At 40.7% G+C, this 96865-nt stretch carries 76 protein-coding genes and 2 tRNA genes; 30 read left to right on the plus strand and 48 right to left on the minus strand.

Annotated features, from left to right (window positions below):
- Positions 1-580: 580 nt before the first annotated feature.
- Together D0T87_RS11290 and gyrA are read right to left on the minus strand one after the other, a co-directional pair.
- Positions 581-1798 (minus strand): M48 family metallopeptidase, encoded by a 1218-nt coding sequence (locus tag D0T87_RS11290; RefSeq protein WP_163175237.1) that lies wholly within the window; start codon positions 1796-1798, stop codon positions 581-583.
- Between the two features lie 30 nt (positions 1799-1828).
- The gene (gene gyrA, locus D0T87_RS11295; protein ID WP_163175238.1) at positions 1829-4351 is read right to left on the minus strand and encodes a DNA gyrase subunit A; all 2523 of its coding nucleotides are present in this window, start codon (positions 4349-4351) and stop codon (positions 1829-1831) included.
- 291 nt (positions 4352-4642) lie between these two features.
- On the opposite strand from gyrA, the gene D0T87_RS11300 reads away from it, so the two are divergent.
- The 5 genes from D0T87_RS11300 to D0T87_RS11320 all read left to right on the plus strand — a co-directional run bounded on the left by D0T87_RS11300 (position 4643) and on the right by D0T87_RS11320 (position 12026).
- The gene (locus tag D0T87_RS11300; RefSeq protein ID WP_163175239.1) at positions 4643-7168 is read left to right on the plus strand and encodes an ATP-dependent Clp protease ATP-binding subunit; all 2526 of its coding nucleotides are present in this window, start codon (positions 4643-4645) and stop codon (positions 7166-7168) included.
- 107 nt (positions 7169-7275) lie between these two features.
- A complete protein-coding gene (gene htpG / locus D0T87_RS11305; RefSeq protein ID WP_163175240.1) occupies positions 7276-9321 on the plus strand; it encodes a molecular chaperone HtpG in 2046 nt (681 codons plus the stop codon).
- 165 nt (positions 9322-9486) lie between these two features.
- Positions 9487-11793: a patatin-like phospholipase family protein gene (locus D0T87_RS11310; protein WP_163175241.1), complete on the plus strand. Its 2307-nt coding sequence runs from the start codon at positions 9487-9489 to the stop codon at positions 11791-11793.
- 74 nt (positions 11794-11867) lie between these two features.
- Positions 11868-11941, plus strand: a tRNA-Arg gene (locus D0T87_RS11315).
- 11 nt (positions 11942-11952) lie between these two features.
- Positions 11953-12026, plus strand: a tRNA-Arg gene (locus D0T87_RS11320).
- A 306-nt stretch (positions 12027-12332) separates the two neighbouring features.
- Here the strand turns inward: D0T87_RS11320 and D0T87_RS11325 are convergent.
- From D0T87_RS11325 to ligA, 3 genes are all read right to left on the minus strand, one after another.
- Positions 12333-13097, minus strand: a complete 765-nt coding sequence (locus D0T87_RS11325; protein WP_163175242.1) for a lipopolysaccharide kinase InaA family protein — start codon at positions 13095-13097, stop codon at positions 12333-12335.
- A gap of 4 nt (positions 13098-13101) precedes the next feature.
- On the minus strand, positions 13102-13998 hold the full coding sequence (dapA, locus tag D0T87_RS11330) for a 4-hydroxy-tetrahydrodipicolinate synthase (protein WP_163175243.1): 897 nt from the start codon (positions 13996-13998) through the stop codon (positions 13102-13104).
- A 68-nt stretch (positions 13999-14066) separates the two neighbouring features.
- Positions 14067-16067 carry an NAD-dependent DNA ligase LigA gene (ligA, locus tag D0T87_RS11335; RefSeq protein WP_163175244.1) on the minus strand — a complete coding sequence of 667 codons (2001 nt, stop codon included), beginning with the start codon at positions 16065-16067 and terminating at the stop codon, positions 14067-14069.
- 75 nt (positions 16068-16142) lie between these two features.
- Here ligA and trmD point away from each other — a divergent pair, with 75 nt between their 5' ends.
- The gene (trmD, locus tag D0T87_RS11340) at positions 16143-16820 is read left to right on the plus strand and encodes a tRNA (guanosine(37)-N1)-methyltransferase TrmD (protein ID WP_163175245.1); all 678 of its coding nucleotides are present in this window, start codon (positions 16143-16145) and stop codon (positions 16818-16820) included.
- A gap of 221 nt (positions 16821-17041) precedes the next feature.
- On the opposite strand, the gene D0T87_RS11345 is transcribed toward trmD, so the two are convergent.
- From D0T87_RS11345 to D0T87_RS11365, 5 genes are all read right to left on the minus strand, one after another.
- A complete protein-coding gene (locus D0T87_RS11345; RefSeq protein ID WP_163175246.1) occupies positions 17042-17953 on the minus strand; it encodes a dihydroorotate dehydrogenase in 912 nt (303 codons plus the stop codon).
- Entirely contained in the window at positions 17941-18717 is a 777-nt protein-coding gene (locus tag D0T87_RS11350; RefSeq protein WP_163175247.1) for a dihydroorotate dehydrogenase electron transfer subunit, read from the minus strand. The genes D0T87_RS11345 and D0T87_RS11350 overlap by 13 nt, the downstream gene beginning before the upstream one ends.
- 74 nt (positions 18718-18791) lie before the next feature.
- A complete protein-coding gene (locus D0T87_RS11355; protein ID WP_163175248.1) occupies positions 18792-19289 on the minus strand; it encodes a helix-turn-helix transcriptional regulator in 498 nt (165 codons plus the stop codon).
- Between the two features lie 1230 nt (positions 19290-20519).
- The gene (gene holA, locus D0T87_RS11360) at positions 20520-21539 is read right to left on the minus strand and encodes a DNA polymerase III subunit delta (RefSeq protein ID WP_163175249.1); all 1020 of its coding nucleotides are present in this window, start codon (positions 21537-21539) and stop codon (positions 20520-20522) included.
- 15 nt (positions 21540-21554) lie between these two features.
- Positions 21555-22331: an AMP nucleosidase gene (locus D0T87_RS11365; protein ID WP_163175250.1), complete on the minus strand. Its 777-nt coding sequence runs from the start codon at positions 22329-22331 to the stop codon at positions 21555-21557.
- Positions 22332-22396: 65 nt separating this feature from the next.
- On the opposite strand from D0T87_RS11365, the gene D0T87_RS11370 reads away from it, so the two are divergent.
- Positions 22397-22849: a type I restriction enzyme HsdR N-terminal domain-containing protein gene (locus D0T87_RS11370; protein WP_163175251.1), complete on the plus strand. Its 453-nt coding sequence runs from the start codon at positions 22397-22399 to the stop codon at positions 22847-22849.
- A 91-nt stretch (positions 22850-22940) separates the two neighbouring features.
- Here D0T87_RS11370 and D0T87_RS11375 read toward each other — a convergent pair whose 3' ends face one another.
- Genes D0T87_RS11375 through D0T87_RS11395 form a run of 5 tightly spaced genes read right to left on the minus strand, consistent with a single transcriptional unit; the run spans position 22941 to position 26627 of the window.
- On the minus strand, positions 22941-23759 hold the full coding sequence (locus D0T87_RS11375; protein WP_163175252.1) for a zinc ribbon domain-containing protein: 819 nt from the start codon (positions 23757-23759) through the stop codon (positions 22941-22943).
- Positions 23760-23764: 5 nt separating this feature from the next.
- Positions 23765-24859: a Nif3-like dinuclear metal center hexameric protein gene (locus D0T87_RS11380; RefSeq protein WP_163175253.1), complete on the minus strand. Its 1095-nt coding sequence runs from the start codon at positions 24857-24859 to the stop codon at positions 23765-23767.
- Between the two features lie 57 nt (positions 24860-24916).
- The gene (locus D0T87_RS11385) at positions 24917-25198 is read right to left on the minus strand and encodes a hypothetical protein (RefSeq protein ID WP_163175254.1); all 282 of its coding nucleotides are present in this window, start codon (positions 25196-25198) and stop codon (positions 24917-24919) included.
- On the minus strand, positions 25195-25995 hold the full coding sequence (locus tag D0T87_RS11390; RefSeq protein WP_163175255.1) for an ABC transporter permease: 801 nt from the start codon (positions 25993-25995) through the stop codon (positions 25195-25197). Before D0T87_RS11390 ends, D0T87_RS11385 begins: the two co-directional genes overlap by 4 nt.
- An 11-nt stretch (positions 25996-26006) precedes the next feature.
- A complete protein-coding gene (locus tag D0T87_RS11395; RefSeq protein WP_163175256.1) occupies positions 26007-26627 on the minus strand; it encodes an ATP-binding cassette domain-containing protein in 621 nt (206 codons plus the stop codon).
- A 200-nt stretch (positions 26628-26827) separates the two neighbouring features.
- Here D0T87_RS11395 and D0T87_RS11400 point away from each other — a divergent pair, with 200 nt between their 5' ends.
- From D0T87_RS11400 to D0T87_RS11410, 3 genes are all read left to right on the plus strand, one after another.
- Complete coding sequence (locus tag D0T87_RS11400; RefSeq protein WP_163175257.1) at positions 26828-27370, plus strand: ferredoxin domain-containing protein; 543 nt, start codon at positions 26828-26830, stop codon at positions 27368-27370.
- Complete coding sequence (locus D0T87_RS11405) at positions 27370-28410, plus strand: agmatine deiminase family protein (RefSeq protein ID WP_163175258.1); 1041 nt, start codon at positions 27370-27372, stop codon at positions 28408-28410. Before D0T87_RS11400 ends, D0T87_RS11405 begins: the two co-directional genes overlap by 1 nt.
- 70 nt (positions 28411-28480) lie before the next feature.
- Positions 28481-29365 carry a carbon-nitrogen hydrolase gene (locus tag D0T87_RS11410; protein WP_163175259.1) on the plus strand — a complete coding sequence of 295 codons (885 nt, stop codon included), beginning with the start codon at positions 28481-28483 and terminating at the stop codon, positions 29363-29365.
- A 342-nt stretch (positions 29366-29707) separates the two neighbouring features.
- On the opposite strand, the gene D0T87_RS11415 is transcribed toward D0T87_RS11410, so the two are convergent.
- From D0T87_RS11415 to D0T87_RS11485, 15 genes are all read right to left on the minus strand, one after another.
- On the minus strand, positions 29708-30634 hold the full coding sequence (locus tag D0T87_RS11415; protein ID WP_163175260.1) for a DMT family transporter: 927 nt from the start codon (positions 30632-30634) through the stop codon (positions 29708-29710).
- A gap of 37 nt (positions 30635-30671) precedes the next feature.
- Positions 30672-31034 carry an MmcQ/YjbR family DNA-binding protein gene (locus D0T87_RS11420; RefSeq protein WP_163175261.1) on the minus strand — a complete coding sequence of 121 codons (363 nt, stop codon included), beginning with the start codon at positions 31032-31034 and terminating at the stop codon, positions 30672-30674.
- A 21-nt stretch (positions 31035-31055) separates the two neighbouring features.
- On the minus strand, positions 31056-31355 hold the full coding sequence (locus D0T87_RS11425) for a transcriptional regulator (RefSeq protein ID WP_163175262.1): 300 nt from the start codon (positions 31353-31355) through the stop codon (positions 31056-31058).
- On the minus strand, positions 31348-31938 hold the full coding sequence (locus D0T87_RS11430) for a hypothetical protein (protein WP_163175263.1): 591 nt from the start codon (positions 31936-31938) through the stop codon (positions 31348-31350). The genes D0T87_RS11425 and D0T87_RS11430 overlap by 8 nt, the downstream gene beginning before the upstream one ends.
- 128 nt (positions 31939-32066) lie before the next feature.
- Entirely contained in the window at positions 32067-32720 is a 654-nt protein-coding gene (locus tag D0T87_RS11435) for a hypothetical protein (protein WP_163175264.1), read from the minus strand.
- A gap of 30 nt (positions 32721-32750) precedes the next feature.
- Positions 32751-34895, minus strand: a complete 2145-nt coding sequence (locus tag D0T87_RS11440; protein WP_163175265.1) for a TonB-dependent receptor — start codon at positions 34893-34895, stop codon at positions 32751-32753.
- A 196-nt stretch (positions 34896-35091) separates the two neighbouring features.
- The gene (locus D0T87_RS11445; protein ID WP_163175266.1) at positions 35092-36261 is read right to left on the minus strand and encodes a sugar MFS transporter; all 1170 of its coding nucleotides are present in this window, start codon (positions 36259-36261) and stop codon (positions 35092-35094) included.
- A 64-nt stretch (positions 36262-36325) separates the two neighbouring features.
- Positions 36326-38707 (minus strand): GH92 family glycosyl hydrolase, encoded by a 2382-nt coding sequence (locus D0T87_RS11450; RefSeq protein ID WP_163175311.1) that lies wholly within the window; start codon positions 38705-38707, stop codon positions 36326-36328.
- A 13-nt stretch (positions 38708-38720) separates the two neighbouring features.
- On the minus strand, positions 38721-39896 hold the full coding sequence (locus D0T87_RS11455; protein ID WP_163175267.1) for a glycoside hydrolase family 76 protein: 1176 nt from the start codon (positions 39894-39896) through the stop codon (positions 38721-38723).
- A gap of 10 nt (positions 39897-39906) precedes the next feature.
- Positions 39907-41115 carry a glycoside hydrolase family 76 protein gene (locus D0T87_RS11460; protein ID WP_163175268.1) on the minus strand — a complete coding sequence of 403 codons (1209 nt, stop codon included), beginning with the start codon at positions 41113-41115 and terminating at the stop codon, positions 39907-39909.
- A gap of 5 nt (positions 41116-41120) precedes the next feature.
- Positions 41121-42239 carry a SusE domain-containing protein gene (locus D0T87_RS11465; RefSeq protein WP_163175269.1) on the minus strand — a complete coding sequence of 373 codons (1119 nt, stop codon included), beginning with the start codon at positions 42237-42239 and terminating at the stop codon, positions 41121-41123.
- Positions 42240-42259: 20 nt separating this feature from the next.
- Positions 42260-43789 (minus strand): RagB/SusD family nutrient uptake outer membrane protein, encoded by a 1530-nt coding sequence (locus tag D0T87_RS11470; protein WP_163175270.1) that lies wholly within the window; start codon positions 43787-43789, stop codon positions 42260-42262.
- A gap of 6 nt (positions 43790-43795) precedes the next feature.
- Positions 43796-46786 carry a TonB-dependent receptor gene (locus D0T87_RS11475; RefSeq protein ID WP_163175271.1) on the minus strand — a complete coding sequence of 997 codons (2991 nt, stop codon included), beginning with the start codon at positions 46784-46786 and terminating at the stop codon, positions 43796-43798.
- A gap of 89 nt (positions 46787-46875) precedes the next feature.
- On the minus strand, positions 46876-47973 hold the full coding sequence (locus tag D0T87_RS11480; RefSeq protein WP_163175272.1) for an ROK family protein: 1098 nt from the start codon (positions 47971-47973) through the stop codon (positions 46876-46878).
- A gap of 15 nt (positions 47974-47988) precedes the next feature.
- On the minus strand, positions 47989-49719 hold the full coding sequence (locus D0T87_RS11485) for a class I mannose-6-phosphate isomerase (protein WP_163175273.1): 1731 nt from the start codon (positions 49717-49719) through the stop codon (positions 47989-47991).
- 132 nt (positions 49720-49851) lie between these two features.
- Here D0T87_RS11485 and D0T87_RS11490 point away from each other — a divergent pair, with 132 nt between their 5' ends.
- Complete coding sequence (locus D0T87_RS11490) at positions 49852-50577, plus strand: GntR family transcriptional regulator (protein WP_163175274.1); 726 nt, start codon at positions 49852-49854, stop codon at positions 50575-50577.
- 1066 nt (positions 50578-51643) lie between these two features.
- On the opposite strand, the gene D0T87_RS11495 is transcribed toward D0T87_RS11490, so the two are convergent.
- Complete coding sequence (locus tag D0T87_RS11495) at positions 51644-53725, minus strand: outer membrane beta-barrel protein (RefSeq protein WP_163175275.1); 2082 nt, start codon at positions 53723-53725, stop codon at positions 51644-51646.
- Between the two features lie 182 nt (positions 53726-53907).
- Here D0T87_RS11495 and D0T87_RS11500 point away from each other — a divergent pair, with 182 nt between their 5' ends.
- On the plus strand, positions 53908-55401 hold the full coding sequence (locus D0T87_RS11500; RefSeq protein ID WP_163175276.1) for a sensor histidine kinase KdpD: 1494 nt from the start codon (positions 53908-53910) through the stop codon (positions 55399-55401).
- 46 nt (positions 55402-55447) lie between these two features.
- Positions 55448-56152 (plus strand): response regulator transcription factor, encoded by a 705-nt coding sequence (locus tag D0T87_RS11505; protein ID WP_163175277.1) that lies wholly within the window; start codon positions 55448-55450, stop codon positions 56150-56152.
- On the opposite strand, the gene lipB is transcribed toward D0T87_RS11505, so the two are convergent.
- The 3 genes from lipB to D0T87_RS11520 form a co-directional block, all read right to left on the minus strand.
- On the minus strand, positions 56149-56826 hold the full coding sequence (gene lipB, locus D0T87_RS11510) for a lipoyl(octanoyl) transferase LipB (RefSeq protein WP_163175278.1): 678 nt from the start codon (positions 56824-56826) through the stop codon (positions 56149-56151). The two genes, D0T87_RS11505 and lipB, sit on opposite strands and share 4 nt — an antisense overlap.
- 35 nt (positions 56827-56861) lie before the next feature.
- Positions 56862-57164 carry a heavy-metal-associated domain-containing protein gene (locus D0T87_RS11515; protein WP_163175279.1) on the minus strand — a complete coding sequence of 101 codons (303 nt, stop codon included), beginning with the start codon at positions 57162-57164 and terminating at the stop codon, positions 56862-56864.
- Positions 57165-57341: 177 nt separating this feature from the next.
- A complete protein-coding gene (locus D0T87_RS11520; RefSeq protein WP_163175280.1) occupies positions 57342-59549 on the minus strand; it encodes a TonB-dependent receptor in 2208 nt (735 codons plus the stop codon).
- A gap of 153 nt (positions 59550-59702) precedes the next feature.
- On the opposite strand from D0T87_RS11520, the gene D0T87_RS11525 reads away from it, so the two are divergent.
- The 4 genes from D0T87_RS11525 to gcvP all read left to right on the plus strand — a co-directional run bounded on the left by D0T87_RS11525 (position 59703) and on the right by gcvP (position 64806).
- A complete protein-coding gene (locus D0T87_RS11525; RefSeq protein ID WP_163175281.1) occupies positions 59703-60548 on the plus strand; it encodes a DUF3298 and DUF4163 domain-containing protein in 846 nt (281 codons plus the stop codon).
- Positions 60545-61177 (plus strand): 16S rRNA (guanine(527)-N(7))-methyltransferase RsmG, encoded by a 633-nt coding sequence (gene rsmG / locus D0T87_RS11530; RefSeq protein ID WP_163175282.1) that lies wholly within the window; start codon positions 60545-60547, stop codon positions 61175-61177. The genes D0T87_RS11525 and rsmG overlap by 4 nt, the downstream gene beginning before the upstream one ends.
- 123 nt (positions 61178-61300) lie before the next feature.
- Positions 61301-61939 (plus strand): MBL fold metallo-hydrolase, encoded by a 639-nt coding sequence (locus D0T87_RS11535; protein ID WP_163175283.1) that lies wholly within the window; start codon positions 61301-61303, stop codon positions 61937-61939.
- A 17-nt stretch (positions 61940-61956) separates the two neighbouring features.
- The gene (gcvP, locus tag D0T87_RS11540) at positions 61957-64806 is read left to right on the plus strand and encodes an aminomethyl-transferring glycine dehydrogenase (protein WP_163175284.1); all 2850 of its coding nucleotides are present in this window, start codon (positions 61957-61959) and stop codon (positions 64804-64806) included.
- 100 nt (positions 64807-64906) lie between these two features.
- Here the strand turns inward: gcvP and D0T87_RS11545 are convergent, their stop codons facing one another.
- Together D0T87_RS11545 and D0T87_RS11550 are read right to left on the minus strand one after the other, a co-directional pair.
- On the minus strand, positions 64907-65716 hold the full coding sequence (locus D0T87_RS11545; RefSeq protein WP_163175285.1) for a patatin-like phospholipase family protein: 810 nt from the start codon (positions 65714-65716) through the stop codon (positions 64907-64909).
- 16 nt (positions 65717-65732) lie between these two features.
- Complete coding sequence (locus D0T87_RS11550) at positions 65733-66428, minus strand: tRNA1(Val) (adenine(37)-N6)-methyltransferase (RefSeq protein WP_163175286.1); 696 nt, start codon at positions 66426-66428, stop codon at positions 65733-65735.
- 189 nt (positions 66429-66617) lie between these two features.
- Between D0T87_RS11550 and lon the strand changes: the two genes are divergently transcribed.
- The 3 genes from lon to D0T87_RS11565 are packed head-to-tail and all read left to right on the plus strand — an operon-like array spanning position 66618 to position 71334.
- On the plus strand, positions 66618-69107 hold the full coding sequence (gene lon / locus D0T87_RS11555) for an endopeptidase La (RefSeq protein WP_163175287.1): 2490 nt from the start codon (positions 66618-66620) through the stop codon (positions 69105-69107).
- Positions 69104-70234, plus strand: coding sequence for a tRNA guanosine(34) transglycosylase Tgt (tgt, locus tag D0T87_RS11560; RefSeq protein WP_163175288.1), 1131 nt, complete (start codon positions 69104-69106; stop codon positions 70232-70234). Before lon ends, tgt begins: the two co-directional genes overlap by 4 nt.
- An 8-nt stretch (positions 70235-70242) precedes the next feature.
- Positions 70243-71334, plus strand: a complete 1092-nt coding sequence (locus D0T87_RS11565; protein ID WP_163175289.1) for an LptF/LptG family permease — start codon at positions 70243-70245, stop codon at positions 71332-71334.
- Between the two features lie 434 nt (positions 71335-71768).
- Here the strand turns inward: D0T87_RS11565 and D0T87_RS11570 are convergent, their stop codons facing one another.
- Complete coding sequence (locus tag D0T87_RS11570) at positions 71769-72266, minus strand: thioredoxin-like domain-containing protein (RefSeq protein ID WP_163175290.1); 498 nt, start codon at positions 72264-72266, stop codon at positions 71769-71771.
- Between the two features lie 337 nt (positions 72267-72603).
- Between D0T87_RS11570 and serB the strand changes: the two genes are divergently transcribed.
- On the plus strand, positions 72604-73842 hold the full coding sequence (gene serB, locus D0T87_RS11575) for a phosphoserine phosphatase SerB (protein ID WP_163175291.1): 1239 nt from the start codon (positions 72604-72606) through the stop codon (positions 73840-73842).
- A gap of 177 nt (positions 73843-74019) precedes the next feature.
- Complete coding sequence (locus tag D0T87_RS11580; protein WP_163175292.1) at positions 74020-75273, plus strand: DEAD/DEAH box helicase; 1254 nt, start codon at positions 74020-74022, stop codon at positions 75271-75273.
- Here the strand turns inward: D0T87_RS11580 and D0T87_RS11585 are convergent.
- The 6 genes from D0T87_RS11585 to D0T87_RS11610 all read right to left on the minus strand — a co-directional run bounded on the left by D0T87_RS11585 (position 75263) and on the right by D0T87_RS11610 (position 79683).
- A complete protein-coding gene (locus D0T87_RS11585) occupies positions 75263-75859 on the minus strand; it encodes a phosphoglycerate mutase family protein (RefSeq protein WP_163175293.1) in 597 nt (198 codons plus the stop codon). The genes D0T87_RS11580 and D0T87_RS11585 overlap by 11 nt on opposite strands.
- Before the next feature lie 201 nt (positions 75860-76060).
- Positions 76061-76510 (minus strand): DUF4293 domain-containing protein, encoded by a 450-nt coding sequence (locus D0T87_RS11590; protein WP_163175294.1) that lies wholly within the window; start codon positions 76508-76510, stop codon positions 76061-76063.
- Position 76511: 1 nt separating this feature from the next.
- Positions 76512-76847 carry a DNA-directed RNA polymerase subunit omega gene (locus D0T87_RS11595; RefSeq protein ID WP_163175295.1) on the minus strand — a complete coding sequence of 112 codons (336 nt, stop codon included), beginning with the start codon at positions 76845-76847 and terminating at the stop codon, positions 76512-76514.
- Positions 76848-76862: 15 nt separating this feature from the next.
- Positions 76863-77675, minus strand: coding sequence for an outer membrane protein assembly factor BamD (locus D0T87_RS11600; protein WP_163175296.1), 813 nt, complete (start codon positions 77673-77675; stop codon positions 76863-76865).
- Positions 77676-77865: 190 nt separating this feature from the next.
- On the minus strand, positions 77866-78291 hold the full coding sequence (locus D0T87_RS11605) for an amino acid-binding protein (RefSeq protein WP_163175297.1): 426 nt from the start codon (positions 78289-78291) through the stop codon (positions 77866-77868).
- 93 nt (positions 78292-78384) lie between these two features.
- Positions 78385-79683, minus strand: coding sequence for a phenylacetate--CoA ligase family protein (locus D0T87_RS11610; RefSeq protein ID WP_163175298.1), 1299 nt, complete (start codon positions 79681-79683; stop codon positions 78385-78387).
- 153 nt (positions 79684-79836) lie between these two features.
- On the opposite strand from D0T87_RS11610, the gene uvrB reads away from it, so the two are divergent.
- Positions 79837-81864, plus strand: coding sequence for an excinuclease ABC subunit UvrB (gene uvrB, locus D0T87_RS11615; RefSeq protein WP_163175299.1), 2028 nt, complete (start codon positions 79837-79839; stop codon positions 81862-81864).
- Between the two features lie 601 nt (positions 81865-82465).
- Here the strand turns inward: uvrB and D0T87_RS11620 are convergent.
- The 3 genes from D0T87_RS11620 to D0T87_RS11630 all read right to left on the minus strand — a co-directional run bounded on the left by D0T87_RS11620 (position 82466) and on the right by D0T87_RS11630 (position 85130).
- On the minus strand, positions 82466-82867 hold the full coding sequence (locus tag D0T87_RS11620) for a DUF5856 family protein (protein WP_163175300.1): 402 nt from the start codon (positions 82865-82867) through the stop codon (positions 82466-82468).
- Positions 82868-82932: 65 nt separating this feature from the next.
- On the minus strand, positions 82933-83619 hold the full coding sequence (locus D0T87_RS11625; RefSeq protein ID WP_163175301.1) for a response regulator transcription factor: 687 nt from the start codon (positions 83617-83619) through the stop codon (positions 82933-82935).
- The gene (locus tag D0T87_RS11630; RefSeq protein ID WP_163175302.1) at positions 83616-85130 is read right to left on the minus strand and encodes a sensor histidine kinase KdpD; all 1515 of its coding nucleotides are present in this window, start codon (positions 85128-85130) and stop codon (positions 83616-83618) included. The genes D0T87_RS11625 and D0T87_RS11630 overlap by 4 nt, the downstream gene beginning before the upstream one ends.
- A 155-nt stretch (positions 85131-85285) precedes the next feature.
- Between D0T87_RS11630 and D0T87_RS11635 the strand changes: the two genes are divergently transcribed.
- Together D0T87_RS11635 and D0T87_RS11640 are read left to right on the plus strand one after the other, a co-directional pair.
- Positions 85286-86158, plus strand: coding sequence for a GLPGLI family protein (locus tag D0T87_RS11635; protein WP_163175303.1), 873 nt, complete (start codon positions 85286-85288; stop codon positions 86156-86158).
- Positions 86159-86254: 96 nt separating this feature from the next.
- Complete coding sequence (locus D0T87_RS11640) at positions 86255-88726, plus strand: carboxypeptidase-like regulatory domain-containing protein (protein ID WP_239063629.1); 2472 nt, start codon at positions 86255-86257, stop codon at positions 88724-88726.
- A gap of 54 nt (positions 88727-88780) precedes the next feature.
- Here the strand turns inward: D0T87_RS11640 and D0T87_RS11645 are convergent, their stop codons facing one another.
- Positions 88781-90838: an LruC domain-containing protein gene (locus D0T87_RS11645; RefSeq protein ID WP_163175305.1), complete on the minus strand. Its 2058-nt coding sequence runs from the start codon at positions 90836-90838 to the stop codon at positions 88781-88783.
- A gap of 437 nt (positions 90839-91275) precedes the next feature.
- On the opposite strand from D0T87_RS11645, the gene D0T87_RS11650 reads away from it, so the two are divergent.
- From D0T87_RS11650 to D0T87_RS11665, 4 genes are all read left to right on the plus strand, one after another.
- The gene (locus D0T87_RS11650; protein WP_163175306.1) at positions 91276-91707 is read left to right on the plus strand and encodes a Fur family transcriptional regulator; all 432 of its coding nucleotides are present in this window, start codon (positions 91276-91278) and stop codon (positions 91705-91707) included.
- 33 nt (positions 91708-91740) lie between these two features.
- Positions 91741-93684, plus strand: a complete 1944-nt coding sequence (locus D0T87_RS11655) for a heavy metal translocating P-type ATPase (protein ID WP_203558676.1) — start codon at positions 91741-91743, stop codon at positions 93682-93684.
- Between the two features lie 121 nt (positions 93685-93805).
- On the plus strand, positions 93806-94060 hold the full coding sequence (locus tag D0T87_RS11660; protein WP_163175307.1) for a hypothetical protein: 255 nt from the start codon (positions 93806-93808) through the stop codon (positions 94058-94060).
- A 186-nt stretch (positions 94061-94246) separates the two neighbouring features.
- A complete protein-coding gene (locus D0T87_RS11665; RefSeq protein ID WP_163175308.1) occupies positions 94247-95065 on the plus strand; it encodes an SDR family NAD(P)-dependent oxidoreductase in 819 nt (272 codons plus the stop codon).
- Here D0T87_RS11665 and D0T87_RS11670 read toward each other — a convergent pair.
- On the minus strand, positions 95062-95922 hold the full coding sequence (locus D0T87_RS11670; RefSeq protein WP_163175309.1) for an ATP-binding protein: 861 nt from the start codon (positions 95920-95922) through the stop codon (positions 95062-95064). The two genes, D0T87_RS11665 and D0T87_RS11670, sit on opposite strands and share 4 nt — an antisense overlap.
- A gap of 117 nt (positions 95923-96039) precedes the next feature.
- Here D0T87_RS11670 and D0T87_RS11675 point away from each other — a divergent pair, with 117 nt between their 5' ends.
- Positions 96040-96714: a Crp/Fnr family transcriptional regulator gene (locus D0T87_RS11675; protein WP_163175310.1), complete on the plus strand. Its 675-nt coding sequence runs from the start codon at positions 96040-96042 to the stop codon at positions 96712-96714.
- The last annotated feature ends 151 nt before the right edge of the window (positions 96715-96865 follow it).

Genomic DNA, 96865 nt, shown 5'->3' on the forward strand with positions numbered 1-96865 from the left:
TGGCAAAAATCACGAACACGTAAACCGCTGGATTGGAAGCGAGAATAAATCTCTTGGAATTTGAGTAGGGTTAACATAATGCTTTTTGATGCCAAAAGTAGAACAAAAAAGAAAACACTAAAAGGCGGGGATTACCGAAGGCTTACAGTGAAAATAGGGGCTCTCAACAGGGCTTCTATATTTAACCGAAAAATCTATTAAACATAATACTGATTAGTTCTTTATTTAATAATTTTATTATTCTTGTTAAACACGTCAACTCTCTACATTAACGCGGTTACCTGTCGTGTTAAACACCAACACCTGCGGCGTTAAACCCCGAAGTTGACGTGTTTAATGTAGACAGTGATGTGTTTAACAAGAAAATAAACAGGAAACGTTGTAGTAACCTGATTTTGGTTGACTGTTTTTTCTCTTAACCCTATAGTGAGTTGACCAGGTTTAACATTTAAAACTATATTAGGTTGACCATTTTTTATTTTATCCCTAAAATAGGTTTCCCCCTTTTATAAAAAAGAGTGCTCCAAAATTTGAATTTCAAATTTTGGAGCACTCTTACTCATAAATTAATTGTAAGATCCTAGAATCCCATTAATTTCTCAATTTCTTCAAATTCAGTTCCCATATTCAAATTATAGTAAACTCTATAAAGTCCTTGAATCCAAAGATCTTGTTGATCTGGTTTAAGTTCTCTAGCTCTCTCATAATATGGTTTAGCTTCTTCGTAGAACTTTTTAATAGCTTCTTGTTCTTGAGCGTATTTAGGACTATTCATATCTGCGGTAGCATTATCTGCAAAATCTTGTGCTTTTTGAACATAAACCAATCCAAGATTAGAATAAGCTTCAGCATAATTAGGATCTACTGCTATTGTTTTTTTGTAGTATTCAATAGAGTTATCATAATCTTTCATATTATGATAAAGATATCCTTTCACATATAGGTAGAAAGTATTATTGGGCTCTTTTGCAAGCATATCATCAGCAAATTTCATTGCTTCATCATACTTGTTTGTATTGCTATAATAATCGATCAAATGTCCAAAGAAGAAAGAATGATCCGGATATTTCTGAATACCATCTTTCAAAGATGCAATCCATTTTACTGTATCACCTTCAGCTTTATATGCAGTAGAAACAAATTCCATAGCATATTTACCGAATTCTTTATCGTTTTCAGCATAAGGAGCATACTTCATTACCGATGGATAATCTTCCATTTTAGCAGAAGCCAAAGTTGCATAATAAGCAACTTGAGACAATAATGTGTCTGTTGCTAAAAGATTTTCCTTTTCAAACATCGGACTGGAAGAAGCATCTATATACATAGCAAAATATGACAAAGCTTCTTTATTCTTGTCCTGATTAAAATAATGAATACCACCATTAATCAAATTAGGACGTTCAACTAACAAAGTTGCCGCATTTGCCTTTCTAAAGCGATTTTTAATTTTACCCTTTTCATCAGGTTTTTGCGCTAATTCATCGCACTTCAGATAATACTGGTACATGTTCAAAACGCTACTATATACCTTTGTTGTATCATAAGGTTTTCTCAGATAAGCGTTTTCCATTTGTTTCTCATTTATTCTTTTCTGAATAAATCCAGCCACATCCCATGTCGCTGCATCATCTTTTGTTTCAGCATTTTGCAAAGCACCATTGATTAATTGCTCTGCTTTGCCGAAATCAGGGTTAGTCTCGCCAGCAATACTTTTGGCCTCTTTTACAGCTTTCACCTGAGCGAAAGATAGAGTTGCAGCCATCAGCAAAACCATTGAAAATAATACTCTTTTCATGATTGTTGTAATTAATAATTAATACTATGTCTATTCTTCATTATTTTCTATCAAATCTGTATCCGGATTCTCGGGTAAATCACTTCCCTCCTCTTCTACAGCTTCATCTTCCGAGGAAACTTTACATACAGAACCGATCTGATCATTTCGTTTTTCCAGGTTTATCAGACGAACGCCTTGGGTAGCACGCCCCATTACACGAACCGCTTCCACTTTCAAACGAATGGTTATACCTGACTTATTTATTATCATTAAGTCATTTTCATCAGTAACCGATTTAATTGCAACCAGTTTTCCTGTTTTCTCGGTTATATTCATGGTCTTCACCCCCTTACCACCGCGATTTGTCTTGCGATAATCTTCCAGTTCAGAGCGTTTACCATAACCTTGTTCAGAAACAACCATAATTGATTCTGTTTCAGGATCTTTGATACATATCATTCCCACAACTTCATCCTGGCCATCTTCATCAAGCGTAATACCACGTACTCCGGTTGCCGTACGTCCCATGACACGAACAACACTTTCGTGGAAACGAATCGCACGTCCGTTACGATTAGCTATGATTATTTCATTATTTCCATTCGTCATACGAACTTCTATCACTCTATCATCTTCACGAATTGTAATCGCATTTACACCATTCTGACGAGGACGGGAGTATTGTTCTAACAATGTCTTCTTAATTACTCCATTTTTCGTACAGAATAATACATAATGGCTATTAATAAATTCGGTATCGCCAAGGTTCTTAACACGAAGATATGCAGTAACCGTATCATCAGAATCTATATTCAATAAGTTCTGTATAGCACGTCCCTTCGAGTTTTTAGTTCCTTCAGGTATTTCATATACCTTCAACCAATAACACTTACCCTTCTGTGTAAAGAACAACAAAGTATTGTGCATTGTTGCAGGATATATATGCTCAACGAAGTCTTCGTCTCTTGTTTCCGTCCCTTTCGAACCTACACCACCACGATTTTGTGAGCGGAATTCAACAAGCGGAGTACGCTTAATATATCCCATATGCGAGATCGTAATAATCATTTCGTCGTCTGCATAGAAGTCTTCCGGATTGAATTCCTCTGAAGAATAAACAATTTCAGAGCGACGTTTGTCGCCGTATTTAGCTTTTACTTCGATTAATTCATCTTTTATAACTTGACGACAACGCTCATCATTTGATAGGATTTCTTCATAATTAGCTATCAGTTTCATTACATCATCGTACTCTGCATGAAGCTGATCCTGCATCAGTCCAGTTAACTGGCGTAAACGCATTTCAACAATGGCTCTTGCTTGAATTTCAGTTAATTCAAAGCGTTCCATTAAGTTTGCAATGGCTTCATTTGGGGTTTTAGCTGCACGAATAATTTTGATTACTTCATCAATGTTATCAGAAGCAATAATCAAACCTTCTAAAATGTGTGCACGCTCTTTTGCTTTGCGCAGATCATATTGAGTACGACGTATAACTACATCATGTCTATGCTCTACGAAATACGAAATCAAGTCACGCAGATTAAGTATCTTAGGGCGACCATTAACCAATGCTACATTATTTACTCCAAATGAAGTTTGTAAAGCAGTCATTTTATATAGTTTATTCAACACCACGCTTGCGTTTGCATCACGTTTGATGTCGATTACTATACGCATACCTTCCCTGTCGGATTCATCATTAGCATTAGAGATACCTTCGATCTTTTTATCATTGACAAGATCTGCAATATTCTTGATCAATTCTGCCTTATTGACATTATATGGAATCTCAGTTACTACTATTTTGTCATGGTTCTGTCCGGCTTCAATCTCTGCACGGGCGCGCATAATAACACGTCCACGTCCTGTAAGATAAGACTCACGAACACCACTAATACCATATATATAGCCTCCGGTAGGAAAATCAGGAGCTTTTACGAACTCCATCAACTCTTCTACTGTAATATCCTGATTATCAAGATAAGCAATACATGCCTCAATAACCTCTTCCAGATTATGGGGAGGCATATTTGTAGCCATACCCACAGCAATACCCGAACCACCATTGATCAATAGATTAGGAATACGGGTTGGCATTACCTTAGGTTCTGATAACGTATTGTCAAAGTTGGGTTCAAAATCAACAGTTTCTTTATAAAGATCCTGCATCATTTCTTCGCCAAGCTTATTCAGACGAGCTTCTGTATAACGCATAGCAGCCGGACTATCACCATCTACAGAACCAAAGTTTCCTTGCCCATCAACTAACGGATAACGCATTGCCCACTCCTGTGCCATACGTACCATAGCAAGATATACAGATGAGTCGCCATGTGGATGGTATTTACCTAATACCTCACCTACAATTCTGGCCGATTTTTTATAAGGTTTATCTGAAGTATTTCCGAGTTCCATCATTCCATAAAGAATTCTACGATGAACCGGTTTAAATCCGTCTCTAACATCTGGGAGGGCACGAGAAACAATCACCGACATCGAATAATCAATATACGATGACTTCATTTCCTCCTCAATGTTAATCTTTATAATTCTGTCTTGTTCAAGCATTTAAAAAGATTATTAATTATACATTATGGCTTACGAAAAACCACGCTAAAGTACTACTTTTTCACGAGATACAAAAAGTTTCTCAGAAAAACTTTCTACAGGGAATTTGCGATTAAAAAGAAGCATCTAAAATATAAGATATTATAAAATAACACACTTTGTATAACATACATTAATCAATTGTGGCATGATATTTGTTTCTATAGTAGAAGATGAAAAATATTTTAGTAAATACAGTCAGAAATGGCTATATTTGCATAGTACTAACCCTTTATTAAAAGGAGATATTATATGAATAACCAATTCTCACAGCGAGTATCCGATATCATCGTATATAGCAAAGAAGAGGCCAATCGCCTGAAGAATAGCTATATCGGACCTGAGCATTTATTGCTTGGTTTGATTCGTGATGGTGAGGGAAGAGCTATAGAAGTACTTTCACGACTTAACATAAACCTTACCACCATTAAACAAAGTATAGAATCTATCTTGAAGAAATATCAGGATGAGATGTTATTACCCAATGCAGAAATTCCATTATCTAATGAATCGGCCAAAATATTGAAAATGTGTATTCTTGAAGCCCGCTTATTGAAAAAAGAAGTTGCTGATACGGAACACATTCTTCTAGCCATATTAAAAGATAGGAATAATGTAGCTGCATCCGTATTAGAACAAAACAATGTTGACTATAAAAAAGTATTTGAACAACTATCTTTGCAACCCGATATTAGTTCAGGGTTAGGTTTCACTGAAGACGATGATGACGATGATGAAGAAATGAGTGGTCCACGCTCTGAAAATAAGCAACACATCGCTACATCGAAGAAACCGGCTAATGATACTCCTGTGCTTGACAATTTTGGTACTGATATGACCAAAGCTGCCGAAGAAGGCAGATTAGACCCTGTCGTTGGACGTGAACGTGAAATTGAACGTTTGGCACAAATATTAAGTCGCAGAAAGAAAAATAATCCGGTTCTTATTGGAGAACCGGGTGTTGGTAAGTCAGCAATAGTCGAAGGGTTAGCGCTCCGGATCGTTCAAAAGAAAGTTTCCCGCATTTTGTTCGACAAGCGTGTGGTGGCTTTGGATATGACTTCTGTTGTAGCTGGAACAAAATACCGGGGACAATTTGAAGAACGCATTCGTTCCATCCTGAACGAACTGCAAAAGAACCCCAATGTTATCTTATTTATAGATGAGCTTCACACAATAGTTGGTGCAGGTTCTGCCGCAGGTTCTATGGATGCAGCTAATATGTTGAAACCGGCATTAGCTCGTGGTGAAATTCAATGCATTGGTGCAACCACACTTGATGAATACAGAAAGAACATCGAAAAAGATGGTGCTTTGGAACGTCGTTTCCAAAAAATAATGGTTGAACCCACAACCTCGGAAGAGACATTGCAAATCTTGCGGAATATAAAAGATAAGTATGAAGATCATCATAACGTCAATTATACAGATGCAGCCTTAGAGGCTTGCGTCAAATTGACAGATAGATATATTACTGATCGTAACTTCCCGGATAAAGCGATTGACGCTCTTGACGAAGCAGGTTCGCGTGTACACCTCACCAATGTAAGCGTTCCAAAAGAAATCGAAGAGCAAGAGAAATTCATTGAAGAAGCTAAAACTAAAAAGAATGAAGCTGTAAAATTGCAGAATTATGAACTAGCTGCCAGCTTCCGTGATAAGGAGAAAGAGCTGTCCAACCAACTGGAAACCATGAAACAAGAATGGGAAGCTAGTTTAAAGGCTCATCGCCAAACTGTTGATGAAGAGGATATTGCCAATGTTGTTTCAATGATGACAGGTATTCCTGTACAGCGTATGGCCCAAGCCGAAGGTATAAAACTGACAGGCATGAAAGACAAATTGCAATCCAAGGTCATTGCCCAGGACGCTGCGATTGAAAAACTGACTAAAGCTATTCTTCGTAGCCGCGTAGGAATCAAAGATCCTAATAAACCGATAGGCACATTCATGTTCTTAGGACCTACAGGGGTTGGTAAAACCCACCTTGCAAAAGAATTAGCTAAATTTATGTTTGGTTCTTCCGATGCATTAATACGCATCGACATGAGTGAATACATGGAGAAATTTACAGTTTCTCGTCTTGTCGGGGCACCTCCGGGATATGTAGGTTACGAAGAAGGTGGTCAGTTGACCGAAAAAGTACGCCGTAGGCCCTACTCTATTGTGTTATTAGATGAGATAGAAAAAGCCCATCCTGACGTATTCAATATACTACTTCAGGTTATGGACGAAGGTCGCTTAACAGATAGCCTTGGACGAGTGATTGATTTTAAGAACACAGTGATTATTATGACTTCCAACATTGGAACACGTCAATTGAAAGACTTTGGCAGAGGCGTTGGATTTGCAACTCAAAACCGTGTTGACGACAAGGAGTATTCAAGAAGTGTAATCCAAAAAGCACTGAATAAATCTTTTGCTCCTGAGTTTATCAATCGTGTTGATGAAATCATCACATTTGACCAGCTTTCTTTAGAAGCTATAAAGAAAATTATAGATATCGAATTGGCCGGATTACTGGAAAGAATGGATTCCATCGGTTATAAGATCGTAATTGATGACAAGGCAAAAGAATATATTGCCACTAAAGGCTATGATGTACAGTATGGAGCACGCCCATTAAAACGCGCCATTCAAACCTATCTGGAAGATGGCCTGGCCGAATTGATTGTTGGTTCACAAATCAATGAAGGTGATTTAGTTCATGTATCTTTAGATGAAGAAAAAAATGAATTAAACATGAAAATCGAATCAAAGGAAGTAACTCCAAACTAATGTATTAATCAATACGTCAAAATGTCAGACCTTATGGTCTGGCATTTTTTTTGTAACTAAGTGAGAAAAGACATTATATAGTTTAACTAAAAATATTATAACTAATTATGCAGAAAGGACATATTGGGGTTACGACAGACAACATTTTCCCCGTAATTAAAAAATTCTTGTATAGTGATCATGAAATTTTCCTTCGTGAGATAGTATCTAATGCTGTTGATGCTACACAGAAGTTAAAAACTCTGGCATCTAAAGGTGATTTTAAAGGTGAATTAGGAGATCTCACGATACATATTTCATTAGGAAAAGATACAATTACTATTTCCGATCGCGGTATAGGTTTAACCGAAGAGGAAATAGATAAATATATCAATCAAATTGCATTTTCCGGTGCGAACGATTTCCTTGAAAAATATAAAAATGATGCCAATGCCATTATCGGACATTTCGGATTAGGTTTTTATTCCGCGTTTATGGTATCCAAAAAGGTTGAAATCATCACCAAATCATATCAGGAAGGTAGTAAGGCCGTTAAATGGAGCTGCGATGGTAGCCCGGAGTTTACTATTGAAGATGCAAAAAAGGAAGACAGAGGAACAGATATCATTCTTTATATTGATGATGAATCAAAAGAGTTCCTGGAAGAATCACGCGTGTCTTCACTGCTCAATAAGTATTGCAAATATCTTCCTGTACCTATTTCTTTCGGGAAAAAGAAAGAATGGAAAGATGGCAAACAAGTAGATACTAACGAGGATAATATCATCAATGACACCACTCCTTTATGGACACGCAAACCAAGTGATTTGACCGATGAGGATTATAAAAAATTCTATCGTGAGTTATATCCTATGTCCGATGAGCCTTTATTCTGGATTCATCTGAATGTGGATTATCCATTCCATTTAACCGGTATTCTTTACTTCCCTAAAATAAAAAGTAATATTGATTTAAGTAAGAATAAAATTCAATTATACAGCAATCAGGTATATGTAACCGACTCGGTCGAAGGCATCGTTCCTGACTTCCTTACGTTACTTCACGGTGTTATTGACTCGCCGGATATTCCATTGAACGTTTCACGTTCTTATTTGCAAAGCGACTCAAACGTCAAGAAAATATCTACTCATATCACTAAAAAAGTATCTGACCGCCTACAATCAATCTTTAAAAACGACAGAAAGCAGTTTGAAGAGAAATGGAATGACTTAAAAATCTTCATTAACTACGGAATGTTGACTCAGGAAGATTTTTATGAGAAAGCACAAAAGTTCTTCCTATTCACCGATGCCGATAATAAGCATTACACTTTTGAGGAATATCAAACACTCATCAAAGATAACCAAACAGACAAAGAGGGTAATTTGATTTATTTGTACACCAGCAATAAAGATGAGCAATTTAGCTATATCGAAGCTGCAACCAGCAAAGGATATAATGTTCTGTTAATGGATGGTCAGTTAGATGTTGCCTTGGTGAGCATGCTTGAGCAAAAACTTGAAAAGTCCCGGTTCACCCGCGTAGATAGTGACGTGGTAGATAACCTCATTGTGAAAGAAGATAAAAAGGCTGACATCTTGGCAGCAGAGAAGCAGGAAGCATTATCTGTAACTTTCAAGAGCCAAATGCCCAGCATGGATAAAGTTGAATTCCATGTAATGACACAAGCTCTCGGAGAAAGCAGTAGTCCAATCATGATCACTCAAAGCGAATATATGCGCCGTATGAAAGAAATGGCAAATATACAGGCTGGAATGAGTTTTTATGGAGAAATGCCGGACATGTATAACCTTGTACTTAATTCCGACCATAAGTTAATAAAAAACATACTTTCGGCCGAAGAAAAAGAGTGCAGCAGTGCAATAGCACCAATTCAATTGGAAATAGATGAAACCTCCAAACGTCGTAATAACCTCAAAGACAGTCAAAAAGATAAAAAAGAGGAGGAAATACCAACTGCTGAGAAAGATGAATTGAATACGCTGGACAGCAAACTTGATTCTCTTAAAACTCAAAAAGAAACAGTTTATTCAGACTATGCTAAGAACAATAAAGTTGTTCGTCAACTTATTGATTTGGCATTATTACAAAATAATATGCTAAAAGGCGAAGCACTGAATAATTTCGTAAAAAGGAGTATTGAACTGATTTAATTATCCAATTCAAACTCTGAAAAATGTGGAGCGTTATAACCAGATTCAGTTATAACGCTCTTTTTATCAATATCCCGCCCAAGTTTTGACTATATTTGAGAACAATTTTCTATATTTGAAAATCAAATAAACACAGAGCATTCAATTTGTCTCTAAACCCAATTTATGAAAAGGATCTTTTATCTTGCACTCATTTGCTTATTCATATTCCCTCAGGTTCATTCTCAGAAAGTTGGACTTGTTTTAAGCGGTGGTGGCGCTAAAGGATTAACGCATGTCGGCATTATTCGGGCACTGGAAGAGAATAACATTCCAATCGACTATATCACAGGTACATCTATGGGAGCTATAGTAGGTTCTTTATATGCTATGGGATATTCGCCTGATGATATGGAGGAACTTTTCCGATCCGAAGACTTTAAGCTTTGGTACTCGGGTAATGTTGAAGAGAATTATATGTATTATTTCAAGAAAAATAAAGCTACACCTGAATTTTTCAATATACGTCTTTCTCTGAAAGATTCATTAAGCAATAGTTTCATGCCCCAGTTCCTCCCAACAAGCGTTGTTAATCCAATACAGATGAACTTGGTTTTTATCCAGTTATTTGCTTCAGCAACAGCTGCTTGTGAAAGCAATTTTGATAATTTATTTGTTCCATTCCGGTGCGTGGCGGCCGATGTATACAACAAAAAGCAATTGATTTTAAAAGATGGAGATCTTGGAGATGCAGTACGTGCATCCATGAGCTTTCCATTTGTATTTAAACCTATAAAAATAGATAGCATCCTGGCTTATGATGGAGGAATATACAACAACTTCCCCACAGATGTGATGTGTGAGGACTTTAATCCGGATATTATCATTGGTAGCGTAGTTGCTAAAAATCCTGGTCGCCCCGAGATACACGATCTAATGAGTCAGATTGACAATATGGTTATGCAAAAGACCGATTATACAATGCCCGATTCGCTTGGTATTTTATTAAGGTTCAGATATAATGATGTAACTTTACTCGACTTCCACCGATTGGATGACCTGCAAAAAATCGGCTATGACTATACCATGAGCATGATGGATTCTATAAAAAGCAGAATATCCAGAAGAGTAAATGCTGAAAATATTCGCCTCCGGAGAATGGTATATCGCAGCAATTATCCGGAATTACGTTTCAAGAATTTATATATCGAGGGAGCTACCCCACAGCAACAAGCATACATACAAAAGGAGTTTCATCAATCTGATGATGAAATCTTTGGTTATGAAGATGTGAAACAAGCCTATTTTCGTTTACTTTCCGGTAATGTTATTTCCGAAATTATTCCACATGCAGTTTATAGACCTGACGAAGATCTTTTTGATTTGTACCTGAAAGTTAAAATGGAGGATAAGCTCTCTATCCGTATTGGTGGTAACTTGTCTACAACCAATGCAAATCAGATGTATTTCGGGATTAGTTATCAAGATTTGAATTATTATTCTAAAGAGTTTACATTTGATGGACATTTAGGAAAGGTGTACAATAACGCACAATTTATGGCTAAAGTGGACTTTGCAACTTATATTCCAACCTCTTATCGATTCATAGCATCCATTAGCAGTTTTGACTATTTTAAGAGTGACCGATTGTTCTCTTCAAATAACAAACCGGCTTTTAATAAGAAAGACGAGCGGTTTCTAAAAATGAAAGTAGCTTTTCCTTTTCTCTTCAGCAAAAGAGCCGAATTTGGTGTAGGTATAGGGCAATTGGATGACCGATATTACCAAAACAGCCTGATAAACTTTGATAAAGATAAATATGACAAAAGCGAATATAAACTATTCGGAGGCTCAATCAGTATCAATGGAAGCACGTTAAATAGCCGTCAATACCCAACCCTGGGTTACCGGGAAGATTTAACTGCACAAATCTTCACTGGAAAGGAGAGATTCCGGGCTGGTCAAGCTAGCGAAAAAGGTAAAGATGGATATTTTGAACGACAATCATGGCTACAAATCTCATATGTACGGGAAGACTATCATAAAATTAACTCCAAATTTACTTTAGGAAGTTATGGCGAAGCACTCTATGCATCCAGAAACTTCTCCGAAAATTATACAGCTACCATGCTACAAGCTGGCGAATTTGCTCCTACTGCCCATGGCAAGGTTACGTATAATGAAGCATTCCGTGCCAATCAGTATTTTGCGGCCGGCGCCATACCTATATATCATATTAATAATCTTTTTCATCTTCGGGGAGAGTTTTATGGATTTCTTCCAATATATCCTATTGAAAGAAATTCAATCAATAAAGCATATTACGGTAAGGCCTTTTCTAAATTCGAGTATTTAGGCGAAGTTTCTGTTGTTTGCCAATTACCATTCGGCGCGATCTCTGCATTCGTAAATCATTATAGCTCACCACATAAAGAGTGGAATCTTGGAATATCACTGGGATGGCAACTCTTTAATTACCGTTTCATCGAATAAATATCTTTAAAAAAGTAAGAGAAAGGTTTGCATTTTTACGAAAAGACCTGTATCTTTGCACCCGTTAAAACAATGGCCGCGTAGCTCAACTGAATAGAGTAGCTGACTACGGATCAGCCGGTTACAGGTTTGAATCCTGTCGCGGTCACATTATTTAACGGTCGCGTAGCTCAACTGAATAGAGTAGCTGACTACGGATCAGCCGGTTACAGGTTTGAATCCTGTCGCGATCACAAAGCGGTAATTGATTTTCAATTACCGCTTTTTTTTAGGTATGACGGGCATGTCATACATCTGTGGTGAGATTCTTCTTAGGTGGACTAGTAAATTATCTCTTTATTTTATTTCTAAAAAAGGTCGGTGCCATCCTAGTGAGATACCCTAGGCAAACCATTGGAATGCCTAGGGCATGACAGTGTTATGCCTTAGGCATGATAACATGATCTTGCAAAGTCATGTAATCCCAGTATTAATCTTTCTCAGATTGATTACTGATTTATGGCACAGAAAAAGAATAAGAAGAAGAATGAAATGACTATTTATTTATTTTTGTGTTGAATACCAAATATTTTCTTGAAGACAGTCTTCATTTTATCACGACGACGGCGATTTCTACGATTCTCAAATAAAACGATCAAACACTTTATAACATCCAGGTTACGTATTTCTGCATATTTCTGCACAAACTCTACAGCAGAACCAATTTCGTTACTTTCAGTACATAACTGATTGACAGCCTGCATCCACAACATTAGATTATCCTTACCAAAATCCATCCTGTTGATATCAACAAGCGCAAAATGATATACTTCACCTACCTTGTGATAAAAGATATTATTGGGGTTATAATCTTTATGAATAATTTTTTTCTCGTGTAAACGGGCCGTAAACTCAACAAATTGCCTATCAAGTAACTCTCTTTCTTCTTTTTCCAATTCTTTTGATTGAGGTAAAACCGGATATGGCAGATATTCGGATACAAAATATCCGATATTAAAGAAAAGTCCTTTTTTCTCTTCAATATATGCTACAGGAGGTGCGGTTTCTATACCATAGGTCAACAACCTATCGGCATACTCGAAAGATCTTCTGGCTTTGCTTTTACGAATCCATGTATATACAATGCGATTCAAAAAAGTAGGCACCTTATACTTCTTTATTACAAACATCCGTCCGTCTACCTCTACCTTTGTAACCGTATTTCTCTTGTTACAATATATTTCCTTAACAGTATACTTTTCTTCGGGTATACTCTTAATAAACTGTTCGTAGCCAATAAATTCAGGATGAATACGTATTTTCATCTCTTTAGCACTTAATATTCAATCCGTTTAATACTCTTCGAATGGCTTCAAAAGTTGTAATCCGGGTTGGAACAAGAGGCAACCTAAGTTTATTCTCAATCATTCCCATTACACTTAATATCGATTTTACGCCAGCAGGATTACCATCAACAAAGAGTAGATCAAATAATTCCGTAAATTTATGATGAATAGTTAATGCGTTTGTAAAATCCCCTTTGAGAGCAAGCCTTGTCATACGACTAAATTCTTTGGGAAACGCATTACCGATAACAGAGATTACACCGATAGCTCCTAAGGTTATCAATGGAAATGTTATACCATCATCTCCGGATATAACGTCAAAGTTATCCGGTTTATTTTTGATGATATCATCCATTTGGGTAATATTGCCCGATGCTTCTTTAATTGCAATCACATTCTTGAAATCCCGTGCAATTCTTAATGTTGTTTCAGCAGTCATATTAACTCCTGTACGTCCGGGAACATTATATAGTACAATAGGAAGTTCTGTAGCTTCGGATATGGCTTTATAGTGTTGGTATATTCCTTCCTGAGACGGCTTATTGTAATAAGGAACTACAGAAAGAATAGCATCTACACCGGTATAATCATCATTTTTCAGTGAATCAACGATAGCTCGTGTATTATTTCCTCCTACTCCTAACAGAATAGGAACTCTGCCGTTAACACGTTCAATTACAACCTCCTTTATTTTCTTCTTCTCATCTTCACTCAATGTAGGGGTTTCGGCAGTAGTGCCTAACACGCAAAGATAATCCGCATTATTTTGAATCAGATAGTCGACCATACGCATCAGCGCATCAAAATCTATACTTTCATCTTCTTTAAAAGGGGTAATTAACGCCACCCCCATTCCTTTTAATCTAGTTGATTGTATCATGAGTATTTTGTAATCTCTATGTGGACCAAATTCAATAGCCGCAAAAGTACGAATATTTTTCTTTAAAGTTATGATATAATAGCTAAAAACTCGTCCTCGGTCATAATCTTAACCCCGAGTTTTGCCGCTTTTTCCAGTTTGGCAGGCCCCATATTCTCTCCCGCAAGAATAAAACTTGTCTTGGAAGAAATGCTGCCTACATTTTTTCCACCATTCTTCTCAATCATTTCTTTATATTCATCCCTTGAATGATGAGCAAATACTCCACTAATTACAATGGACTGTCCGGCCAGTTTATCTGAATATTTTTCAGCATCTTCTTCGGTACGATATAATTGCAAACCTACGCCTTTTAAACGCTCCACCAACTCACGATTTGAGGTGTTTGAAAAGAAATTAATTATGCTTTGAGCTATTTTTTCGCCGATTTCATCGATGTTTTTTAGTTTTTCAACATCCGCCTGTACAAGTTCATCAACATTCGCAAATGAACGTGCAATCTTCTTTGCAACCGTTTCTCCAACAAACCGAATGCCCAAAGCAAATACCACTCTTTCAAATGGTACTTCTTTACTTCGAATTATTCCCTTAACAATATTTTCTGCCGATTTTACCCCCATACGATCAAGTCCTTTTATATCATCTACAGTTAATTGATACAAATCGGCTGTATTTTTAATCAGTCCTAATCTATAGAACATATCAACGGTTTCCGGACCTAATCCATCAATATTCATAGCCTTACGGCTTATAAAGTGCTCTATCTTACCTTTAATTTGAGGTGGGCATGCTGTTTCATTCGGACAATAATGCGCTGCTTCCCCCTCATAACGCACCAATTTGCTTCCACATTCGGGACAATGGGTGATAAATCTCACTTTTTCTCCCAGCATAAATCCCCGGGCATCAACATCCACACCCGTTATTTTAGGAATTATCTCGCCACCCTTCTCTACATAGACCATATCGCCAATATGAAGATCCAACCCTTCAATGATATCCGCATTGTGTAAAGAAGCACGTTTAACAGTCGTTCCCGATAACTGCACAGGCTCAAGGTTGGCCACAGGAGTTACAGCGCCAGTTCTCCCCACCTGATAAGTGACCTTCTCCAGTCGCGTCAGAGCACGTTCAGCCTGAAATTTATAAGCAATCGCCCACCGGGGAGATTTAGCAGTAAAACCCAAGTTCTTCTGCTGCAATAAGTTATTAACTTTCAGCACAATGCCATCTGTAGCTACAGGTAGGTTTTTACGTTCAATATCCCAATATCTAACAAATTGGAACACTTCTTCCAGGGAACTACATTTACGGGTTGCCTTTGATATCTTAAATCCCCATTTCTCCGCCTCCAACAGATTCTCATAATGCCCATTATAAGGTAAATTATCCCCCAGCAAATAATATAAATAGGCGTCCAGTTTACGCGAAGCAACAATAGATGAGTTTTGCTGCTTCAATGTTCCGGATGCCGCATTTCTAGGATTAGCAAATAACGGTTCCTCTCTTGCTTCTCTATCCTTGTTCAGCTCTTCAAACACAGTCCAGGGCATTAAAATTTCACCACGTATTTCAAATAAAGAAGGGTATGTATCTCCGCTGAGGACTAAAGGAATGGTTCTTATGGTTTTTACGTTATTTGTAACATCATCGCCTTTTTCTCCGTCACCACGTGTTACTGCACGCACCAGTTTCCCATTTTCATAGGTCAGAGAAATAGATGTACCATCATATTTTAATTCACAACAAATCTCAAATTCTTCATTCAAAGCCTTATATACTCTATTATAAAAGTCAGTAATTTCTTCTTCAGAATATGTATTTGACAATGATAGCATCGGATATTTATGAGGCACCTGAACAAAATCTTTATTCAAATCGCTCCCTACACGCATGGATGGCGAATTTTCATCATAAAACTCAGGGTATTCTTCCTCTAACCTTTGAAGCTCATGCATTAGCATATCAAATTCCTTATCCGAAATTTCAGGAGCATTCAATACATAATAATTATAGTTATGCCGATGAAGTGTGGCACGCAATTCTTCAATTTTATCTTTTACTATCATAAATACCGGATTGTTTCAGGCAAAAATACATGTTTATCTTCGAATATTTGTACTTTTGCCGAAAATTAAAAACTTATGCGTATTGACATTATCACTGTATTACCAGAGATGATTGAAGGCTTTTTCAATTGCTCTATTATGAAACGTGCTCAAACCAAAGGACTTGCCGAAATTCACATTCACAATCTCCGTGATTATACAACAGATAAATACCGGAGAGTGGACGATTATCCTTTCGGAGGATTTGCCGGCATGGTGATGAAGATAGAACCTATTGAAAAGTGCATTAATGCGCTAAAAGCAGAAAGAACATACGATGAAGTCATATTTACCACCCCTGATGGAGAGCAATTTGATCAGAAAATGGCCAATACATTGTCTTTATCTGGCAATCTGATCATTTTATGCGGCCATTTTAAAGGTATTGACTACCGAATCCGGGAACATTTGATCACAAAAGAAATTAGCATCGGCGATTATGTATTAACAGGCGGGGAGCTCGCCGCCGCAGTCATCGCTGATGCTATTGTGCGAATTATACCTGGAGTCATTTCCGATGAACAATCGGCATTATCCGACTCTTTTCAGGATAATCTATTAGCTGCTCCTGTATATACACGCCCAGCCGATTACAATGGGTGGAAGGTACCTGATATACTTTTATCCGGGCATGAAGCTAAAATTAAAGAATGGGAGTTGCAACAGTCCATAGAACGTACAAAACAATTACGCCCCGACTTACTTGAAGAATAAGATGTAAATATTCATAAATACATTAATTTCAAATATCTCTCTAAAAACAACAAAAAACAAATATTAATCTACTCAAATATTCAAATACTGATTTGTAAAAAAGAAAGCATCCTTAAAATAAGGATGCTTTCTTTTTATATTAAATACGCTGAAACAAGATGAGTCATTAATTTATCAGTTTACCATTCAATATCGCGCGAATGGCATACATTCGTCAGCCGTCACACCTCAAGCGCACCAATTAATTCTGAAATTGAATTAATTTTATACTTTTCAAGGTAATCGTTTATACCATCTGCAACTTTAACAGTAACAGTAGGATCAATGAAATTTGCAGTACCAATTTGGATAGCCGAAGCGCCTGCAAGGATAAACTCAACAGCATCTCTCCAGTTCATTATCCCCCCCAATCCAATGACCGGTATTTTTATCGAATTATAAACCTGCCATACCATACGTAAAGCAACAGGTTTCACCGCAGGACCAGATAAACCACCCGTCACAGTCGAGAGTATAGGACGTCTGGTATCTGCATTTATAGCCATTCCTAGCATTGTATTGATTAATGACACGCTATCAGCACCACTTTCCTCTACCGCGCGGGCTATTTCTGTCACATCCGTTACATTAGGAGAGAGTTTTACGATAAGTGTCTTTTTGTAAGCAGAACGCACAGCTTTAACAACTTCTGCTGCTCCCTTAGCTGTCACTCCAAATGCCATTCCGCCTTGCTTAACATTAGGGCAAGAGATATTCAGTTCTATAGCAGGAATCTTGTCAAGTTCATTAATGACCTCTGCCGTTTTTACGTAATCCTCAATCGCAGATCCAGACACATTCACAATCATATTAGTATTTATGTCCTTAATACGTGGATATATCGTATTTGCAAAGTATTCTACACCTTTATTTTGCAGCCCAACCGCGTTCAGCATACCTGAAGGGGTCTCTGCCATTCGTGGATACAAATTCCCTTCACGCTTGTGAAGGGTAGTGCCTTTCACAATAATACCACCTATTCGCGCAATATCAATAAAATCAGAGAACTCCTCTCCGTATCCAAAAGTCCCGGAAGCTGTCATTACCGGGTTCTTCATTTTTAATTCGCCAATATTTACACTTAAATCTGCCATAGTAGTTTATTCATATTAAAAACAGGACCTTCTGTACATACACAAATGTGACCTTCTGTAGTATTTTCAACACAACAAAGACATGCCCCAATACCGCAAGCCATTGTATTCTCCAAAGATACTTCACACCAAATATCATTCGATTTTGCATATTTGGCCACTGCCACCATCATAGGTTTGGGTCCACAAGTGTAAATCCGATCAAAATGAATCTTATTTAATATGGAATGCTGAGTTACATATCCTTTTTCACCATAAGAACCATCTTCAGTGGTTGTATATACTTCACCATAAGCCGCAAATACATCCAATTGCAATAAATCCTTTTGGCTTCTTGCACCCAATAAAAAAGTAGGTTTAAAACCCTTCTTTGCTAATTGTTCACCCCAAAATAACATTGGAGCTGTACCCACACCTCCACCAATAAGAAGAGGTTTTTCCGAAGTAAATTCAGGGAAAGTAAAGCTATTACCCAAAGGCATCATAACATTTATTATATCGCCTGTATTAGCATTAGCCAGCTGCCTTGTACCATCACCAACAGTCTGTACCAGAAACCAAACTTCATTCAGTTCCTTATCTACATAATTAATAGAAATAGGGCGGCGTAAGAAAGTAGTAGGAGAACCATCTATTCTAATCTCAGCAAATTGTCCAGGAAGCATATCCGGAAGCGCATTTTGAGAAGTCAACTTGAGTAATACATTGGTATCGTTCAATTTGATATTCTCTTTGACCGTTAGGTCCAAAATAAATTTTTTCATGAATAGAGAAATGAGTGTGATTTGTATTCAGTCTGCAAAGATACAGGATTTTATCTACATAATGGTGTGCCACCTTATTTTTCACCTCTAAAGGTTTCATAAGTATTATCATCAAAGAAAATTCTTATTTCAGTGATTTTTCTGTGAGGTCTTTCTATGTACTTAATTTCCTGTATTACAGCAGGTTTAGTATCTAAAACTGGTGTTTCTAATGCAATTTCCTTGCGATTTTTAGAATTTTCCGGCTCTACGCCCGCATTTTCCGGATTCTGATCAAATAAAGATGGGAAACTATGATCAGAATATGACGGATTTATCGAAGCAGAAGGAGATAGTACTTCAGAAGCGGAAGAATTCTCATTTATCATATCTCCAATTCCATATAAAAGCCATTCAAGCTTGATATAGTTATAGCGTTGATGAATTTTCATAACTACATCTAAACTGGGGCGATTCCTACCATTTATAACATGGGATAGAGTTGATTGTTGCACTCCTATACTATCTGCAAAAGTACCAGCAATCATATTCTCTTTTTCCATTATTAACCTAATTCTATCCTTTATATCCATAATATCTATTTTACAAATGTATTAAAGCATAATAATTCACAAGAGTAACGCTTATCATTCTAGGGTTTACAAAAGTATAAAAAAGTTTTCACTTTTGCAAATTCACAATTACATAATTAAATTCCACAATTGTGGTTTAGTTTTAAGATTGGCAAAATAGCAATGTTGTACAATGAAATAGTTCATAAAAAACGATTAATGGATAAGATTAACAACTTAAGATAAATCCACTGATATATAGCGCTTTAATAAAATATAAATAAGTATTTAATGGGATTATCACAAATATACTTTAACTGTGAGAGCTAATCTAGATGTAACATTTAAAATATAGGCGCAAAAAGCTGAAATATAACAAATTAATAATAGATAAGAGTATAGTTAATTACATTTATATCGAGAAAATAGATTCTGCTTTTATGTGATATTGCTGGCCGTTACATTTGTACCCCACCCATATAAATAACAAATGTATACTATTTCGTTTTGTGAATTATTTATAAAAAACAAGCATAATTACAATTGTGAATTCAGCTAGTTGCAAACGCAACAAATTATTTATACTACACAAAAATCAGTCTTCGTTTTCTTGTTGAAACCAAAAGGTAAATATAAAAAAGAATAAAATTATTTAGCACAAAATTAATAATCCTTTCTTATAACCCCATTCTTTTCCAAAAAACATGAGCATCTGGACGAACAATGAGAAAGAATGAATTCTGAGAGCCTTAAAAACACAACAACTATTTGGTTCACAGTACATTAAGGTACTTTTATTGATTTCTTAAGATGCGTAAAGTAGCGTTTTTATATTGAATTTTTAGACTTAATGGAGAATTTGACATAATGTCAGTTGAAGAGGAAGTATAAGAGCTATTAATTCCTTTCACTTTTTATAAAAAATACTCAATTCTCTATTTTGTAGAATCTGAATTCCCTCAATACTATATCCATAATTTTCATATTATCCGAAAAGAAGATTCCCCTCTTTTTCTCTTTAATAATCTAAATTAGAAAAAATAAATTCAATGCGATCTCTATAAAATAATATAATGTGTTCAACTAATTATAGCAGTAATTTGCAGTATAAAATATGTAAAAATATTCCAGTCGGAATCCATCATATTTTATCTTGTAACATCATTATAATATTTGATGTATAAGCTTATAAATATGGCTATAAAAAAAGCCCTTTGAAACCAAAGGACTTTAATCATAACAAGAGAATTATTAATGAAGAATTTTAAACACAAGTTCACGTAAAATTTCACCATCGGTTAACGATGAGTTATCAACTCCTTTAGATTTTGCATCTGCATATCTGATCTCTCCAATAATCTGCATCGTCTTCACCCCATTGTATTTATACATAGCAGCAACATAATCCCTGGCCTGCCATGTATTCCTTAATCCCAGCATATTCGCTATTCCCTGTTCATTCTTTTCCGGTGCATAATATGCCAGCATCAGATTTGAGAAAAAACTAAATAATAATGAAAGTGTCATTTGAATTGGATTCGTTTTAGGATTTTCCTCAAAGTATTTTATTATTTGATTTGCTTTTAGAATATCTTTTGCAATAAGTGCACTTCGCAATTCAAAGTTATTATAGTCTTTACTTATCCCAATGTTTTTTTCAATCTGATCGGGAGTTATGCGGGTTTGACTTTTAGGCAGGGTGATTATTAATTTATCCAGTTCCCCAGTTAGGCGGCTAAGATCTGAACCAACAAAATCGGCAAGCATAGCAACTGCCTTAGGCTCAATATCAACACTTCTTTGTTTTAAATACAAAGATATAAAAGAAGGCAGTTGTGCATCTTTTATTTTTTTTGATTCAAATAATATACCACATTTTTCAATCTCGACCGCTAGCTTTTTCCTCCGGTCAAGCGTTCCATGTTTATGGCATATTACCAGAATTGTTGATTCCAAAGGTTTTTGGAGATAAAAAGCCAATTCTTCCATGTTTCGTATGGACTGAGCTTCCTTCACTACAACTACCTGGCGTTCAGACATCATCGGATATCGTTTTGCCGCATTAATTACGGTACCTATATCCGTATCCATTCCATATACGACAGTGAGATTGAACTCTTTTTCAGTCTCTGTCAGTATATTATCGGTGATATAATCTGAGATCTGATCTATGAAATACGGCTCTTCGCCCATTAAATAATATACAGGACGGAATTTTCCGGATTTTAATTCCTTCAGGATTTCGTCGCTAGTCCATTCTTGTTTCGCCATAAAATAAGGAAGTGTTTACCAATCGAATTTTAAGTGTTTCACGGTTTTCTTTTCATCAATGATCATACGCAGCGAAGCTATACCAATCTTAACGTGCTCTTTCACAAATGTTTCCGTAACATGACTATCACTTTTATCTGTCTTTACTCCTTCCGGAATCATGGGTTGATCGGATACAAGAAGCAGTGCACCGGTTGGAATATGATTGGCAAAACCAACACTGAAGAGTGTTGCAGTTTCCATATCGACTGCCATTGCACGGGTACTACTCAAATATTCTTTAAAGCGTTCATCATGTTCCCATATCCGGCGGTTTGTAGTGTATACCGTACCTGTCCAGTAGTCTCTTCCGTAGTCACGAATGGCTGATGAAACAGCACGTTGCAACATAAATGCAGGTAAAGAAGGTACTTCAGGTGGAAAATAATCATTTGAAGTTCCTTCACCACGGATAGCAGCAATTGGCAAAATCAGATCTCCTAACTTATTTTTTTTATCAATCCCACCACATTTTCCCAGAAACAAACAGGCTACAGGATGAATAGCACTTAACAAATCCATAATGATAGCCGCATTCGGACTACCCATACCAAAATTTATAATCGTAATATTATTGGCCGTTGCAGATATCATATTGGCATCCTTTCCCAGAATTGGTACATCAAATTCTTCAGCAAATATTTCGACATATTTACCAAAATTAGTCAACAAGATATATTCTCCAAAATCTTCCAGGGGGCGTTTTGTGTAGCGAGGAAGCCAATTTGCTACAATTTCTTGCTTTGTTTTCATAATTATACGCTAAATTTGTGTCCCTTGAAGTACAGGAACTATTATTTAACTTACAAAAATAACAAATGTTATCGTTAAACCTACCAGCATTTGAAACTAAAATAACTACGCGGGAAGGAAAAAATGTCATTTTCGATGTTATTCGCAAACGTTATGTTGCATTAACACCAGAAGAATGGGTACGGCAGCATTTCGTGAATTTTCTGGTTACCTATAAAGGATTCCCACAAGCGCTAATGGCCAATGAAGTCAACCTGAATTTGAATGGAACTAAAAAACGTTGTGATACAGTATTATATAGACGGGATTTATCGGCAAGAATGATCATTGAATATAAAGCTCCGCATATTGAGATTACGCAACAAGTCTTTGACCAGATCACACGTTACAATATGGTATTAAAAGTTGATTATCTGATAGTTAGCAATGGACTACAGCACTATTGTTGTTTGATTGATTATACCAATCAGAGTTATACATTTCTAAAAGACATTCCGGATTACTTGTCTTTACTGTAATATAAAATTCACAAAAAGAAAAGTCACACAAAACCTCTGTACTCTAAAGGTAATGTGTGACTTTTATAATTTTCCGGAATCTTATTCCGGATTATTTCTTTTCTTTCTTTCCTTTTGTTTTTGTTTCCGGCTCGACTTTTGGTTCCAGATTTATACCTGCCAATTCCGGGTCAATCATGATACGACCGCAATATTCGCATACGATAATCTTTTTACGTGAACGAATATCCAATTGTCTCTGAGGTGGTATTTTGTTAAAACATCCACCACATGCATCACGTTGTACATATACAATTCCCAAACCGTTTCTTGAATTTTTTCTGATTCTCTTGAATGACTGCAATAAACGTGGTTCAATAGTAGTTTCCAAGTTTTTTGCTTTTTCTCTCAGTTTTTCTTCTTCCTGTCTGGTTTCAGCAGTGATTTCATCAAGTTCGCTTCTCTTTTGCTCCAGGTCTTTTTGTCTTTCTTCGAGAGCAGTCGTACTTGAAAGAATTTCCTCTGATTTTATTTTTTCTTCAGCAGTAAATTCTTTGATTCTTTTTTCACAAAGTTCAACCTCTAATGTTTGAAATTCAATTTCTTTACTTAAGAAATCATACTCACGATTATTACGAACATTTTCCTGTTGAGACTGATATTTTTCAATTGCAGCTTTTGCTGTTTCTATCTCGATTTTCTTTGAGGCAATAGCAGACTTCAACTCTTCAACGTCTGTTTTGATCTTATCAATACGTGTACTCAAGCCTGCAACTTCATCTTCCAAATCTTGTACTTCAAGTGGCAACTCCCCCCTTAATGTCTTAATTTTATCAATATCAGACAACATGGTTTGTAATTGGAATAAAGCTTTCAGCTTTTGTTCGACCGTCAATTCTTTCGGTTCAATGTTTTTTGGTTCTTTAGCCATTTTTCTTATAAATATTTAATAGGATTCGTATTCACTTTACTAATATATACATCTATATTGGGGAATTGTTTCTCAATGATAGAGTAAAATATTTCTTTTGTGTATTGTTCACTTTCGTAATGTCCGATCTCAGCAATTAATATACCGGATTCATGTCCAAAGTATTCATGATATTTCATTTCCCCTGTGATAAATACATCTGCATCTGCTGCTATGGCGTTGGGTAAAAGGAATGCCCCTGACCCACCACAAAGTGCGACTTTTTGTATCAACCGCCCGGATAATTTATTATGTTTCAGACAACCGACTTCAAATGTCTTCTTTATGCGTTTCAGGAAGTCGAGTTCGGTTTCTGCTACCTCCAACTCTCCTACTATCCCGGAACCTGCTTGTGCCCAACTGTTTTTAAGCGGGTAAATATCAAAAGCAGGTTCTTCATATGGATGAGCATTCATCAACGCTTTTACTGCTGCAGATTTTTTAAAGGAGGGTAGAATAGTTTCTATCCGCAGTTCAGTTTCCTGGTGCAGCTCTCCCACTTTTCCACAATACGGATTGGTACCTTCGCCAGCTCTGAATGTTCCCTCGCCTTTTACAGAATAACTACATGAATCATAGTTACCTATATGTCCGCACCCTGCATTAAACAATGCTTCCCGTACAACTTCGACATGCGATTCTGGAACAAACGTAACAAGTTTCAACAACATATCTTCTTTTTCCGAGAGAAAACGAAGATTTTTCAGACCGATCTTTTCCGCAATTTTATAGTTCACCCCTCCTTGTGCATTGTCAAGATTGGTATGAGCAGAATAAATCACCATATCATTCTTTATGGCTTTCATGATACATCTCTCGACATAATCTTTACCTGTGAATGATTTATATCCTTTAAAAATAAGCGGGTGATGCGATATAATGAGGTTACATCCTAACGCGATAGCTTCATCTACAACAGCTTCAGTTACGTCAAGACACAACAAAGCCCCTGTTGTTTCCGCATCTGTCAGTCCGATTTGCAGGCCGGCATTATCAAATCCGTCTTGCAATGGCAGAGGCGCGAACCGTTCAAGGGCGCTTACTATTTCCTTAATTTTCATTATGGATAGAAAATTTGGATGCAAATATACTCAAAAAAGAGGATATCCGGTAATATTTCACTCTCTTTTTGGCTTATTTACTTTATTTACAGTGTTCTTCATCGCATATTTCTCATCTACAACCTGGTTTGTCGGGAAGAATGTCAGTGTCATTCTCCACCCATTTTCCTGATATGTAAATTTTCGGCTCTTTACTCCCTGATGGATTCTCTCTAACTTTTCAAAGATAAAAGTTTCAAGTCCTGTAGGAAATGTATTGGCTTCTTTAGTGAATTCAACAGTTACAAAGAATCCTGGCAAAGGAAGGTTTCCAACTCTATTTAAGACTGCATCAATCATTTTCTTTCTTTTTTCTCCTTTGTAATATGTAATAGTTTGCCATAAGGATCGAAAGATTTACGCGAAGCTATCGAAATGGTAATCATTAGCGACAACATTGAAGCTGTAAAGGTGATGACAATAATCATCATTTGATACTTAATAGCTACGTGGGGACTACTTCCTCCTAATATTTGTCCAATCATAGTCCCAGGTAAAGCAACCAGTCCCATAACTGCAATATTTGCAATTAACGGACTAAATGCTTTTATAATTGCCTGGCGGATAAATGGTGCCTGAGCTTCCTGCCGGGTTGCCCCATTTCCTAACAGATAGTAATAAAGTTGTTGTTCGCGCTGCAATCCACTATAAAATGTATTTAAGGCTATGACATTTGAGGAAAGCATATTTCCCATCAGGATTCCGAAAATAGGAATGAAGTATTGGGCGCTAAAAGGGTTTTCCAGTTGTAATACTGCAACAAGAAAATACATGCCAATCAGAACAACAGAGACTAAAAATCCAACAGATATTGGAATAAATAATATTTTACTTTTAATCTGTGTACGCGATAGAGAAGTTTGTGAAGCAACCATGATCATAATGATTACCCAAAGGAAGTTCACAAACGGATTATCCCATAAAAACAGGTATCTTAAATATATACCAATAAAGAAGAGTTGTATAATCATTCGAAAGATTCCGATTACAGTAGCCTTCACTAATCCGGTCTTAAATTTCCACAAATAATAAACCGGAAGAATGAGCAATAGTAATCCGATTAATAAACTTGAGTATGAAATATCTATAGTTCCCATTGTGTTTGATTTTATAATTTAATCCGGTGATCGCAGCCTGATGCAAAGTTCTCATCATGAGAAACGGAGAGAATAGCAGTTCCTTTTTCAGTACAACGTCGAAAAAAAGCTAATACTTTATCCATTGAATCTCCGTCAAGTGCGGATGTTGGTTCGTCTATAATAATCAGCGGTTTATCCAGTAAAACGGCTACGGCCAACATTACACGTTGTCTTTGTCCACCCGATATTTCAACCACACGTTTATGATAAATATCTTCTTCCAGTCCAAGCTCATGAAAGCAGGAAAACAGTTTTTCTTTAGAAAAGTTCTTTTTCCGGTTTATTTTGAGTTCAAAAGGAAGGTGTACCATTTCACTTACCCATTCGGATGGAAGAGCCAGTTCCTGAGGTACCCATGCTATATGATAACGTATGGAATCTATTGTATGCTTATTTAACAAAATATTATTGACCGTAATACTGCCTTCACGTAGTGGAACAAACCCCATGATTGCATTCAGGAGTGAGGTTTTTCCACGACCGGACTGACCCGAAATGCAGGACATCTCTCCCCTCTTCAAGTGCATATTAAAGTTAGAAAACAAGACATCTTCACCGAAAGCGACACAAGCATTATTTATCTGAAGCATATTTACAGAAGGTTTCAAACAAGTATAATAAAAGACAAAGATAAGCTTATTACTATTTTGAACCGCGACAAAATCACTATATTTAACGAATATAGGATGCATCTTGGGCAAGTATTCGCTGAAACCTTTCGTTTCGCTTTCCTTGCCGCTCAACTTTCACTATATTTGCCCCCGGTTACTAATAACAAATCTGACTATTTATGATTATAAATGAACGCAACTGCCGTCATGAGCATGTCATCAATATAGCTAAACAGATGATGACAGCGGCACGTACTGCACCCAAAGGAAAAGGTATAGATATCATTGAAACGGCCATTGTTACAGGTGAGGATATAAAAATTTTGTCCGACAAAATGATTGCAATGGTAGAAGAACATGGCATGAAATTCTTCCTGAGAGATGCGGATAATATTTTAAGTGCCGAGTGTTTGATTTTAATTGGTACATACGAAAAGGCACAGGGATTAAACTGTGGGCATTGCGGTTTCCCAACATGCGTTTCGCGCACACCGGGAATACCTTGTTCACTGAATTCGATTGATCTGGGAATCGCTATTGGCTCTGCATGTGCCACAGCATCTGACTTACGAGTTGACACACGTGTTATGTTTTCTGCCGGACTCGCCGCCCAACGATTGGATTGGCTGAATGGCTGCAAAATGGTTATGACCATTCCTATCAGTGCATCATCAAAGAATCCGTTCTTTGATCGTAAACCTAAAACTGAAGAGAAAAAATAATGGAAATTATCGCCGAACAGACTTCATTTCTACCTGCCGAATGGCATCCACAAAGTGGCGTACAGCTCACCTGGCCGCATGCCGGTACAGACTGGGCATACATATTGCCCGATGTCGAAGCTTGCTTTTTACAGATTGCCCGGGAGATTGCAGCAAGAGAATTGTTACTTATTGTAACTCCAGAACCGGAAGAAGTCAGTAAATTCATCACTGCCGAAGTCAATATGAAAAATGTACGGTTTCTGGAATGTGAAACGAATGATACCTGGGCACGTGATCATGGTGCCATTACCCGTATAGATGAGGACTCGCTTACCCTACTCGATTTTATGTTCAACGGCTGGGGATTAAAGTTTACCGCTGATAAAGATAATTTAATTACCCGCCAAGCCGTGGAAGCACATGTTTTAAACGGGCGATACGAGAACCAATTAGGCTTCGTACTGGAAGGCGGCTCTTTCGAAAGTGATGGAATGGGTACGCTACTAACTACTTCAGAGTGTTTACTGTCTCCCAACCGCAATGGTGCAATGAACAAGGCGGAAATAGAAGAGTTTCTGAAAGCGACTTTCCATTTGCAGCAAGTACTCTGGCTCGATCATGGCTATTTGGCGGGCGATGACACCGATAGCCACATTGATACATTGGCACGTTTTTGTTCTCCGGACACGATTGCTTACGTAAAATGCGATGACAAAAAAGACGAACATTACGAAGCATTAAAGAAGATGGAAGAACAGTTGCAATCTTTCCGTACACTATCTGGCGAGCCTTATCGGTTATTGGCATTGCCTATGGCTGACAAGATTGTAGTAGATGGCGAAAGGCTTCCTGCAACATATGCTAACTTCCTGATTATTAATGGTGCTATCTTGTATCCTACGTATAATCAGCCGGTGAACGACCAGAAAGCAAAAGATATTCTTCAAGAAGCTTTTCCTGATGATGAAATCATCGGAATTGATTGCCAATCGTTAATCAGACAACATGGTTCGCTGCATTGTGTAACCATGCAATATCCGCGAGATGTAATTAAATAGTGAACACCCAAACAAGGTTGGGCAGTTTACAAATCGCCCCTACACCCAATAGTAAAAAAGAGAAAAGAGTATGAAAAAAATAAAAGTCGGCCTGATACAACAGGCAAATGGTGACGATATCCGTGATAATCTGAAAGCATTAGCTAAGAATATTGAGGTATGTGCCGAAAAAGGGGCTCAACTGATTGTACTTCAGGAGTTGCATAACACCCGTTATTTCTGCCAAACGGAAAACACAAACCTATTTGATCTGGCAGAGGCTATCCCCGGTCCTTCCACTTCGTTTTATTCGGAACTTGCAGCCAAATATAATATCGTACTGGTTACTTCTCTTTTTGAGAAACGTGCTCCGGGACTTTACCACAATACAGCCGTGGTGTTTGATACAGACGGAAGTGTGGCTGGTAAATACCGCAAGATGCATATTCCTGACGATCCGGCTTATTATGAAAAATTTTACTTCACCCCGGGCGACATTGGCTTCGAACCGATTCAAACTTCCATCGGCAAATTAGGAGTGTTGGTATGCTGGGATCAATGGTATCCGGAAGCTGCCCGGCTCATGGCTCTCAAAGGAGCTGAAATGCTGATTTACCCTACCGCTATTGGCTGGGAAAGCTCGGACACGGAGGATGAAAAATCGCGTCAACTTAATGCCTGGATTATTTCTCAACGCGCTCATGCTGTTGCCAATGGACTTCCGGTAATATCAGTGAACCGCATAGGCCATGAACCCGATCCATCGGGGCAGACTAACGGTATACAGTTTTGGGGAAATAGCTTCGTAGCCGGTCCACAAGGTGAATTCTTGGCACAGGCGGGGAATGAAATGGCAGAGAATATGATAGTCGAAGTCGATTTGGAGCGCTCCGAAAACGTACGCCGTTGGTGGCCATTCTTAAGAGACAGACGTATCGACGAATACGGAGACATCACCAAACGCTTTATAGACTAACACAGAGGTTATATAAAAGAGCTATTATACACTTCTTTCACCACAACTTACCTATTCTTAGATAAGATTTAGGTCAATTTTCTTATTCACTTAGTTCGTCCCGCAGATGCGGGACGAATAGCCCACAACTGTAAACCGAATAGCCCACATATGTGGGACGAATAGCCCGCATCTGCGGGACGAACTAATTGAATAAGAAAACAATCATAAAACAACAGTATAATCACCTAAAGTTCAACTGTATATACGAATAAATCAACTGGCAAAAACGAACTAAGCCTCTTGATATCTGCTATAATTTCATTCCTACTCGAAGAGAATACAGGTTTTGGTGTTTATATATCACTTTCTTATCGGCAGCCTGGGGAATAATTTCCTAAAGCGAACAAGGTATGTTTTGATGTTACCGCCCGCAACGATGAACGAAACAGCCAGAATGATAAGCATGATCCCCGAAATGATTCGCAGAGTAAGCGATTCGCCAAAAACAGTAACTCCAAAGAACACCGCTGTAACGGGTTCCAGTGCACCGAGTATGGCTGTAGGCGTAGAACCGATATATTGTATAGCACTGGTGGTACATAAAAATGATATAGTAGTCGGAAAAACAGCAAGGGCAATAAGGTTCAGCCACAGATACCATTTATCGGGCACGATAAGGCTTGTCCCGAAATCGGCACGTACCAGGAATAGGGATACTCCGAACAACAATATATAAAAAGTAATTTTGAGTGTAGCAACATTTCTCAACATCGGCCGGTTCACTGCTACAATATAAATAGCATAAGAGAGCGCAGAAGCCAGGACAAGCAGGGTGCCCGTAAGACTCAATGTGGAACCATCGCCTCCTTTATAAAGCAGAGCTATACCTCCCAATGCCATAAATATACACAACACCGTTGGAAGAGTTACTTTCTCCCGGAAGAAAACAGCCATAATCAAGGCTACCATGATAGGATAAACGAACAGCAAGGTGGATGCTATTCCTGCATCCATAAAATTATAACTTTGAAAAAGGAAAAGCGAAGACATGGCAACCAGAATCCCCATAACAATAAGTGGAAGGATTTCTTTCCGTTTTACCTTAAAATCCCGTCCACGCACCTTGATCATGACTCCTAAAATAGGAATTGCAATAAGATAACGGAAAAACAATACAGAGTCCGGATTCATTCCCGCCTCATAAAGCGGAAGTGCGAACAGGGGATTCATTCCATAAGTAGCCGCAGCTATTGCTGCCAGTATATACCCTTTAACCTTTGTATTCATACGTAGAAAATGAGCCGCAAAGATAAGGGTTTTCCAATTATCGATTGTATTCCGCCTGCTTCTTTTTAGGCAATTTCTTAATCACTTCCCGGGCAGAATGGTTGATTAATTCTACAATTAATTTATCAGGAACATCGCTATCAAGTACAATCCGATGCCACATCAAGGCCGTTTTGATATGTGGAGGGCCAATTTCCTGATGTTTTTCCCGAAGTTCAATGGTATATTCCGGATTACATTTAAGATCAGCCCAATAAACACCATCTTTCGGTTCAAGAGACATCATACAGAACATCTTACCCATAACCTTGAATACAAGCACATTACGGTCAATAAAGGGAGTACTTTCGGTAGCTCCCTTAACTGCTAAACAATATTCTCTGAAGGTTTCGATATCCATAGTTTGTATTTACAACCGGCATCATTTAGCGATGCCGGATTTTTTTATGTAATCTTCCAATGCTTTCACATATTCTTCAAACGCGGTAATGCCCTTCTTAGTGACCTTACACACGGTTTTCGGTCTTTTACCATCAATAAACTTTCGTACTTTAATGTATCCGCTTTCGCTGAGTTTTTCTATACTGACACTCAGATTGCCGGAAGTAGCGCCAGTCTTCTCTTTGAGAAAGACAAAATCGGCTTCTTCTACGGAAATCAGCAAAGACATGATGGCCAGTCTGAGCTGCGAATGTAATAACGGATCCAGATCCTTAAACATTTTTCTTCGCTTTATAATTAATAATATGCCCCGGTATCAGGTTGCCGCAAATAAGCATGGTACCCATAAGGAGCGGATATGCACTATAAGGAACAAAACGGTAAAGTATAACACAAACCGCGCAAATAGCAGCAGAGATATACATCCACTTCATACGGAAAGCCCCTGCGGAAAGGAAAGTGGCATACGCATAAACCAGTGAAATGGCAGGGTAAATATACATACCGTTCTTACCGGCAAGCAAAAAAGCAACCAGAAAAGCCGTACAACCAAATCCAGTCCAGATCCGGCTGATCATACTGCTGACGTAGGTTTTTACCACTTCCTTCTTCCTGTCGTTCCAGATAAAAAAGAAGGTAACGATGACACCAATAATCGGAAGGATAGTCCAGATATAGTTGGATAAAGTATATCCAAAATCAAGAATGGTATAAGAAATATAATGGGCAAAACAAGCTATGGTAATGATATACCCCCATAATACCAGGTATTTTCCATCGCCTTCTTTTAAATTATCTTTGGCTTGTTCAATCATCTCACGGATGACCAACATGCTATCTGTTTCGTTAAATTTTGATTCCATATTATGGTTTTTTAATTATTTTGAAACACAGATTTACGCGGATTTACGCAGACTTAAAAATGCAATTTATATATTTTTCAGTGCTAATCTATGTTCCAAAATGGTTATAATAGTACTTTATTATTTTCTCAATTCTCTATTTTTATGTAATTCACAAATGATTCGCCCCAGTAGGGTTTATCAATCCCTTTTTCTTGTTTGGCAAAAAGGGTTTTAGCCTTTTCTACTTCTACGGAAGCATCAATTTTCAGTTTCACCATCGGGGGCAGGAACTGATTGAAAAACGTCCGTAGAATCACCGCCCGCGGGTTTTCAGGATTTATCCCCAATGCTCTTTCGTAGGCTCCGATTACCTGTCCGAAAATAGTTTGTGCGTTACCGGGATTGAGCATAATTTGCGCATTGTAATAATATCCCCATAAGGTACTCACCTCAGATTTATCGGCATCGGAAATACAATCCAGTTTCTCCAATTCTTTTTGCGCATTGCTTAAACGTACGCTGTTGTGCTCGGAGGCTTTGTCATAATATACCATTTGGATATCACAATAAGCGGTGTAATAAACCGGTTGCCATTTATCGCCGAACTTCTGGGCTATACGCTCAAAAAGATTGCGGCAATCCATTAAATCGGCTATGTTTTTAACCTCATCGAGTTTGGTTAACGCTTTTTCCATAGACGATTGGTACAAGCCTCCTTCCTGTGCACTTACCCGGTGGGTAAAATTACAGAAAATGAAGGAAACCAAGACTAAAACTGCATAATTTTTCATTGTTTTCATAAGATTCATATATTAATGGGTTATTTAATTTTAGAAATAAGATGGTTTATATGCTCTACCTTTGCCGAAATTGATAAACACACCTACATAAAAGGTACGGCCTTGATAGGAAGTGGTAGGAACGGAAGCAAAATGTCCATTCGCATCGGGGTGGCCGGAAAAACTGTATCCATATACATTCTTCCGGTTGAATGCGTTCGACAGACTGGCGTATATTATCATTCCGGGACGTGGAAGAACGGTCAACCCCAAACCCAATGTATGGTACAAGGGTGTTTTGGCATTCATAAAACCTGCCTTATTGGGATCGTGATAAGTCCGCCCACTTGCCAAACTGTTGGTGAGACTAAAATAAGTCCGCAATTTCGTCCAGAAGTATTTGACCATCAGAGATGTATTATGGTGGGTCACAAAGTTGGGAGTTGCTTTCACCGGATAATCCAGATATTTTCTTTTCGAATTGTTATAGGAATAAGACAAGGTGTATTCCACGTATTTAAGTAATCTACTGTCATCAAAGTAAAGGTCAACTCCCCTACTATACCCATCTCCACCGGATGTATATACGCCATTGGCAAGTAAAGGCAGGTCATTATATTTTTTATTGTAAAATTCTGCCCGGTAGGTACGCCTGTTTTTATTGTAATACATGCCAAACATAGTCATCCAGTTGGTTTCCATAGCAAGTTTCTCGTTGCGGATCAGGTAGTTGGGATCAGTTGCCTGTTGATATTTACCGACAACGGCCGAAAGGATCAGCCCATCCATCTGATAGTTCAAAGCGGCTCGCGGCAGAATGGCGTATTTATCCGTGAGGGAAGAATACTCCATTCGCCCCGATAGGTTAAAGAAAAACCGGTTGGTAAAGTTAAAATCGTTAGAGATAAAGATGCCGCTGATATTATGATCGTATTTGCGATGTACCGAATTCTGATCTGCATATTCCATATCGTAAGACCGCAGGTAGGATTCTGCACCGAATTCTACTTTATATAGGTTGGTGAATCTTTTGGATGCTTTGGTTTTCAAATGGGTTTCATTTTCTTTGACTGTGTAACGGTCACCCGGAAGCAGGCTGCTGTTTCTCTCCTGGTTGTTCCAGGAATAGGCCACACCCACAAAATATCGAATATCATTAGCCAGCTTGGTGTGGAAAGTAGTATTCAGGTACAGGTTGTCTTCATTGTAATTCATGTTACGCAGATTGTCGGCAAAGGGGTCCTCCCACCAACGGCGATACCGGGTTTTATCATATGCATAATAGGTTTTCAGGGTGGAGTTCGGAGTAAAATTAAATCGCAATTGATTACGGATGGAGAGCTCACGGTATGGGATATCCCACTTATCATTCTCGCCCGGATGAAACATAGCATTGTAGAAGGTCAGGTCGGTATAGTTTACCGTCAACGATGCAGAGCCTTTATCCCATGCCTGGGTGCCTCCAGCTTCTATATTTACATTCATCAATCCGACGCCGTAAGCTGATTCCGTATTTTTATCTTTTGTATCTAACGGCAAAACACTCGACAGACTTTGCGAGTATTCGGACCCATACCCTCCGGTAGAGAAATTAATACCTTCAAAATGAAAAGGAGAATATTTGAGGCGGGAACTGCTGTTGGGTGAGTTGGCTGTATAGGGAGAAAGTACATGCATGCCATCTATATAAGTCTGCGACTCCCGACTATTACCGCCACGCACTTGTAAACGTCCGTCCACGCCAGGGGCTTGTGAACCCGGAAGCATGGTCAGGGCTTTGTTAAGGTCGCCATCGGAACCGGCATTGGTAACAAGATTAACTGCATTCTGACTTTCCAGTGTAGATGATTTCAAGGAGTAATTTCCGGCAACGATTACTACATCGACCAGATTCTCCACAGCGGGTTTAAGGTAGATGCGCAAATTATTCAAGCCTTTCACATCTTTGGTTAGAACGTAAGTTTGATAACCTACAAAAGATGCTTTGAGGGTAACACTCCCCTTCTCTTCTGTTTTTATCACAAACTGACCTAGATCGTTTGTACTTGTTCCATCTAATGTTCCGTCAATATATACGTTAACAAAACTGATTGGCTGTTTATTCTCATCGAATATAGTGCCGGAAACATCTGTTGTCTGCGCTCTTAGAGAGGCAAACGAAACAATTGTAAATAAGGTTATTAACGTTCTATTCATAGCTTTATTTGTTCTTACTGGTTGCAAATGTAACTTAGTTTACTTTATAAACCAAATTATATCGCAAATAAATTTAGCAACAAGAACAAATAAGATTCTGAGCAAGTAAAATAGTTGATATAAGATGGGTCCAAAAGATCAATGATGTAACGTCATTGACCTTTTGGCCCCTTTATCGCTTATTTAAACCAGGTCTTTATTTTCCAACAGGCTTTATCCCGAAAGCGCAATACGTTAGATAAAGCACACAAATCAGAGTCACAAAAATGCCACCGATTATACCTATTCCTCCGATAGCGAATCCGATTACAGGAGGAACTACTCCTCCACCGGCAACGGCAGTAATCATCAATCCCGATATCTCGTTGGCCTTTTGCGGACGAGCCTGTAATGCCATAGAATAGATAATGGAAAATACCGAAGAAGCAAAAAATCCAACAGCTCCGATACAAACCAGATTCACAATTTCATTCTCTACAAATGCCATTACCAAAAGTGAAGCCACACAAGCCAGTATATTCAGGCGGAAATACCTGATCTCTGCAATCCGTGTCAACAGGAATGCTCCCAGCAAAGCGCCTACCGTGCGACTGAAGAAATAAACCTGTGGTGCAAATTTCACTTGTTCCACAGTCCAGTCGAAACGGGCAGCCATTAATTTGGAACTGATATAATTGGTGGAAACGTCAGTACCCACAATGAAAAAGATACCTAGGAAAAGCAATAAAATGGTTTTTTCTTTTAACAAGGCAAAAGTATCACGAGTCGAGGTGAGTCCGGAAGTTTCGGACTCCCTTTCTCTTGCAATGGGCGTTGCCATAAGCCAAAGCGCAGAGAGCAAAGTAATAACCCCAAGAATGGGGAAACAATAATACCACTTATCATCGCCAAACCAGGCTACTGCCAGAAGAACGATTTCCGGACCAACTAATGAGGATATAGCCTTGATTACCTGACCGGCAGTGAGACTACTGGTCAGTAATTTCCCACTGGTGATTACATTGTTCAGCAATGGATTGAGCGACACCTGCAATATGGCATTACCTATACCCAGAAGTGCAAAAGCGAGTAAACAGGTTATGCTGTTGTAACTGATAAGGGGTATAACCATTCCCACCACAGTAATGACCATACTGAGGAGTACAGTATTCTTCCTCCCCCATTTATTCATCCGGATACCTACCGGAATACCGAGGAAAAGGAACCAGATAAATACCATAGAGGGTACAAACCCAGTCATCTGGGGCGACCAGTCGAAGCTCCTTTGGACATAGTCGGAGGTGATGCCGACGATATCACAAAAGCCCATAACGAAGAAGCCGAAGAGTACGGGCAAGGCTTTTATTACTGTATTTTGTTGTTTCATACTAGTGTGTATAATTATATAATATTGTATACTCTGGAATGAATAAACATATAGCCATTGATGTTTACTGTGGCACCGGGGGAGCTACCTTAACTCCCCAATCCATATTCGGACTAGCGCCCATTCGCAGTTTCAACGTACCGCCTTTATAGAGTTCATCCCTATACATCCAGCAATTATCAAGTGAGTTTCCGTTGAAAGAAGCGGATTGGACATAGTAATTCTCCGGACCGTTGTTTTCTACCTCAATAGTGAATGTTTTCCCTGTTGCATTAACGGAGCTTAGCTTGATTTCAATTTTATCGAATTCCGGACTTCCCAATTGGAATGTGGGTCGCTCGGGGGTTCCGCCCTGAACATCAAACAATCCCATGCCGGCAAGTACATACCATGCACCTAGTTGCCCCTGATCTTCGTCCTGACCATAGCCATAACCATGCTCACCATCGGTTCCGTAGAATTCATCGCAGATAAGGCGCGTCCACTTCTGAGTAAGCCAGGGTTTGCCGGAGAAGTTAAAGAACCAGGATATATGAAGGCTCGGCTGGTTACCATGATTGTACGGACTTTCCACACCCGAGAAGGCATACGTGATCTTACCACCGCCAAACATGGATTTGCGGGCTTCGGTGAAGATGGAATCCAACCGGTTGTTGAAGGTGTCAAGACCGACTTTGCCGATCAGCCCTGCGGGATCTTGAGGAACATAGAACGTATATTGAAGTGAGTTACCTTCCTGAAATCCCCTCCATGACTCAAGCGGGTTGAAGTTATCGAGGAACTTTCCGTCCACACCTTTGGGGTGAATCAGTTTCAATTCATCATTGAACAAGTTATGCCAGCCGCGCGAGTAGTCCATCAGCTTGTTGTAATCATTGGTTTTGCCGAGTGCTTTAGCCCATTGAGCCACTGCGTAGGCACTAAAGCTGTACTCCATTGTATGAGAGGCGGAAAAAGTAGAACCTTCGGGGTGGGTGCCGTAGTACAAAGAGTTCTCATAAGGCACATAGCCACGTTCAACAAATTGTTTCACATCCATTTTGCCGGCTCCGGCGATGCGGTTTTCCCAGCCCAGTTCATTTTTAAAGGCCGCCTGATAGGCTGTTTCTACATCGAAGTTGCGGATGCCGCTGTTATAGGCTCCAGCCATTGCAATGCTTACCATGTTGGTTCCTACACCAGACACGTATTTACTGGCCGCCATACCGTCGCCCAGCCAGCCGGCATCTTTATATATTTGCACCTGACTGTTTACCCAGTCATTGTAATACTCCGGATAGGCTATTGACCATAGCGTGGTCAGATTCCAGTAACCTCCCCAAATGGCATCTGTATTGTAAAAAGTATAAGATGGTTTTCCGTTAATATCAAGGGGGATTTGTCCGATACTACCATCATTTTTAGGATAAGATCCATTCACATCACTACCAACACCACGACCAAGGAGTACATGGTATAGGCCGGTATAGAATTTAATCTTACTTTCCTTTGTTCCACCGGATACGCGGATGCGAGCAAGTGAGTTCTCCCACTTATTACGGGTATTTTCCAGCGCCTGATCAAAGTTGAGATTGCCGGCTTCTGTATCAAAGTTAAGACGGGCATTGGCAATGGATGTATAAGACAAGCCGATTTTAACCGTAATGGTTTCGTTACTTTCCGTAGCATAATTCAGTACCATTCCGGCACCTGCGCCGGTTATGGTGTTTCCGGGTTTCAGCTCACCGTTGCGATAGAATACATCAACAGATTGCGGTGCCTTATCAACCTTGGCATAGAAATAGAGAGGAACAGAGGCTCCTGTCTGGTACTTCTTCACATATTCGGGTTCAGTGATAACATACCCTTCTATGGTGTTAGCATCGGTTTGCTGGATGGACGCATCGCGCACGGCTCCACTCTCGCCCCAGCGATTACCTATATCAAGTAAAATGTGCGATTGGCCAGATTGAGGGAAGGTGTATCTCTGAAAACCCACACGTGCAGTTGCGGTCAATTCGGCCTTTACATTATAGTCTTTCAGCAATACGGAATAGTATCCGGGCTGGGCTTTTTCATCTTTTTTATCGAAACGGGAGCGATAACCATTGTCCGGGTCTTCGAGTGTTCCGGGTTGGGTGATTATATTACCTGTAATGGGCATCAGGGTGATGCCGCCTATCTGGAACTCGTGCATACAAGGAAATCCGTCGATAGAGGTATGGTTGTCTTCGTAGCCAATGGCTTCCCAACCCTGATTATTTCCGTAGCTGCCGTTGGTGGATGCTCCGAGTTTGGCCATGCCGAAGGGTTCGGCGGCGGGGGTGTAGAAAAACCAGCGGCTGTGTACGGAGCCAATGTTAGGGTTGACATAGTCGGACAGGTTCTCTGCCGGTTGCCTGGTGTCGCACGATAGGGTGAGGACAAGGCCGGCACATAATGTAAGGAGTGTTTTGATATTCATTATTTATTGTTTTTGGTCACTTTTGCATGTTCCGGATCATTGCTGCCCGGGTATATATCTCGATCATACACGATTCATCCAGCAACCATTTGGGTTGGTTTGATTCGTCGGTACGGCCGGTCCAGTCCTTGTAAACCAGTCCGGCATGATCACGGGCATGTTCCCATGCCCAGTCGGCACTCTGGATGATGGCATTTATGTATTTGGGGTCTTTGTCTACCTCGTATAACTCCTGATAACCGCGGAACAAGACGGTGACAAACCAGGGCAGATCGGCGATATATGGGGTGCCACCATCGGTGAATTTTACGTAATATTTGTAACTGCCTTCGGCCATGGCGCGGGCATCATCCAGGTATTTCTTCTCACCGGTGAGCCGGTAGAGCCTTACGGCGGATTGTATCATGGTACCTGTATTATAGGTATAGGCGTGTTTCTGCACCTCGCCCTTTTCGGTAAGCAGAGCGTTCCAGATGATATGCAGGGAATCATCGAGCAAGTATTTCATCATCCAGTTATAGAAACGTTTTCCTTGTTCCAGGTATTGCTCCTCGCCGGTAGCCTCGTATAGTTTGAGTGATAGTACGGTGGCTTTACCGTTGGAGCAGGCCGGTTTCTGGTCTTTATGGCCTTCGAGCCAGGACACAGCACCTTCGTATTCGTCCCACCAGCCGCTCATGATAAAGGTCATTACCTGCCGTGCCCGTTCCAGGTATAAGGGATTGCGAGTAACGGCATAGGAATCAATATAGTCAATTCCCACCAGACCGTTATCGTCATAATAACGGTCTACCTGGCCAAACTGTACCGGATAGGCCTGATATCCGGGCGGGATACGCTGGTCATCGTAATACTTCTCCACGGCTACGACCATGGAGTCCAGATAGGGTGTATATTTCTCCGGGTTGATTTCTGCAAGCAGAATAACGGAAGAGAATACGCCACTCATGGGCCACAGGTAGGATGTTTCCTGCGCGGTGCGGGTTCCGTCCTGGAAGTAATCCAGATTGGGTTTATAGTCGTTAGGGTAATGCTCGGCAAAGAGGCCATACTGCGGCACGCGGTACTTATCCCAGACGAGGGCGAACATGGACTCGGCTTTGTCTAGATAGGTTGCATCAGTGGACTGCATGCGGGGAGCGCATGCAGTAACCAATATAAGGGTTGTTAATATGTAGATGGTATGTTTCATCTGTGGCCTATTAGTTTTCTTTATACACTGCAATTGCTGCGTATGATTCTACGACGGCGGCCTGCATGAGGAGTGAGTAATATCGTTTCGGATCGGCTCCTGTCCAGTCTTCGTAGAAGAATCCCATATCCGTGCGGGCCTTATCGTAACCGTGGTTGATGAAGTTGATATATGCACGAATGTATTTATCGGCCTCTGCATGGAGAGGAACCAGGTCGATATACGCGCGCAGTAGCTTGGTGTTAAACCAGGGATCGCTGTCCGGAAAGGCCAGTGAAACGCCGTTGCGGGGTTTTACAAAATAATCGTAGGCTCCTTGTGCTGAAGCTATGGCGTGGTCAAGATAACTCTTTTCGCCGGTGATGCGATACAGGCAGATGCCGTTTTGTACCATGACGCCGGTATTGTAGGTCCATTTATACTTATTCACTGTTCCCAAGTTGTTTTTGTCGTTCCAGTAGCAATTGTCCGTATCAAGCAGATTGTCGCGCAGCCAGGTGTACAGGCGCTTGGCAAAAGCAAGGACGTCTGCCTTTTCGGATGCATCGCACACCTCATGGTATTGTAACAGGAACTGAGTGGCGTAACCGTTGGAGCATGCCGGCTTGTTGGAGTCCGATACGCCGGTGAGGTCCTTTTGATCTTCGTTCCACCACAGGGCACCACCTAGTTTATTGTCTTCTCCTGCTTTGAGGAAGGCAACCACTTGTTTGGCCTTGGCCAGATAAGCGGCGTTGCCGGTGATGTGGTAGGCTTCGACCAGACTGATGCCGGCAATGGAATTATCGTCATAGAAGCGTGTGCCGCCGCCGGTGGTTCCATTGGTGGAGGAACCGAAACCAGGAATGTTGTTTCCGGCAGCTCCCTGGCGCCAGTATTTATCGAAGTTGCCGACCAACGTTTCATAGTTTACGTTGTAGCCCAGTTGGGTGAGCAATGCGGCACCGGATACGATACCATCAAACGGCCAGAGGTAGGAATATGCCTGGTCGCCTGCCTGTGCAGGGTAGTTTTCTTTATACAGCCCGGTAGTTTCAGTCTTATAATATACCTGTATTTTATCGAAAATCTCTTTGGCACGTTCTTTATAGTCTACATCGGCTCCCGCCCCCGGTGGGGGCGTTTGCGGACCGTTGGGTGTCCACTCTTCGGCACCGTCTCCACAGGAAAAGAAAAGAACGGTGGATAGAGTGAGTAGTGATAATAATAATTTCTTCATGGTTTTTATTGTATATCTGTAAACTGATGAATCATCAATCCATCTTTATTTGTATCAATGGTCACTGTGCACGACTTGCCGTCCAGTTTACCGGCCATCTTCCATAAATGATCCCATTGCGACCACGGGAACTCGCCTATTTCATAGAAGCTGATGGGTTCAGTATCCGATGGACGTTCTCCATGAACACCGTCCATACGGCCCCAGCATATATCTGCACCGTTAACAGTAGCAATAAAGTAATATCTTTCTTCTACCCATCCCAGCCATTCGGGAGCACCAGGGCCACCTGGAATAACAAAGTTAATGGAAGTATTGCGACTTTCAAAGATTCCGCCACCTACATAATTCATATTCGCAATTACGCCAAAACTACAGCCCCAGATCATGCGGATTCCTGTAATCCGGTCAATGCTTATTTGTTTGGTATTGAAGTTAATCGTCATCCGTATGGGCGAGTCGTATGCTTCGGTAGACCACGGATTGCTGCCTTCCACAATCTTGCTGCTGCCGTCTACGGTATACAGAGCCGCGTCTTCGTTTTCAGCATCGGCCAATAACAGATTACCAGCTTTCAGGGTAGTATAGATGGTGAATGCTCCATCGCTTACGGTACGGAATGCCGAGTTACCATCCGGATTTTCCGTAGCCGTTCCACGCAGGTACAGTTGCTCGGGTATTTCTTCATCGGGACGGGTCAGGGTGACTTTCTCAGATACCTCTGCCATGTGCTCTACCCCACCTCGCGAGGCGGTTACCGTCCATTTGAATGAACCGCTTTCACCGGTTTTCAATCCGGCCTGACGAGCCATTTTATTTAATTCCACATGGGTAAGCGTACGTTTGGACAATCCACCCAAGTCGCTTTGAAGTTTCAGAAGAGGATCAGAGAAATTGCCGCTCTCTTTATCAAAGAGTATCTGGTAAATCAGGATTCCGCCATCATTGGCTTTGCCTCCTTCCCAGGAGAAGACAATGTTCTCGGAGGAAGAAAGGTCGAGTTTAACGGAAGCCGGACCATTAAGGGCATTGGGCACCGTGAAGCCGGTACTCAGATCGTAATCCTCTCCGCATGCGGTAAGGAGTACGGTCAGGGATAATAGGAAATAATATATCTTTTTCATTGTATTTCTATGTTTTAGATTTACCAGTTAGGGTTCTGAGTCAGATTTTTATTCAAATCCCGTTCGCTTTGCGGTATTGGCCACAAATAATGCTTATCGGTATTGAACGTTCTTTGCTCTACACGCATAAATCCGTTATCCGTACCAATGATTTCCCCGGTATACAGTCCGTGACACCAGCCGTTCATGACTTCTTTTCCAATCTTCCAGCGGATAATATCTTTGTAGCGCAAACCTTCCAGCGCAAGTTCCGAACGACGCTCGCGACGAATAACATTCACAATATCCGTTGTTCCGGGGAACTGTAATACGGCATTATCCGTAAAACCTGCACGTTGGCGAATCAGGCGGATGGTTTCATTCCATGCCGTTTCGTTCATTTCTCCCAGTTCGGCCAGTGCTTCGGCATGCATCAACAGTACATCGGCATAGCGGATAAGGATAATGTTCAAGCCCGACATATTGCCGCCACGGAAAGTCTTATCCCAGTATTTCTTGATATAGTAACCCGTTGGCGAACAGTTTGAACTGTAGCCGTATCCATCGGGAGCTACTCCCGGGCTGGTATTAATGGTAGTATAGGTTCCATCCGCCATCTGATAGCTGTTGCCGGAGTACACAATGGTAGCATCCAGTCGTGGATCGCCGTCCAGGTAACTATCTACTAATTCCTGTAGGGGCGCAAGCTGTGCGTAGCCTCCCAATGTAGGCGGCAGAAACTCGTATTGCTTGTTATGCTCTCTTTCAGGCGAGATGTATTGAAGGTCGAGAATGACTTCTTCATTGTTTTCATTCGCCACTTCGAACAATCCGCTATAACTTGGAAACAGACGATGCGGACCTTGTTTCATAATCCTATCGGTTACGGCTTTTACTTCCTTCCAGTTCCCTTCGAATAACAGGATACGCGCCTTTAGCGCCATAGCTGCCCAGCGTGTGATGCGTCCTTTATCCGCATCGCCATAGCTTGCCGGAAGAGCGTTATTGTCAATAATGGTGGTAAGTTCTTCCAGTATCTTTGTTACTATTTCCTGTTTGGGGGTACGCACAAGTTGTTGCGACTCTTTTATGCTGATCACATTCGTAAAATAAGGAACATCGCCGAACCTGGAGTACAGTTCAAAGTAGTGGAAAGCGCGGATAACGGTGGCTTCGGCAATGTATTGTTCCTTTGTTTCGGCACTTAGTCCGGGAACACGGTCAATGTTATTAAGAAGCTCGTTGCACTTTTTAACACCTCCATACCGACTGTCCCAAACAGATTTCAGGTAAGGATAATCCGTAGAGTGTGTTCCGCTGCCAATGGCCTGATTAAACCCTACCGTAGCTTTGGTATACGCGTTGTCCGACATGGCATCGGCATAGAGAACTTCTTCGGCACTGAATAGCGTGGGATAACATCCATTCAGTGAGTAGATGGCTGCCTCGGGCTTTTCCCAATACGTGAGGTCGGTTTCCTTGTCGTATGGCGCACTGTCCAGACCTACACATGCAGAGGTTGTAGCAACAAGTGCTGTGTATAATATGGTTTTATATATATTGTTTTTCATCTTCAATTAAAATTTAACGTTCAACCCAACAGAATATACTTTGGACACAGGATAGATACGTCCACCCCCGTCGCTTGTTTCAGGGTCCCACCCGCCTTTGAGGTCGGTGAATGTCAGCAGGTTTTGTCCGGTGAGGTACACGCGCAGGTCTTTTATAAAGAACCTGGATAACCATTCCTTTGGCAATGTGTAGCCAATCTGGAGGTTTTTCAGACGAAGGTAAGCTGCATCCTGTATCCAGAAGTCGGATTTGGCTGCATTGTTAGCCGATTCTGATCCAACCGTTAACCGGGGGTACGTTGCGCCGGGGTTCTCCGGAGTCCAACGATCCAGATGGAAGTCGAAAACCGGTCCTTCGTTATTGTTGTGGAAGGCTTCCATAGATTCGCCACGTAGCCATACATTGCGCCGCCCTACACCTTGCCAAAACATGGATAAATCAAACCCCTTCCATTTCAGGCCATAACTGAACCCGTAGGTTAAGTGCGGAAAGTTATCGGTAAGAATAAAGCGGTCGTCATCCTCCTTCACCAGTCCGTCATTGTTTTTGTCCAGGTAGCGGATATCGCCGGGTTTGGGCGTGATACCGTCCAGCCAGGGGCCTGCGGCCACTTCCTGCTCGTTCTGGAAGAATCCGTTTGAGCGGTAAGCATAGTATGAGTTCATGGCATAGCCTTCGCGGATGATGGTATTTACATCTGTACCGTTAATCCAGTATTCGCCACGGGTATCGAGTACTTCGTTCTTGCTGTCGGACAGGTTACCGGCTACGGTATGTTCCACATTTCCGGTTTTGAAGCGGTAGTTGGCCGATACTTCCCAACCCTGGTTACGTACTTTGGCTGCATTCTGTACAGGTCCTTCTTTGGCTACTCCGTAAGTACCCGGAACCGGTAGTTTGATAAGAATATCATTGGTGGTATAATTAAAGTAGCCAACGGTTACGTTAAGGCTGTTATCGAAAAAGCCAAGGTCGATACCTAAATCTATCATAGAAGTTGTTTCCCACTTAATATCAGGATTGGCTACGGCAAAGTTAGCCACATTCACCACATTGCTTCCAAAGTTATATCCGGGAGCAACACCTACGGCCGACATGTAGGCATAGTCATCAATACGGTTGTTGCCGACAAGTCCCCACGATCCGCGAAGTTTCATGGATGAGACGTAGTTCTTCATGTTTCCATAAAAAGCTTCTTCGGAAATACGCCATCCACCGGATAATGATGGGAACCAGCCCCCACGGTTGCCTTTGACAAATTTGGAAGAAACGTCATAACGGAGGTTAGCTTCGAACAGGTAACGCTCGTCAAAGTTGTAGTTCAACCGGCCAAAGCCTGAGTAAATGGCCCAATCTTTTCCTTGTCCCATGTTGGCTACATTGGTTAGTTGCCAGCCACCCATAATATCGTAATCGGCAGTTTCGGTAAGACGGTATGTTTCAAAACCCTTGTACCGGCTTCCTTCATAAGCATACCCGGCCATAGCGCCTACATTATGTTTGCCGAAGCTGTTATTATAGGTAAGCATTAGGTTTGTAGTGATGTTTTCTGTGCGATAAGATTGTTCAGTCATACGGTTTTCCGCATCGCCTGTTCCCGGTATGGATTTCCGATTTTCGTGGGTGCGATTGTTCAACAGCTGTCCGCCAACCATACCTTTCAGGAAAAGACCGTCCCAAATCTTATATTCGGCATTAAATACAGCGGATAGATCATCGTTTGAAGCCTGCCGGTAGCCACCCTGTTCAAGGCGGGCCAGCGCATTGGTATTACTTCCACTGGGATAGGTGTAGCCGTTTTCATCTTTTATCGGATAAATGGTAGGCATGCGAGTACACTGTTCAATGAGCCATTCTGTCCAGTAGGCATGATCCTTTATTTCATTGCGTACATAAGATACGCTGGCATTGAATTTAAAGCGGTCGTTAAACTGATGAGATACATTTACACGTCCGTTGTATCGTTCCATTCCATAATCCGGACCTTTGAACATACTTTCCTGATTCATGTATCCGGCGGATACCAGATACGTGGTTTTGTCCGTGCCTCCGGTAAGCGACAGGGTATGCGATTGTTGCGGAGAGTTGTTCTTGTATATCTCTTCCAGCCAGTTCACATTCGGTCCGCCGTTGCGGTAGTAAGCTATTTGCTCAGGAGTAAAGGCAATGGATCTGCCTGAGTTGAGCAATGCTTCGTTGCGCATTTCGGCATATATCCATGAGTCTACCATATTAGGGAGTGAAGTGGGTTTCTGTATTCCGTATTGGAATTCATATTGTACCTCATTTCTTCCCGCGGTTCCTTTTTTAGTAGTAATAAGGATTACGCCGTTGGATGCGCGCGAACCGTAAATGGCTGTAGATGCGGCATCTTTAAGGATGGAGATGCTTTCAATATCCGAAGGGTTCACGTTCTGTATATCGCCCTGTATACCGTCAATGATCACCATGGGGTCGTTATTATTCATGGTGTTCAGACCGCGCACGTTGATGCTGGGACGTGATCCGGGTTGAGAATTGGATTGCTGAATAACCAGTCCCGGTGCAGAACCTTGAAGAGCTTCTACAAGGTTGGTAATGGGCTTTCCTTCGAGGTCGGCCGATGAAATGGTAGATACGGACCCGGTAAGGTTAACTTTCTTTTGTGTTCCATAGCCTACCACAACAATATCTTGCAAAGCAATTACATCCGAACGGAGAACGAGAGCAATATTTGTACGGTTGTTTACAGGTATCTCCTGTGTTTCATATCCGATGGCCGAAATAACCAACACGGCGTTAGGTGCAGTTTGAAGCAAGAAGTTACCATCCAGATCGGTAGCGGTACCGTTTTGAGTACCCTTAACCAGCACTGTAGCGCCGATTAAGCTTTCTCCGTCTGCCATAACATTGCCACGTACTGTGATTGTGTTCTGAGCATAGATACCAACAGTGGGTAACATACTCAAACATGCAAATACGCACAGTAATGCTTTTCTTAGCTTAGAGTGTTTCATAATAATAATTAAATGGTTGATAATTACGTAACTTTATAGTCCTGTGTTTTCCTGTTAACTGTTTACCTTAAAAAAACGAATACCTTTTATTATTTATCCAGTTGCGCCAGCGCAAAGGCATAGGCTCCCAAAGCTATGGCTTTGCTTGTTCCAAGTGATGAAACGGCAATTCCAATGCTCTTTTTACGGTTATATGCCACTTTCCTTTCCGTGCCGGGAACGGGGATCATTGTTTTGTCTTCCTGCATGAACTGAGAATGTTCTTCTGGGTCCATCAGGTTATAAACCTCTGTTTGCACTGCCGGGAAAGACAGTCCTGCAAAGGTTCCTATGGGCTTTTGCATTTCCTTTATCATAGGCGGAATGATATATTTGGCGGCTCCGGAAACTCCACCGCCTATAACCACCAGACCATCTACTATGGTAAGGGCGTATGAAAGGGCATGTCCTGCCAGTTGCCCCAGCTCTTCGAAACTACGAATGGCTGCCTGCCGGTTGCCTTCCTTTTTACCCTCGGCAATATCATAGATATCTTTGGGAGAAAGATGCTCCGCATCTTCGGAAGACAATTCCTGATATACCCGTTTTACGGCGCGGATACTTACGCTTTCTTCGGCAATCATTTCGGGATATTTGCCGTTGCGGAATATCCACATATCACCTCCCACTCCGTTATCGCCCGTAAGAAGTATATTGTCAATAACTACTCCCGCGCCAAAACCGGTACCGAGCGTAATCCCCAACAGGTTTTTATAACGCCGGTTACTACCCCACTCTTCCAGCTTGCGATTTACGTCCGGAAGCATTCCGGCTAAGGCTTCACCGTAGGCAAACAGGTTTCCATCGTTATTGATAAATACCGGAATACGAAATTTCGCTTCGAGAAACGGGCCCAATGCTACCCCTCCCCGAAAGGAAGAGAAGTTTGGAAGATCGCCAATGATACCGTTCTTATAGTCGGCCGGACCGGGGAAAGCAAAGCTTATGGCCACTGGTTTGACGGTTAATTCTGATTTAATCCTGTTGAATCCCTGAACAAGTGTATCCAAACATTTATTCAGATTATCCGAATGGGCAGGAAGTACCACCGATTTCACTATTTCCTGATTGCTTTGTATGGCGGAGAAAACAAAGTTGGTTCCTCCGGCATCCAGCGTTAACACTACCCGATTATCATGTGTATACATCTTCTTTTCAATGATTTAAAATCTTATATACGCTTTAATCGTACCGCATTCCGTTCCGGCTGCTTTTCCATGAGGGGTAATTGTATATTCGCCAACAGAGGCCGGTACAATAAATGTTTCGGCATAATGAACAATAAAGGGATCAAATGAACCTGTGGGGCTTTCAATGATGACTTCTTCACCTTCGACCAGGTTCAATACATTCACGCTGTTATTGGTATGATGCGTTACAGGGTTGGTAAACCAGTGACGGCGCGTTTCTATGAATTCATTGATATGCAGTCCGGTTTTCTCTTCCCGCCAGCCATCTCCCTGGGCAATTTCCGTAATACGATTCATCAACTTTGTCTGAACATACTCTGTATTACGCTTCCAGTTAATCACATCTTTTCCCCGTTCTACATTGATGGGGCGCGGCTTACCATCCAGTCCCAGACGGTTCCAGTCCCACAACTTAAAAGTAAAGATATTCGGAGTAGAGCTGATTTCCAGTACCAATGCATCTTCACCGGAACAGTGAATGGTTCCTCCCGGAATCAGGAAATGATCGTGTTTTCGGGCCGGCATCTTATTTACATACTTTTCGGCATCGAATAGTTGTTCACCGCGTTGTGCACTACGCAGGTCTTCAATCATTTCGTCTTTATCAATTCCGGTTTTCAGGCCAATGTATACGGTAGCCTTATCTCCTGCGTCCAGCAAATAATAGCTTTCGTCCTGTGTGTACTGCATATCAAAGTTTTCGCGAATGTATTGGGTGGTAGGGTGTACCTGTAAACTCAGGTTTCCACCGCCAAATGTATCGAGGAAATCAAAACGAATAGGGAAGTCTTTTCCGAAACGGGCTTCTACGGGCTCTCCCAACAGTTCTGTGGTTTTAAGCAACACCAGATTAAAGGAGGGCATTTCGAAGGTGGTTCCGTTTACATCCAACAGCAAGCTGTTTTCTTCGGGAACACAGTCAAAGCACCAACCGAAGTTATCGGCATTGCGGTCCAGATCGCAAACCTCCTTCATCCATTGTCCCCCCCAGGGAGCCGGATCAAAGAAGGGAACAACACGGAAAGGTGTTTGAATGGTTTTATTTATTCCGCAGAAAAACGTATCACGGTCAATCATCTTTGGGGTAGCCGGAATATGGGTATCCAACCAATAGTTCACTTTGCTGAATAAGCTGCTTTTGTATCTGTCCAGTATTCTCCAATCATTGAAATACCCTCGTTTATGCTGAATTGAAACGGGATCATCGTGATTGTCTATGCCCAATGCTTTTACTTCGTGCCTGCGGAAGCGTTGTTGTATTTCCCAACGTGCCATATCTACATAGGCTATAGTGGTGTTCTCGTTGGCAAGTAATGCGGCTCCTGTGCCGAATACAATTACATTGTCTGAACATTGTTTTATAGCCTGTTGGGCGGATTCCAGCTTCTCGCTGTCGAAGTAATCCATCAAATTCAGGTTAGTTATATAACCGAAGAGGATATCATCCGTCATAAAACGACTGGTCATTTCGCGAATCTCTTCTTCGGATTTCATGAGCGTACGGGTATCTATAAAAATGCTATGGGGAATCTTTTCAAATTCCTTAATCAATTCATTCTCATAGGTTCCTGTGTAAAGTTCAACTGCCAGCAGTGTGTTTTTCTGTAGTTGTTCATCAAGAGATTTTCGTATAGCTTCCCAACCCACATCAATATTCCCGTTTACAGGGGTTGATGGAAACTTGTCGTAATTGCTGTTTCTCATATCACTTTCTTTATTATGTTCATACATAGTTCTGATTGTGCAAATATATATAGAGTTTTTTTAATTCCAACTATTTCTTGCTTTTTTTTTAATAAAAGCTTATTTTTGCAATGCACATTAATTATTAACACAATGAAAATTGATCATAACAGTAACAAACCACTTCATTTACAGGTAGAAGAGCTTCTTAGGCAGATTATTGAGTCTGAAGAATACAAAAACGGAAAGTACCTTCCTAATGAAGTTGATTTGTCTGCACAATTAAACATATCTCGCAATACATTGCGCCAGGCTATAAATAAGCTTGTTTTTGAAGGTTTACTAACCCGGAAGAAGGGTGTAGGTACAAAGGTAGTGAAGAAAGGTATAGTAGGTGGAGTTAAAAACTGGCTCAGCTTCTCTCAGGAGATGAAGATGCTGGGAATTGAAATCCGCAACTTTGAATTGCATATCAGCCAGAAGTTGCCCTCCGAAGAGATCCGGGATTTCTTTAATATAACCGATCCGAATAAAAAATGTATTGTCCTTGAACGCCTCCGTGGAAACAAGGATTATCCGTTTGTGTACTTTATATCTTATTTCAATCCCAATATCCCCCTATCGGGAGAAGAGAACTTCACCCGTCCACTATACGAACTACTTGAAAAGGATTTTGGTATTACGGTTAAAATAAGTAAAGAACAAATATCCGCGCGACTGGCCGGAGACTTTACTGCGGAAAAACTGGAAATCGATGCCAATGATCCTATATTAATAAGGAAACGCTTTGTTTATGACGTGAATAATGTGCCGATTGAGTATAATATAGGATATTACCGGGCTGACAGTTTCACATATACCATTGAAGCGGAAAGGTAACCTCAACACGACTTCATCTTGTGGGACTTTTTAACAAAGCCCCATAAGGATTATTAAACTGTATATCGGACGGTTAATTATCTAGGATCAAGCAAAGAAGTAGGTTGTTAAAGGATGAATGTTTGAGATAGCTTCGTTTACTTCCTTTTTATAGGGTTTTGTTGGAAATAGCAAAGTATAGACAAAATGGTAGAAATGACATTTTGATAATAGAATGGAGCGGTAATTGCAAATTCCGGGCTTGGGGCAGAAAGGGAAGGGAAAATGGCAAAAGAATCGCGTTTGCAAAAATCAATAAGATTGAGATTTATAAAATAAAAGATCTAAATGATACGAATACAACAAAATAAATTACAAACAGTTATACAGACGAAAGTAAACACAGCAAATACACACTTCGATCGTTTTGCTTGAAACAGACCAACCAGAAAATAAAAATCTATAAAATGAAACACGCTGAACACTTGAGCCGCGTACTGTCGATACTTGAGCGCTTGACTGTTGATACTTGAGCCGCGTGTTATTTATACTTGAGCCGCGTGCTGTCGGCAGTACGCGGCTCAAGTGTAGAAATTATTGCGCTGGGACACTTCCAAATATCAATAATACACTGCACAAGCAAGCCTAAGACCTGATTTTAACATCTAATTGACGGTTTTTAAAAAGTTTGCATGTAACCAAAATGGAGCAAATATTATCTTTTTGATCTGCTTTTGCTCATATTTATGACTTTACGGATTAACAACCAGGTTAATTTAGCGATTCAACCTATTTGGGATCAAGCAAAAAAGTAGGTTGCTAATCATTGTATAAACAATATCCTTTATAGAGTTTCACTCCTTTTTGTAGAGTTTTGATGTAAATGATTTACTGTAGGGGCGGTTCGCGAACCGCCCGAGAATGGTTTCCTGTGTATTCTGGGCATTGGGCGGTTCACGAACCGCCCCTACAGTAATTCCTTCATTTCTACACAGTTTTACTTCCTTTCAAATTTCTAATGAATTTATTTATTTAGTTCAACAGGAATTGGGTAAATCCTTATTTAACAGATGTTCGTTTTGAGCGGTTATTTAAAACGAGAAGTATCAACATCCTCCCTCTTTTTTTCTTTGTAATTTCCGAACTTATAGCTAAAGGAAAGTTCGATACCGCGGGTAGGCGCCAGGAATTTGTTGGTCAGGTTCTGGCTCTGGAAGCGGATCTTCGGATTAATGGCCGCAGTTTCGAATAAATCATTTCCTTTCAAAGTCAGCGTCGCTTTCTCATTAGCAAAGCTCCAGCGTAAAGAAGCATCCACATATCCGGAGCGCGGAAGGTCATAAATGCCCTGTATCGTACCGTTTTGATAGAAACCCGAAACATTCAGACTGATATTCGGTTTCGTAGAAAGCGTAATGGTATTGCTCATTGTGGCAATGAACGAAGTTGAACGACGATCATAAGAAATATCCCAGAAATCGCTATCCTTCTCGCGGGTATGATATCCCCAGAACAAGAACCTTGAAGAAAGCCAGTTGCCCATTTTCAGCGGGATAACAGCCTGGATACCAAACCGCTGACGGAAATCAGAATTGAATTCTTTATACACCTCAACCAGTTCGTCGGGACGCTGATACAACGTTTGCACCGAGTAGTCTTTATCATGATCGTAATGAGCCACAAATACATACTTTCCTTTCAGGATGTAGGTAAGATTGGCACTATACTCGGTAGCAGGTTTCAAGAGCGGATTACCGTAGTGTAACGTATAAGCACTCATATAAGAAACGGAATTCTGCATGCTCCAGAAAGCCGGATAATCCTTATCGCTGGTAAAACTCAACTGAAGAATATGTCCCGGCTTGGGAGTATAGTTCAGGTTAAGCGTTGGGTAAAACATCCACTCATCCCACACTTCCGTATGATACAATTCGGCAGCCAGCGAAGCATCTAAAGACACCTTTTCGCCAAAGCTTTTCGTAAATCCCACAAAACCATTCCATGTATATTCCTTACGACGGGCAGTCATTGATTTATCCGGCTGAAGCTCTCCCGTTTCAAAATCATAGTAATTCTGGAAACTATTATCTACGGCAGTGGTATAGTTTATCCCATAATTCAGGCCCCAATTATTCTTCAGCGTATGTTCCTGAGTCAGATAGAACCGCCATTTATTAATACGTTGCTCATTTTCATAGCGAGCGTCAATTTCCTCATCATTCAATATACTGTGCAACTCCTGGTTTCCCGGCGAATCATAGTATGTCATTTCCGCCCCTGCACTCAATCCAAAAGAAGCACGATAGTCCATTTTTATATTGTGGAGCTGGTTATCCCCCTTATTTTTAGTTTTGGAATCCTGCGTTCCCGTAGTCACTCCCCGGCTATTCCTATTTCTTATCTGAGTGGTATAAACAAAACTCAACAGATTATCCTTAGTAAAACGGTAATCCATTCCCAACCGTACATTATGATTGTTGCTCCGCGAGCGGGTTATATCCGACAAATTCATCGGGTAAACCGTACCGTTTACAGTGTGCAATGCTTCTTTATCAATACGATCGTATCCACGGCCGTGATTGTAAGAGTAAAGTAAATCTGCTGAGAATTTAGACGAAGAATAAAGAAGACTTGCACGTTCTGTAAGCCGCTCATAATAATATTGTTGCCAGCCGGTATAAAGTTCACCTTGCAGAGTAGGCTTCTCTGCCCCACCCGATTTCAATACCAGATTAATCATCGGCCCGCGAACCTGATAACGGGCAGGCGCCGAATACATCACCTCCGCCTTTTCAATATTGCCTACGGGAATGGTTTTCAGCAATTCAATAAGCTGATCTTCGGAAAGCGTCGATACCTTTCCATTAATAACCAGATTCACACTGCTACCCGCCAACTGCAATCCACCGTTATCAATAACTCCGGGAAGTTCCCTGATCGCATCATAAGCATTATCTACCGGCATTTTCTCTACCAGCCGGGGCAGGTCGTAAACCAATTTACCATCTTCCGCCTTAACAATAGGGCGTTCACCTTTTATCATCACCTCGGGAAGTTCCATGAAAAGACTATCCAGAAAAAGAAACATCGTATCATTGACTTGTATCTGTGCAGATACCGGTAATATCAAAGAAAGAGAGATTAAGAATAGAATATAAATACGTTTCATAACTTTATGTAGTTTATTTGTTTGATGCAAAGTACGGGATAATATGGCGGGGAAATGGTTATCGAACACTTATGTAGTGTTATCTAGTGTTACCGGGAGTGTTATTTAGTCTTATCCCGGGTGGGTGGAATGCATATTCCGCTTATCTTTGCACACATCATTCACCTTATAATATATAGTTAATGAAACTACCGATTAAGTATATAGCCGCATTGGTCATCATATCGCTAACTGCTATTTTTGCCTATCAGGCACATTGGTTGGTTGATATGTACAACACCACCAAACTCCAGAACCACATTACAATAGAGAAAGCCATTCGTAATGCAGATTATATTGAACTGTTCCTGCGGGTCGATAGTCTGAGTAAAGTAAATGAGCAAGAAGGAAAGCTTAGTACAAACGCCGATTCGCATGGTGCAATCAGTTTCTCAGCCTCTTTCAATAAAGATAAAGACGAGAAAACCAGAAAAGAAGAAAGACAAAAAAGTAGAATTAAAAAGACCTTTTCTTCTAACGACAGCCTTGTTGTGGACGAAGAAGCCGACTTCGACCCAACAGCCATCGGATTGCCCGATGGTTTTGATATGTACGATGGGTATCAGGCATTAGAAATCTTAGCTCTTCAACTCCAAACCGGACTACACTCGGTGGTAGATCTTTCGGTACCGATCGATATTTTTCGCTTTGATAGTATTTTAGATAAGGAGCTAAACAAATCCGGGCTGGACATTCAACATTACACCCGGGTTATACAGATTAAAAATGATAGTACTATAACAGAAAGCCAGATCGCAAACGTAGATACCACTCAAATGCAACGATACAAACACATCTACGATGCACAAGAAAAATACGCCTTCGAAGTCTACATAGAACCCACCGACCGGATTATACTCAAACAAATGACAGGCATACTGGCAACCTCTCTCGTTATTCTGGTCGTATTAGGCGGAGCATTCTGGTTCCTGATACGCACCATCATGCAACAAAAAACATTGGATGAAATGAAAAGTGACTTCACCAACAACATCACTCATGAATTAAAAACCCCAATAGCTGTAGCCTATGCTGCCAATGACGCCCTACTAAACTTCAACCTTTCGGAAGACAAAAAATTAAGGGATAAATACCTGAATATCTGCCAGGAACAGCTACAAAAACTTAGCGGATTGGTAGAACAAATCCTCTCCATGAGCATGGAACGCCGGAAAACATTCCAGATAAAACCTGAAAAAGTAGAAGTATCACCACTAATCCATTCGCTCATTGAACAGCATAAGCTAAAAGCCGGAAAACCCGTACACATTGAAGTAGAAATTCACCCGGAAAGCCTAACCGTGAATACAGACCGGGCACATTTCAGCAATATCATCAGCAACCTGATAGATAACGCAGTAAAATACTCTACCGACGAAGCCCAGGTAAAAATAACCTGCACCTCCATAAATGGTAAACTTGATGTTTGCGTAGAAGATAAAGGAATAGGCATCTCACCCGAAAAACTCAAACTGGTCTTCGATAAATTCTACCGGGTACCCACCGGAAACCGACATGATGTAAAAGGCTACGGATTGGGACTTTTCTACGTAAAAACAATGGTAGAAAAAATGGGAGGACAGATAGAGGTAAAAAGCGAACTGGGAAAAGGAAGCCGGTTTAGATTTACGATTTGACAATTTACGATTTACGATTGGAATAACATCATTTTAACGTTTGAACATGAAAAACCTGGGAGCGGCACCTTGCCGCGTATTACTCGTAGAGGATGAGCAAACTCTGGCGATGATCATTAAAGACACACTGGAAGAAAGTGATTTCACGATCCATCTGGCATCAGACGGTGAAGAAGGCCTACGTTTGTTCTTTGACATTCGCCCCGATATATTAGTGGCAGACGTTATGATGCCCAAAATGGATGGTTTTGAAATGGTACGCCGTATCCGCCAAACAGATAGAACGACTCCGGTACTGTTCCTCACAGCCCGTTCGGCTATTAATGATGTAGTAGAAGGATTTGAGTTGGGAGCCAACGATTACCTGAAAAAACCATTCGGTATGCAGGAGCTAATTGTCCGTATAAAGTCATTAGTAGGCAGAGCATTTAAGTTTGAGGAAGAGAAGAAAGAAACACGTTTCCAGATTGGGCGTTATCTGTTTGATCCGGTAACACAAATACTGTCCTACGACGGAACAAACCAAGAGCTTTCTCACCGGGAATCGGAGATATTAAAACGGTTGTGCGAGAACCAAAATCAGGTAATGAACATGCAGAGTGTATTGCTTGATCTTTGGGGTGATGATAGCTTCTTCAACTCACGAAGTTTACATGTATTTATCACTAAACTACGCCATAAACTATCTCAGGATAAGAGCATACGTATAGTTAATGTAAGAGGAATCGGATATAAACTGATTATTGATTAAATCAATCTATCACCAAGTAAATCAAGCAATTGATTTTTTAGTTTTTCTTTCACTTCGTTCATCGGGAGTTCATACCCCAGCTCCTTTTGCAAGGAAGTTACGCCTTTATCCATAAAGCCGCAGGGGTTGATGTAACTGAAGTACCGAAGGTCCGTATTTACGTTCAATGCCAGCCCGTGCATTGTAACATAATGACTACTCCGTACCCCCATAGCACAGATCTTCCGGGCAGTCGGTTTATCACCATCCAGCCAGACTCCCGTTGCTTTTTCCAGGCGCCCGGCCTGTATGCCATAAGAAGCACAAACGCGGATAATTGCTTCTTCTAATAAATGAATATACTCTTTAAGACCCAGTTTAAATTGTTCCAAATTCAGAATGGGATAACACACTAATTGTCCGGGGCCATGATACGTAATATCCCCTCCCCGGTCAATGTGATAAAGTGTAGCGTTGATTGCTTTTAATTGTTCCTCACCAAGAAGCATATTATTTTCTTTTCCGCTACGGCCAAGGGTGTAAACATGCGGATGCTCACAGAAAATCACCTCATTCTGATAAGGTTTTCCAGCTAGCTTTGCCGCAATAACAGCGTCGAACAATTCTGTTTGACGCTCCCAGGACCGGTTGTATGGAATAAGCCCCCAATCGGTAAAAGATAAATGATCTGCCATTTGGTGATTTATTATGAGTTCAACAAACAGCAGACCTACTCTTCTTTTTTATCTTCTACAACTACCGCTTCGTATTTAAACTTCTTAAAGCCGGCTTTCAGTTGTTCAATATTGGTTTTCTCAGCATCGTAGGTAATGGTTACTGTTTTGGCTTTCAAGTCAGTAGTAAATTTCTTCATGCCTTTTTCAAACTTGATATTGTCTTTCACTTTCTTTTCGCAGTTCTGACACATCATTTGTTCTACCTTGAACACTACAGTACGAAAATCTTTAGCTAAAGCTGTACCAATGCTTAAAAACAATACAGCCAACAGGGTGATTAGTTTTTTGCTCATCATATATTTTGTTTTTTAAATTCATTGTCCTTCACAAAGATATGTTTTTAGTCACGGATTATATAGAAATACACTTTTTTTAATTCTATAGATATCCCTACAACATCACAGTGTTATGTCGTAGACATTCCACTAATATGCCTACGATATAACACTGTGATCCCCTAGGCATATTTTCTGCTAATTCCGGGCTAAATTAAACCGTAATCCGATATAGAACTTTGCTCCGTGCATAGGCCCCCAGATCATGGTAGAATCGAAGTTATCTCCCCATGGATCAGAAGCACCAACAATCGGGTTCTTTTGTTTATAGTTAGTCAGGTTTTCTCCACCTACATAGACCGACCAGTGGCGGAAATAACGGGTAACCTGCGCGCTCAACTGCTCAAAAGAGCCATAGCGATAATCCCAGGACAACGAACCATCATTCATGGTATACGGCGTAGGCATGCGTCCGCCACCATTCAATTGCATGGTAGCATCAAACTGCCACAATCCTAATGGCGTCTGATAAGAAGCCGTCAGTAACCCTTTATACTTCCCCGTCAACGGCTTTTCCAACAACTCGCCGTTATAAGTAGTCTTTGCATCCGTATGCCTATAAGCTGCCGTTAAAGAAAACCCTTCAAAGAACGGATAAGTCGCTTCCACCTGGAACGCACGCGAGTATGACTTTCCATCCAGATTCAGGAAAGACACAGCATGCGGATCAGTATCCATATCCACTACCACCTGATTCTGGAAATCCGTGTAATAATACTCCGCATTCACATTCAGCGTTTTACCAAAGATCGGAATATAGGTAGAAACACTGGCCCCGTAATTCCACGCTTCTTCCTGCTTTAAATGCTCAGGGATATTTACTTTGCGACTACTGGCCAACAGGAAATTATTCTCCGCCAGCACATGATTCGTACGATACCCCTTACCCGCCGAAATACGGAAATGAACATACTCATTCGGATTATACTTGATGTGCGCTCGCGGAGTAACAAAGAAATCATATTCATTGCTATAATCGCCACGCAGACCAGCCATGAAGATAAACTTATCGTCCTTATTAAAGGTATATTGCGCATAAGCTCCCGATACAGACTCCTTGGACAGAGATTTCACACGAGGATCAGAAGCATCATTCGTAAGCCTATAATGCTGATCATATCCATCATAATTAAAGCTCAATCCGGTAGAAAGGCTATGAAGCGGAGAAAAATCAGTTTCAAATAATAAAGACGCATAAACATTCTTCTGATCTACGTCATACAATTTACGTCCGTAAACCGCATCCTGGTTATGAAGTGTTCCGGAAAGGATCAGTGCCAGATTCGTGACTTTCTCCTTATTAAATATATAGGCATTCTTGGTGAAGAATTCGTAACGGTCCGTCTTTATATGAATCATATACGGATCGGTCATAGCTCCTCCACTATGAGAAACCTGTCCGCTGTTACGCTCCTCCGTCGTTGCTTTAATCCCTGCCTGAAACACATAATTATCGCCCATATATGCCCAGCGGTTCCAGAAATTATATTGTTCTACTTTAGGAATATCCGCGAAACCATCATCATTGGAGTCGTGCGACTTCGTTTCATTTTCATAATGAGCCAGCAACATGGTAGTCCAGCGAGGCGACAACTGGATAGAGGCATCTGCATTCGCCTCGTACCGGTTGGTAGAAGATGCAAAAAGATTCGCCGAAACAATATCTGCCGTTTGTGGCTTCTTAAATTCCACATTGATCTGTCCCGTCAATGCCTCATACCCATTCTTCACCGACGATGTTCCTTTGGATACTTGTATACTCTGCATCCAAGGTCCCGGTACATACCCCAGACCATAAGGCGCAGCCGCCCCACGATAATTAGGAATATTCTCCGTAAGCATCTGTACATACGTTCCCGATAGTCCCAACAATCTGATTTGTTTGGCGCCGGTAGCAGCATCCGAATAACTCACGTCTACAGATGGGTTCGTTACAAAACTCTCTCCCAGATTACAACACGCCGCACGACTTAATTCAGCGCTGGTAATCATATCTTCATTCATTACACTGTTCCGAAGCTTCATGGTACCCAGTTTCCGGCTGACAACCTGTACTTCGTTGAGTTCCAATCCTTCACGTAATATAATATCCAATACAGCGTTCTTATCTGCAACCTGTATGGTATCATTCTCATATCCAATAAAACTAACAATCAGCTTTTGATTACCACTTGGTTTATCTATCGAAAAGCGACCGTCGGCCGTAGTTATTGCTCCTTTGGTTGTACCTGCCCACAGGATATTTGCACCTGGTATAGGGCTTCCCTCTCTATCTGTCACCGTTCCCTGAACCTGGGCATGAAGCCCCGAAGAAACCAACAATAGCAGGATAAATATGTATTTCATTTTTCTTTTTCTCATAGGGATTGCAAAGATAGCTGGTTTTGAATTCTCCCCCTTCATTATTTTTGTTTATTTATTCGGTGTATTCGTTAATTAGTTCTATATTTGTAGGTAGTGATTTCAGACAAAAATGTAGAATTAAAAGTAAAAACCTAGATGAAAAAACAATATGTAAGCCTGCTCGCAATTATTCTTTCGGCATGCGGTATTTATACGTCTTGTACTGACAAGATGAATAACACCGGATCGCTGGAATTTGAACGTGTACAGATCAACAAAACGGCCCACTTATTCGGCGACACCACTAAACCCGGAACAAACATTATTATCGACTTTACCTATATTGAAAAATCATCCGATAATGCGCTGAAAGATAGCCTGAACGCTTATATCCTTTCTGCTTGCTTCGGCGACAAATATATTGGTGAGGATATTCATGAAGTAGCAGAATTATATGCACAGAATTATATCAGTGAATACCGCCAGGATCTGGAGCCTATGTTCATTGAGGACCAAAAGAACAAGGAGAACAACGAATCTATCGCTTCCTGGTATTCCTACTACAAAGGATTGGAAAGCCAGGTGAAGTTCTATGAAAAGGATTTGTTGGTATATCGTATTGATTTCAATGAGTATACAGGCGGCGCACATGGAATGTACACTTCTACTTTCATGAACTTCGACCTGAAAAACATGCACCAATTGGCATTGGAAGATATCTTTATCGGCGATTATCAGGATACGCTTTCCGATCTTCTTTGGAACCAACTAATTGTAGACCAAAAGGTTAAAACACGGACCGAACTGGAGGATATGGGATATGGTTCCACAGGCGACCTGATTCCTACCGAAAACTTCTACCTGAGCAAAGAGGGTATCACTTTTTATTATAATGTATACGAATTTACTCCATATGTAATGGGAGCAGTCGAAATCAAACTTCCATACGAAGCAATGGCAAACATCTTGGGAGAAAACAGCATCATCAATTGGCTCAAATGAACTCAGATATCATAGTTAAATACTTCCCTAATTTAACGGAAGAACAACAACGGCAATTTGCCGCACTATATGATCTTTATATTGACTGGAATGCTAAAATCAATGTGATCTCCCGAAAGGATATTGAAAATTTGTACGAGCATCATGTGTTACATTCACTAGGGATAGCCAAAGTAATACAATTCCGTCCGGGAACAACCGTTATGGACTTGGGTACAGGAGGAGGATTCCCCGGTATTCCACTTGCTATATTCTTTCCGGAAGTTAAATTTCATCTGGTGGATAGCATCGGCAAAAAGGTACGTGTAGCCACAGAGGTAGCAAATGCTATCGGACTAAAAAACGTAACCTTCCGCCATGCCAGAGCACAGGATGAAAAACAGATGTTCGACTTTGTAGTAAGTCGCGCTGTAATGCCATTGGAAGACTTACTGAAAATCATCAGAAAGAACATTTCTCCTGTCCAGAAGAACGCCTTACCCAATGGACTAATCTGCCTGAAAGGTGGAGAACTGGAAAGAGAAACCATGCCGGTCAAAAACAAAACTACAATACATCATCTAAGCAAAGATTTCAAAGAGGAATTCTTTGAGACTAAGAAAGTTGTTTACTCAGTAGTTAGTAGCTAGAAGTTAGTAGCCAGACCAATGGACATACTATATAGGTAATGATAAAACCTGGCTACTAACTTCTGACTTCTAACTACTAAAAAATATAAACCTAGCTACTAACTTCTAACTACTAGCTACTGAATGAAAATAAAACGATTTGAATTTAATATGTTTCCCGTAAACTGTTATGTGATATGGGATGAAACGAAAGAGGCCGTGGTAATTGATCCCGGTTGCTTTTATGACGAAGAAAAGCAGAAGCTCAAAAACTTCATTTCTACTAATGAACTTACAATAAAGCATGTACTGAATACCCATCTGCATCTGGATCACATCTTTGGTAATCCATTCATGTTGCAGGAATTCGGATTATCAGCCGAAGCGAATAAAGCCGACGAATTTTGGTTGGAATTAGCTCCCAAACAATCCCGCTCATTCGGTTTTCAACTTAAAGACGAACCGGTTCCATTAGGAAAATACCTCTGCGATGGAGATATTATCACTTTCGGTAATACCAGACTGGAAGCCATTCATGTCCCCGGACATTCTCCCGGTAGCCTGGTATATTATTGCAGAGAAGAAAACTGCATGTTTTCGGGCGATGTATTGTTTCAGGGAAGCATCGGAAGAGCTGACCTTGCCGGTGGTAACTTCGATGATCTCAAAGAAAATATCTGTAGCCGGTTGTTCGTCCTGCCCAACGAGACAGTAGTTTATCCCGGACACGGTGCACCTACCACCATAGGCATAGAAAAAGTAGAAAACCCCTTTTTTCGATAACTATATACTTAAATATCATGAAGATTGATTTATTGGCCGATCGCCATATCGGCATTACCCCCAAGGATGAAGAAATCATGCTGAAAAAGATCGGTGTGAAGTCGCTGGATGAATTGATAGAGAAGACCATCCCTGCCAATATCCGTCTAAAAGAACCCATGAAATTGTCGGAAACCCTATCCGAGCACAAGTTTGCCCAACATATGGGTGAGTTATCTGCGAAGAATAAATTATTCACTTCGTACATCGGTATGGGGTGGTATGACACCATTACTCCAGCTCCTATTCAACGAAATGTATTTGAAAATCCGGTATGGTACACCTCATACACTCCTTACCAGGCTGAAGTATCACAAGGACGCTTGGAAGCCCTGATAAACTTCCAAACCGCAGTCAGCGACCTGACAGCCCTACCACTGGCCAACTGCTCATTGCTTGATGAAGGTACTGCTGCTGCCGAAGCTGTAAGTATGATGTATGCACTACGCTCGCGTGACCAACAGAAATCGGGTGCTAATGTCGTATTTGTGGATGAAAATATATTTCCGCAGACATTAGCAGTAATGAACACACGTGCTGTTCCTCAAGGTATTATCTTGCTTACTGGTAAATATCAGGAATTTGAAATTACATCTAATGTATTTGCCTGTATATTACAATATCCTAATTCAAATGGCAATGTAGAGGATTATCGTGCATTTACGGAAAAAGCTCATGCAGCCAATTGTAAGGTAGCCGTAGCAGCGGACATCCTGAGTCTGGCATTATTAGTTCCCCCAGGTGAATGGGGAGCAGATATTGTATTCGGAAGCACACAACGCTTGGGCACTCCTTTATTCTATGGTGGTCCGTCTGCTGCTTATTTCGCTACACGCGACGAATATAAACGTAATGTCCCGGGACGTATTATCGGCTTATCTAAAGACCGTTATGGAAAGCTTTGCTACCGCATGGCATTACAAACCCGCGAACAGCATATTAAACGCGAAAAAGCAACATCCAATATCTGTACGGCACAAGCATTATTGGCTACTATGGCTGGATTCTATGCTGTATACCACGGTCCCGATGGACTGAAAAATATAGCTACACGTATTCATAGTATTGCTGTATTCCTGGAGAAGCAAATCACGAAATTGGGATACAAGCAAATCAATAAGCAATACTTTGATACCTTGCGTTTTACTCTTCCTGATGATCTTTCGGCACAAGAAATCCGTACGATCGCTTTGAGTAAAGAAGTAAACCTACGCTACTTTGAAAATGGAGACGTTGGTTTGAGTATAGACGAAACAACCGATATTGCTGATGTTAATGTATTGCTTTTAATCTTCGCCGTAGCAGCAGAAAAAGATTACACCAAGATTAACGAAATACCGGAAAGCACTATTCTATCCAAAGAACTGCAACGCCAGAGTGACTTCATGATACATGAAGTTTTCCATAAATATCGTACAGAAACCGAATTAATGCGTTATATCAAACGCCTTGACCGAAAAGATATTTCTCTCGCTCACTCTATGATATCATTAGGTTCATGTACTATGAAACTGAATGCAGCATCAGAAATGCTCCCATTGAGCAATCCTAGCCTGATGGGTATTCACCCACTGGTACCTCAGGATCAGGCACAAGGCTATCATGAATTAATCCACAACCTAAGCGAAGAGCTAAAAGTAATCACCGGATTTGCAGGTGTCAGCCTACAGCCCAATTCGGGAGCAGCAGGCGAATATGCCGGCTTACGGGTTATCCGCAGTTATCTGGAAAGTATTGGGCAAGGCCATCGTAACAAGGTACTTATTCCGGCATCGGCACACGGTACAAACCCAGCTTCGGCTATTCAATGTGGATATGAAACTATTACCTGCGCTTGTGATGAACAGGGTAATGTAGAAATGTCCGACCTGCGTGAAAAAGCAGAATCCAATCGGGATGAACTTGCTGCACTTATGATTACCTATCCATCTACTCATGGCATTTTTGAAACGGAGATCAAGGAAATCTGTGAAATTATACATGCATGTGGTGCACAGGTTTATATGGATGGTGCCAATATGAATGCACAGGTCGGTCTGACCAATCCGGGGTTCATTGGAGCTGATGTTTGCCACCTGAATCTTCATAAAACTTTTGCCTCTCCACATGGTGGTGGTGGTCCGGGTGTTGGTCCAATTTGTGTGGCCGAACATTTGATTCCATTCCTGCCAGGCCACTTCTTGTGTGGAAATTCACAGAATGAAGTTGCATCCGCTCCGTTTGGAAGTGCTGGTATTCTACCTATTACGTATGGATATATCCGTATGATGGGAACCGAAGGGTTAACCCAAGCTACTAAAATCGCAATCCTAAGTGCCAACTATCTGGCAGCATGCCTCAATGACACATACGGTATTGTTTATCGCGGAGCCAATGGCTTTGTTGGTCATGAAATGATCCTGGAATGTCGTAAGATAAACGAAGAAACAGGAGTAAACGAAAGCGACATAGCCAAACGATTGATGGATTATGGCTACCATGCTCCAACACTCTCTTTCCCTGTTCATGGCACATTGATGATTGAACCTACCGAAAGCGAAAGTTTAGCCGAATTGGATAACTTCATAGATGTTATGCTCACCATTTATCAGGAGATTCAAGAAGTGAAGAATGGAGAATCGGATAAGTCTGATAATGTGCTGGTTAATGCGCCACACCCCGAATACGAAGTTGTAGCAAATAGCTGGATTCACGCCTATTCGCGAGAAAAAGCAGCATATCCTATTGATTCAGTTAGAGAGAACAAGTTCTGGGTAAACGTTGCACGCGTAGATAATACATTGGGAGATAGAAAATTGCTTCCAACACGTTACGGAAGCTTTGACTAGAAAGTAAAACGTTTAAACGTCTAAATCAAATATCAATTATTTAGGATGGGTTCGCAGATAACGCGAACCCATTTTTTGATATAACAGTAAAAATGATGCATCATATTCCAAAATCCTTTTTCAGTAGCTCCATATTTGCATCCAAATACCGAGCCGCGGCTTCGTATCCTTTTTCATAAATCTCCTCTACATGTTTAAAATCAAATAGAGAATAAACAGAGACTTCCCCGGATTCAATCAGGTAGTCACAAGCAGCGCGTTCCTCTATTGTATTTGCTCCAACCATATAGTTCATCGCTCGCTCAACAATATACTTCATAGAGCGGTCGTATTTCACAGAGATTACTGGGCTTATATCTATTCCAATCACTTTATCGCATTGCTCTCTGATCGCAGATACAGGAAAGTTTTTAAGCAATCCCCCATCTACATAGTGATGCCCATCTATTTCTACCGGGGTAAAAACAATCGGGACCGAGCAAGAGGCAATCACCGCAGGTATTATCTTTCCGGCATTAAAAACTTTGACTTCTCCACATTCAATATCCGATGCAACTACATTCATTGGCAGTTTGAGTTCTTCAAACGTCCTGACCCGTAGATATTTTCTTAAAATAACTCCAATACCTGTAGCTTTAAAAATCCCATCACGAGGTAAGGTACTTTCAACCAACTCCCATAGTTTCACAGTCTTAGCATAAGAAAACATTTCATCAGGAGTATATCCGTCAGCATAAAGTACGCCTATCAGCGATCCGACACTGGTACCTGCAATAATATCGGGATATATTCCACGTTCATTCAATGCTTTCAAAGCTCCCAGATGAGCATATCCCCGTGCTCCTCCTCCACTCAGTACCAATCCCAGTTTATATGGTTTCTTCGCCCTTTTCTTTCTTTTCCACAACATATCTAACCTATTTTAATCACATATTCAAGTAAAAATCCTGCGTTAGTGCAATATACTCCGGACTATATTGATGCCGCTCTATCTCCAGTAATAATTCTTTTCTATCGCACGTCACTTCAGGATCAGGTACAAACTCAATCAGTGTCCTTTTAGGTGGTTTACCCGGAGTAGTTATCACACTCAATTGCTTGTGTACAAATAAGCCCAAAACGGCAGCCTGAGTTTTCAGACTCTCTGACACGTCCGTAGGGATAATCACGCAAAAGCGCCCACCATCAGTTAATAACCGTGCTACCCCTTCCAGCAGTTCATCATACCTCAGACTATTATTGTGTCTAGCCATTGTCCGCTGCTTTCCCGGACACTCCAATGAGTCCACGAAATACGGAGGATTTGAGACGATCAGATCAAACTTCTCTTCCGAAACAAACGTTGTAAAATCCTGTTCGATTACTTCTATCCGATCTTTCCACGGCGAATTCTCTATATTTTCTTCTGCTTGAGATATCGCGTCCTTATCCATTTCCAACGCCACAATTCTTGCCTGAGAGCGTTGTGCAATCATCAATGCGACCAGCCCTGTGCCTGTGCCCACGTCTAATATGCGGGAGGTTTGAGCCACATCACTCCATGCTCCCAACAACACCCCATCCGTACCTACTTTCATAGCGCATCTGTCATGCTGTATAGTAAATTGTTTAAATCTGAACATATTTAGTAGTTAGAAGTTAGTAGTGCGGCACCTTGCCGCGTCAAATTTAGTATATTTCTACATTTTATGTGTTGGGAGTTCCGCCATTTTTGGTTTTTTATTGTTATAGTGTTTTATAATTAATGTAGAATAGATTAACTTTGCAGACGTTTTGCGATAAAGCAAACCAGCACTAAATAATAAATGCACATGAGAAGAGACAATTACATGTCTGAGGACGAAAAAGATTTCGAAGAACAAAACGATAGCACTTTCTCACTAATTGCCGATTTTGAAGGAAACGAAGAACAACTTTTCGATATAAAGGTAGACATAGATGGGAATATTCCTATTCTACCGCTCAGAAACATGATGCTATTTCCAGGCGTTTTCCTCCCTATCACTGTAGGACGGAGATCATCTATGAAAGTAGTTAAGGACGCCGAGAAAAATAAAAGCTTTATTGCGGTATTCTGTCAGAAAGAAGCCAGAATAGAGCAACCGACGAAACAGGATCTCTATCCGATTGGTGTAATTGCCAAAGTAGTTAAGATACTGCAAATGCCCGATCGCACCACTACAGCCATTCTTCAGGGAATAAGACGCACTGAGTTGCTGGAAATTGGTCAACTACGCCCCTTCCTGAAAGGCGAGGTAAAGCTTCTTGATGACGATGTTCCGCCAAAGACTGATAAAGAATATGCAGCCCTTGTAGATACCTGCAAAGACTTGACTATACGTTATGTCAAAGCATCCGAGATGATGCACCAGGATTCCGTTTTTGCTATCAAGAACATCAGTAACCCAATGTTTTTGATCAATTTTATCTGTACTAATCTTCCGCTTAAGCTAGAAGAAAAGATAGAGTTGATCAACATGGACTCGTTAAGGGACCGTACTTTCCGTTTGCTGGAAATCCTGAACCGCGAAGTGCAACTCATGGAATTGAAAGCAAGTATCCAGATGCGTGCCCGCGAAGATATTGATCAGCAACAACGGGAATACTTCTTGCAACAACAAATCAAGAATATTCAGGAAGAGCTGGGTGGGAATACGCAAGACCAGGAAATTGAAGAGTTGCGTAAGAAAGCCCGGGCTATGAAATGGCCGTTTGAGGTTGCTACTACTTTTGATAAAGAAGTAGCTAAACTAGAACGCACTCATCCTCAGTCACCCGATTACAGTATACAGCTCAACTATCTGCAAACCATGCTCGGATTGCCCTGGGGGATATATACCGTAGATAATCTGAACCTGACCCAGGCCGAAAAGACTTTGAACAAAGACCATTACGGATTGGAGAAGGTAAAAGAGCGTATACTTGAGCATCTTGCCGTATTAAAGTTGAAGGATGACATGAAATCGCCCATCATCTGTTTGTATGGCCCTCCGGGAGTGGGTAAAACTTCGCTTGGACGATCCATCGCTTCTGCTTTGAAACGCAAATACATTCGTATGTCATTGGGTGGTGTTCATGATGAAGCGGAAATTCGCGGTCACCGTAGGACATACATCGGTGCGATGCCGGGACGCGTTATTAAGAACCTGATCAAGGCTGGCTCTTCTAATCCGGTATTCATATTGGACGAAATTGATAAATTGGGTTCCGATCATAAAGGCGATCCTTCTTCGGCATTGTTAGAAGTACTCGACCCGGAACAGAACAATACGTTCCACGATAACTTCCTTGATGTGGATTACGATCTGTCGAAAGTGATGTTCATCGCTACGGCAAACAATCTGAATTCTATTCCTGCCCCACTATTGGACCGTATGGAGATGATTGAAATTAGTGGCTACATTACAGAAGAGAAAGTAGAAATCGCTCGTCGTCACCTTGTTCCAAAGGCGCTGGAAGCTAACGGATTGAAGAAGAACAATATCAAGATACCAAAGGATACGCTCGAGGCTATCGTTGAGGACTATACCCGTGAAAGCGGTGTGCGTGAATTGGAAAAGAAAATCGGTAAGATTCTACGCAAAAGTGCTCGTCAATATGCTACAGACGGATATTTCCTTAAAAGTGAAATCAAACCAACTGATTTATATAATTTCCTTGGTGCACCGGAATATAGCCGCGATAAATATCAGGGCAATGAATATGCCGGCGTAGTGACCGGACTTGCCTGGACTGCCGTAGGTGGAGAAATTCTTTTTGTTGAAACCAGTTTAAGCAAAGGTAAAGTCGGCAAACTCACGTTGACGGGTAATCTGGGTGATGTGATGAAAGAATCGGCTATGTTGGCGCTTGAGTATATCAAATCACATGCTTCAGTTTTGGAACTGAATGAAGAGATCTTCGATAACTGGAACATCCATATCCACGTTCCTGAAGGAGCTATTCCAAAGGATGGTCCTTCGGCAGGTATTACTATGGCCACGTCATTGGCTTCGGCCCTGACCCAACGTAAGGTAAAGGCTAACCTGGCTATGACAGGCGAGATCACCCTTCGTGGTAAAGTACTTCCCGTGGGCGGCATCAAGGAAAAGATTCTTGCAGCCAAACGTGCCGGCATCAAAGAAATTATTCTGAGTGCTGAGAATGAAAAGAACATCAACGAAATAGAAGCTATATATCTGAAAGGGTTGAAGTTTCATTACGTAAATGATATTAAAGAAGTATTCGCTATTGCGCTGACCAAGGAAAAGGTGGCAGATGCAATTGACCTGACTGTAAAAAAGGCCGAAGACAAGAAATGACATTTGAACTACAATACAGTGACTCCAAGAGTAACGCGCGGGCAGGATTGCTGACTACTGATCATGGTCAGATCCAAACCCCTATCTTCATGCCTGTTGGGACACTGGGCTCTGTTAAAGGAGTCCACCAGACGGAGCTGAAAGAGGATATCAACGCCCAGATTATTCTTGGAAATACGTACCATTTATATTTACGTCCGGGATTGGAAGTAATAGAAAAAGCCGGTGGACTGCATAAGTTCAACGGCTTTGACCGTCCTATGCTTACCGATAGCGGTGGCTTTCAGGTGTTCTCGCTGTCCGGCATACGTAAACTAAAAGAAGAAGGTGCCGAATTCCGTTCGCATATCGACGGAAGCAAACACTTGTTTACGCCAGAGAAAGTGATGGACATTGAACGTATCATTGGCGCCGATATTATGATGGCTTTCGACGAGTGTCCTCCGGGCGATTCGGATTATGCATACGCCAAGAAGTCTATGGAGCTTACACACCGTTGGCTGGACAGATGCATTCATCGTTTTAATGAAACGGAGCCAAAGTACGGGTATAGCCAATCCTTGTTCCCTATTGTGCAGGGTTGCGTATACCCCGATCTTCGTCAACGTTCGGCAGAATATATTGCTTCTAAGAATGCAGATGGCAATGCGATTGGCGGACTGGCTGTGGGCGAACCGGTTGATAAGATGTATGAGATGATCGAACTGGTTAATGCTATACTTCCCAAAGACAAACCACGTTACTTGATGGGAGTCGGCACACCGGTCAATATACTCGAAGGCATCGAAAGAGGAGTTGATATGTTCGACTGTGTTATGCCTACCCGTAATGGACGGAATGGTATGCTCTTTACGAAAGAGGGCATCATGAACATGAAAAACAAGAAGTGGGAAATGGACTTCTCTCCTATTGAAGAGGACGGAGCTTCGGTTGTAGATACACTATACACCAAAGCTTATCTGCGCCACTTGTTCCACGCGCAAGAACTGCTTGCCATGCAAATCGCCTCAATTCATAACCTGGCGTTTTATCTATGGCTGGTGGGTGAAGCCAGAAAACACATTATCGAAGGTGACTTTTCTACCTGGAAACCGATGATGGTAAAGAAACTATCCACAAGATTATAACAAAAACTATGGGCAAAATACTAAAACGGCTTGACTGGTATATTATTAAGAAGTTTCTGGGAACATACGTGTTTGCCATAGCCTTGATCATATCTATCGCTGTAGTGTTCGACTACAACGAGAAGATGGACAAGTTTGCGAACAACAATGCGCCATGGTCGGCTATTATATTTGACTATTATCTTAACTTCGTTCCTTACTTTGCCAATCTGTTCAGTCCGCTGTTTGTATTTATTGCTGTAATATTTTTCACCTCGAAGCTTGCCGAGAACTCAGAAATCATAGCCATGTTCTCAACCGGTATGAGTTTCAAGCGGTTGATGCGTCCTTATATGATTTCGGCAGCAGTAATCGCAATAGTTACTTTCTTTCTGGGATCGTATATCATTCCGCAAGGTAGTGTTACGCGCCTGGCTTTTGAGGATAAATATTATAAACCCCGAAAAACGACCACTGCAAAGAATATTCAACTCGAAGTAGACTCTGGCGTTATTGCTTATATGGGTAATTATTATGATTATCGTAAATCGGGGAATAACTTCTCGTTGGATAAGTTTGTGGATAAAGAACTTGTATCGCACCTGACTGCACGTAGCATCACCTACGATACGACCTCTACTTATAAATGGACACTCAAAGATTATACCATTCGCGAAATGGGCGGGCTGAAAGAAACCATCACCCGGGGAGATAAACTGGATACAATCATCAAGATGGAACCCAGCGACTTCCTCATTGCCCGTAATCAACAGGAAATGCTTACCAGTCCACAGCTTAGTACTTATATAGACCAACAAAAAAGACGTGGATTCGCCAATATCAAGGAATTTGAGATTGAGTATCACCGGCGTATTGCCGCCTCATTTGCGTCCTTTATCCTGACGGCCATTGGTCTGTCGCTCTCATCGCGCAAAGTAAAAGGAGGAATGGGACTGCACCTCGGTATCGGTCTGGCACTCAGCTTCTCATTCATTCTCTTCCAGACTGTATCTTCTACCTTTGCCATAAGCGGCAGTATGCCACCGGTGGTAGCGGTATGGGTTCCTAACCTACTCTATGCGCTGATTGCCGTTTACCTTTATACAAAAGCTCCTAAATAGAAAGTTTCGCTAAGAAATGACGCACTGTCTCAGTGATGTTGATCCAGTGCCTGAGCCGAGCTGATGCACTGGACCAATCTGCCTGATGCACTGGATGAATCTGGTTGATGTACTGGATCAATCTGGTCGATGTAGTAGGTAAATCCAACTGATGTACTGGATGAATCAGATTGATCCACTGAATGAAGGACATTGCCCTACTGCTTGAGGGAGATTGAACTACTGGCTGAACTTCATTAAGACAGTGCTCTATTCGCTAACGATCTACTTTTCTAAACCTGGAGCGGCACCTTGCCACAAAAAAAATCCCGCCTACACGAATGTGCAAACGGGATCATTTGTTGTATTCTTTCCTCTTTATTCAATTCCAGTCCCTACATATTCAGTGGGAAGGGAATGCCTTACTTTCGTATGATCTTATCATACGCACTGTATTAGTTAAGATAATCCGAAAGCTCGGTTGCAGAGATGTTTTTGGCTATAATTACACCATTATCATCCAATAAATAGTTAGTAAATCCGCGGTTTAGGTTATACTTCTTGAACAAACCGGATTTCTCGCCCTTGGTTTCCACGAAACAAGTGGGCGTAACTATTTGGTCCTTACGAATGGTTTCAGCAAAAATCGACTGATATTCATCAAACGATACGGAAACCATTTTCACATTGTCATAGGTAGTTGACTGAAGCGCATTGCTCAAACCAGCGTTGAGCATCCGGGATTGCGCATCGTAACTTGCCCAGAAACTTAGCAAAACATATTCACCTTTCAATTCATCAAGGTCTACGGTTTGCTCGTTAGATATAGTTTTGATTTTAAAATCAGGGGCTACATCACCCAGGTTCAACCCTCCGGTGGGTTTGTCTTTTGCGACGAAAGAAGTCAAGGAACTAATGAGTAATACAACAAAAATCCATTTTACATGTCTCATGTAATTCGGTTTTGGTTAATACTATCCGGGCTGGTCCGTAAACCAGGGTTTCTCCCGGACTCTGCTTTTTGAAAAGCATCAATAAATTAAAATCTACTGATATTCAAGGCTTTCCTTTCAGAAACCGGGTGCAAAGTTAAGCACAAATACCAATACAAACCAAATAAACATGTAAATTTCTCAATTATTACAAGTAATATTTTATGTTATTTAGCATAAAGACAGGCTTTTTACTTACTTTTGCAGAATATACGAAGCACCTTAACATAGCCCAAACAAGTTTGGCTCTGTATTCGGTTTTCGCTATATTTACACAGAAATTAAAACAACCTCAAGTATGCACAATTCATCGAATACCGAACTTATTTTAATTCGCATCACAGGCGAAGATCGTCCGGGACTTACAGCATCCATCACAGAGATTCTGGCAAAATATGATACCACGATTCTCGACATTGGGCAAGCCGATATTCATAACACATTATCGCTGGGAATCTTGTGTAAAACAGAAGAACGAAGGTCAGGATTTGTTATGAAAGAATTACTATTCAAAGCATCCGAACTTGGGGTAACCATCCACTTCTCTCCCACTTCGGTAGAAGAATACGAGAACTGGGTTAATATGCAAGGAAAAAACCGCTATATATTAACCTTACTAGGACGCAAGTTATCTGCCAAACAAATATCGGCTGTTACCCACATCCTGGCAGAACAAAGCATGAACATTGATGCCATCAAACGCCTGACGGGACGTATGCCACTAGATGAAGAAAAAGCAAATATACGTGCATGCATCGAATTCTCGGTACGCGGAACCCCGAAAGACAGAATCGGAATGCAAGAGCAACTCATGGTACTGGCAAGCAAACTGGAAATGGACTTCTCTTTTCAACTCGATAATATGTATCGCCGCATGCGCCGGCTAATCTGCTTTGATATGGACTCTACACTCATCGAAACGGAGGTTATTGATGAATTGGCCATCCGCGCAGGTGTAGGAGAACAGGTAAAAGAGATCACAGAACGCGCCATGCGCGGAGAAATCGACTTTACAGAAAGTTTCCGCGAACGGGTAGCTTTACTGAAAGGACTGGACGAATCTGTTATGAAAGAAATTGCCGAAAGTTTACCCATAACCGAAGGCGTTGACCGATTGATGTATGTATTAAAGAAGTACGGATATAAAATCGCGATTCTCTCCGGAGGATTCACCTATTTCGGTCGATACCTACAAGATAAATACGGCATCGACTATGTATATGCCAATGAACTGGAAATCGTGGATGGAAAGCTGACCGGAAATTATCTGGGCGATGTGGTAGACGGCAAAAGAAAAGCCGAACTCCTCCGGCTCATCGCACAAGTAGAAAAAGTAGATATCGCACAAACCATTGCAGTAGGCGACGGAGCAAACGACCTACCCATGCTGGGCATTGCCGGACTGGGCATTGCATTCCACGCCAAGCCCAAAGTTGTAGCAAACGCCAAACAATCTATCAACACCATCGGACTGGATGGCGTACTATACTTCCTCGGATTCAAAGACTCCTACCTCGACGAACGCGGAAAACTTTAGGCAGCGAGGCGCTGCACCCAATGGCGGCAAGCCGCAGTTTGACGGATTTATTATTAGACGCGGATTACACAGATTGCAAAGAACAATCCATGTAATCCGCGTCTAAAATAATAATATACCTACAGAAGACAGAAATTGATATTTTACACGTATCTTTGCGTAAAATTTAAATATAGAATGAAGTTTTCTGAATTAAAGCTACAAGATAGTGTACTGGATGCATTGGATGCAATGAGATTTGATGAGTGTACTCCCATTCAGGAACAAGCCATACCAATTATACTGGAAGGACGTGACCTAATTGCGGTAGCACAAACCGGAACGGGGAAAACCGCTGCTTTCCTATTACCTATATTAGATAAGCTCAGTACGGGAAATTATCCCGCAGATGCAATCAATTGTGTCGTTATGTCTCCCACCCGTGAGTTGGCTCAACAAATTGACCAACAGATGGAAGGCTTCTCTTATTTCGTGCCAGTATCCAGTGTACCCGTATATGGCGGAAGCGATGGTGTCCTGTTTGAGCAACAAAAGAAAGGGTTAACACTGGGAGCCGACGTAGTTATTGCTACTCCGGGGCGATTAATATCACACCTGAGCCTAGGATACGTTGATCTATCCAAAGTGTCTTTCTTCATTCTCGATGAAGCCGACCGTATGTTGGACATGGGATTCTATGACGACATTATGCAAATCTTCAAGCATTTCCCGGAAACATGCCAGGTTATTATGTTTTCTGCAACTATGCCGACCAAAATCCAACAAATGGCAAAGAAGATTCTAAAGAATCCGGCAGAAGTGAAGTTGGCAGTTTCCAAACCCGCAGAAAAAATCATTCAAGCAGCATATATATGTTATGAACGCCAAAAGCTGGGAATAATTCAATCTCTTTTTATAGATGAAGTACCAGAACGGGTAATTATATTTGCATCGTCAAAGATAAAGGTTAAAGAAGTAGCCCGCTCGCTAAAAATGATGAAACTGAATATCGGCGAAATGCACTCAGACCTGGATCAATCGCAACGAGAACATATCATGCGGGAATTCAAAGCGGGAAGAATCAATATTCTGGTAGCCACGGATATTGTATCCAGAGGCATTGACATCGACGACATACGCTTGGTGGTAAATTACGATGTACCCCATGACAGTGAAGATTATGTACACCGAATCGGACGTACAGCACGCGCCAACAATGATGGAGTAGCTATTACATTTGTTAGCGAAAAAGAGCAGACCAATTTCAAGAATATAGAAACCTTCCTTGGAAAGGATATATATAAAATTCCACTTCCGGAAGAATTGGGAGAAGCTCCGGAATACAAACCTTCAGAAAATAAGTATAAAAGAAGCGGTGGATTCCGCAAAAGTAGTGGTGGAACGAAGAGAAAAGGAAACTATTCCTCAAAGAGTAAACAAGCTAAGAAATAACGGGCATCCATTTCAAAACACCTACCACCGGGTTATTCTTTCGCCATTCTTGGAACTCACTATAACTGCGTACGTTTCCTTCCAGTACGGCACGGTAGATTTCTATTCCCATCACCTGATCTGTTTCAGGAATATCATATTTTATTTGTAATATCGCAAGTCGGGTTTCCGGGGTAAGAACATCCATTACCCTTTGGGTAACTTGCTCCATATAACCATCAAAGGCAGATCCTTTTTGAATATGGATTAAATCAAATTTCCATATATCCCCTTGTTTATCTTCGTACCTAACATGCCACTCAAGGCATGCTTCCTCAGTATCAAGAAGATTAGTATATTCAATGTGCTTCACAGCCGGATTCTCAGACAGTCGAGCTATGACCAAAAAGCTATCGCTTACTATCACAGGATCAGAGTATATATGAAAGTCTATATCGAGATTGTTCATCAGCAATCCTGATTTCAATGAACCAACAAGATTTATCTCCGCACCAATACTATGCCAAATAGCCATCATATCGGTTTCTTTGATTATTTCCCAAGCCCGCTTCTGATTTTGCTGAGCGATTGCAAGAATATCTTTCATTAAATCTATCGATTAATTATCATTGAGTTGCCCTTCGGGGCGCCGGTATGTAATTATACTCAAAACCCCAGGTGTCGCTTCGCTTTACCTGGGGCTGAAATAAGTTACCACTTCGGGGTGTATCTTTTGTTTTAAAACCTGACCGTGGAACCTTGCCACCCGCATGGGAAACTTGGGTGCAGCGCCTCGCTGCCCTTGCCGTTAGCGTAGGCGGTCGGCGGCTTTGACTAGTACTTCATCGCGTCCGATGGCACGAATAGCCAGGTAATTCAGAATGATGGCGACTAGCGGTAAGCATAATGCCCAGTTGATCTGGAATGAAGCTTCCAGATCGCCCTTTAATACAAAATAAAATGCAATAAACGCAAGATAGTAGCCAATCAGCAATATGGTATTGAAGATCGTCATTCTAATTTGCAACATTCTATTTTTGTATAAAAAGATAGTAGCAACAGCAATAATAGAACTCAGCAATAAAATTGCAAAAAGTCCCCACGATGATTGAAATACATCGCCTGCACTAATACCTAAAGGACTAAATGTATATGTAACTGCCTCCGCATCTGTAAAATAGCCCAGTGGCAAACACATACTGGCGATCAGCAAACCAACGACTAGCAAAAGATAGACAGTTTGAATACGCTGAATCATATTACTGTAGTTTTTCTTTTTCCTTAGCCGGATTTCTATAGTAAACCTTTCCCTCGATATATTCCTGAGCAGCAATCAACGTTGCCTTTGGAAGTTTTTCGTAATAACGGGATATTTCGATCTGTTCTCTGTTTTCAAATGTTTCTTCCAGGTTATCGTTATAAGAAGCGAATTCCTGTAGTTTTTTAGATAGATCACTTTTCATTTCTACACTGATCTGGTTGGAGCGTTTGCCAATGATAGAAACTGTTTCGTACACATTACCTGTATCTGCACACAATTCCATCATATCACGGGTAACGGTGTTGCTTGGAGCATTCGTTTTTCTGTAGTCCATAAATTAATATCTATTTTAGTCTTCTTGAGTAGTTACTTTATCACTTGATTCCTTGAATATCTTTTCAGCCTCTTTCAGGAATTTACTTTCCGGAAATTCGTTTTTGAAAGCATAATATTCATCAATCGTATCCCGATAACGTTCATCTTGTCTTTCTTCGATACTATTTATTGCCATTTCATATTTAGCACGAAGAATCAAGATAGAAAGTTCTTCACGATACACTGTGTATGGGTAATCCTTTAATGCATTTTGCGCTGTGATTACACAAGATAAATAGTTATTTCCCATGTAGTTGCCTAAATTGTAGTACAACCTGGATGAGTAGAGTTCTTTACGAACCAACTTATCCTGCAAGGCAAAAATCATCTCCTGTGCTTCTGACTTCTTCAAGCTCTGTGGAAAGTATTCCATAAACATTTGAAGTTCACGAACAGCCAGGTATGTTCCGGATTGATCCAAACGGGCTTCCGGGCTATCCAGATACAACGCTTTACCTGAGTGGAAACGGGAAAGTTCGGTATATGTACCACGTGGATACGTGTTGTAATACGTCATAAAGGTTTGCGCAGCAGTAGAATAATCTTTTTGATTATAATAGCTCATGCCCAACATATAAAGTGATTCCTCGGCTTTATCCGTACCTTTCAAAATAGTGATCAACTCATTCAAAAGAGTTGCGGCACGTCCATATTGCCCTTTAGCGAAATAGTTTTTAGCAGCTTCGTATTTGTACTCATAATCAGTACTCTTCAGCACTTTATTGTACTCTCCACACGAGGATAAAACGAGCGCTGCTAATAAAATTACAAAAAGATTTTTCTTCATACCTTTATAATAATTGCGCAAAGTTACTGATTCAGCTTCAATTAACCAAGTTAATAAAATTGAAAGTTAGTATTCTATAGACAAAAGTGGGTTTTCTATAGACAAAAGAACAAAAGAAACACATTTTTCCCCGTTTCCACGAGGTATGTGTTCTTTTGTTCCTGTGTCTAAATACGGTAAACCTTATGCATTAAAGCTTGTATAGATCGCTGGCTGCAAGCAATTCTACTTTTTTCTCGGTCAGCACCTCGATACATTTCTCCAGATTGCTTGGGCGGATAATTACATTGGCCGAATTGTTGTTGGCAAAAGAATACATATATTCGATGAATACGCCTGCTTCCGACAGATAATTCAATACCTTAGCCAATGCTCCGGGAACATTAGGACAGTTAATACCCACAACATTGGTAACATTTACAGCAAAATGATTCTTCTTCAGTACATCATAAGCTTTGTCCGGATCGGAAACGATACCGCGTAAGATCCCAAAATCTGCATTTTCAGCGATACAAAGAGCAGATAGATTGATATCTTCTTTCGCTAAAACTTCAGTTACTTCTGTCAAACGGCCTGTATTATTTTCCAAAAAGATGGAAAGCTGCTTTGCTATCATATTAATTTTGAATTTAAAATTATGAATTATACTTTCTAATTATTGGGAAAGATAGAGATTTTTCTTTAAAATCCAGCCCTTCATTCATAATAATTAAAGTTTTCTATTATCAATTACGCGCTTAGCTTTGCCGATACTACGCTCAATGCTGCGAGGCTCTACAAGTTTGACATCTACTCCAAGCCCAAGCACGCTTTGCAAACGGCCAACCAGTTTCTTTTTAAGCGCTAACATCTTGTTTATCTCATCCGAATAGTAGTCGGGACGCACTTCTACTTTCAACTCCATGCGGTCGGTATTATTTACGCGATCAACGGTCAAAAGATAATGTGGTTCAAACTCTTCCATTTCGAGAATAACAGATTCGAACTGGCTTGGGAATACGTTCACACCGCGAATAATCAGCATATCATCACTTCTACCCAAGATGCGATCCATACGTACCAGAGTGCGTCCGCATTTACACTTTTCTTGATGCAGAGCTGTAAGGTCTTTGGTGCGGTAGCGCAACAAGGGCATACCTTCTTTAGTCAGATGGGTAAATACAAGTTCGCCGGTTTGTCCGGGTTCCATTTGTTGCATGGTTAACGGATCTACGATTTCAGGATAGAAATGATCTTCATTGAGATGGGTACCGTCCTGACATTCACATTCATAACCGACACCGGGCCCGGCAATTTCGCTCAATCCGTAAATGTCATATGCTTTAATGCCTAGTTTTTCTTCAATTTCCTTGCGCATATTCTCTGTCCAGGGTTCTGCACCAAAGACACCGATCTTTAGTTTCAGTTCATCGCGCGAAATACCCGAGTCTTTAATGGCATCGGCCATGAATAAAGCATAAGAAGGTGTACAACAAAGTACGGTTGCACCAAAATCGTGCATCAGGGTAATTTGCTTTTCTGTATTGCCGCTGGACATTGGAATGACGGAAGCCCCGATATTCTCAGCACCATAATGCGCCCCCAATCCACCGGTGAACAGTCCATAACCATAAGCAACCTGGAAGAAATCGGAATTACTGGCGCCATAGGCCGAAAAGCAGCGCGACAGGCATTCTGTCCATGCAGACAGGTCTTTGCGGGTATATCCCACCACGGTAGGTTTGCCTGTAGTACCGGAGGAAGCGTGAATACGGACAATCTGGCTCATTGGAACAGCGCACAGTCCAAAAGGATAGTTATCGCGCAGATCACTCTTCGTAGTGAAAGGCAATTTCACGATATCATCAATATCGTTAATATCATCGGGTGTAATGCCCAACTCCTGCATTTTCTTACGGTAGAATGGTGTGTTATGATACACGTGCTCTACTATTTTCTTCAATCGAATACTTTGAATCTTGCGCAGGCTCTCCCGATCCATGCACTCAATATTTTCATTCCAAATCATCTTTTCTTATATTTTGCAACAAAATACGGTTACTCATTTTACATAAAGTCAGCAAAGTAAAGCATTTTTTTTCAAAAAACCCGAAAACTATAAGCTGAAATATTTAAATGTATTATCTTAGCAGTTCTTTTGAATTTTATGCCCTATAGCCAAATGGATTTTGAATTAACATCTGCTTATTCGCCCACAGGAGACCAGCCGGAAGCCATTGCACAACTAACAGAGGGCGTGCTGCAAGGCACTCCTGCACAAACGTTGTTAGGAGTAACCGGATCGGGAAAGACCTTCACAATAGCCAATGTAATTAAGAATATCAATAAGCCGACATTGATATTGAGTCACAATAAAACACTTGCTGCGCAGTTGTACAGTGAGTTCAAGGGTTTCTTTCCGAATAATGCGGTAGAATATTACGTTTCTTATTACGATTATTATCAACCGGAGGCTTACCTGCCGGGCAGTGATACATATATAGAAAAAGACCTGGCGATTAATGATGAAATAGATAAACTACGCCTGGCAGCTACTTCGGCCCTATTATCGGGACGGCAGGATGTGGTGGTGGTGTCTTCCGTTTCCTGTATATATGGTATGGGTAACCCGGCCGACTTCTATAATAATGTAATAGAGGTACAGCAAGGAAAGACGATTAGCCGCAATGTTTTTCTACGCCGATTGGTGGATAGTTTATATGTGCGTAACGACATTGATTTGAATCGCGGTAATTTCCGGGTAAAAGGAGATACGGTGGACATTTCGCTGGCTTACTCCGATCACATTCTGCGCATCATCTTTTGGGGAGATGAGGTGGAAACGATTGAAGAGGTAGATCCGATCAGTAATTATACGATTGGAAGGTTTGACTCGTATAAGATATACCCCGCCAATTTATTCATGACCACGAAAGAGGCTACCATACGTGCTATTCACCAGATAGAGGACGATTTGACCAAACAGGTGGCTTACTTTGAATCTGAAGGTAAACCTTATGAGGCCAAAAGGCTCCACGAACGGGTGACTTATGATATGGAAATGCTACGCGAATTGGGGCATTGTTCGGGAATTGAGAACTATTCCCGTTACTTTGATGGACGTGAACCGGGAACGCGCCCTTATTGTCTGCTGGATTTCTTTCCCGAAGATTTCCTGATGGTTATTGATGAGAGTCACGTTAGTGTTCCGCAAATACGGGCGATGTACGGCGGCGACCGGGCACGAAAAAAGAATCTGGTGGAATATGGCTTCCGCTTGCCTGCGGCAATGGATAATCGTCCGCTTACGTTTGAGGAGTTTGAAGGTATGACGCGTCAGACAATTTATGTCAGTGCAACTCCCGCAGAATATGAATTGGTACAATCCGAAGGCATTATAGTAGAACAGGTTATCCGTCCTACGGGACTGCTGGACCCGATTATAGAAGTCCGCCCAAGCCTTAACCAGATTGACGATTTGATGGAGGAAATTCAACTCAGGGTTGAAAAGGAAGAGCGTGTACTGGTAACTACACTAACGAAACGCATGGCCGAGGAGTTAACAGAGTATCTGCTCCACCACAACGTACGCTGCAACTATATTCACAGTGATGTTGATACGTTGGAAAGGGTAAAAATCATGGATGATCTCCGCCAGGGAGTGTTCGATGTGCTCATCGGGGTTAACTTACTTCGTGAGGGACTCGATTTGCCGGAGGTTTCTCTTGTAGCTATTCTGGATGCGGATAAAGAGGGTTTCCTTCGCTCCCACCGCTCGCTCACTCAAACTGCGGGACGTGCCGCCAGAAATATTAACGGTATGGTAATTATGTATGCCGATAAAATTACGGAAAGTATGCGACTTACCATTGATGAAACAAACCGCCGGAGAGAAAAACAGCTGGCCTACAATGAAGCAAACGGAATCACTCCGCAACAGATCAAGAAAGCACGCAACCTGGCTGTATTCAAAACGGACAGTCCTTTCGAGGAAAACAAACATTCGGCATATGTGGAACCGGAATCAAGCAATATAGCGGCAGACCCTGTGGTACAATATATGAGCAAAGCGCAATTGGAAAAGAGTATAGAACGGACCCGGAAACTGATGCAGGAGGCGGCCAAAAAGCTCGAATTCATCGAAGCTGCTCAATATCGCGACGAATTGTTAAAATTAGAAGATATACTGAAAGAAAAATGGACAATATAGTTAATCTATGTTATGAAACACATTTTCCTGCTTGCATAATTTGCTATTTTAATTAAAGCGCGTATCTTTGCAATGTGTTTTTCATAGTATTAGATTTAAGGTTAACAAAGGTTGGGGTCAGGCGTGATCCCTTTTTTTATGGCCCCGGCCCCGAGGCGGGGCGGCCAGATGCGGCAAGCCGCGTTTAAATTCTGCACATATTTAATTCCCTGAGATTTTAATGTTGATATCTTCTCTGTAGGCTATAAATAAATAGTCTGCACGCAATGCGTATATAATTAATACGCGCGCGTTATAATATTAGCACTTGTGCGCTATAGTTGCAACACTTGAACGTTATAGCGCTGGAAGAATAGCGCTGTTTTTCACGAAGAATAGCGCTGTTCTTTGCGAAAAACAGCGCTATTCTTCATCTCTTATACGAAATAAGTGAAAACTAGCGACGGCTACTGTTCAGCCAGGCTAAGTGTTAAGTGTAAACAGCGCAGCCGCAACCTTTCCGGAATCATACAGGGAGATACAAAAAAAGAAGCTGTCCAGAGGTAATGGTAAATCATTGACCTTTGGACAGCCTCTCCTTTGGTTTGTTTCAATCGCCTGATTAGCTTAATCTTTTCAGACGGTACAATAACTGTTGTATTGCTTCCTGATAATCATCAAGAATAGCAGCAGTAAAGTTTTCTTTGAACAAATCTCTTTGGTAATCAACGTATTTGAAGAACTTTTCTGAGTGTTCAACGATGTTTGCCGGAACTGGGGTTTCAGGAATAACAACCTTAATATCGCCGTATAAAGCGTAAGATGTTTCTACGATTCTATCCAATGCATCGGCCAAATCATCTAAGGCTTGGTCTAAAGCCATATGTTCAGCATAACTTCCCTTACCTGTTACATGCCAGTGGTATAGTTTCAGGCTGTTATTGTAAGCATACATTTTACCAAAAAATTCACCAATTTCTTTTACTGAAGCAGCAGTCTGCTTTACATCTGTTTTTGTTTCCATAATCTTTATGTTTAGAGTTTAATAATTTCCTATTTACTCTATAAACATCTCATATGGAAAAAAGTTCAGCAGCTTTCCAACATATATCCTTTTCGGGGTATAGAAGTGATATGCACGGTAGCGTCCATATGGATTGCTCTTCTCAGATAGGTTATCTGCACGTTGAGCGCCAGCGAATTAGCATATGAAGAGTCTCCCCAGATGGCCTGAAGTATCTGATCACGATGCACGGTTGTATTCAGATTAATAGCCAGGATACGCAGAATCTCCGCCTGTCGCGAGGTGATCAGGCTCTTGTTGTTGCCCGAACGAAGTTCATTGGTATTGAAGTTAAATACCGTACTACCAAAGGTATAAATCTCTTCCTGTACACTTTCCTGGGAACTAAGTTCAAAACGCTCTTTGATGCGTGCCAGAAGCTCTTCCGGATAAAAAGGCTTAGCCAGATAATCATTTCCCTTCAAACTAAACCCCTTCAACCGGTCGTTTTTATCGGAACGGTCGGACAGAAAGAAGATAAGCGTATGTTTATCTATCTCACGTATCTTGGCAGCCACTTCAAAACCATTCAATCCGGGCATATTAATATCCAACAGAACCAGGTTGGGTTTTATTTGCAGAAACTGTTCGAGGGCCTTCTCACCATTTCCGGCATAAGTAACATCATAACCCTCTTTCTCTAAAAAGCGCTTCAAAACCATAGAATATTTCAGGTCATCATCTGCAAATAAAATCTTCAATGCTGTTTTCATTGTGGTATGCATAGTGTTATCAAAGTACCCTTCCCGATTATACTTTCTAAAGAAACCCGACCCTGGTGCGCTTCACTGATTAGTTTTACATAACTCAACCCCAAACCAAGTCCGGGAATATTCTGATCGGGCAAATTGCTTCCCCGATAGAATTTGGCAAACACCCTATCCTGCTCTACTAAAGGAATACCGATGCCATTATCGCTTACCGTAAGCCACAACTCCCGACCTTTGCACGCAGCCTTTATTTCAATGCTGACATCTGCATTGGAATACTTGATGGCATTCTCTATCAGATTGCTTAATACATTAGCCAGATGAATAGGGTCGGCTTCTATAAGAGGAGATTCCATATCAAAACGGGTTGCAAATGTAACTTGTTTGCCTGCCGGAATATGGGTCAGGCGAATAACTTTATCCGCCAATTCACGAAGATCGAAACGAACCAGACTCAGAGGCGTATCTTCATTATCGGCCCGTACCATATCTTTGAGTTTATTCAGGTAAGCAGACAAGTTGTCCAATTCGAACATCGAATCCTGAATCACCTCCTCCGTAGCCTGCTCGTCGGTACGCAATTCTTTATTTCCCAGAAAGGCCACAAAGGTTTTTAATGTTTGTACAGGGCGTTTAAGTTCATGGATCATTGTATTCACAAAATTCTGCCTCAACTCTCCTACCTTCTTTTGTTTCAGTATAGTCTTTATCTGGAATATAAGGCAACCGATTAGTAATAGGATTATGCCCAAAGCGAGTAACAATTGTACCGCCATTCTTTCAAATACCGGTTGCGTAGGAAGTTTTGCATAAATGTACGCACCTTCACATTGAAAAGGACTATATGCGTAGGAAATACGTATGCCAGGTTTAAAAACACTTCCCGAATGCTCCCATCGCGAGGTATATAGAGAGTCATTTTTATCCCAATCGGTTATTGTCCACTGCAAATCCGGAAACTTTGCCGCTATAATAGAATCTAACAGTTCTTTCTTAAAAGGATTCTGATGATTCACAATGGCCAGATCAATGTTTCTGAATATTTCTGTTTGCGAGAAATTTAAATTAGCAAAAAACCTCAGACTTTCGGGAGCCACAGAGTCTAAAGCATGATCCTCCATTGGGTTATTATTCAAAGAGTCAGGAGCAGAAGCAACTTGCTTTATATATCGGCGAATCGAATCAATTGACATTTGCCCGAATTTTACTGAATCCTCCTCTTCATCGGCTCTTAAGAACGAGAACTTCATCTGGTTCCGGTTATGTATCTCTCCACTACTATTCCCGGTATATTCCGAATTTGTATTTACCATATACGTATAAGAGTTCTTTTGATCCCCCTTACGTATCTCATATTCCTTACCCGCCTCTTCCAGGATTTGTTGAGCCAGTTCCTCACTGTAAGTATTCACCACATAGGTGTACTGATTAAATAACCAATATCCTTGTACGAATATCAGCAAGAGAGCCGATACTAAAGATATGGCCCAGATCAAACGAATCCTTTTCTCCATCTTTCATCCTATTTTCTACAAAGATATATACGCGCACACGAGAATGCAATCCATACACCGAGTTTTTTAAACCGGATAATATTTCAGTAATATAATCAAGATCAACCAATCAACATCCTGCAATATATTTACTGAAAATCTTAATAATAAAAATTATGAAACTGAACATTAAAAACATGGCCACACTGGGAGTTCTGCTTCTGTTGGCAGGCTTTGCTAATGCGCAAATGGTAATTAACATCGTAAATACAAATGATGTGACCAAAGCCGATTCGATAGACAATACCTTATTTACGGTACAGTATGAAACGAAATTCATGCCCGACACATTAAATCCCGAAAAGCTACAGGAAGAAACCATGATGCTCAAAGTCGGCAGACAGGTTTCCGTATATTACAGTTACGCTAAATACCTGACCGACTCCATTATCGAAGTAGACAAAGCTACCGGAGCCAGTATGGATATGATCCGCGAACATTTAACCCAATTCTCGGCTAAGGTGAGTTACAAGATCTATAAAAACTATCCGGCAGGAAAGGTTACTTTTCAGGATCAACTGGTCATGAACCGTTTCATTTGTGAAGAAGACAATGAAATTCCCAAATGGCAAATCCATCCGGATACTGCAACCATTTTATCTTATACCTGCCGAAAGGCAACCTGCCATTTCAAGGGGAGAGACTATGAAGCCTGGTTTACGATGGAGATTCCACGCAGCGAAGGCCCCTGGAAGTTAAATGGGCTACCCGGACTTATATTGAAAGCACAAGACAGCCGCGAGCACTATACTTTTGTATGTACAGGAATTACCCAAAGCAGAGGTAGCAACCCGATCATGATCAGTAAAAACAATTATGAACCCATATCGCGTAAGAATCTGAACAGAATGTACGAGCGATTTGCCGCCGACCCGGTGGGATACAGCGTGGCATCAGCACCCAATGTCACAATCAAAATACACGACGAAAGCGGTCGCGAAGCAAAAGCCCCTAAAAACATGCCCTATAATCCTATTGAGTTAGACTAACCTGTTAGACAATTGCAGACTCATCATACATTTATGAAACCTACCGGCCTCATACTCAAAACTATCTGTATCCTTGGCATACTGCTTTTAATCACAATGGGTATACAAGCTCAGGAAACTGCTTTACGTGGTGTTGTTACCGACGCCTCTACCCAACAAGCAATAGAGACTGCCACTGTAAAACTCCTTAAAGGCAGTAATGAACGCTTTATCGCCTATACGTTCACAGACAGCAAAGGAGGATTCTCTATCCCCTTAGGAAAAGAGACAGACTCGCTTTATGTGGCAATATCCCTATTGGGCTACAAAACCCATAAGCAAGCTATCCGCCCCGGTGAGAATCTGCGGATAAAATTAGAAACTGAGGTATTCAACCTACGTGAAGTGGTTGTACGCCCCGGACGGGTGTGGGGAAGGCAGGATACCATAAATTACGATGTATCGCAATTCATAGGAAACACAGATGAATCCATAAAGGATGTTATCAGTAAACTTCCCGGAGTAGATATTGACACTCATGGCAAAATATCCTACAACGGGAAAGATATTAGTAAGTTCTATGTTGAAGGCATGGACCTGGTAGACGGGCGCTACAATCAAATCACCAAAAACCTTCAGGCAAGATCGGTAGAAACGGTACAGGTACTAGATAATCATCAGCCCATCAAGATGTTGAAAGATAAACTAAAAGTAGAAGATGTGGCTATCAATCTGAAACTCCGCCCCGAATTCCGGGACAAATGGATGATATACCTAAGCGGAGGAGCCGGAACTTCTTCCGGCAATCCAGCTGATGATGTTTTATGGATGGGAGATTTAAATGCCATGCAACTCAGCCGAAACAACCAATCCGTTTATATTTATAAAGGAAACAACATGGGCAATGATGCTACAACCGAACAGATGATGCTTGTCAGTCAGGGTTCCCACCTATTAAGCAAGCCATCTATTCCTGTGTTCCTGTCTCAGCCTTCCCTATCGGCTCCATTAAAAACAGAACGTCTACTTTTCAATAATGTACACACACTATCAGCAAACAGATTATATAAGGTAAACGAATCCGGTCAATTACGTATAAATGCAGGATATACACATGATTACCGCAAACAGGAACGAGGAAGCCAAACCCGTTACTTCCAGGAACAAGATACGATATATATGACAGAAGAAAGCCATACCCGCATCCGGTCCGATAAGGCCGAACTTGGTTTTAATTTTGAAAACAACGGCGCAAGCCAATATCTCACCAATCAATTCTCGGCCACTGGCAACATGGAAAAGAGCATCATTGACTTTTACAATGATGATACATTTCGTCAGCAGGTCAGAACGAATACATTAGGTTTAAAGAATGATTTACGTAGTTTGTGGAATCAAGGAAGATATACGCTGGAACTTCGGTCGTTGATACAGTATAGCCATATTCCCTCAGAACTTAATGTAAACGCAATACAGCAGAAAATGAATCTTAATTATCTCTATACAGATAACTCTTTTTCTTTTTTAAAGAAAAAGGGAGATATCACTCAACGCTATACAGGTGGCGCTACCACCCAAACCAGTAATATTAAAAATGGATATAGCGTTTATATCAATCCTATGTGGCAGGCAAACCTTAATAAATGGCAAGGTACATTTACTGCTCCTCTACGCTGGACACAATTTATCCTGGGAGATTACTCCCGCCCCACGGTAAACCCATCCTTATCCTTATTATATACTTATAATTATGCCTGGCGCTTTCGTTTTCATGGAGGTTATCAGGAAAATCAGGGTAGTATTACAGACTTTTATAACTCACCCTATCATACGGATTATCGTTATGTTATATGGAAAAGCGGCACGTTATCTATACAAAGGCGACAATTGTATGCGTTATATGCCGAATACAAAAATACAGTCAAAGAATTCTTCGCTACACTTTCTCTGAGTCATAGCCGGATATGGTATAACCATATTCAAGAGCGATTGTTTCAAAACGAGCAAATAATACTTGCAAGCCGTAACCTTTCTACATCTTCCACCGGATGGACACTAAACGGAACATTATCCAAAGGTATTTTCGATTGGCGATTGAAAGCGTCTCTCAATTATCAACTGAGTGAATATCGTGCAGAACAATTAAGTGAGGGAGAACAACTTCCTTATAAATCAAGGCATATATTACTGGAACCTAAAATAAACTGGAATCCTTGTAAGCCCCTGGATATTAATTATGAAAGTTCAATCCGATATGGAGGGAGCTACGTTGGCCAATTCACTAAATTAGATCCTTTATGGAACGTGGTACAAAAACTAAATCTCTATTATAGCTTTACATTAATTGAACTTGGTTTCACCGCAGATCATTATTATAATGATATAAGCAGAGAGAAAAGCATTCATGCTTTTCTTATTGATGCTTCCCTGCGGTGGAAATCCGGTTCCTGGCAAATTGACCTGGCAGCTAATAACTTATTGAATAAGAAACAATATAACTATACCCAGTACAGTACATCGGAAAGCTATACTTCATGGATCAATATCCGTGGACGAGAGTTCCGGGCGTCAGTCAGGTACAGATTCTAAAGAGGCGCTACGACTTCACAGTCATAGCGCCCGTAATGCACAACTATTTATCAATTAGTTACCTACAGGATATAGGTACCAATCTTTATCTCTATGTTTATAACTCTCCACCCAACTATTATATTTCGGATAGGTTTTATCTATACTCTGTTCTTCGACGGGAATTGTAAAACTGGTTACCCCTGAAAGATGAATAGCAAACGGATAATTGTTATTCTCTCCACTCACATACCACAAGCCATTACCGGATCTATCATCATCTGTTCCAAACAAGGATGTTGTTGCCTTAGCAGTAGGACGATACATTGGTAAATGTACTTCAACTCCGTCTTTTGGCGAAATATAAGGATTGTATGGAGCCAATAATCCCTCCTGGTTAAACTCAGCCTGTGTCATACGTAGATTTTCTTGTTCACTAAACTCCATAACTACATTGTATGTTTTAGGTGTAGTTCCGTACACATAAGGCTTGATAACCTCATTTACATTTGGACAAAGTTCAACCAAAAATCCACTACCATCAGGAACGATATTAACCTGATTACCATCAACCGTAACTTTAGTTATCCGCTGAGGATTGACTTCTACTTTATAACCAAAAGAGTTAGCGAAATCGGCTCCCGCATGAACCAAAGAGAAGTTATCTACAACCTTTCTTACGTAAGGTGCACCAACTTTACCCGATTCGGTTTTTTGCACATAGTTAATAGTCGATTCGTATTTCACCACTACGTCATTCAAATCATAGTCTCCTTTACGAGGCCAGTTGTCTTCAAAAGCCAGATAACCTTTTTCAGTGGCATCCTGTTCTGTCTCACTTTCGTTATCTTCTCCCGGAATCACTGGAGGAGGAACAATAGCATTTGTCGGATTCAGTTTAACATGGAACATTACATCATTACAATCTCCGTCTCCCACCTGTGAATCGTTGTTTTCATCTTCAAAACCGAAGCATACATATTCATTACCTCCATTTTTTGCAGTGAATATAGTAGTATGGTTCTTATTACCCTTATACTCAAAATGCCATGAAGGAACAGAATAATACCAGGAACTTTCCGTTCTACCTTTAATATAATAACCATCAGATTTTGAAGTAAAACCATCCGCAGCCAACACCCAACCTACAGTTGTACCAACCGGAAACTTATCTTCCAGTGCTCCGGTAGTTTTATTGTAGTATTTCAATTTCACGTATTCGCCCGGCTTTAATGCACCCGATGCAGTTAAGCTCACTCTGGCAGACTGGAACACACTGATCACATAAAGATCTTTTCTGGCATCATTCGTCATCATCTTCGCCAGATCTTCTTTAGGACCATCATAGCAAAAATATGCCAACGAGTTATGGTACTTCGCATCCGAAGCGATCACAGAAACCCACAATTCAACTCCTTTTCCATCGCCACCATCTTGCGCTATATAAAAAGAAGCGTCAGTATAGTATTTAGGATCAGCTTTCTGACCATTCGGGAAAGCTTTGGTTATTGAATTGCGAACCGCGGCCGGAAATTCCTCTTTTATAATGTACTCATCATAGGGTCTATAATAAGTATTCGCCCCTTCTCTCACTACCTGCAATCTATTACCAGTTAAATAATGGTCAACAGCAGCCGTTCCATAGGTACGGGTAGCAGCAGCTTCCTGACTTATCACCAAGTCGATCTCTTGAAAAACAGCTCTTTGGTCATTGATCTTTGCATGCATCAAAGTCGGTGCAAAGAGATCAGGTGAATACAGATATACATCTGTTACATAACTTGGCAACGTTCTAACAATCTCTGCCCCACCTGCAACATAAATACCAGCAGTAATCGGTTGCAAATCCGAACGCATTTCCCAACCATCAGCTTTCTTTTCAAAAGGATTCACAGAATATGCCTGAAAGGTTGATACCGTTCCATCCGGCACATCATAGTTCAAGTCAAAAACAACCTTCTGAGTAGTGGAAAAATCTAATGTAGAAGGATCATCTCCAACATAACCAGGAGGTTTACGATCTGGATCAGAATAATCTTTATCCTGACACCCAGTCAAAAACAACATAAACATGGATAAGCTCAACAGCGCAATTCGGCTAGCATTCATCCTCCTCAAGATTTTCTCTTTCATAATAAAAAATTGCTTTGTTTCAATAATTAAAAACTACATAACGTTTAACTCAGCAAATATAGAAAGGATTTTAATACAAAAGTGTTAAATAAAAGCCCCCAGAAAACACTTCAAAGAAAACAAAAAGAAATAGAGGACAGCTTATTTTATATAATTATTTTCAAGTTTTACTATCACAAATGCAGAATAGAGCTCAAAATCAGACCAAAAGTCAATTTAGAGAATAACAATCAAAATATTTTTTTCAAACACTTAAAAGCAAAAGATAAAAGCAAAAGAGGATGGTTAAATATATCAATCAAACCAAAATAAACGTTAACAAATAAGAGGTATAGAATAGCATAAATGAGAAAGAGGACAATTTATTCTCTTTAGATTCAAAAGAAATCACCTACCTTTGTAATCATTAAAAGCACCTGTCAATAAAGGGAAACGCCATGAACGAATATGAAGAAAGACTGGAAAACAGAGGTATACGAGTTACAGCCGTACGACTTCTTATATTGAAAGCTATGCTTAACTATCCGCAAGCATTCAGTTTGGCCGATATGGAGAATAAACTGGAAACAGTAGATAAGTCGACTTTATTCCGTACCATTTCTTTATTTCACGAAAAACACCTTATTCATAGTATAGACGATGGTTCGGGGTCTATCAAATATTCGGTTTGCAGTACCGACTGTACTTGTTCATTAAAAGACCTGCATGTGCATTTTGCATGTAATCTTTGCAAGAAGACATATTGTTTGGAGGGTATTCATATTCCTACTGTACAGCTACCGAAAGGATTCTTGTTGCAAAGTGTCAATTTTGTAATGAAAGGACTTTGCGACCATTGTTCAAAGTTGCAACTTGGTTGCAGGCAATAAACCGTAACTTTGCCATAAATAAAACTTATTCTTATGGCAAAAGTAAATACACCCACTGGTTCATGCGGTTGCTGTTGCGACTCTCATGGACATCATGATATCCCACAGCACACTTCATGGAAGCGTTATCTCCCATCCATTAGCAGTTTCGTAATGCTGATTATAGGGATTATCACAGAACATTTTATTCCCAATTCATTTTTTCATGGATATATCCGGTTAGGTTGGTATCTATTAGCCTATACACCGGTTGGTTTTCCTGTGATCAAGGAAGCATACGAAGCGATTAAACAAAAAGATTTGTTCAATGAGTTTTCTTTAATGACAATTGCCACCCTAGGTGCATTTTGTATTGGAGAGTATCCGGAAGGGGTCGCTGTTATGTTATTCTATTCTGTAGGCGAACTATTCCAGGAGTCAGCAGTAAACAAAGCTAAAAATAATATTAAGGCTTTACTTGATATCCGACCGGATGTGGCTACAGTATCCAGGGAAGGCCGTTATGAGGATGTAAAACCTGATACGGTAAACATCGGTGAGAAAATACAAATTAAAGTTGGAGAGAAAGTTCCTTTGGATGGAATAATGTTATCGCCTCAAAGCAGTTTCAATACTTCTGCTCTAACAGGCGAGAGCACTCCCCGCACAATTCGTGCCGGTGAGATGGTACTTGCCGGTATGCTCAATTTAGATAAGGTCATTGAAATACAAGTTGAAAAAAGGTATGAAGATAGTTCTCTTTCGAGAATACTAGCACTTGTTCAGGATGCTACTTCCCGAAAAGCAAAAACAGAATTACTTATCCGGAGGTTTGCCCGGATATATACCCCTGCTGTTTTCTTACTGGCATTGCTGATTACAATTATTCCAATCTTTGTGGTCACAAATTACATATTCTCTGAATGGTTATACCGTGCTTTAGTATTTCTGGTTATTTCTTGTCCGTGTGCATTGGTCGTTTCTATTCCTTTAGGTTATTTTGGAGGAATTGGCGCGGCTTCACGCAATGGCATCCTGTTCAAAGGTGCTAACTATTTGGATATGATGTCTAAAGTGAATACAGTGGTTATGGATAAAACCGGTACTTTGACCAAAGGAGTATTTAAAGTACAGCAGGTTGTATCTCCTATATATAATGAAAGAGAGTTCATAGAAATTATGGCTTCTGTGGAAAACCACTCCAACCATCCTATTGCTAAAGCCATTTCAGAGTTTAACAAGGCCTCTGATGGACGTATACTTCCTGTTGCAGAAGTAGAAGAAATTGCCGGACATGGGCTTAGGGCATTAATAGAGGGTAAGATTATTCTTGCCGGTAATTCGAAATTAATGCAAAAGTATGGTATAGAATATGATTTGGCTATTGATTCTATTGTTGATACTGTGGTTATTCTGGCTATTAATAATGCTTATGCAGGATATATCACGATTGCAGATGAATTAAAACCGGATGCGGTATCGGCTGTTCAAAGGATGAAATCATTAGGTATCCAAACAGTAATGTTAAGTGGAGACAAGACTTCTATCGCAAAGAAAATGGCACAAGATATTGGCATAGAAGCTGTTATAGGTGATTTACTCCCCGAAGACAAAGCTGCTTATGTTAATCAGCTAAAAGAAAACCCGGAACATACAATTGCATTTGTTGGCGATGGAATAAACGATGCTCCGGTACTTGCACTTAGCGATATTGGCATTGCTATGGGCGGAATGGGGGCGGATGCTGCTATTGAAGTTGCCGATGTAGTTATCCAGACAGATCAACCATCTAAGATTGTCACAGCAATCCAAATCAGTAAGGCGACTCAACATATTGTTAAGCAAAACATTATTTTTGTTTTTATTGTAAAGGGATTAGTACTTACATTAGGTGCCTTTGGAGTGGCTACCATGTGGGAAGCCGTATTTGCCGATGTCGGTGTAGCCCTGATTGCCATTCTGAATGCCATTAGAATATTAAGAAAAAAGTTTAATTAATCGAGGCTTTTCTGCTCAACCATAAATCTTTCTTAAAATGCTAAACATTTTGAGGCTGAAAGTTGTCTATAATGCAAAACAGTAATAATTGTAATAACTAAACCTTTAAAAACAACAGATTATGGACGATAAAAATAAAAAAGCAGAGGAAGCTCGCGAGAAGCAATGGCAGGATAAGGTAGATATCGCCGCCGGAAAGACTAAATTAGCAGGGCACAAAGCCGAAGAAAAATGGCATGAATTTTCTGAGGATGTAAAGAGTACCGCCAAGCACATTTCAAATGTGGCTAAAGAGAAAGCTACCGAAGCCAAGAACACATTAGATGAAAACGTACAAAAAATACAGCATCGCATAGACGAAGCCCGTGAAAAATAAGCTACGAAACATCAATTAGCCGTCCTAGCAAAACTGCGGACGTTTTTTTTGTATCTCTCTCTGGTGCGACGAAAATATATTTTTGATGCATCAAAAAATAATTTTCGTCGCATCAAAAATCTTTTTTGGATGCATCATATTATCTTTGCCTGAGATTAAAACAATATAAGATAACAGTATTCAGGCATGAAGCAGCAGATTATTCTATTAACAGGAGGAAGTAGCGGTATTGGACTAGAAGTTGCCAAGCAACTTATGAATAGAGGTGCACGCATATACTCCGCTTCACGACGTATAGGTACGGCTCAAAAAGCGTTACAAGGTGGTGGAGAAATTATTCCGGTTCAACTTGATATTAATAATGAAGAAGAAACAAACCTGGTTATAAACCGTATTCTTCAAGAGAGCCAACGAATAGATGCTGTGATTTGTAATGCCGGAAACGGCTTGGCGGGATCTGTAGAAGACACCTCAGCAGATGAGGTCAGATACCAACTGGAAACGAATTTCTTTGGTACGGTAAAGACAATCAATGCATGTTTGCCTGTATTTCGTAAGCAAGGATATGGCAAAATAATGTCAACCTCTTCTGTTGCTGCGATTGTCCCCATCCCCTATCAGGCTTTTTATTCTGCTGGTAAATCGGCATTGTTGACTTTCATGCAAGCCTTATCTATGGAAGTTAAACCCTTTGGAATACAATGTTGTACGGTACTTCCGGGAGATACCAAAACAGAGTTTACCTCTGCCCGCAAATATACCGAAGCATCACAGCTAGCAGATTCTGCTTATACTGCCCGCATGAAAAAATCAGTAGAGAAGATGGTACACGATGAAGAGAACGGAATGAGTGCTTCATTCGTTGCCCGTAAAATGACGAATCAAATTATGAGCAAACGAATGAAATCTATCCTCATTCCGGGTGTTCAGTATAAGCTGATTTGTTGGTTATTTAACGTTCTTCCTGTAAGATTGAGATTATGGTGTGTCGGACAGTTATATTAAATCCACTGTTCATTTTTTACCGTACCATCCAGTGACAGTACAATTATTTTTATAGGTAAATGCTTGGATTGCTCGCGGGCCATTTCTGCAATGCGTACCAGTCCCTGGCAACAAGGCACCTCCATGACAAGCACTGTCAGCGTTTCAATGCCAGAATGTTCTATCATCTCTGCCAGTTTATCCACATACATTTGTGTATCATTATCCAGCTTAGGGCATGCAATCGCCAGTGTTTTCCCTTTCAGAAAGCGGCTATGGAATTCCCCCGTAGCAAATGCAGTACAATCGGCAGCTAATAACAAATGTGATCCCTGAAGAAATCCGGCATGCGGATTCAATAGGTGCAATTGTACCGGAAACTGTCTCAGTTCTGATGGTTGAGCATACGATACATTTGCTGCCGCCACGCCTATGGGAGCAACCGGACGTTTTATCTCCCGCATCATAGCTCCCGGGCAACCGCCTCCACTATGATGGTGATCTTGTTGTTCTCCATGTGAACAACCAAAGTTGACTTTTATATTATGTTCCTTCAAATATGCTAGTCCCTGCTTAACCCATTCCTTTTCACCATGTGCTTTCAGATGGTTAAGATGCGCCAGAATCACAGCTTCACCTTTCGGAACAAGGCGTTCCATTACCGCATCTTCATTATAAGGTTCGGCTTCGCGTTCTTCTAAAGCTATTGCCCCTACAGGACATTCGCCAATACAAGCACCCAATCCGTCACAATACAGGTCGCTTATCATTACGGCCTTTCCGTCAATCAGTTGTAAGGCCCCTTCGTGGCATCCATCTACGCACAATCCGCAGCCATTACATAGTTCATCATCAATCTTTATTACGGTCCTTTTCATATCATTAATCATTTATATAGTGATACAAAATTACGCAGAAGTAGAAAGATAAACTGTAACCTATGTTACACTATTGGGAAAATATTATACTTTTGTTGCAACAGTAATACAAACCTTATGAATTTATCCGCTGCAACCCAATGTTATTTATTCTCTTCTGTTCGTGAAACTGAACTGGAAGAGGTTTTCTCAAAGATAAATGTATCTGAATCGCATTTCAGAAAAGGAACGATCCTCACCATGCAGGATGAACCTTGCAACAGGTTGATTATTCTACTCAAGGGAAGTGTAAAAGCAGAAATGAGCGATCCCTCCGGTAAGGTAGTGAAAGTAGAAGAAATTCACGCACCTAACCCGTTAGCTATTCTTTTCTTATTTGGTGAAAACAACCGTTTCCCTGTGCAGACTACTGCATTAGAGGATATTAATGCTCTTGTTATCCCTAAACAATCGGTCTTGAGAATGCTCCAAATGAATGAAGTAATCCTTAAAAATTATCTGGATACATCGGCTAACTTTGCTAATCGTCTCAGCAGTAGACTGCATTTTATGTCTTTCCGATCCATCCGGCAAAAGATAGCTCTATACTTATTAGATTTATCTAAACGTCAACAAACAAATAACATCATATTAGATAAACCCAAAAGTGTAATTGCAGAATATTTTGCGGTTTCCCGCCCCTCACTGGAAAGAGAATTAACGAAAATGCAACACGACGGACTAATCACAGCCAATAAAAAGCAAATCTGTTTGATAGAAAAGAATAAGTTAATACAATTAATTAGCTTTTAATTTTAACATTCTCATAACCAAAACACTGTTTTCATTGTTATACTATATAAAGAACATCATTGCTGGGCACTTATTCCCAGCTGATTTTCAATTGTTTATAATTTAGTTCTTTGACATTTTTGTAATCGTGTTCAGTAAGTATCTCATTTAC

Origin of the sequence: Bacteroides sp. 51, from assembly GCF_010500965.1 — a bacterium.
Classification (GTDB): Bacteria; Bacteroidota; Bacteroidia; order Bacteroidales; family Bacteroidaceae; genus Bacteroides.

Coding starts and splice junctions, on each gene's coding strand:
- D0T87_RS11470 (WP_163175270.1), bottom strand. CDS start 43,789: ATGAAAAACAATATATATAAAACCATATTATACACAGCACTTGTTGCT.
- D0T87_RS11310 (WP_163175241.1), top strand. CDS start 9,487: ATGAAAAGGATCTTTTATCTTGCACTCATTTGCTTATTCATATTCCCT.
- D0T87_RS11410 (WP_163175259.1), top strand. CDS start 28,481: ATGAAAAAAATAAAAGTCGGCCTGATACAACAGGCAAATGGTGACGAT.
- gcvP (WP_163175284.1), top strand. CDS start 61,957: ATGAAGATTGATTTATTGGCCGATCGCCATATCGGCATTACCCCCAAG.
- D0T87_RS11400 (WP_163175257.1), top strand. CDS start 26,828: ATGATTATAAATGAACGCAACTGCCGTCATGAGCATGTCATCAATATA.
- rsmG (WP_163175282.1), top strand. CDS start 60,545: ATGAACTCAGATATCATAGTTAAATACTTCCCTAATTTAACGGAAGAA.
- D0T87_RS11300 (WP_163175239.1), top strand. CDS start 4,643: ATGAATAACCAATTCTCACAGCGAGTATCCGATATCATCGTATATAGC.
- D0T87_RS11605 (WP_163175297.1), bottom strand. CDS start 78,291: ATGATAGCAAAGCAGCTTTCCATCTTTTTGGAAAATAATACAGGCCGT.
- D0T87_RS11355 (WP_163175248.1), bottom strand. CDS start 19,289: ATGGATATAAAGGATAGAATTAGGTTAATAATGGAAAAAGAGAATATG.
- serB (WP_163175291.1), top strand. CDS start 72,604: ATGCACAATTCATCGAATACCGAACTTATTTTAATTCGCATCACAGGC.
- D0T87_RS11610 (WP_163175298.1), bottom strand. CDS start 79,683: ATGATTTGGAATGAAAATATTGAGTGCATGGATCGGGAGAGCCTGCGC.
- D0T87_RS11640 (WP_239063629.1), top strand. CDS start 86,255: ATGGGTATACAAGCTCAGGAAACTGCTTTACGTGGTGTTGTTACCGAC.
- D0T87_RS11380 (WP_163175253.1), bottom strand. CDS start 24,859: ATGAAAATTAAGGAAATAGTAAGCGCCCTTGAACGGTTCGCGCCTCTG.
- D0T87_RS11455 (WP_163175267.1), bottom strand. CDS start 39,896: ATGAAACATACCATCTACATATTAACAACCCTTATATTGGTTACTGCA.
- D0T87_RS11670 (WP_163175309.1), bottom strand. CDS start 95,922: ATGAAAAGGACCGTAATAAAGATTGATGATGAACTATGTAATGGCTGC.
- D0T87_RS11515 (WP_163175279.1), bottom strand. CDS start 57,164: ATGATGAGCAAAAAACTAATCACCCTGTTGGCTGTATTGTTTTTAAGC.
- D0T87_RS11430 (WP_163175263.1), bottom strand. CDS start 31,938: ATGGAATCAAAATTTAACGAAACAGATAGCATGTTGGTCATCCGTGAG.
- D0T87_RS11440 (WP_163175265.1), bottom strand. CDS start 34,895: ATGAATAGAACGTTAATAACCTTATTTACAATTGTTTCGTTTGCCTCT.
- dapA (WP_163175243.1), bottom strand. CDS start 13,998: ATGATACAATCAACTAGATTAAAAGGAATGGGGGTGGCGTTAATTACC.
- D0T87_RS11420 (WP_163175261.1), bottom strand. CDS start 31,034: ATGGATATCGAAACCTTCAGAGAATATTGTTTAGCAGTTAAGGGAGCT.
- D0T87_RS11535 (WP_163175283.1), top strand. CDS start 61,301: ATGAAAATAAAACGATTTGAATTTAATATGTTTCCCGTAAACTGTTAT.
- D0T87_RS11550 (WP_163175286.1), bottom strand. CDS start 66,428: ATGTTCAGATTTAAACAATTTACTATACAGCATGACAGATGCGCTATG.
- lon (WP_163175287.1), top strand. CDS start 66,618: ATGAGAAGAGACAATTACATGTCTGAGGACGAAAAAGATTTCGAAGAA.
- D0T87_RS11345 (WP_163175246.1), bottom strand. CDS start 17,953: ATGGCAGATTTAAGTGTAAATATTGGCGAATTAAAAATGAAGAACCCG.
- holA (WP_163175249.1), bottom strand. CDS start 21,539: ATGGCGAAACAAGAATGGACTAGCGACGAAATCCTGAAGGAATTAAAA.
- D0T87_RS11655 (WP_203558676.1), top strand. CDS start 91,741: ATGGCAAAAGTAAATACACCCACTGGTTCATGCGGTTGCTGTTGCGAC.
- D0T87_RS11375 (WP_163175252.1), bottom strand. CDS start 23,759: ATGGCTAAAGAACCAAAAAACATTGAACCGAAAGAATTGACGGTCGAA.
- D0T87_RS11460 (WP_163175268.1), bottom strand. CDS start 41,115: ATGAAGAAATTATTATTATCACTACTCACTCTATCCACCGTTCTTTTC.
- D0T87_RS11665 (WP_163175308.1), top strand. CDS start 94,247: ATGAAGCAGCAGATTATTCTATTAACAGGAGGAAGTAGCGGTATTGGA.
- D0T87_RS11585 (WP_163175293.1), bottom strand. CDS start 75,859: ATGAAAGATATTCTTGCAATCGCTCAGCAAAATCAGAAGCGGGCTTGG.
- D0T87_RS11645 (WP_163175305.1), bottom strand. CDS start 90,838: ATGAAAGAGAAAATCTTGAGGAGGATGAATGCTAGCCGAATTGCGCTG.
- gyrA (WP_163175238.1), bottom strand. CDS start 4,351: ATGCTTGAACAAGACAGAATTATAAAGATTAACATTGAGGAGGAAATG.
- D0T87_RS11525 (WP_163175281.1), top strand. CDS start 59,703: ATGAAAAAACAATATGTAAGCCTGCTCGCAATTATTCTTTCGGCATGC.
- lipB (WP_163175278.1), bottom strand. CDS start 56,826: ATGGCAGATCATTTATCTTTTACCGATTGGGGGCTTATTCCATACAAC.
- D0T87_RS11385 (WP_163175254.1), bottom strand. CDS start 25,198: ATGATTGATGCAGTCTTAAATAGAGTTGGAAACCTTCCTTTGCCAGGA.
- D0T87_RS11325 (WP_163175242.1), bottom strand. CDS start 13,097: ATGAAAATACGTATTCATCCTGAATTTATTGGCTACGAACAGTTTATT.
- D0T87_RS11390 (WP_163175255.1), bottom strand. CDS start 25,995: ATGGGAACTATAGATATTTCATACTCAAGTTTATTAATCGGATTACTA.
- D0T87_RS11650 (WP_163175306.1), top strand. CDS start 91,276: ATGAACGAATATGAAGAAAGACTGGAAAACAGAGGTATACGAGTTACA.
- D0T87_RS11425 (WP_163175262.1), bottom strand. CDS start 31,355: ATGTTTAAGGATCTGGATCCGTTATTACATTCGCAGCTCAGACTGGCC.
- tgt (WP_163175288.1), top strand. CDS start 69,104: ATGACATTTGAACTACAATACAGTGACTCCAAGAGTAACGCGCGGGCA.
- D0T87_RS11405 (WP_163175258.1), top strand. CDS start 27,370: ATGGAAATTATCGCCGAACAGACTTCATTTCTACCTGCCGAATGGCAT.
- D0T87_RS11370 (WP_163175251.1), top strand. CDS start 22,397: ATGTTATCGTTAAACCTACCAGCATTTGAAACTAAAATAACTACGCGG.
- D0T87_RS11520 (WP_163175280.1), bottom strand. CDS start 59,549: ATGAAATACATATTTATCCTGCTATTGTTGGTTTCTTCGGGGCTTCAT.
- D0T87_RS11600 (WP_163175296.1), bottom strand. CDS start 77,675: ATGAAGAAAAATCTTTTTGTAATTTTATTAGCAGCGCTCGTTTTATCC.
- D0T87_RS11350 (WP_163175247.1), bottom strand. CDS start 18,717: ATGAAAAAATTTATTTTGGACCTAACGGTCAAAGAGAATATCAAATTG.
- D0T87_RS11625 (WP_163175301.1), bottom strand. CDS start 83,619: ATGAAAACAGCATTGAAGATTTTATTTGCAGATGATGACCTGAAATAT.
- D0T87_RS11590 (WP_163175294.1), bottom strand. CDS start 76,510: ATGATTCAGCGTATTCAAACTGTCTATCTTTTGCTAGTCGTTGGTTTG.
- D0T87_RS11570 (WP_163175290.1), bottom strand. CDS start 72,266: ATGAGACATGTAAAATGGATTTTTGTTGTATTACTCATTAGTTCCTTG.
- D0T87_RS11435 (WP_163175264.1), bottom strand. CDS start 32,720: ATGAAAACAATGAAAAATTATGCAGTTTTAGTCTTGGTTTCCTTCATT.
- D0T87_RS11630 (WP_163175302.1), bottom strand. CDS start 85,130: ATGGAGAAAAGGATTCGTTTGATCTGGGCCATATCTTTAGTATCGGCT.
- D0T87_RS11475 (WP_163175271.1), bottom strand. CDS start 46,786: ATGAAACACTCTAAGCTAAGAAAAGCATTACTGTGCGTATTTGCATGT.
- D0T87_RS11620 (WP_163175300.1), bottom strand. CDS start 82,867: ATGGAAACAAAAACAGATGTAAAGCAGACTGCTGCTTCAGTAAAAGAA.
- D0T87_RS11465 (WP_163175269.1), bottom strand. CDS start 42,239: ATGAAAAAGATATATTATTTCCTATTATCCCTGACCGTACTCCTTACC.
- uvrB (WP_163175299.1), top strand. CDS start 79,837: ATGGATTTTGAATTAACATCTGCTTATTCGCCCACAGGAGACCAGCCG.
- D0T87_RS11490 (WP_163175274.1), top strand. CDS start 49,852: ATGAAAATTGATCATAACAGTAACAAACCACTTCATTTACAGGTAGAA.
- D0T87_RS11635 (WP_163175303.1), top strand. CDS start 85,286: ATGAAACTGAACATTAAAAACATGGCCACACTGGGAGTTCTGCTTCTG.
- D0T87_RS11485 (WP_163175273.1), bottom strand. CDS start 49,719: ATGAGAAACAGCAATTACGACAAGTTTCCATCAACCCCTGTAAACGGG.
- D0T87_RS11675 (WP_163175310.1), top strand. CDS start 96,040: ATGAATTTATCCGCTGCAACCCAATGTTATTTATTCTCTTCTGTTCGT.
- D0T87_RS11580 (WP_163175292.1), top strand. CDS start 74,020: ATGAAGTTTTCTGAATTAAAGCTACAAGATAGTGTACTGGATGCATTG.
- D0T87_RS11480 (WP_163175272.1), bottom strand. CDS start 47,973: ATGTATACACATGATAATCGGGTAGTGTTAACGCTGGATGCCGGAGGA.
- D0T87_RS11395 (WP_163175256.1), bottom strand. CDS start 26,627: ATGCTTCAGATAAATAATGCTTGTGTCGCTTTCGGTGAAGATGTCTTG.
- D0T87_RS11545 (WP_163175285.1), bottom strand. CDS start 65,716: ATGTTGTGGAAAAGAAAGAAAAGGGCGAAGAAACCATATAAACTGGGA.
- D0T87_RS11505 (WP_163175277.1), top strand. CDS start 55,448: ATGAAAAACCTGGGAGCGGCACCTTGCCGCGTATTACTCGTAGAGGAT.
- D0T87_RS11660 (WP_163175307.1), top strand. CDS start 93,806: ATGGACGATAAAAATAAAAAAGCAGAGGAAGCTCGCGAGAAGCAATGG.
- D0T87_RS11365 (WP_163175250.1), bottom strand. CDS start 22,331: ATGAAAACAAAGCAAGAAATTGTAGCAAATTGGCTTCCTCGCTACACA.
- D0T87_RS11595 (WP_163175295.1), bottom strand. CDS start 76,847: ATGGACTACAGAAAAACGAATGCTCCAAGCAACACCGTTACCCGTGAT.
- D0T87_RS11495 (WP_163175275.1), bottom strand. CDS start 53,725: ATGAAACGTATTTATATTCTATTCTTAATCTCTCTTTCTTTGATATTA.
- trmD (WP_163175245.1), top strand. CDS start 16,143: ATGCGTATTGACATTATCACTGTATTACCAGAGATGATTGAAGGCTTT.
- D0T87_RS11565 (WP_163175289.1), top strand. CDS start 70,243: ATGGGCAAAATACTAAAACGGCTTGACTGGTATATTATTAAGAAGTTT.
- D0T87_RS11290 (WP_163175237.1), bottom strand. CDS start 1,798: ATGAAAAGAGTATTATTTTCAATGGTTTTGCTGATGGCTGCAACTCTA.
- htpG (WP_163175240.1), top strand. CDS start 7,276: ATGCAGAAAGGACATATTGGGGTTACGACAGACAACATTTTCCCCGTA.
- ligA (WP_163175244.1), bottom strand. CDS start 16,067: ATGATAGTAAAAGATAAAATTGAAGAATTGCGTGCCACACTTCATCGG.
- D0T87_RS11445 (WP_163175266.1), bottom strand. CDS start 36,261: ATGAAACAACAAAATACAGTAATAAAAGCCTTGCCCGTACTCTTCGGC.
- D0T87_RS11500 (WP_163175276.1), top strand. CDS start 53,908: ATGAAACTACCGATTAAGTATATAGCCGCATTGGTCATCATATCGCTA.
- D0T87_RS11415 (WP_163175260.1), bottom strand. CDS start 30,634: ATGAATACAAAGGTTAAAGGGTATATACTGGCAGCAATAGCTGCGGCT.